We start from the raw sequence: 115343 nt of genomic DNA, 5'->3' as shown, positions 1-115343 counted from the left end.
ATCTTCTAAAAACATCGTTGAAATCGCATCATAAACGGATGCACTTTCCTGTACAACAATTGGAACAGATTGATACTCAAATACTTTATACTTTTTTATCTTCTCTGTTAACAATTCCGAACCAGTTTTTCCAGTGTAAAAATAACCTACCCGTGGTCTAGCATCCAAAAAACCCGCCATCGTTAAGATAGCAAGATCCGGACGCAATGTAGCACGCGTTAAATTAAGTCTCTCAGCGATATGCTCTCCCGTAATGGGGCCATTATTTTTTACAATCTCTATTATTTTTTCTTGCCGATTGGATAATTCCACAATTCCACCACCCAACAGTTTAAAGACATACTAATTGTAATTATAGCTTATATAAACAGGAATGAACATTACGTATTTACAAATAATTAAAAATGTTGCTTCCATTCAATTGCATTTAAGTCCGCAAAGCTATTAACAAGTGTTCCAATACGATTCAACAATGCTAATCGGTTTTTTCTAATTGCATCATCATCCGCCATAACCATATTATGATCAAAGAATGTATGAATCGGTTCCGCTAGCTCCTCTATATGAGAGAATGCCTTATCCAGTTTATCTTGTTCCAGTGCATCTTGGTATACCATCTGTACATGTTGGTAGGATTCAAACAAACTCTCTTCCGAATCTGTTTCAAATAAGTTTGAATCGACATTGAATTCCTCTGTTTTCTCAGCCAGGTTTAATACACGGCTTAATGCTTCCTGTACTGGCTTAAAGGATGAGTCGTTTCGCTTTTCAGATAAGATCCTTGCTTTCTTTAAAATAGTTGGCATAACACCAAGCTCATTTGCAGTTACAGCCTGAATGATATCCTGCTCGATACCATTTTCCTTTAGAACAAATGCTGCACGTTGTCTCAGGAATGGCGTGATTTCTTCTTGTAGTCGTGCAAGATCAAAATTTTTATTTTCTACTGACTGATAAAGTTCTTCTACCATTTGGAACAGTTCAGCAACAGTAATGTTCCATTTTGATTCATTAAGTATTTTTAAGATACCGATTGCCTGCCTACGTAAACCATACGGATCTTGTGAACCGGTTGGCTTTAGGCCAACTCCAATACAGCCTACTATTGTGTCAAGCTTATCAGCAATACTCACAATAGAGCCAACCAATGTACTTGGTAATTCACCAGTCGCACTGGTAGGCATATAATGCTCGCTTATCGCCTTAGCAACCGCCTCATCTTCTCCAAATAACCGAGCATATTTTTCCCCCATTACGCCTTGGAGCTCTGTGAATTCATTAACCATATTTGTCATTAAATCAAATTTAGTTAGTTTAGCCGCACGAGTAACTTTCGTTATTTGGTCTGCATCCAAATTCAATCGCTCTGCAATACTTCTGGAAATCGTTACAACTCGATTTACTTTATCAAGTATTGTACCAAGCTTCTCTTGAAATACAACATTGGACAGCTTATTAACGTAGAAATCTATGTCATGCTTTTGATCTTCCTGGTAGAAGAAGTTGGCGTCAGACAATCTTGCTCGTAAGACTTTCTCATTCCCCTTCATTACAGTTTCAATTGCGTGATTGTCACCATTTCGTACAGCTACAAAATAAGGGAGTAATGCTCCAGCCTTTGATTTTACCGGGAAGTATCGTTGATGCTCTTTCATCGATGTAATGAGTACTTCCTCTGGTAGCTCCAAGAATTCCTTCTCAAACGAGCCCACAAAAACGGTAGGAAATTCAACTAAATTTTTGACTTCATTAAGTAGATCGGAATCTATAGGTACTTGAAAACCACGCGTCTCTTCCAGCGTTTTAATACCATCTAGAATCATCTGCTCTCTTTTCATTGAATCGACAATGACATAATTCTTTTGTAATTTATCCTTATACTCTAAAGGATTTTCCAGAGTTATTTTTTCACCTAAGAATCGGTGTCCAAACGTTTCATTACCAGCTTCAACACCTGAGATTTCAAATGGAATGACGCTGTTTCCATATAATGCAACTAGCCATCGAATCGGTCTAGCATAACGCATGGATTGAGTTCCCCAACGCATGTTTTTACCGAATTGTATGGATTCGATAATCTCTTTAAAATCTGGCAATATTTTTTCCGTTGGCTGCCCCTCTATTACTTTATTGACAAATATATAGGTAATGCCCTTAAGTTCTTTTGTGTAGATATCATCAACTGTTTTACCTTGGCCCTTTGTAAACCCAATCGCAGCCTTCGACCAATTACCATCGCTATCTTTGGCAATTTTTATTGCAGGACCTTTAACTTCTTCTTCAATCGTTGCCTGTTCCTCTTTAATATTGTGGATGAATACAGCCAATCTACGTGGCGAGGATAAGGTCTCGATCGATTGAAAAGATATGCGTGATTCCTCAAGCCATTTTGACGTTCTTTCAGCGAGCTGCTTTTCTGCATTATCAACAAAACGAGCTGGTAACTCTTCTAAGCCGATTTCAAATAAGACGTTCTTTGCCATTATTGATCCTCCTTCTTCAGCATTGGAAAGCCTAGACGTTCTCTTTCCTCAACATAGGATTTTGCTATATTTCGAGCTAAATTACGAATTCTAGATATATATCCTGTTCTTTCTGTAACAGAAATGACTCCTCTTGCATCTAGTAAATTAAACGTATGAGAACACTTCAGAACATAATCATATGCTGGAAAAATCAATCCTTTATCCATCGTTTTCTGCGCTTCTTCTTCATACATTGAAAACAATTCAAACAACATATCCACATTGGATTCTTCAAACGTGTATTTTGAATGCTCGTACTCAGGCTGCTTAAAAATGTCGTGAACGGTGAACCCGTCTGTCCATTCAAGCTCAAAAACATTTTCTTTATCCTGAATATAGGAAGCTAGACGCTCAATTCCATAGGTTAATTCAACTGTTACCGGATTTGCTTCCAAACCACCAATTTGCTGGAAATACGTAAATTGTGTGATTTCCATTCCATCAAGCCAAACTTCCCAGCCTAGCCCTGCAGCACCTAGGGTAGGGTTCTCCCAGTTATCCTCCACAAAACGAATGTCATGCTCTAAGGGGTTAATTCCTAGAGTTTTTAACGACTCTAAATATAATTCTTGAATATTATCTGGAGACGGTTTAATGATGACCTGGAATTGATGGTGTTGATATAAACGATTAGGGTTCTCACCATATCTACCATCTGCTGGTCTACGAGATGGTTCTACGTAAGCAACTCGCCATGGTTCAGGCCCTAAGCTTCTCAGCAATGTCATTGGTGACATTGTACCTGCTCCTTTTTCAACATCATACGCTTGCATTAAGATACAATTCTGTTCAGACCAATACTTTTGTAGCGTTAATATCATATTTTGGATATTCATTTACCCTTTACCTCCATTATAAATATTAAAAAACCCATCCCTATGTCTATAAACAATTACAGACATAGGGACGGGTTTTATTCCGCGGTTCCACCCTACTTGCTTTATTCATGAATAAAGCCACTTGTATGGTTCATGCTCCAGAGCGCCTTCCAAACTGTACCATTATCCAGCTCTCACCACCCTGGACTCGCTAATAATTGTATTCAGTAAGTACTCTTCTCTTTCTATGCATGTTGCTATTAAATATGTTTCATATTACTTTAAAATTGCTTTCATTGTCAACTTATGTATCTTATTATTGCAATTTACTTAACTGATTAAGAAACTTTTTAGACTTTAGATAATACCCACCATATCGTTCGTAATAAGCATCTAAAATATTTCGTAAGAGCAATCTGTTCCCTTCTTTTACAGAAATATTTCCAATTCGTTCCAATCCAACAGAGGAAATAATATATAATAGCTTGGCAACTGCATCTGGCAATCGAATCGCCTCTTGATCAAGATGGTTACATGTTGGGCATAATAACCCACCCTCTACCATTGAAAAGGTATAAGGACCATTCTTTCGACCACAATGTAAACACTGATTGACAGTAGGAGCAAACCCTCCTGCTTTAAACATTTTAAGCTCATACATCATGATTGGTATGTCAACGTCATCCTTTTCACTAATCCACTCAAGCGTATTCGCTAATTGCGTATAAATTTCTAAATTAGGTGTATTCTCATCTAAGAGTTTATCCGTTAGTTCAGCTAGATAAGCAGCATATGCTGTTTTAATAATATCTTCTCTAATCAAACGATTAGAGTTTATAATCTCTCCTTGTTGAATGGTGCTCAATCCTTTATTGACATAAACAAAGAATTGTCCATAAATGAATGGCTGCGTTACAGCAGCCATTCTACTTTTAGGTTTTTTGGCACCTCTCGCTAATGCTGAGAATTTGCCTAGCCTTTTACTGAATATCGTAACAATTTTATGGGTTTCACCATAGTCTCTGGTTTTAATGATTATACCATCTATCTTTTCTAGCATACAACATCACCTTCTTTATCACTGCATGCTACATATTGGAATCCACCGGTAAAGTATCCACATGATTAGTTGAGCTCATTTCTTGATCCAGCTCCTGTGATTCATTTTCTAACTCTTTCATAAGTAAATAGGTCTCAATATTTCCTGTTTGACTAAATAATTTCCAAGCAAAGTCGATCACAAGAAACCACACCTTTCTTTATACTTCTCTAGAAGTATCTTTTTTTAAGTTAGAACATTGTCTAAGCAGCTAGTTGATTCTGGATACAATGATTTACTCTTAGGTAACCAATGTTCCGGATACTATTATAGTTTCCATACACGCTGAAACAATTAGTTTAAAAATTTTCCATATCTAGTACTCGTCACTTCGGAACCCATATTCATTCAGTTGGGTTTGCTTATTTCGCCAATCTTTTTGTACTTTAACCCAAAGCTCCAAATAGACCTTTGAGCCAAGTAAAGCTTCAATATCCTTCCGAGCATTTTTACCGATATTTTTTAGCATGCTACCTTGTTTTCCTATCAGTATTCCCTTTTGTGATTTTCTTTCTGTCACAATGACAGCTTGTATATATACTGCATTAGATTCTCTGTTTTCAATATTTTCAATTACTACTGCAATCGAATGTGGTACTTCTTCCCTTGTTAAGTGTAGTACCTTTTCTCTTATTAATTCACTAATAACAAACCGCTCTGGATGATCGGTTATCTGATCTGCTGGATAAAATTGTGGACCTTCAGGTAAATGATTTTTTAGCACACCTAATAGATGATCAACATTATTTCCCTGCAGTGCAGAAATAGGGATAATTTCTTCAAAATCATACTTGTCCTTGTAAAGCTCTATTAGTGGTAATAATTTCTCTGGGTGAACTAAATCAATTTTATTAACAACTAAGAACACGGGACGCTTGACACGCTCAAGTCGATCAATAATAAACTGGTCCCCTCTTCCATAGCCTTCATCTGCATTTATCATAAAGAGAATTGCATCAACTTCATTAAGCGTATTTTCAGCAATTTTGACCATAAAATCACCTAGACGATGCTTTGGTTTATGTATTCCTGGTGTATCGATAAAGACAAACTGTGCATCATCCTGTGTTAAAACACCTTGTATTTTATTTCTCGTTGTTTGCGGTTTATCGCTCATAATAGCTATTTTTTGACCAATTACTTTATTCATAAAAGTTGATTTTCCAACATTTGGTCTACCAATTATCGTGATAAAACCAGACTTATAATTATTTTCCATATGAATCCTCCATGATGTTCCTTTTCCAACTATATTGAATCTATGTTTGCTATATTATACTACAAATCCTTTCTAGTTTCATGTTATCGACAAAACCTTTAAAAAGATTATTTCCTTCGATAAATATTGACTTATAATAAAAGGAAATGTACATCCAGTACAAAAAAAGGGGACATCATAATGTCCCCAAATCACGCAAATAGCCTTGGAATAAAGATGATTAAACCGACCACGAGGGCTGTCATAGAAGCCACAAACACACTCGCGGCAGCAATGTCTTTTACTTTTTTTGCAGCCGGGTGTATCTCTGGTTTTATATAGTCTATTACCTCTTCAATTGCAGTATTTAATATCTCTGTAGTAAGAACCAATCCAATGACGGTTACTACACTAACCCACTCTACTAAGGTTATACCAAACATAAGTCCAGCAATAATAACAACCACCATTGAAACTATATGCAAGCGAAAATTCCATTCGGACTTCAAAACCTCTCGTAAACCATTCCAAGCAAATTGGAACCCAATGGATTTTTTCTTATCGACCAAGATTGTATTCTCCTAAAATTTCTTCTTGTTTTTGAAACATTGCCTTTTCTTCTTCTTCATTCATATGATCATATCCTAACAAATGTAGGAAACCATGAACAGCTAAGAATCCAATTTCTCTTTCAACTGAATGATTATAATCAGATGCCTGTTCTTGCGCTTTTTCAAAAGAGATAATAATGTCTCCAAGCGCTAGTGGTAACTCGTCTCCAACGATTTCCATTTCACCCTCTACCGATTCCTCTAAAGCAAAGGATATAACATCTGTCGGCTTATCTATATTTCGGTAGTCGCGATTAATTTCTTGTATTTCCTTATTGTCCACGATGGTTACTGAAACCTCAGCGTTGATTGGTACTTTCTCTTTTCTGCCAGCTAAGTTTAATAGTCCTTTTATTAATTCAAATTGACTTTCTGGAACTGAATTCGTGTTGTCATGAAAATCTATTAGCACTTATTTTTCCTCCTTTGACGGATATTGAATTCTAGAGTGAAAAATCCCCTTTAATGTTTCACAAATTGTCTGATGTATGATTTTGACTTCTTTTATCGTTAATGGACATTCATCTAATTGCCCATCCATTAAGCGACTGTTTACGATATTCGATACAATTTCATCAATCTTTTCTTCTGTAGGCTCTTTTAATGAACGCACGGCTGCTTCTACGGAATCACAGATGGCTATAATTGCCGCTTCTTTTGACTGTGGTTTTGGACCTGGATAACGAAAGTCTTCCTCTCGTGCATTAGAATTAGTTTCCTTCTCTTTATAATAAAAATACTTTAAAAGCGTTGTACCATGATGCTGCATGGCAACATCAATAATTTCCTTTGGCATACGATGCTTCTTCAATAAATCTGCCCCATCATAAGGATGTCTAATAATAATTTCCGCACTTTGTTCTGGTGATATAACATCGTGTGGATTTTTTATGGATAATTGATTTTCGATAAAGTAGTGTGGTCTTAATGTTTTACCGATATCATGATAGTAAGCTGCAACACGTGCTAACAATCCATTAGCACCAATAGCATCACATGCTGTTTCACTTAAATTCGCTACCATCACAGAATGGTGATAGGTACCTGGTGCTTCGGTGAGAATCTTCTTCAGTAGTGGTTGGTTTGGGCTAGATAGCTGTAATAATTTCATATCCGATAGAATACCTAGACCTGTTTCAAAGAAAGGCAATAATCCAATCGTGAACACTGCAGACAAAAATGCAGAACCAACTCCAAAGCCAGATAATACAAACACATCACCTAAAGCATATTTTTCAAAAGATAGAAATACAAATAATAATATAGTGATTACATTTACAACAGACATTCCGATACCCGCTCGAACAATCGCAAGACGGTCCTTCACATTCATTAAAAATACGATTGCTGCAAATTGCGAGAAGAAGAAATAAATCATTGCTTCAATATTCAGGGTCCCAGGTATTTCCCCATTAAAGATAACTCCGCCAAGTATGGCATATAATATAGCCAAAACAATTGCGAGTCTCTCATTAATTAATTGTTTTACTAATAACACCCCTGTTGCAACAGGTACGATAAAGAATAGTTGATTCGCTTGTGTCGTGTAAAGACTTATAACCTTCATTAAAGAAATAATAAAAAAGCTTATTAATAGGATAGAAGCAATTTTTCCTTTATCTAAATGTTTTTTGAAATCAAGCTTGTTCATTTCATACGCAATTACCGAACCAATTAACACGATGAGCATACCTAGACCAATCACAGGAAATACATTACGATCTTCGTTTAATAATCCTACTAGATTAATTTTCTCATAGATTTCATGTGTAATCGTTTCGCCCTCACGAACGATAACCTCACCTGCATTAATCATAACTGGTTCCACATTACTTGCTGCTTGCCTACGGGCTTCTGCTGTTTTCTCGGAGTCATAAAAAGAGTTCTCTACAACCGCAAAATCCGTTAACTCTACTAGTGCTTCAATCAAATTTTGTTCTAGTGTCGAGTACTTAATGTTCTCTTTCACATTTGTAATAGCTGTATTGATGTTTTCTGTTCGTACTCCCATTTGATACTCATCTTGAAGATAGGAGATAAATACTTCCTTACCCTGCTCCCGATCTGCTTCCGGGACATCAATTAGTCGTAAAAACACACTATCTTCAACGTTTTCCGTTATTGTATTCGACAATAACTGTTTTAATCGTTGTACTTTTTCACGATTCGTTAACTGTACAGGCGTACCATTTGTATCCTCTTGATCCTCTTCTTTGATTTCCGACTCTAATTTATCAATCGCATTAAATATTTCCTCTATGTATCCTATCTGCTCCTCGGAAACATCGGGAGAGATATCAAATCGGTCTTCGACATTCTGAACTGCTTCCCTTGTTTTCCTTTCTGTTTCTTGTTCATTTTCAATCGTTATTGGTGAGCTGATGGTTTCTCTTGCATTCGTTAAGGGCTCAATATCGTACGTTTCAGTATATACATTATTGAAAGTCAGTAAAAAGAAGTAAAGCGACAATGCTAGTACGGGCACTATTATCCGAATCCACTTTGTTCGAACCCTTAATATAAATGCCACCATGTTTTTAATAGTATTCATGTTTTCACTCCCTTTTCCGTTCTAATAATATAAAGAAATAAGACCCAACGTCTGGGTCTTATTGTTCCTGACTCGTGTTGTTTTTTTCGTATGCATCAATAATTCGCTGTACAAGCGGATGACGCACCACATCTGTTTGCGTAAGATGTATAAACGAAATCCCCTTAATTGAAGCCAATAGTTTATCGGCAACCTGCAAACCAGATTTAACACCTTTTGGAAGGTCGACTTGGGTTATATCTCCTGTGATCACCATTTTAGAGCCAAACCCTAAACGTGTTAAGAACATTTTCATCTGTTCCGGCGTTGTATTCTGGGCCTCATCTAATATGACAAACGCATCATCTAATGTTCTACCACGCATGTATGCAAGTGGGGCAATTTCGATGGTTTCTCTCTCGATAAGTCGCATTGTATGCTCAGGGCCAAGAACATCATTTAACGCATCGTACAGTGGTCTTAAGTAAGGATCAACCTTTTCCTTTAAGTCTCCTGGAAGAAAGCCCAAACTTTCACCAGCCTCAACTGCTGGTCTCGTTAAAATAATTCGTTTTACATTCCCGTTTTTAAGTGCTTGTACTGCCATAACAACTGCTAAATAGGTTTTACCAGTTCCGGCTGGTCCTATACCAAACACTAAATCATTTTCTCTTATAGCAGAAACATAGCTCTTCTGACCGAGTGTTTTAATACGAATAGATTTTCCTTTAACATTTTTAGCTATTACATCTTCAAATAGGGTTTCAAATTGATCGATTTTACCTTCCTTAGCCAGATCAATTGCATAAACAATGTCTCTTTCAGCAATCGAGATTCCTTTTCGCACTACTTGCAATAGTGTTAAAAGCACGTCTTGAACGACTGCAATATCAATATCAGTCCCAGATACACTAACTTTTTCTCCTCGTGTAACGATGGATACATTCAGTTTCTCTTCAATATGCTTTAAATATCTGTCATTTGTACCAAAAAGCTCTAGGGCTTCTTTTGGACTTGTTAGCTCAATATCAATTGCGTTTAGATTTTCAGGCATCTTCAATCTCCTTGAGTTATAGGTTGTGCTTTAGCAATATTTTCTTCAACTGTCATATACAAGTATAATTTAACTTTACCATTCTCTAGAGATTCATGCAAAACTTTTTCCGATGTTATCTTTGCATCGGGTCCCAACTGTAATTGAAGCTCCTCCTTAGCTTGTTCGATACCTGCTTGCACAGCTTCTTCTTGTGTTCTTTCTATCTCATGATACTCTTTTTCACTTAACGTTGTTTCAACTACTTTTATCGGTAAATCCCATTTAAAAAACCTCACAGCAGTTTCCGTGCTATCCCGATGAATCTCCTCAAATTCTGGTGAACCAAAACCCCAGACAGGAAGCCTAAAATCACTAATCCCTAAATAGTACTTCTTCTCTTGCTTACCAGTCAAAAGTTCATAATTTTTCTTTAAAGGGACCGTTACCTCTACTTCATACCATGTGCTAGCAATAATTTCTCCCTCTGCAGCAACTAGTACGGGTTCCTTTTGTTCTTTTTTCTCCTCATCCTCATCTTCTGTATCTTGTTTAACTTCATTCAAAGTCCCAGAAACAAGTAAATCGCCTGGTTTTACATAGTCATTAATCGCAACCTTTGGGAGCCCTTTTGATACATACATATGTTTAATAACTCCCTTTTTTGTAGCAACTAAATTCCGTGGACCCTCTACCTTCTCCTCATTTACAACGATTTTTTCAACACCTTCTAGCTGGTAGGTTGTCCCTTTTTGGCGCACGCCAACCCAAAGCAGTTCCGGAATTTCTTCGGTTAGCCTTTGCTGAATTTCCCCTGGAGATTCTAAGGTGAATATCCAAGCTCCAGGATGTACACCATGCTGGCTTAATTGTTTACTAATTTTCTCTTCAATCTCTTTAGGAAGATCACCAGTAATCTCGACTTTCCAGATAATATTAGACATAAATAATATTAGAAAGATACTCATGATGAAAGAAAGAACAATTTCCTTTCTTCTCAAGAACTGACTAAATATAAATGGATAGCCTCTTCTTTGGTCAAAGGAAATTTTATAATTTTTCTCTCGTTTTATCGCCTTAATTCGTTTCACATCTGCTAACTTGAGATTTCCACTGCACGTCTTTTTTCCTTCTTTTTTAATATTCCAAACGGTAATACCTCTATTAGCACATTCTTGAAAGAATATTTCAGGCATGTGACCTTTTACAATAACCCTTACATATCCTCTAATAAATGACCCTTGAATACGTTTCATGTTATCCTCCTGGCATTATTATTATCAGGATTAGAAATTTCATCGCTAGTATGGTTCTACGATATGATTATCCTGGTATAAATTTAACCTCCGATATTTTTCCTTCTAGTAATATTTCCTCTGGCAGCATCATCTTTAGTACAAAAGAGGAACCTTTAATTTGTATGTATCCATTTGTTGTCTTAAGACGTAATTCAGTATCCGTAAATACAGATAGACCTTTATGATTTTCAATATATACATGTAGTTGACCAATTATTGTCATTCTCGGAAGTTCCATTACCACATCAGAAGGCAGTGCCAGATACTTTACCAGCCATGGTCGTATTCGTTGTTGCAATTTCTTCACTGTGCAGCCCCCTCTCACATACATATTTATGAAGCTTGCAAACAGATAAGAACATAAAAAAACCCAAAAGCATCTGTAGATACTTTTGGGTTTTAATATTTTTCTATCTTCTTCTTTCAGTTAATACATTTCGATAAGGCTTTCTCGCTCTGGGAGGACCTAATACCTCTGACATAATAACACCGTTAATTAACCCTTCACCATTCAAGCGATTTTTAACTTGTTTTTTAAATTGCTCTTTTTTGTAAGATGACTGTTGGTTATCATGATGCTTGATTTCATCCTGTATTACAGATCCAAGTGCAATATCCTTTTGATTGACATTGTTCTTTGATGCTCTTACATCTGTATTCATTCGACTCGCAAGCCGCTCCATCTGCTGCTGTTTTTGCTCCTCAATGGACACCTCTGCCTTTGTCGATTCATACACAGTCTGTTTAGTTCTTGTATTACCTCCAGAAGGGGTAGCAGTAGGTTTAGGTACATGATTTGGTTGCTTTGGTTTAGATTGTTGCTTTTCCTTTTGTTCTGAATTACCACCGCTGATTGCCTTAATAATCCCAGCAATAATAAAGATAATAAATGGTAAAATCTCTAATAACCCATCCATATATGTCCCCCCTTCATCCTATTTCTTATACTTAAATTACTTATTTTCATCATTATTTTCTTTTGAAAGTTTTCCAATAGAGTCACGCATATCTGTGTCTGCATTGATATTCTCATAATTTAAGTAATCCATTACACCTAACTTGCCTGAACGTAATGCTTCTGCAAGCGCAAGTGGAACTTCTGCTTCTGCTTCCACAACCTTCGCACGCATTTCTTGCACACGTGCAACCATCTCTTGTTCTTGTGCGACAGCCATTGCACGACGCTCTTCGGCTTTCGCTTGTGCAATATTTTTGTCAGCCTCTGCTTGGTCAGTTTGTAAAATGGCACCAATGTTTTTACCGATATCAACATCGGCAATATCAATCGATAGAATTTCAAATGCAGTACCTGCATCTAAGCCCTTTGAAAGAACAGTATGAGAGATTGAGTCTGGATTCTCTAATACTTTCGCATGTGTTTCAGAGCTACCAATCGTACTAACGACACCCTCACCAACACGTGCGATGATTGTTTCCTCACCAGCACCCCCAACAAGTCGATCAATGTTAGCACGTACTGTAATTCTTGCTTTTGCTTTTACTTCGATACCATCCATTGCAATACCAGCAATAAACGGAGTCTCAATTACCTCTGGGTTTACACTCATTTGTACAGCCTCTAACACATCACGACCCGCTAAGTCGATTGCAGCTGCACGCTCAAATGTCAATTCAATGTTAGCACGATGTGCAGCAATTAATGCATTTACTACTCTGTCAACATTACCACCTGCTAGGTAGTGGCTTTCCAATTGATTTGTTTTGACATCAAGACCAGCTTTATGTGCCTTGATTAAAGGATTGATAACGCGACTTGGTACAACACGACGTAAACGCATACCAACTAATTGTAGTATCCCTACGCGTACACCGGCAGCTAATGCGCTAATCCATAGTGCAACAGGAATAAATGTAAATAGGATTGCAACTGCAATCAAGATTACCGCGATAAGTATCACCGGCATAATTAAACTTTCGTCCATAATAAAGTCCTCCTAAAAATTATTTATATTATAGGTTAAGAAAATAACCTTATAATGCTCTTACTACAACACGAACACCCTCAACCTTTACAACTTTTACAGGTGCATGAATTGAAATAAAACTACCCTCTGAAATGACATCCACTCTTTCATTGTCAATTAATGCAACACCAGAAGGACGTAATGCGGTTAACGCAATACCTTCCTGACCAATTAGATCAAGTCTATTCTCGTTTGAAACATATCCCAACTCAGTTGTTGTGCGCTCCCTAAGTATCACATGTCGGAAGACGCCTTTATCTAGACCAATTCTTCTAAATAAAATAACAGAAGCAATAATTGCTACAAGAAAAGCTATCGCAATACTCATGGTCATATCAGCAATATTAGCACCTGACATAAATAGCGAGCCAATTACAGAGCCAATTCCTAGTATACCTAAGATACCTCCCGGAACAAAGAATTCCGCTATGACTAACCCTACACCAATAATGAGTAATATTAGTGCCTCCATTCCGGCTAAGCCGGCTACAAAGTGGCCATAGAAAAATAAAACCAAGGAAATTAGACCTATTGAACCCGGAACACCAAAACCAGGTGAATAAAGTTCTACGATTAATCCTAAGCTCGCTAAGGATAATAGAATCGAAACCACATAAGGATTCGTAATAAATCTAGCAATACCTTCTGCAACCGTTACTTCCTCTTCCACAACCGTTGCATTCGATAATCCTAATTCATAAAGTAACTCTGTTCGATCAGATACAATACCTTCAGCGTAACCAACTTCTCGCGCCTCTTTTGGAGTTAAGGTAAGAAATTCACCTTTTGCTGCATCTAATTCTGGTAAATCAATACTTGCATCAGCCATTGCAGCTGCATACAGTGGATCTCTATCATTTGCTTCTGCAGCGCTAGTCATCGCCTTTAACCAAGCAGATTGTGCTTTTTTGTCGGCAGCTGTACCATCAGAGTTAATGACACCACTTGCACCCATCCTTGCTCTTGGAGTCATGTATATTGTATCCGTATGTAATGCGATATATGAACCTGCTGATAATGCTTCACTAATAATAAACGATGTTGTAGGTATATCAAGATTCGCAATGATGGTACCAATATTATCTGCTGCCTCAACACTGCCTCCAGGTGTGTTAATCTCAAAGATAATATGATCTGCGCCTTTTTCTATTGCTTCTTCAGTAGTACGAGATAAGAAGGCTTCTAAACCTCGTTCAACATCATCTTCTATCGGAATAACATAAACAAGCTGTCCGCCACCTTCATTTTCAGCATGTACAACCGACTCGATATTTCCCGAAAATAAGGTTAAGAAGACAAGAGTAATGAAAAAATAAATTGTCAAACGTTTCCTCGACAAACTATTACACCTCCTTTTCTCTAATTTTATATACGATTAGATTCATCATTTGGTTTCAAAATACGTGAAACTTCATTCAATGGTTGTTTTTCTTTTACGAGTTCCTTGCAAAAAGCTACTATAGCAACAACTCTAATAATGCGGTAGTCCAACAACCTTTACTAAATTAATTACAAGACTAGCCTAGCTACGTTTACATGTAAATAGTATCACAGAATCTTACAGATTAGATAGAAATATAACAAATTAGTATGTTTTTTTATAAACGTATGATTACTGATACACGATTTGGACATAATAAAAATCCTTGTCAAATGACAAGGATTTTTCAGGGTATGATTAATTCAAATGTTCTTGAACTAATTTATTAATTTTTGAGCCGTCAGCCTTCCCTTTAACCTTAGGCATAATCGCACTCATCACTTTACCCATATCTTTTTTTGAAGATGCACCAGTTTCTTGAATCGTTTCTTGAACTATTGCTGAAAGCTCTTCATCAGATAGCTGTTCAGGCATATATTCTTGAATAATATTGATTTCCATTTCAAGTTTTTCAACGAGATCATCGCGTCCAGCTGATTTAAATTCTTGGAGGGAATCTTTTCTTTGTTTTAGTTCTCTTGATAAAATTGATAAATCTTCGTCTTCCGATAATTCACTTTTACCAAGCTTTATCGATTCGTTTTGTAATGAAGCCTTCACCATGCGAATAACACTAAGTCTTTCTTTGTCTTTATTCTTCATAGCTTGCTTCATATCATTATTCAACTGTGTAAGTAATGACATCCTCTACACCTTCTTTAGAATTTACGCTTTCTTGCAGCCTCAGATTTCTTTTTGCGCTTAACACTTGGTTTTTCATAGTGTTCACGCTTACGATATTCTTGTAGTGTACCACTTTTTGACACACTGCGTTTAAAGCGACGAAGAGCATCCTCAAGAGACTCGTTTTTACGAACGCGAGTTGTATTTGACATGCTAATTTCCCTCCCTCCGAAGCATAAAACAGATTCTTACGGCATATGAACATATCACACGCCTTTTGTAATTATAATATATACCTAAACATCGGTCAACTGATTATTTTATGATTTAGTAATCAGATGTTCCGACGTTTCCATTTACGATATCAATACCTGCACTTGCACCAATACGAGTAGCTCCGGCATTAATCATTGCCTCTGCTGTTTCTAGATCACGTACCCCTCCGGATGCCTTAACACCCATTTCCGGCCCAACTGTTTTGCGCATTAACGTAATATCTTCTACCGTTGCTCCACCACCAGAAAAGCCTGTAGATGTTTTCACAAAATCAGCACCAGATTCTTTTGCCAACTTACTAGCTCGTACTTTTTCATTTTCTGTAAGAAGTGATGTTTCGATAATTACCTTTGTTAGCGCCTTCCCACTTGCTGCTTCTACAACAGCTTGAATATCCTGCTTCACAAATTCATCATGATTGGATTTCAGTTCTCCAATGTTGATAACCATATCAACTTCAGTTGCTCCATCTGAAATTGCTTGCTTTGTTTCAAATACTTTTGTTGCAGTCGATGTTGCTCCAAGTGGAAAACCAATTACGGTACACACTTTTACATTAGTATCCTTTAAATGATCATAGCAAAAAGAAACCCAATGTGGGTTAACACATACAGAAGCAAACTCATATTCCTTAGCTTCCTCAACAATTTTCAAAATGTTTTCCTCGGTGGTTTCTGGCTTTAGTAATGTATGATCGATATATTTTGCCAAATCCTTTATCATGCTCAATTACACCCTTCCTTTGATGTTGTACGTACCTCTTAGGTATCATAGCATTTATATGATAAAAAAGCTATTATCTATTTGTGAAAGCTTGTCAAATGCTAATGATGAAATTGTAGTTTCCTAAGTAAAGAACCAAAAAAAAAACAAATTTAATGCCCAGTCATATTGACTAGGCATTCGCTCTTAGTTTGGAATGTGTAGCAAAATCCATTACGCGTACGAAAGTACCCTCATTATATGGATACCCCGATTTTGTTATTTTTACTCGCACAATTTTTCCAATCATGTCTTGTGTTCCCTTAAATTTCACCTTTAAATAATTATCTGTATATCCAACTAATGTATTTGGATCTTCCTCATCAAGTACTCGTTCTTCTGGTATCACTTCAAGAACTTCATCTTCATAACGAGAAGCATATTCTTTTGCTAACTCCTCTGATAAATCGATTAATTTTTGCACACGTTCATTTTTCACGTCATCATCAACCTGGTTCTCCATTCGTGCAGCAGGCGTACCAGTTCGCCGAGAGAATGGAAATACATGAAGCTCTGAGTAACCTACCTTTTTAATAAAATCGTACGTTTCCTGAAATTCTTCTGCCGTTTCACCAGGGAATCCAACAATGACATCCGATGTAATCGCTAAATCTGGTAAAGCCTTACGAATTTTTTCAACCTTTTGATAGTAATAGTCACTAGAATATTTTCTTCTCATTCGTGATAGTACCGAATCAGAACCAGACTGTAACGGAATGTGTAAATGCCTTACAATCTTTTCAGATTGATCCAATACTTCTATTACCTCGTCAGTAATTTGGCTAGCTTCAATTGAGGATATACGAATACGTTCAAGACCATTGACCTTGGTCTCAAGTTCACGTAAAAGCATTGCAAAATTATAGTCATTTAAATCCTCGCCATAACCAGCAGTATGGATACCAGTTAGAACTACCTCTTTATATCCGGCGTCTACTAGCTTTTGGGCTTGCATTAGAACACTCTCAGGATCTCTTGAACGTAATAAACCTCTTGACCACGGTATGATACAGAACGTACAAAAGTTATTACATCCCTCCTGAATTTTTAAAGATGCTCGCGTTCTATCGGTGAATTCAGGAACATCCATTTCCTCAAATACACGGTTCTTCATAATGTTCGATACACCATTAATTGGTTCTCTCGTTTTCTTATGCTCTTCAATATATTGAATCATGTTTTTTCGGTCTTGCGTCCCTACAACAATATCAACACCAGGAATCTCTAGGATCTCACCAGGTGATGTTTGTGCATAACAGCCTGTTACACAGACAATTGCTTCAGGGTTTTTACGCACAGCACGACGAATAACCTGTCTACTTTTCTTGTCACCAGAATTGGTTACTGTACATGTATTGATAACATATACATCTGAGTCATGGTCAAATTCTACCCGTTCATAACCTTTGTCCATGAACATTCTCCAGATTCCTTCTGTCTCATAATGATTCACTTTACAACCTAAAGTATGAAATGCTACTGTTGGCATGATTGCCCCCCCAATTCTTCCAATTGATACGAAATACTAGCCATTGCATATAATGCGGCAGTTTCTGTCCTTAATATCCGTGGTCCTAACCTCACTGGAATAAAGTGATGCTGTTTTAGCGCATCTACTTCCTCCTTCGAGAAGCCACCTTCTGGTCCTATACAAATAATAACCCGATCATCTTCTTGTAACTTACGAATCATCGAAGCTAAGGAATGAAACGTATTGGTTTTTGCCTCTTCCTCATATGCAAACAACTTTACTTGATAGGATTTACTTTCCTCAATCAATTCTGTAAGCTGCATTGCTGATTTAATCTCAGGAAGGAGCTGCCTGTGGCTCTGTTCACTTGCTTCTTTTACTATTTTACGAAAGCGACTTAGCTTCTTCTCTTCTTTCCTAGCATCCCATTTTACAACAGATCTCTCAGCCTGAAAAGGAATAAAGGTATGAACTCCAAGCTCCGTTCCTTTTTGGAGGACATAATCCATTTTATCTCCTTTAGGTAATCCTTGAGCTATTGTAACGAAGACCGGAAGTTCGGAGTTGTTTTCTAACCATTCCTCCACTTGTGCTGTCACAAAGGTCTCATCAATCTGAGTTATTGTACAAATAGCTGCCTTTGCTGTAGGTTGATTGCAGATAATTTTATCTCCAATTTGCATTCTCATTACACGCACAATATGATGAAAATCATCACCATCGATATGGACAAGATTATCATCCCAATTTGCTTCCGGAATAAAATATCGTTGCATGTTACACCTACTTCCTCACAATAATCGAAACCCAATCTTCTAGCTCATTTATTGCGATAATTTCAAAGCCTTGGTTTTCGAGCTGTTCTAATACCATTTGTTTCTTAGCTTGAATAATACCGGAAGTAATAAAATAACCACCTTCCACTAAGTTATTCCACGCATCAGAAATAAACCGAACGATAATTTCAGCTAATATATTTGAAACGATAATATTTGCTTTCATATCGACTTGGTTTAATAAATTATTTTGCTTCGTTTGAATTAATGAATGAACATGATTTATCTTTGCATTGATTTTCGTACTTTTTACAGCGACCTCATCTAAATCATATGCATATACTTCTTTGGCCCCTAATAATGCAGAAGCGATACTTAGCACACCTGACCCACATCCAACATCTATAACAATATCATTCTTTTCAATATACTTTTCCAGTGCTTGAATACTTAATACCGTTGTTGGGTGGGTTCCAGTCCCAAAAGCCATTCCAGGATCTAACTCAATAATTAGTTCATCGTCTGATTTTGGTGTATAGTCTTCCCAGGTTGGTGTAATTGTAATCTTTTCGGAAATTCTAACAGGCTTATAGTATTTTTTCCAAGCTGTAGCCCAGTCCTCTTCATTTACTTCACTTAAGGTTACCTCATTGGGACCTAGGTCTATATCAAATGTAATTAGATTATTTATAGCTTGTTTAATTTCTTCAACTGTTTCGCCTAGAAAACTATTAAGAGGTAGGTATGCCTTGATAAAGACCCCCTCTTTTGGATAGTCATCTGCATTTAATTCGAATATTTCGCCATACATCATGTTATCTTTGTCAACAATTAAGTCCAATGGGTCCTCTATAACGACTCCACTTGCACCTGTTTCATGTAAGATATTTGATATTGGTTCAATGGCTTCGTTAGTTGTATGGATACAAATTTCTGACCATTTCAAACGAATCTCACTCATTTCCTTTTATAATTGGTTCATATCCTGTCAAGCCTATGTAATGGGAAAGGGGGCATTACTAAAACCATTTTCCCCCAAATAATTGTGCTACTCACCTTTAAAAGCTTTTTTAAAACGTTGGAATAGAGAATCCTCTTGTTCTTCCGTTGCTTCATTTCCTGCTATTTCATTAAATTCACGAAGAAGCTCTTTCTGGCGGTCTGTTAAAGTGCTAGGTGTAACCACACGAACCTTAATATGTTGATCTCCATGTCCATACCCTCTTACATTTGGCGCTCCTTTTCCTTTTAACCGGAATGTCTTACCAGATTGTGTTCCAGCTGGTACCTTAAGCTTCACTTTTCCATGAACAGTTGGAACTTCTACCTCATCTCCAAGAGCAGCTTGCGCAAATGTTAACGGTAGTTCACAGAAGATATGATCCCCTTCACGAGTAAAGAAATCATGGTTTCTCACCTGAATGACAACGTATAAATCCCCTGCTGGACCGCCGTTCTTTCCAGGCTCACCTTTTCCTGATACACGTATTTGTTGTCCTTCATCAATACCCGCTGGAATAGTGATATGGATTTTTTTATTCTTTTTAACAGTACCGTTACCTCTACATGTTTGACATTTTTCTGGAATAATCTTCCCAGAGCCGTTACAGTGATGACACACTCTTCGATTAACAACTCGGCCAAATGGCGTATTTTGCTCCGTATTCATTTGTCCTGATCCATGACAATGAGAACAAGTTTCGGTTTTGGTACCAGGCTTAGCACCAGATCCATGACACGTGTCACATGATTCTTCTTTTGGAACGGAGATATCCGTTTCCTTCCCAAAGATTGCTTCCTCAAAGTCTAAAATTAGCGTGTATTGAAGGTCTGCTCCCTGTTGTGGTGCATTTGGATCACGTCTTCGGCCACCACCACCAAAAAACATATCAAATATATCACCAAAGCCACCAAAATCCTGTGCACCTCCACCGAAACCACCGAATCCTTGACCGTTTGCTCCAGCATGGCCAAACTGATCATATTGGGCTCTCTTTTGGTCATTCGATAGTGTTTCATAGGCTTCTTTAGCTTCTTTAAATTTATCTGCTGCATCGGCCTCTTTATTGACATCTGGATGATATTTTCTTGCTAATTTACGATAGGACTTTTTAATCTCCTCTTTTGATGCGTTCTTTTCAACGCCCAAAACCTCATAATAATCTCGCTTTGACACTTTGAATCACTCTCCCAAATCACGATTCCATAAAAAACCTTTATGATAAAGAGGGAAATACCCTCCTAATTTCCTAAATTTAATTGGTACTAGGAATAATAATTCCCTTCCCTCGAATATTGTAATTTTTTATCAAATTACTATTATTTACGACCATTTCTGTAGCCTGCAATAAAGATAATCATAACATTAGAAACATTATGATGGCAAATGCTTCAAGGCCCAAGGTGAAAAAAGTCAAAGCCAAGAAGGTCCTGACTTTGACTTTTAATGAAAGCTTTATTTACTTATTTTTTTCTTCGTCATCTACTTCCTGATAATCAGCATCAACAACATCATCTGCGTCATTTTGCCCTTCTTGTCCTTGAGCTGCTTGATTTTCTTGAGCCATTTGCTCATAAAGCTTAACAGAAAGCTGTTGTACTTGCTCTTGCAACGCTTCTTTCTTAGCTTTAATTTGGTCAAGGTCATCAGCTTCTAATGCCTTTTTCAATTCATCTTTTGCAGATTCCGCTTTTTGCTTCTCTTCTTCAGACACTTTGTCTGCAAGGTCTTTAATTGTTTTATCTGTAGTGAAGATCAATTGATCCGCTTCATTACGTAGCTCTACTTCTTCACGACGTTTCTTATCAGCATCTGCATTCTCTTCAGCTTCTTTTACCATACGATCTACTTCTTCATCTGATAATCCTGAAGATGATTTTATCGTAATGGATTGTTCTTTGTTTGTTCCCATATCTTTTGCACGTACATTAACAATACCATTTGAATCAATATCAAAGGAAACTTCGATTTGTGGTACACCTCTTGGTGCAGGTGGGATATCTGTTAACTGAAAACGACCAAGCGTTTTGTTATCCGCAGCCATTTCACGTTCACCCTGTAATACGTGAATATCTACCGCCGTTTGACTATCAGCTGCCGTAGAGAACACTTGTGAATGACTAGTTGGAATCGTTGTATTTCTTTCAATAAGTTTTGTAAATACGCCACCCATTGTTTCAATACCTAAAGAAAGTGGTGTAACATCAAGTAAAACTACATCCTTCACATCACCTTGTAGTACCCCACCTTGAATAGCTGCACCTAGAGCCACAACCTCATCTGGGTTTACTCCTTTTGATGGTTCTTTACCAGTTTCACGTTTAATAGCTTCTTGAACTGCTGGAATACGAGTCGATCCACCTACAAGAATTACTTTGTCAATGTCGCTAGCTGATAAATCAGCATCTCTTAGCGCTTTACGAGTAGGCACCATCGTACGCTCAACCAATTCAGAAGATAATTCTTCAAATTTAGCACGAGTTAAGTTTGTTTCTAAGTGTAATGGTCCTGCTTCACCAGCTGTAATAAATGGAAGCGAAATCTGAGTTTGCGCAACTCCAGATAAGTCTTTCTTCGCCTTTTCAGCTGCATCTTTTAGACGTTGCATTGCCATTTTATCTTTTGATAAGTCTATACCATTTTCTTTTTTGAATTCTTGTACTAAGTAATCAATGATAACATTATCAAAGTCATCTCCACCTAGGCGATTATCACCAGCAGTTGCAATAACTTCAAAAGTACCATCACCAATATCTAAGATTGATACGTCAAATGTACCGCCACCTAAGTCATATACTAAAATCGTTTGATCTTGTTCACTTTTATCAATGCCATATGCTAAAGCCGCTGCTGTCGGTTCATTAATAATACGCTCTACTTCTAAACCTGCAATTCTACCTGCATCTTTTGTTGCTTGACGCTCTGCATCATTAAAATAAGCAGGAACTGTAATTACAGCTTTTTCTACTTTTTCACCAATATAATCCTCAGCATAGGACTTCAAGTGCTGAAGTATAATAGCAGATACCTCTTGTGGTGTATAATCCTTATTTTCAACATTTACTTGATAATCTGTTCCCATATGACGTTTAATAGATAAGATTGTGTTAGGATTTGTAATGGATTGACGCTTCGCAACTTCCCCTACTTGTCTCTCGCCATTTTTAAAAGCTACAGCGGATGGTGTTGTACGGTTTCCTTCCGGATTGGGAATAACAACTGCTTCTCCACCTTCCATTACTGCAACACATGAATTTGTTGTTCCTAAATCGATACCGATGATTTTACTCATTGCTTATTTCCTCCTTGATTGCTTCCTTCAAAAATTATTTATTGACCTTGACCATTGCTGGTCGAATTACTCGGTCTTTAAGTAAATATCCTTTTTGTAGTTCTTCCACAACAGTATTTGATTCCATCTCATCATCTTCAACCTGCATAACAGCTTGATGTAGATTAGGATCGAATTCTTTTCCAACCGTTTCAATTTCCTCGACACCCTGTGCTTTTAAAGCATCTTTTAGTTGTCTGTAAACCATAGAAATACCATCTAGTAACCCTTTAACAGCATCCGTAGTCTCAACTTGTAACGCACGTTCAAAGTTGTCAATTGCTGGCAGAAGCTCGGACACAATATCTTGTGCTTTATATTTACGATCTGCCTCTCTCTCTTTAATCGTCCGTTTTTTAAAATTATCGAATTCAGCTTGAGTCCTTAGTAGTCGTTGGTAGATTTCGTCTTTCTCTTGTTGCAACTGTTTAAATTCTTGCTCATGAGTTTCCTTTGTTTCTGCATTAGAATCCTCTTGAGACGTTACTTCAGATTCAGAATCAACCATAATATCCACTTGCTCGTCAGGAGCTTCAGTTAGATTCTCCTCTGTAACTTCTGTGTTATTTTTTTCTTCCAAACTAGGCACCTCCAAAATTGAATCAGCGAAGCTAGGCTGAATATATTAATTCCTAATTTTACTTGCCGTTGTTTTTATACCATAAGTACAACGCATCTGTCATTTCATTTGATAAGGCAGTTAATAATGTGATCACTTTTCGATATTCCATTCTGGTAGGTCCAAGCAACGCAATTTTCCCCATTTGATTATCACCTAATTGGTAGGAAGCCGTAATTAAGCTAAAGTCTTTAATCGCATCTAATTCGTTTTCATTACCAATTGTTACTTTTATTCCATGTTCTGGGGACTTCAATAAATTCAATACTTCATCTTCATTTTCCATCATCCGATAGAAGGATCGAACTTTATTAATATCATTAAATTCTGGTTGCATTAATAGATTAGTTTTCCCACCGATGTATAGTTTTACTGGGTGTTCACTAAAAAAGGCTGATTTAAGATAACTATAGGATCTTTCGAAATCTTGAACATACATCTTCATTAATGATAAAACCTCAGAACTCAGTACCTCAGCTAACCTTGCGAGTGAAACACCTTTCAATCGTTCATTCAAGATATTGACCATCTTCTCTAAGTCGGATGGACTGATTTCAGCTGGAATAGAGAATGATCGATGTTCAACGTGTCCAGAGTCTGTAACAAGGATTGCAACAGCCGTATGAGTAGATAGTGTCACAATTTGAAGCTGTTTAAGCCTCGTTTCAAACACCTCTGGCCCCAATATGATGGAAGTATAACTCGTTAATTCAGAAAGTACCTCAGCAGACTTTTGTACGAGCTTTTCAAATTCGATAAATTCATCCTGAATCAAATTCTTCATAATATTGAGGTTGCTGTTCTCAACTGTCGGTGCAATAACATGATCGACATAATAACGATACCCTTTTTCAGAGGGAACTCGACCTGAAGATGAATGAGTTTTCTCGATAAACCCAAGTTCTTCCAAATCGGCCATCACATTACGAATGGTTGCAGCACTATAAGAAATTTGATCCTTCTTTGAAATAGCACGCGAGCCAACTGGGTGAGCTGATTCAATAAATTCATCAATTATGACTTGCAAAATCAGAAGTTGCCTATCTGTTAACATGAATGATCACCCCTGTTAGCACTCTACCTTAATGAGTGCTAAATCTAATAATAAATTATCAAATCCTTATTTTTTTGTCAATTGACTTGCTTTAAATCCTGATCTTCTAATAGAAAATATTCAAAAACATCGTTCCCAAAAAGAACACCTTGTTCTGTCAGTCGGATTGTTTCTTTATCATCAATTAGCCATCCCTTCTGCACAAGATGTCCAATTTGATCTTTGTATAATCTATCATGAGCAAATCCAAATTTCGATTTAAATTGTGACTTATTGACACCACTTAGTTTACGCAATCCTAAAAATAGTTCTTCCTCAATTCTTTCTTTTAATCCAATCTTCTCTACTTTTAAGACTGGGTTACCATCCTCCATTGCCTGCTTAATATACGCTGGTAGAGGGCGGATGTTTAGTGTTCTTTTTCCAGGAAGGTAACCACTCGCTCCTGCTCCAAATCCATAGTAATACTCATTATTCCAATAAGTTAGATTATGCTTACTTTCATATCCTGGTTTAGCAAAGTTACTAATCTCATATTGAACGTATCCGTTTTCCCACATTTTTGATTTCAGCATCTCAAACATTCTTACCTCTTCTTCTTGTGCAGGACGATGTAACTGTCCTTTCTTAAATCGATTATAGAACATAGTCTTCGGTTCAATTTGAAGGGAGTAGGATGAATAATGCGGCAATTGAAACGACAGTGCCTCTAAAACAGTTTGCTCAAAATGCGCAACTGTTTGGTTTGGCAAGGAATAAATTAAATCAATACTGATATTGGATAACCCTTGCTGCTTCAGTAAATCAATTGTTTTATATACATCTTGAATTCGATGTACACGTCCTAATTCTTTAAGCATCTTATCATCGAATACTTGTACTCCTAATGATACCCGGTTAATACCGTAATCCTTCAGTAGTTTTGCCTTTTCCTGATCAAAATCCCCCGGATTTGCTTCTATTGAAAATTCCTCACAGCTTGATACATCAAATTTCTTGTTTATTAGTTCTAATAGTGATCTTAATTGATGATGGTTTAATGCAGTAGGAGTCCCACCACCAATAAAAATTGTTTTGACCTTGTTATTACTGCCTTGAACTTGAACATTAATTTCATTTGATAATGCTTCAATATACTTCGTTGCAGAATCTTCATCATAAAAAAATTTGGTAAAATCACAATAATGACAGATTTGCTGACAGAACGGTATGTGAATGTAAACGGATTGAATGCTCATCTCTATTCTCCTTACAACTTTAGTCATGTACAAAAAAGAAAAGGAAAAACTTTTCGTATAAAGTTCTCCCGTTCCTTTAAACTATTCATCATTCATTTTTAAGACAGCCATGAAGGCTTCCTGAGGCACTTCAACAGAACCTACCATCTTCATGCGTTTTTTACCTTCTTTTTGCTTCTCAAGTAGTTTCCTCTTACGAGAGATGTCTCCTCCATAGCATTTTGCGAGTACATTTTTACGCATAGCTTTAATGGTAGAACGTGCTACAATTTTATTACCAATTGCTGCTTGGACCGGAACCTCAAATTGTTGTCTTGGAATTAATTCCTTTAGTTTTTCGACAATCTGTTTTCCACGTTCATATGCAAAATCTCGATGGACAATAAAGGATAATGCATCAATTGTCTCCGCATTTAGTAAAATATCCATTTTAACCAGTTTAGAAGCTCTATATCCAATCAACTCATAGTCAAAGGATGCATAGCCCTTTGTGTTTGACTTAAGCTGGTCAAAAAAGTCATAAACAATTTCTGATAATGGAATGTGATAAACTACATTTACCCGAATATCATCTAAGTATTCCATATCGATAAACTGTCCACGTTTTTTCTGAGAAATTTCCATTACAGCTCCGACAAACTCATTAGGCACCATAATCGTTGCCTTTACATATGGTTCACGAATCTCTTGAATCTGTTGTGGATCTGGCATTACAGATGGATTATCAATCGTGATTATTTCGCCATCTGTTTTTTCAACTTCATAAATAACACTTGGTGCTGTTGTAATTAAATCAATATTAAACTCTCGTTCAATTCTTTCTTGAATAATTTCCATATGAAGCAGGCCTAAGAAGCCACAGCGAAATCCAAAGCCTAGTGCTTGAGATGTTTCAGCTTCATATTGAAGTGCAGAATCGTTTAACTCTAAACGCTCAAGTGCTTCTCGCAAGTCATTATATTTATTGGAATCAACTGGATAAAGTCCACAATAGACCATCGGGTTCAATCGGCGATATCCTGGTAAAGGCTCAGATGCTGGTTTCGTAGCAGTCGTAATTGTATCTCCGACACGGGTATCACTTACATTCTTAATAGATGCTGTTAAATACCCGACATCACCTACAGTCAGCTCTTGTTTTGAAAGTGGTTTTGGTGTAAATACACCAACCTCATTAACCTCAAACTCCTTACCAGTAGCCATCATTTTTATGCGATCGCCAACCTTGACAGAGCCTTCTTTCACACAAACATAAGCCACTACACCACGGTAAGAATCATAAAGCGAATCAAATATTAGTGCTTTCAGTGGTTCGTCAGGATTGCCTACAGGTGCTGGTATAGCTTCAGTAATTCTTTCTAGAATATCTTCAATCCCAATATTAGCTTTCGCTGAAGCTAATATTACATCATCAGGATCAATACCAATAACGTCTTCTAATTCTTTTTTAACTCGATCTGGATCTGCACTAGGTAAATCAATTTTGTTGATGACCGGGATGATTTCTAGTTCATTATCCAATGCTAAGTATACATTAGCCAATGTTTGCGCCTCAATCCCTTGAGCAGCATCAACAACTAAGATTGCCCCTTCACAAGCAGCTAAACTTCTAGATACTTCATATGTAAAATCTACGTGACCTGGAGTATCGATTAGATGAAAAATATATTCTTCTCCACTTTTACTGGTATATTGCAATTGAACCGCATTTAATTTAATGGTAATTCCACGTTCACGCTCCAAATCCATTGCATCAAGGACTTGATCCTTCATTTCACGCTTTGTAATGGTTTTCGTATTTTCTAGAATACGATCCGCCAATGTTGACTTACCATGGTCAATATGGGCTATAATTGAAAAATTTCGTACATTAGCTTGTTTTCTCGCCATACGTGATGCTCACTCCCATTGTCTTCTACCACTTGGTAAAAGTACAAATTTTCCGTACTTATTACTTTCTATTAATTTTCAAGTTAATAATTACGATGATTGCTAGGATGATTATAGCAATTGCAACCAGTACTTTCAAGAAACATTTGCTTTTATAGAGCGAAAAAGCCACTATCATATTCGTGATAGTGACCCATGATCTTTATTCCTTAAAAGAATAGCTGTGAAAATTGGTACATAATCTGGACGATCATATCGTAAAATCCTGTCACGACTCCCTCTAAAAACGATGCAGATTGTTTGCTTATGTGTTCTCCGTTATCCTTTGAGAGCTCCTTAGCAACAGACTCTTGTGTGACAACCTCTGTTTCATCAGACTGCTCATTTGCTGTGTGCGTGTAGTCTGAGGATGGCTCAGTTGCTTCTGTACCCTCCATTGTATTGGTTGGAAGTATTGCCTGATCATTAAAATCGATTCCTACAATTGCTCCAACTAAAAAGCATATTACTAATAATAAGATGACAGAAACAAATTTAAACATACTCAAAACCTCCACTAATTCGAATTTACTTTTTCAGCATCCCAGTAAAACTCACTTATCACGTCAGCAAGAGCATCTGCAGATCGGTATAACTCTTCCATATTATTACCTACCCCTCCGATTTCGATAAGTACAGCATTGTCATGTAAGTCTTGATTAAATACACCATTTGTGCCAGGACCTTTTTTAGGTGGTAATACACCTCTACTTAACCCTGGATACTTCTCTTCCATAATATAATGTAACTTAGTAGCTAGTTCTAAATTCTTCTCATAGCCTTCATATTCACCACCAATTACAAATGCAATCTTTGCATATGCCTGCCCTTTTATTTCTTTCGTTGTTTCCTCTCTACCTAAACTGTCACGATGGATATCAAATACGTATTGAATGTCTTTATTCGTAGAAAATGCCTCTTGGACATTCTCCCTAATGGCTTCATAAGACTGCCAATATTCCATGTTTTTCTCATCCAAGATTTTCATTGTATCCGTCTTGCCAACAGTTGTTCCAATTCCATTGGCTCTTAAAGACTCTGCTAATCGATCACTAATATTTGTAACATTTACTTCACTATGCTGCGCTAAATCAGGATTAGTAACGCCAGGCAAGTGCGGTAAAAATGATTCATAATTATGCGTGTTATAGATAAACACGACATCTTTACCTCCGGTTGTTGGGCCATCACCTTTCTGTTCATCACTCTGCACTGGATCTATATCCTCATCTACTACCGCTTCTCGATCTTTCAGAACCTCTTCAAGTGGTGGGGTAGATTCAACAGGAAGATTCGTATAATTAGTACCTTCCCCCGCAATAAATATTTCACTATCATAGATCGAAAATCCTGGCAATTCATTGCCGAGTAAGCTCCGTGGATCATCTGGTTTGATACTAGTTGCAATTTGAAACAATGTCGCGGATAACTTTGGCACCTCAGAATCCGGAGGAAGCCCTTCAAGAAAGACTCGATTCTCCATTCCTAACAAGTACAAAAAAGTAGAACTCTCTATTTCACTTGTCCAATTTGTTATCGTATTGGAAGAAAAGCGAAAGGCCGGTGAAATACTAGTAAATAATCCTATTATTACAAATAATATTGCAACACTTAAAACATATAGAAAGCTTTTTTTGAAAAGCAATAATATTCTTGGCTGTGAGCTTGCTCCTTTGGGACGAAGCATCTTGTTCACTCCTTTAGCAGTTTGTCTATTGATAAAATCTATGACGAAACTACAAAAGGTAGAACCAATACTCTCATATTTAACAAAAAATAATAGAGATATCCATAGGGAATATCTCTATCTTGAATAAGAGGCAAAGTTATCAACATCTACTGCTTCATGAAGTGCTGCATTAATGCCATTTGCTAACAAATGGGACATATCGATCATGAATCCATCAACCTCTTTTGGTGTAACCATTAAGTTATGTCCGATTGGTGTTAGTACCTCGGATATGAGCTTTCGCTTTTCTTCGTCTGATAGATTCCCAACAATTCCCATAAATGTCTGTCTCTTTTGCTCATCAGGTAAATCTTCTTCTGTAAACTTCTTAGCACCAAAAGACATGCTAGCTGGAGCCAGCGATTTCGAAGGACGATCCTTTTCGTTAAATTCTCTTCCAAAATGCTTTAATATAAAGTCAATTGTGTCACTCGTAATGGTCACGGCATCAACAACAGTAGGAACTCCAATTGCCAGTACTGGTACACCAAGTGTTTCCTTACTAAGCTCCTTACGTTTATTCCCAACACCTGAACCAGGATGAATACCAGAATCTGATAATTGAATTGTTTCATTAACACGTTCGATCGACCTTGAGGCTAACGCATCAATTGCAATAACAAAATCCGGCTTGAATTTCTCTACAATACCAAAAATAATATTGCTTGTTTCAATACCTGTTACCCCCATAACACCTGGTGTAACTGCCCCAACTGGACGATAGCCATCCGAAACAGATTCATGCTCCAGATTAAACAAATGGCTGGTAACGAGCACTTTCTCTACAGTCATCGGACCAAGCGCATCCGGAGTAACATTCCAATTTCCAAGACCTACAATTAATCCTGTGCCATTCTTTGCAATATTGTTTTTCGCTAACAAATTCTCTAGTTCTCTAGCTAGAATTTTAGCTGCTTCTTCCTGACGTTTTGTATCTTGTTTCTTAACACCATCTGCATAAATGGTTACGTAGGATCCGGGTTTTTTGCCAAGTAAATCGGCTCCATCTGCATTAATTTCTACATACGAAATTTTAATTCCATTTTCTTCTCGCTCTTTAATTTGCACACCATTAATTTGATCTTCAGGAGGGGTTTCTTTCTCTACATACATATCCTTTGCTTCAATTGCCAAATCAGTACGAACTTGAAAATTACCTTCATTCTTGTCCATAAAAAATCGCATCCTTCCATAAAATGTACAATTGCATGATGACACAATGCTTTACAATTAGCGTTCACTAATTCGCTGAAAACATACGATTTAGGGAAGGATAAATATATTGTTATTGAAAACATGCTGTTTCTTTGGTAAAATGTCTCTTGTTCAATGTATTGAACGTTTGTGTTTTATTAGGAGGTGAAATAATGGCTAACATTAAATCCGCAATTAAACGTGTTGATGTAAACAATAAAAAACGTGCTCAAAATCAAGCAGACAAATCTGAAATGCGTTCACAAATAAAATCTGTTGAAAAATTTGTTGAAGCAAATGATGTTGAGAATGCAAAAACTGCACTAACTGCAACTATTAAAAAGATTGACAAAGCAGTGCAAAAAGGAATTATTCATAAAAACACTGGTAACCGTCAAAAAGCTCGTCTAACTAAAAAAGTTAACGGACTAGGTGCATAATGTAAAAAACGATCCCCATAAAAGGATCGTTTTTTTATTCTTTAATTAAGTTATACAACAGTAATTCAAATGCTAATTGTTTTTCCATTCGCCCTTGCTTCATAACAGCATCAGTTTCTGCAAGATGATGGATGATGGATTCAAGCCGTTGCTCAGTAAATTTCGCTTCCCGGTTTAAAGCAATTTTGATTGCATATGGATGAACACCAAGCTGTTTTTGCATTTGACCAGTACTATATCCCTTCTGTTTCAACAACTTAACCCTTAGGATCATTCGAAATTGAAAGGCTAGCAATCCGATTAATGCTATCGGTTCTTCCTTCATTTTCTCCAAATCCTTGTAAATACCGATTGCTTTGGGTAAGTTCCCTTCTATTACGGTATCCACTAGTCGAATTCCGGAGCTATTAGTAGTATGAGATACCATTTCTTCCGCAATGTCTCTCGTGATAGTTCCACCTTCGCCTGTAAAGAGCGCTATTTTCTCTAGCTCATTTTCAATGATATTCAAATCAGTAGAAAGTTCATTTTCAAAAATTTCAAAAGCATCCTCTGCAATAGTAACCTGTAATTGCTTCGCTAGCTCTTTCATCCAATTCGTCAGTTCATATTCCTTCACTGGATTACATTCTACGACTAGAGCGTTCTTCTTAAATTGTTTGCTTATCTTTTTCCGCTCATCTATTTTCTCAAAAGGTGCAACAACAACCAAGGTAGAATAATCTACTGGCATTTCGATATAACGTTCTAAGCTTTCTAGATGATGCTCAAATGTTAATTTGTCAGGTTTTGCCTTCAAGAATGAAGCATTGGTTGCGATAATTAATTTTCGTTCTCCAAAGAATGGGTATGTTTCTACATCTGCGATTACTTCTTGAATAGACGTTTCGGTTAGGTCATATGTAGATAAATTATCCTCATCTGTTAAAATACGTTTCGCAAGGATATCTTTTATTTTTTGGATAAAATAAATTTCAGTTCCATATAATAAAATGACTTCTGGTATTTTCTGCTTATTTAATTGCTGAACTGCTTCTTTATAGTTCATGCTATTCACTCCATTAGGTTAAGTACATAGTTAATGTTAATCCGAACGTAGTGGAATAGCAAGAAAAACCTTGAGAGGGAAATTTGAGTCAAAATCCCCCTCCCCTATCTATATAAACGTTTAACATAAGGACCTAGGAACATTATGCTAAACGATGTTTTTGACTTCATTTATAGCATGACCCTTCTCGCAAAAAGTATAGTTGTTAACTCTTTCTAATTTTGGAGATGCATATTTAAATTTGACTTTTTCACGTCATTTGTGGATTTTTTTATGTAAATAATTTATACTATAGGTGAAATAGGAGGGTTAGCTATGAATGAATTTGAACAGAATCCACAATCCAAAAATAATGATGTAGTTGATTCAATCAAAGGCTTTGCATTTTCGGCAATTTTCTTTCTTTTAATATTTGCTATTGGTGTTACGATTAGTGTTATTGGTTCTTGATACATAGAAACGAGCGAAACAAAAGAGACTGGTTCTAAAATACCTGTCTCTTTTATTTTGGTCTGATTCTACTGTTATCCTATGGAATAAATTTATAAAACGTTCCTTCATTTCCAGTAAATTGATACAAGACCGCACCGTGCAAGTCTGTTCGCAATATATTTACCCCTTTCTGCTTGAGTAATTGAATGACATCGTTTGATGGGTGTCCATAACGATTTTCTTGACCAACAGAAATTAAGGCAACTTTTGGATTGATTTGATTTAAGAAATGTTTGTCTGTAGAGGAGTCACTGCCGTGATGTGCGATTTTGAGTGTATCTACTTCTAAATTCGGATAATTCCTTCGTAAATCCAGTTCCGTTTCCGTCCCGATGTCTCCAGTAAATAACCAATTTTGATTACCTAGCCTAACATCAAATACAAGTGAGTTCTCATTGCTACTCTTGCTATCTACCCCAGGAGAACGAATGGTAAACGTATTTTCTTTAATCGTAAGCTTGTCTCCTTGCTGTACACGAACAATTCGCGTACCCTGCTTTTCGATAGCCTCGATGGTTTCTAATTCCAATGGATAAAATGGACTAACAATGACATTACTGACATTATATTTTTCAACAATAAATCTGACACTTCCAGAATGATCTATATCTTCATGGCTGACAAAGATAGCATCAATATCCGTTATACCTCGATAAGTTAAGAATGGTTCAATAATATCGGAGAAAACATTATCGTTCGGAGTCATACTTTCGTATGATAGGCCTGCCCCCGCATCAACTAAGATTACGCCTTTCCTAAATGGCAATTCAATAACAAATGCATCTCCTTGCCCAATATCAAGCATCGTCACCATCCCATAAGGTGAAAAATATGGTTTTGCCACCACCCATATTAGTATTGCGGTAAGAAGGATACCAACGTAAAAAGCATGTCGCAATTGGTCTTGTACGAGTTTATTCATGAAAATAAACAGGAAGCAATAATAAATTACCTTCATTATTTCGGGAAAATAACCAGTCACAAATGGATTATAAGCTATTTGATCCATATATTGCATTGGCATCAGAAAGCCCCAATGATAAAACACATGAAATATCGATTCTATAATTGTTGAGACGAATGGTATTGGCGAGAGAATCAGTAATAAAAACATTAGAGGTATTACGAAGAACGAGAAATAAGGAACGACAAAAATATTTAACACGATGGATAATGGATTAACATTGTAGAAATATTGAAGTTGTAGTGGGATGATGATTAACTGGGAAATAAAACTTAACTTAAAAAGTTGAAAGAATCGTGAATTATTTTTGCTAAGCCATTTTCTTGATAAAATAATTCCGAACGTCACTAAAAATGAGAATTGGAATCCAATTTGATAAATAATATAGGAATTTGTTAGTAATAGCATTAAAAAAATGATGCTAATTATATCCGTTACAGAATAACGTTGTTTTATTTTCTGTAAGATAATGACGAGAAATACCATTAAACTCGCTCTCCAAACAGAAGGCTCTCCTCCAGCCAGGATGGCGTAAACGGGTAGGAAAAAGACCATCACCCACTGCGCTTTTTCTCTCGTGAGAATATTCCATTTTATCGTGATAAAATAAAATAAACCAACAACCAAACCAATATGGAGGCCGGAAATCGCTAATAAATGGGATAATCCCCAACGCTGAAATAAGGCTTCTATTTCCTTTGGTATATCACCATCATCCCCTAATACCAAAGCGTTAATCCACGCACTCGATCGTTCAGGATAATGTTCTGATACATAATCTAACATCCTGTTTCGAAAACTGTATAAGTGACTAATAAAAGACTCCCCACTACAACTTATGCTTTCGGGGTTACTAATTTCTAATTCAAGTTGAATACCTTTTGATGCTAGATAAAATTGGTAATTAAATTGCCCTGGATTTCGACTTCTCTCGGGAGAGCCTAATTCACCATCTATAACACAAATTGCCCCATGCTTTATATCAGCAAGCCTATCTTCTGTTTTGGGATTAAAGTAAGTTACTTGAATAAGGTTTTGTGTCGTTTCATCACGGATTGTCATCTGAAGAAGTTTTTCGGAGGATACAACTGGGGATACAATAGTGCCTTTTATTGTCGTCTTCTGCGGATCCTGTGTAGGGTATGAATGATTGATTTCGGGGATATAGAATATGAAGAACAAAAAGCAAGCTAGGGAAAATACAATCATTAATTTCCCTAACCGTTTTGTCTTATATAAATAGACGAACCATAAGAGTAATGCAATATAAATGAATATCGTGTCAAAAATCTTCACAAGAACACTACATAAGCTTGCCAACGCAGGGATATACCAAAACCCTTTCATGCCAAAGTCACTTTTTGGCTATTATACGTTAAATAGCTCATGAGCTTTCTCTTTAATATCTATTAATTCATCCTCACCAACATTTTTAGACTCGACAATTTCAAGCAATTCCTGCACGAATGTAGACTTTTCCTTAAAGTTCATATCTAGCGCTAAGTAGTCTAACTTCACTTGTTCGGTTTTCACCCCTGCTTCTTCAAATAGCTGAATAGCATATGAATGATTCTTATAATCTTCTGCATAGAAAACAGTTTTAATACCGCTTTGGATAAGCTGTTTGCAGCATTGTAAACAAGGAAAGTGAGTCACATAGATGTCTGCATTTTCAGTGGGAACCCCAAATTTTGCGCATTGTAATAAAGCATTAGCCTCTGCATGTACAGTGCGGACACAATGTCCATCAATTACATAACAGCCCTCATCAACACAATGAACACTTCCAGAAACACTTCCATTATATCCACCAGCAATAATTCGCTTATCACGGACAATTGTGGCGCCAACCATTAGTCTTGTGCATGTACTTCTTAATGCTAATAACTGACTTTGAGCCATAAAATACTGGTTCCAAGAGATTCTATCCAAAATATTAACTCCTCTCCTATTTCTTATAATAGTTTACCTTCCTAGCTTATCTATCGTCAAACATCTAAGGAATTTGCACCTCATCTTGTATAATTTCTAGTGTTTTCTCACCAATTCCAGTAACGTCTAGTAAATCTTCTAGTTTTTTAAAGTACCCGTGCTCCTCACGATGTGCAATAATCGCTTTAGCCTTGGAAGGCCCAATTCCTGTTATTTGTTGCATTTCTTCCTCTGTTGCATAATTTATCCTTATTTTATTTTGTTGATTTTCGGGTGACGCACCTGTTTGTTCTCCCTTCAATGGTACTAGTATAGTCATTTCATCAAAGACCTTTTGTGCTAAATTAACCATTGTTTGATCTGCTTTATCAGTAAACCCACCCGCTTCTTTAATCACATCATTCACGCGAGCATTAACACTCATCTCATACACACCTGGAACGTTAACCTCCCCTTTAACGTCCACTATAATAATCGTATTTTCTTGTTCTGTACTGTCTACTTCATTGGTAGCATTTACGTCCGATGCCACGGTTAAAATACCCTCCTCGGGTGGTTCTTGTATCACAGAAACCAATAGAATAACCAGACCCAAACCAACTATTAATAGAACTATAAAGAAATTCTTATGCAGAAATTTAACCAACAGTATCACTTCCAAAACTTAAATATATAAAGACCATCACATTAATTGCAATTCCATCATACTTAAACAATTATTTCGATGCAAAATTAAAAAAGGACGAGAAAATATATTATCTCGTCCTTTTTTGTGCTATAAAGAAAATTCTTTCTGCTTCATCCTCTGAAAAATGCTTTTCTAAGAAGAAATCTCCACAAACAGTTAAAATTTCAAAGCCTGCAATTTTTAATAAATCGATATACGTATCGACTGGATAGGTTTGTTGGTGGTGAGTCTCATCAAATCGAATATACGTATCTCCTTGCTGACTATAAAATGTTAAGTCATGATACATTTCTCCTTCAGATTCACCTTCATAGCAAAACCAAATATAGGAGCTATCTTCTGTAACATCAGCAAAGGTTTGGTTCGCTAGATGATGATGGACATGAGAAAGAGAATGCACATCAAAAATGAAAATACCCTCTTCTTTTAAAGAATGAAAAACATTTGAGAATACCTGTAAGACGTCTTCCTTTGTTGTGATGTAATTAATAACATCACAATAACTAAGAGCAACATCCAACCCAGAAAGTCCTTTAAGTTCAATTAAATCCTGATGTATCCATTGGATTTGTAAATTACGCTTCGCAGCTTTTTGTTCCGCTATAGTAAGCATGTCTTGGGCAAAATCCACGCCTGAAACATGAAACCCTTTTTCCGCCAATCGAATCGAAACTTCACCGGTGCCACATCCCAGATCAACTAGCTTTACATCCTTCTGATTGTACCGCGCTAGCACCTTTTCCGTAAATTCCACCCATTTATCATATGGTGCATCTTCCATAAGCTTATCATAAAGCCCTGCCATTAATTGATATGCCATAAATTATTGACCTACCTCAAGCGGTACTTGAGATGCATCTCCCCATAAACGTTCTAAATTATAATATTGTCTTTCATCAATATGGAAAACATGACAAACAATATCACCTAAATCAACCAGTACCCATCTCGCTTGCTCCAATCCTTCGAGACGTTTTACAGCGATGTCATTTTCTTCCATTTTGTCTTTAACCGCTCTAGCAATGGACTGAACTTGACGTTCATTTGTTCCATGACAGATCAGAAAATAGTCCGCAACAAGTGATACTTGTTCCATATCCAGTGCCATAATATCCTCTGCCCTCTTATCATCACATGCTTCTGCTGCTAGATTAAGTATTTCTAATGAGTTTTTGGTCAAAATTATTACCTCCATCTAAACATTTCGTTAAATAATTGTAAGCGTGAAAAGTATCAGGATAAATTCGATTTTGCCGCTTCATAAGATATTCAATTGTATTTCGTGAAACCATCCAGGCAGCTATCTCTATATTTTGATTAGCCACCTCTCGAACCTCATCAAGTCCAGGGAAGCTTCTTCCGGGTTCAATATAATCTGCTACAAACACAATAAGCTCTAATTTCCCCATATTTGCTCTACCAGTAGTATGATAATAGATTGCAGATTGAATTTCTTCATCTTGTATGCCGTGTTCCTGCTCAATAAGAAGTGAAGCAACCGGTCCATGCCATAGCTCATGATGATACTGAAGTAGATCCTTTGGTAAGTAACTTAATCGAATAATTCTTTCCATTTCTTCCAATGGTCTATATTTACAATAATCATGGAAAATAGAAGCCAACTCAGCTTTTTCTGTGGATGCGCCGTACTTTTGGGCTAACTTAGTAGCTGTATCAGCAACACGTAATGTATGGTCGAACCTTTCTTTTGTTAAATGTGGTTCGACGATAGAAATTGCCTCAGCCTTTTTCATAAAAACCATGCTCCTTAATATACGTATGTACCGAATTGGGAACAAGATATTTAATGGACTTATTCTCTGAAATCCGCTCCCTAATATTGCTTGAGGACACATCGACGAATGGAATATCAACTTCCGTTATTGGAAACGGACTCTCCATGGAGTATCCTACTCGTTTTACGCCTACAAAGCGAACCAACTGAAGTAATTCATCAATTCGGTACCATTTAGGCAAATATTCAACCATATCCGCACCAATAATAAAATAATATTCATTGTCAGGAAAAGTATCTTTTAATTGTTTCATGGTATCAATCGTGTATGATTTACCTGATCGTTCTACTTCTATTGTATTCAGAATAAAAGAATTATTGTCCGCTAATGCCAGTTTTAGCATATCGATTCTACTTTCGGCATCCATCGTTGCTTCTAACTTATGAGGAGGTTCGAAAGTTGGAATGAACCAAATTTCTTCCAACTGAAGTTCAGTCCGTACTGTTTCAGCAATTATTAGGTGTCCTATATGTGGTGGATCGAACGTACCACCTAATATTCCGATACGCTTCATGGATCTGCTCCTTTTCAAGCAATTATTAGGGTAGTTGAATTTGTTTATTCTCTTCTGACTCTTTATAAAGTACGATATTATTTCCAATTATTTGTACAATCTCTGCGCTTGTTCCAGCCTGTAATTCTTCTGCTACCGTTTCTTTGTCATCTAAACAATTTTGCAAAATACTCACTTTAATTAGTTCTCTTTTTTCTAAGGCTTCATTTACTTGTGTAATCATATTTTCGTTGACCCCAATTTTCCCAACCTGAAAAATAGGTTTTAAATGATGTGCTTGGGAACGAAGAAATCGTTTTTGTTTTCCTGTTAGCATGATATCACCCTTCTAATATTTGTTTAAGTTTTTGATCCATACCCTTTATGGATGGCTGCTTGCCAGTCCATATTTCAAAGGCATATTGTGCTTGATTTAACAGCATCGTATGCCCGAGGTGAATCCTAGCACCTTGTGCTACAGCATCCTTTATAAAGTTTGTCCATATTGGCTGATAAAGAATATCACTCACAATAACAGAATCCTTTAGATTATGAAGCTGCAGTGGTGATTGTTCCGTATTCGGTTTCATCCCTACACTTGTGGTTTGTATAATTAAATCATACTTTTTCAGGTTCTCTTGTGCTTTTGATAATGATATTACTTCTGAATAGGTCTTAGCAGCTTTTCCCTTAACTATCTCAAGGGCATTTTCTGTTGTTCTATTTGTAATATCAATTGATTGGAATCCAAATTGGTTTAATGCAAAATATATACCTCTAGCTGCACCACCTGCACCAATAATGAGAATATGTTTTTCCTTATTCTTCATAAACTCTGGATAATATTGCTCTAGAGTACGTATATATCCAATACCATCTGTATTATAACCTATCAAGCGATTATTTCTTTTTACCACTGTATTGACAGCACCTATTTGTTTTGCGTTATCATCTAATTCATCTAATAATGGGATGATTTTTTGTTTAAATGGTAAAGTCACATTGAAGCCTACATAACCTTTGTCAAGCAAGTACTGTATTTCAGATTCAAATCTAGCTGGAAATATTTCTTCTATCGTGTAATTTCCCTTTAAATCAGTTTCTTCAAGAAACGTACGATGTATCCAAGGTGATAAGGAATGTTGGATTGGATAGCCAATCAGCGCTAATGGATAATCCATTTTATTCCTCCTATATCAGAGATTTTCGAATGGTAACAGCTACCTCTTTTGGACTATGGGCTACTATCGTCGTATTTGCTCCTGTAACTGTAATCCAGCCTAAACCAGGGAATACAATATCTGTTTTTTCACCATGTAGACGAAATGCGCTGTTCGTAAATTCCGGTAATGTCTTTAAAGATTCTTCATCAGGAGGTGAAAGCATTTCTCCAACATGGTTTTTGTATAATTCATCTGCGTTTTCTAATTTTGTTCGGTGAATCGGTAACTGATTCGAGAAATAACAGACAAATGATTGACGCTCTCCTTTGATAAAATCCAATCGAGCCAATCCACCGATAAACAAAGTCTGTTCTGCATTCAACTGATATACCCTCGGCTTAATTTCCTTATTCGGGGTGATAATCTTTAGAGCGTGATCTGAAATATAATGAGCAATTTGTTCGTGATTGACAATACCTGGTGTATCAATAAGAGCAGATTGGTCATCTAATGGAATTTCAATAAACCCTAGTGTTGTTCCAGGAAAGTAAGATGTCGTAATCACATCACTTTCTCCAACTGATTGCTTAATTAGTCGATTAATAAATGTTGACTTTCCAACATTTGTAGTACCTACAATATAAACATCCCGATTCTCTCGGTAATATTCGATTTGCTCAGTTAATTCTTCTATCCCATACCCTTTTACAGAAGAAATGAGAAATACGTCTTTTACCTTCAGTCCAAGTTCTTTTGCTGATGAGCGTAACCACTGTATAAGTTTACGTCGGTTGGTCGATTTTGGCAACAAGTCCATTTTATTCCCTACTAATAGGATGGGGTTATTACCAACAATTCTCGGTAGACTCTTTATCATCGTACCATTCACATCAAAAATATCGATAATATGTACAACTAATCCATTCTTATCCCGTATGGAACTAACCATCTTTAAAAAATCATCATCATGAATGGATACATCTTGTATTTCATTATAATGCTTTAGACGAAAGCATCTTTTACATAGTATATTGTCTTTTTCTAATGAAGATTTTGGCGTATAACCTAGTCCTTTTGGATCTTCGGTTTGAATTTCTACACCACAACCTACACAATAGATGGATTCCATCATTATTCCTCCCAACTAATCATGCCTTTTTTTCGAAAGTAATTCATAATTTTACGTTCAATTCTACGATTAAACTGTGTTATTTTTTCATCGGTTTGAACAATCGGGACTACTAGTATTGTATGAAAACCAGCTCGATTTCCGCCAAGAACATCCGTCAATAATTGATCACCAATTACAACTATTTCCTCTTTTTTTAATCCCATTTGTTTTGCTGCTGTCTTAAATGCACGTGTTAATGGTTTTCTAGCACTGAAGACAAATGGGGAACCTAATGGCTCGGAAAACATTTTCACTCGTTCTTCTTTATTATTGGATATGATGGTTACTTTAATGCCATTATCACGCATTTGTTTAAACCACTCTATAACTTCAGGCGTTGCATTCTTCACATCCCATGCAACTAACGTATTATCCAAATCGGTAATAATACCTTTAATTCCTTTGTTCTTTAGTAGCTCTGGCTTAATTTCAAAAACGTTTTTCACATGTTCATTTGGTAAAAATCTAGTTAACAAACTATGACACCTCTTCATCTACTTTTTTCTATTGTCTCTATCCTAACCTATATCATGTTTAATCTATAGTATTTTCGGTAATTAATTATAGTACAGCATAATCCACATATAAAAAAATACCATATATATGCTGGAGAAGGTAGAAATATGTAATTAACACGTAAAATATGCAATAATCGTTCGACAAATTCTCTTAATTCTTGCATTGTGGATAACTATATTCACATTATCAACATTGTAGTTACTGGGTTTCCTTAGCATTTCAGCTGTTTATACACAAGTTATCTACATAGGGCTGTAGATAACTGACGCCTTGTTCAGATTTTTGTTTCGTGTTACGTTATTAATGTCTTAAAGCTAGTATTAATGGTAGATGGAATATAGTACATAAATTTAGGAGGGCTATGATTATGGAACATTTGTCAGATGAATTATTAATTGAATCTTTTTACAAAGCAAATGAATTAAAATTGAGCCCTGATTTTGTTTCACTTATTAAAGATGAAATATATCGCCGAGGTTTAAGTCACAAAATCAAATATACTAGTTAACAGAAATCGACACAACTTAAAAATTTAATTATCCTTTATAAATAGGAAGAAAGCAAATCAACTCTTGTCATTATTGTGAATGATGAGAGTTTTTATTTTTTCCATCAAAAAAGTATGGTAAGCTTTCTTTTAAATGCATAACTGTATATTACTTTATAAGATCCTTATTTTTATATAAAATAAATGTATACAGTATTTTAAAAGTAGGAAGCATATGCTTTATATGCAAGGAATTGATTGATACCCCAATTCTCATAGGTCGTTGCGTTATGAAATCTTCTAATTAGCAATGCTGGAATTACCCCACCTTTTAGCTTACAGCGATAATAAGCCTAGGTAAGGGATTACTTTCCTTTAGATTTTTTCGATACATACTTTAGAATCAGCATGAACAAGGAACTCATAATGAAAACTTTCAACGCCCCAAACTTATAGCTATTATTTAGGAGGTCTATTAGCAAATGATTTTCGCTGTATTAATCCCCCTTGTACTTGCTTTGTTTGTTCCATTATTAAGCAAACTCAAGGCAAAAGTACATACAGGTATTTTCGTGGTATTTATTCCATTAGGCATATTTCTATATTTTTTAAGCTTTATCGGTAGTGACTTCAAGGCCGTTCGCCATGTTTATCATTGGATTCCTTCACTTGGAATTAATTTTGATTTTTATCTTGATGGCCTTAGCTTATTATTTGTATTACTGATTAGTGGAATTGGAACACTAGTCGTGTTTTATTCCATCTATTATTTACATGTATCAGAGAATTTAGGTCATTTTTATGTATACTTACTAATGTTCATGTCAGCCATGCTTGGGGTAGTATTGTCTGATAATGTATTCGTTTTGTATACGTTTTGGGAATTAACCTCCATATCTTCTTTCCTATTAATTGGTTTTTGGCATCACCGTGAACGTTCCAGATATGGTGCACAAAAATCTATGCTGATTACTGTATTTGGTGGCCTCAGCATGCTAGGTGGTCTACTATTACTAACCGTTATCACAGATACCACTAGTATCCGAGCAATGATTGAGCATGTTGATATGATATTAAACAGCCAATATTTACCACTGATTATGGTATTAATCCTATTAGGTGCATTTACAAAATCTGCACAATTTCCTTTCCACATATGGCTTCCGGATGCTATGGAAGCACCAACACCGGTTAGTGCCTACTTACACTCTGCAACAATGGTAAAAGCTGGTATCTATCTAGTGGCACGCTTTTCTCCAATATTTGCAGCGTATGAATGGTTCTTCATAGTCGTAAGTATAGTTGGACTTCTAACCCTTATTTGGGCGTCCTATATGGCTGTGAGACAGACCGATTTAAAGGGTATTCTGGCATTCTCTACCGTTAGTCAATTAGGGATGATCATGGCAATGCTTGGATTTGGTACAGGACCTGCTGTTTTTGCAGCAGTATTTCATATATTAAACCACGCTACCTTTAAAGGCGGTCTCTTTATGGTTGCTGGAATTATTGATCATGAGACAGGAACAAGGGATATCCGAAAGCTGGGCGGTCTATTAACGTTTATGCCAATGTCTGCAACGCTAGCATTATTTGGTACATTTTCCATGGCTGGTGTTCCATTACCATTCTTAAACGGATTCTATAGTAAGGAAGCTTTCTTTAAATCAGCTGTCGAATTAAATGAAGCTAGTGGTGGGCTTGCTAGCTTTCTAACTACGGCAATACCATACTTAGCTGTTTTTGGGAGTATTTTTACCTTTGTCTATTCCATGTACTTCTTTTTTGGGGTATTTACAGGACCAAAAAAGCTCACGTTATTACCTAAGAAGCCGCATGAAGCACCAATTGGAATGCTACTTTCTCCAATCGTGCTCGTAGCTGGTGTAATTGTAATCGGGCTATTTCCAAAATTGGTAAATGGAACATTATTAATTCATGCAGCACAAGCAGTTAATTCTGCAGCAGAGTATCACAAAATTAAATTTTGGCATGGTTTTGATGAACCAGCCCTCATCATGTCTCTTATTGTAGTTGCAATAGGTATTATTCTATTCCTAACTATCAAAAAATGGAGCAAAATATATCATGTACTTCCCGGTAAGCTAAGCTTTAACAAGGTATACGATAAAATCATCGAAAAAACTGATGCGTATGCATCTAAAATTACGAATTCCTATATGACTGGTTCATTAAAATTATATATGTCTATCATCTTAGGCACGATTATAGTTGCTACTTTTATCATCATGTTTATGACTGGTGGATTTGATATTAATGTTGATGATCTAGCAGATGTTGAATTGGTTGATTTAGCTGTCGTATTTATTATGGTGTTAGCTGCTGTTGCGACCATATTTGTTAATAACAAATTAGCACTAATCATCATTACTGGTATTGTTGGTTTTGGAATATCAATATTATTTGTTATTTTCCGTGCCCCAGATTTAGCACTTACGCAGCTTGTAGTGGAAACAGTTTCCATGGCTCTATTCCTCCTGGCATATTATCACCTGCCAGAGCTTCGAAAGCGAAACGAGCCTTTACGTGCTACAACACTGAATACCATTCTCGCCGTTGGGGTCGGTACATTAATCACAATGGTTGGTATATCTGCTCATAGTTCAGATTGGTTTGATAGCATTTCAGATTACTTTGTCGAGAATTCCTACTATTTAGGTGGCGGTCATAATATTGTCAATGTAATCTTAGTAGATATGCGTGGACTAGATACATTGTTTGAGATTACAGTGTTGGGTATTGCAGCATTAGCCATCTATGGCCTCATAAAAGTCAGAAAGAATAAGGAGGCAGAATAAGTGGAAATCATTATCCTCATCCTATCTGGAATCTTATTTGCAACAGCAATTTATAATCTATTACAGAAGCAATTGCTGCGAATTATTATCGGGACCGTTTTGTTATCACATGGTGCGCATTTAGTCATTTTAACAATGGGGAAATTAAAAGGTGGTCAGCCTCCAATATTGGATGATTCGGTGACTAATTATACGGATCCCCTACCACAAGCATTGATTTTAACATCAATCGTTATTAGCTTTGGTATTACAAGTCTCTTACTTGTATTAAGTTATCGAACTGCCAAAGAAAATAAAACAGATAATATGGAAGAAATGAGGGGTGAATCGAATGAGTAATTTAGCAATCTTACCGATTATCATCCCAATGTTATCTGGTATCATTGTTGCTTTTACAAATCGTAATGTAAGGCTAACACGTATCTTAACTAAGTTTTTCTCTCTCATTAGTTTAGCTGTGGCAGCTTATGTTACGTATACGGTTTTCACAGATGGTGCTATCATATTGGAAACTGGAGATTGGGCTGCACCATACGGTATTATTATGGTTGCAGATAAATTATCAATCTTACTCATTTTAACAACTAATTTTATTGCAACTGCTGCTGCTTTTTATGCACCGAATTCTTTAACAATGCAACAGGAGAGACATTATTTTTACACCTTCTACTTTCTCTTGATAGCAGGCGTATCTGGTGCCTTTTTAACGGGTGATTTATTCAACTTATTTGTATTCTTTGAAGTATTATTAATGGCTTCCTATGCGCTAATTGTTTTAGGAGGCGAACGAGTTCAGCTTAGAGAGTCAATTAAATATGTCCTTATTAATTTGTTCTCATCCATGTTGTTTGTGACATGTGTTGCGCTGCTATATGGTGTTGTTGGTACTGTTAACATGGCACAGATTGCAGAACGGGTTGCAGAAGTAGATCAAAAAGGGGTCTTAACAACGATTGGTGTCTTACTATTCTTTGTTTTCGGTACCAAAGCAGCCCTATTCCCGCTGTACTATTGGTTACCAAGACCATATATCGTTCCAAATCCAGTCGTTTCAGCATTATTTGGAGCGCTCTTAACGAAGGTCGGAATATACTCGATTTTACGTGTATTTTCATTAATATTTGTTCATAAAATGGAGATTACCCACGAGGCCTTTATTTGGATCGCTGGATTATCCATGTTATTTGGAGTCATTGGTGCGTTATCAACCAATAATATTAAATTAATAATTGCCTATAACATTATCCCTGCAATTGGATTCATCATTATGGGAATTGGCGTATTTAACGTCGATGGATTAAGTGGCTCTGTTTACTACTTGATTCATGACATGATTATCAAATCTGCCCTATTCTTACTAGTTGGTGTTATCGCTTATGTTGCTGGTACATCGGATTTACGAAAAATGAAGGGTCTCATCCATCATTACCCACTACTTGGGTGGTTACTATTCATAGCCGCATTTATTCTAGCTGGGATTCCGCCTTTTAGTGGCTTTATTGGAAAGCTACTATTGCTTAGAGGAGCGCTATCAGCAGATGAAATCGCCATTACAATCATTGGTTTATTATCAAGCTTATTGATCCTCTATTCTGTGATGAAGATATTCATTCGCGGATTCTGGGGTGAGAAAGACGATTCAAAAAACTATTCGAAGAAAGCATCCTTGGGATTAGTCTTACCGGTGGTATTCTTATTAACGATATCAGTACTGCTTGGTATTGGTGCAGAATATATTTACCCTTCTATTGAAGGAATCGCTGAATACTTATTGGATCCCCAAATTTATATTGATTCTGTGTTAAAGGAGTAGTGAACGATGGCATTTCAAATAATCATAAACCTAATTATTGCGATTATGTGGATGTTCCTTAGTGAATCATATACACTAGCAAGCTTTATCGCTGGTTTTATTTGGGGAATTCTCTTAGTGCTTCTACTAAACCGTTTTATACCAGGTAGATTTTACGGAATAAGGTTCGTAAAAATTCTCAAGCTTATTCTCTTATTCATGAAAGAACTAATTTTATCGAATCTTAGTATTTTAAGGCTAATCTACACACCAAAGCCTGAAATTGAACCTGGGATTTTTGCCATACCGCTAGAAGTAAAGAGCAATTGGGAAATTACGTTATTAGCACATCTTATAACCTTAACACCAGGAACTCTATCGGTCGCAGTATCCGATGACAATCGTACACTCTATGTACATGCAATGGATATTGATGAAGTAGATAAATCCGTTCAAGAAATAAAGGATAGCTTTGAGAAAGCAATTCTGGAGGTGACCAGATAATGGAAAATCTACTAGACATAACAAATGAAATTCTAAAGTATACAATCTTGATCTGTTCCATTGGAATTGCACTTTCCCTAATACTATTATTTTATCGGGTAATAAAAGGCCCTACCAATCCTGACAGAGCAGTCGGTCTTGATACCATTGGAATAAATCTAATGGCATTAACAGGATTAATAGCTATTTATCTTTCTACACCATATCTAAATGATATTGTCTTGTTGATAGGAATCTTAGGATTCTTAGGTACACTTGCTACTGCAAAATACGTAGAAAAGGGTGTTATTATTGACCGAGATTTGGATTAAACTCATCATAAACATAATTATTATTCTATTACTGTTAATTGGCACCTTTATTACGCTATCCGCTTCCATTGGAATAATCAGGTTCCCTGATATTTTCACTAGATTACATGCTGCTACTAAAGCATCTACTTTAGGTGTCTCAAGTGTACTAATTGGAACATTTCTGTTTTTATACGCGAAAGAGAACATCGTTAGTGGTAAATTATTAATCGGAATTCTATTCATCTTTATTACAGCACCTGTATCAGCTCATATGATTGGGCGAGCTGCCCATAACAGTGGCATCAAGCCTCTAACTAAAAATCGAACAGATGCATATGAGGATGCTATGAGAAAAAATAACTAAGTGGTAATCGTTATCCTGCTTAATACTGGATAACGATTTTTTTATTATTTCATGCTCGTATTTGTTTTCTTCGGACAGACACAAATCAAGCACGTGCGTCATAGTTTGATTATATAGGCTATAGCCCAGCCTAGTCAGGAGGTGTATGTGTTTGTCCGGAATAATGAGTGTCCTTGCATTGTTAATAAAAGAAGCCCTATTCTTTGTTTCCTATGTAAAAAATCATGCGTTTCCACAACCACTATCCTCGGAGGAGGAAGCAAAGTATATTGAGGAAATGCAAAACGGAAGCGAAGAAGCAAGAAATAAACTCATCGAACACAACTTGCGGCTTGTTGCACATATTGTGAAGAAGTTCGAAAATACCGGGGAAGATATGGAGGATTTAATCTCGATTGGAACGATTGGCCTAATAAAAGGTATTGAGAGCTTCTCTGTCGGAAAAGGAACCAAACTTGCAACTTATGCTGCCAGATGTATAGAAAATGAGATACTGATGCACTTGAGGGCTTTAAAGAAGGTAAAAAAAGACGTTTCGTTACATGATCCAATTGGGCAGGATAAAGAAGGAAACGAAATTAGTCTTATTGACATTTTAGAAGCAGAAAATGAAAATGTCATTGAATACATCCAATTAAATATGGAGATTGCAAAAATGCAGGATTATTTTTCAATTCTTGATAAACGCGAAAGAGAAGTAATTATTTATCGCTATGGATTGAATAATAAAAAAGAAATGACGCAACGGGAAATTGCGAAAAAATTAAACATATCAAGAAGCTATGTATCTCGAATCGAAAAAAGGGCTTTAATGAAAGTATTCCATGAGTACTACCGAAATGAACGTAGAGGTTCCTAAACAAATACTACAAGAAAAAGGCTGTCATCGAATGACAGCCTTTATTATTACATCTTTAACCCTTGAACCATATGAAAAATCATTTGGGAAGCATTTTCTGCAGCTTTCTTTAAAAATGCATCGAAGGATACCGAAGACTCTTTGCCAGCAATATCAGAAAGCGCACGAATAACAACAAATGGGCAGTTATATTGATGACAAACTTGCGCAATCGCTGCTGCTTCCATTTCTGCAGCAATCATATTAGGAAACTTTTGACGAACATTCTGTACTCGAATTGGGTCTTCCATAAAGGAGTCACCCGTTGCAATTAACCCAACTTCTGCTTGGACATTCATCACTTCTGTTGAATCCATTGCTTGTTGCATAAGCTGTGGATTAGACTTATAAGTAGCTGGCATTCCTGGAACTTGTCCATATTCATAATCAAAGGCTGTCACATCCACATCGTGATGGACAACATCAGATGAGATAACTACATCACCAACCTCTAGCTTATTGGAGAATCCACCAGCAGAACCTGTATTGATAATACAAGTTGGGGAATAGCGTTCCATTAATATAGTCGTTGCCATAGCAGCATTTACTTTTCCAATACCAGACTTTAATAGAACTACCGCTTCACCCTTTAACTCTCCACGGATAAATAAGCAATTAGCTATCGTAACCTCTTCTTTATCCGTCATCTCATTTTGTATAATTTCAATTTCTTCATCCATTGCACCAATAATACCTATTGTCATGATGTCAATCCTCCTAGTGTTCTTGACCAGTTAATTATCATTTTTCTCGAGTTCCTTTAGAACTTCGACTAATGTCGGTTGCCAGCCTTGACCATCTACCCAGCTTATATACACACGATAAATCTCAGTTTCTGCCTTGTTGGTAACGGTACCAATCGCTTTTTGATCTCCACCGTTTCCAATCCAGTAAGTTTCCATTTCTTCTTCACTTAGACCTGTCGCTAAACGAATTGCCTTCTCCATTTCCTTCCAGTCTTGTGATTCGGTAACAAATTGAGTGGTATGTGGACCTGTTTGCTCTGTACCAACAGGCTGCCATGCACCCGTATATGCTTCTATTACGTTATCATCGTCAGAGTTTGGTTCTGTAGGCTCTTTATCGACGTTATCATTCGTAGTACCCTCATCTTCGGTAGAATCTGATTCTTCTGTATCACTACTAGATTCTTCAGTTTGAGAGGAATCTTCATCATTTGAGGCTTCTGAATCTTGTTCTGTATTCTCATCCGTCTCTGTATCCTCAGCTTCATCATCAGCAGTATCATTTGTCTTTTCATCACTTGTAGTTTCATCTGTGTTGGCTGGCTCATCATCTGGCCCAAATATCCACATTCCTATTAACAGAACAATAAGAAAGATAGCTGCACTAATTAATATAGACATTAATTTAGTATTTTTACGTCTCTTTTCAAATTTATTTACACGAGTATGTCGATCAAATTCACTCATTCTACTCCCTCCCTATGTATACTTTATTATAGTACCATAAATTCTATGCAACTAACTATATCACTTTGTTTACTATCCTATTTCATGGTACTTAAAAGATAGTAGAGAAGTGTTGATTGATACTTTAATCAGCCGGGACAAATAAAAAAAGCGGAGTAGCTACACCGCCTTTTCATATATCTATTCTACTTTTAGTATTTTTACTTGGATTTCTCCACCTGGTGTCACGACAGAAACCTCTTCACCTATTTCATGACCAAGCAAGCTTTTTGCCATTGGTGAATCATTCGAGATTTTCCCTTCAAATGGGTCTGCTTCTGCACTACCAACAATTGTATATGTTTCTTCTTCACCATCTGGTAATTCAACAAACGTTACGGATTTACCTAAGGATACTACATCAGGGTTTTGATTATCATTTTCTATAATAACAGCATTACGAATCATTTTTTCAACTTGTGCAATTCGTGATTCAACAAAAGCCTGTTCATCCTTTGCTGCATCATACTCGGAGTTCTCCGATAGATCTCCAAAATCACGTGCAACTTTAATTCGTTCAACTACTTCTTGTCTTCTTTCCGTTTTTAGATAAAGAAGTTCTTGTTCTAACTTCTCTTTCCCCTCTAATGTCATATAATAACTTTTCTCTACAGCCATTTAAAAAACACTCCTTTTTCTATCTACTGCTCCTACATAATAAACAATGCATGCTATTTATTCTATACAACCAGTAACTTAAAAAGTATACTAACCATAACTATGGCAGATTTTATTTTAATTTTCAATACTTTTGTTTAAACTATTTTCTTTATTTTTAGACAAAATATGTTCGATTTTTGTTGCCATGATATCAATAGCTACATGGTTTTGTCCGCCTTCTGGAATAATAATATCCGCATATCGCTTAGTTGGTTCAACAAATTGCAAATGCATTGGTCGAACCGCATTTAAATATTGGTCAATAACAGAATCCAACGTTCTTCCACGTTCTTTAATGTCACGTAATAACCTTCTAATAATGCGTAAATCAGCATCGGTATCCACAAAGACTTTAATATCCATTAAATCAACTAAACGAGGATCTTCTAATATTAAGATTCCTTCTAAAATAATGACATCCTTAGGCTCAACCGTTATTACTTCGTTGGATCGATTATGTACTTTATAATCGTATACTGGTTTTTCGATTGCTTGATGATTCAATAATTTATGAACATGTTCGATAAGTAAATCATTATCAAATGCGAATGGATGATCATAATTTGTCTTTAATCTTTCCTCAAAAGGTAAATGACTTTGATCCTTATAATAATAATCCTGTTCAATAACTAGAATTGTCTTATCGGTAAAACGCTGGCAGATTGATCTTGTTACAGATGTTTTCCCACTTCCGCTTCCACCTGCAACTCCAATAACTACTGGTTTGTCTTGCATGGAGAGACCCCTTTCTTATTTTCTATAACTTATTGCAACCCCATCGCCAATAGGTAGTATCGTGGTGACAAAGCTTGGATGGTTTGCCAGCCATTCATTATATGCTCTAATCTTTTCGACCATTTTTTTATAACGTGGGTGTTCAAAGTTTGGTTCCATAACATAACCTCTAAATAATACATTATCTGAAATAATAAATCCATTATCGGCTAGCAACGGGAGGGACAATTCAAAAAAGCGCTTATACTGACCCTTTGCAGCATCGATAAAAACGCAATGAAACCTCTCCTTATTCTCTGCTAATTTCTCTAGCTCCTCAAGAGCATCACCATGAATAACTTGTATACTAGACTGTTTTTGCTGTTTCGTAATATTATCAACAGCTTGCTTATACCGAACATCATCTCGCTCAATTGTCACAATTTCCGATTCTGGATTTGCCTCGTTCATACGTAAAGCCGAATAACCAATAGCTGCACCAATCTCTAGGATGCGTTTCGGTTTATTTAGTCGAATTAATTGCATTAGAAAATTAATCCCAATTGGGTCCATTATTGGGATATGATCAATTTTGGCTTGTTCTTCTAATTCCTTTACCCAATCCTTTGACTCAGGTAAATGGTTTGTTAGGTATGTGATTGTTTTTTCATCCATTTTTAAACCCTCTTTTACTTATCCTATTAGGATACATCGTTGTGGAATATTTATGCAAAAAAACGGGAAATGTGATGATATATCACACTTCCTCGTATGTTACTGAATGTATTGAGCTTTATATGCATTGTGTTCTTCTAATGTAGTTGAATAATAAATATTGCCTTGACCATCATGTAAGAAGTAGTAGAAATCGGATTCCTCTGGATTAATAGAAGATTCTAATGCACTTTCTGAGAAGTTTGATATAGGACCGATTGGTAATCCAGAAACATGATACGTGTTAAACGGTGACTCAACTTCTGTATCCTTTAATAGAACCTTTTCCTTATGTCCTCCAAGAGCGTATAAAACAGTTGGATCCGTTTGTAATCTCATTCCAGTCTCTAGTCGGTTATAAAATATCCCAGCGATTTTCTTACGTTGATCCTCTGTTACAGCTTCCTTCTCTACGATTGACGCCATTGTAACGGCTTCATGAATGGTTAGTTCCCTTTCTGTCATCTTATTTAAATATTCTCCAATGACAGCTTGAGACTTGTCCAGCATGTTTTGAATGATTACCTCTACTGGTGGTTCCTCTTCATAGAAATCATAGGTAGCAGCGAAGAGATAGCCTTCTAGCGGATGTCTTAGCTCAGGATTTAAGATATCCTCTGTTAACATTGGATATGCTTGTATTAATTGATTAATATAGTCTGGATTATCTACTTTATTTAAAAATTCTTCCTCTGTGATTGGTAATTCCTCTGCATAAATGGCTGCAATCTCTTCAATCGTTAGCCCTTCAGGAATGGTTACTCGATATACTGGCTCTTTAATAATTCGGCCATTTTTAAGTGACTCAATTATTTGATCTAAAGTCATTGACTTTGTAAAAGTATAATCTCCAGCCTGAAATCCAGATTCATTTTTAAATTTTATGTAAAACCGAAATACCATAGAGTTCTTAATAATATCATTCTCCTCAAGTATTTTAGCAATACCAGATGTAGATGAACCTAATGGGATTTCAACTTGTACACCTTTTTCATTATTTGGATCTACTGGTTCAAGAGCAGATTTGATGTACATATAACCAGATATTCCACCTATTGCAAGGATAATTATAATAGATAATATAACAATTGCTACGACCTTACGAACCGTACGGGCCTCTTCTCCCCTAGCAATTAAATTATCCTTAAAATTACCTTTATCATTTCTTTTGGACATTCATCATACCCCTCTCATCCGGTATATTATACTAAAAAATGACAATATACGCTAGGAGTTTTACAAAATCCAAACGCAGTAAATACCAAAGATTATTAAGAAAAAAGTAGATGTCTAATTCCGACACCTACTTCTATCTGCTTCTAAGAAAAATCTTACTTAACCCTTTAACTCTTCTTCTTCAGCCAATGTATTTAACATTTCTTCAACGATTTCCCATTCCTCATCGGATTCAATCGCAAATAATGATAAATCATTATCTTCTTTTTCTTCATATCTAAAAGCATAAACTTCCACTTCTTCATCGTCTTTTTGTTCAGCTGGAACCACTGCAATATAAGAATTGCCAGTGTCGTCTACATCAAATGTAAACAATACTTCAAATAAATGCTCTTCCCCGTTTTCGTCTGGAATGATGATCCGTTCTTTTTCTTCAATTGCCATATTAATTAATTCTCCTTTTCATTTTTGGTCTAGATAGCCTTGTAAAATCATCATCGCGGCCATTTTATCGATTACTTTTTTCCGTTTTTTACGACTTACATCCGCTTCTAATAAGACCCGTTCTGCTGCCATTGTAGTCAGTCTTTCATCCCATAGAATAGTTGGGAGGTGGTGTAACTCTTCAATATGCTTGGCGTACGTTTTTGATGCTTCTCCACGCTCCCCTATCGTACCATTCATATTCTTGGGTAAGCCAATAACTACCTTTTCAATATTATGCTCTTCAATGATCGTTTTTAACTGACTATCAGCAGACTTAATATCAGTTTCGTCCCATTTAATCGTCGTTAACCCTTGGGCTGTCCAACCCAGTTCATCACTTACAGCAACTCCAATTGTCTTCGAGCCCACGTCTAAACCCATTATTTTCATTTAATTATCCTTATATTGTTGCTCTAGGTAGTATTTTACAAGCTCTTCAATTACTTCATCTCGTTCAATTTTTCGGATTAGATTCCGGGCATCCTTATACCTCGGAATGTAAGCAGGATCACCAGATAATAGGTATCCAACAATCTGATTTATAGGATTATATCCTTTTTCCTGAAGTGCTTCATGAACAGTCATCAGAATTTCTTTAATATCACGATTAAAAGGCTCTTCCGAAAAGTTGAATTTCATTGTCTTATCTATTGAACTCATCACGACACCTCATTCCACTATTTACCTCTATTTTTATTCTATCACGTTTAGAAGATTTAATATAATATTTTCATTAATAGAATGAAGGATACTTGGTAGATCTTGTATTTATTGGATATTAGCCTGAACGTACTCTACAACACAGTTTAAAGCATCGTCAATTTTACTTGGGTCTTTCCCACCAGCTTGTGCCATATCCGGGCGTCCGCCGCCTCCACCACCACAGAGCTGCGCTGCTTTTTTAATTAGATTACCAGCATGTAATCCTCTTTCCACTAAATCCTTCGAAACTCCTGACGCTAATTGAACCTTTCCATCACTTTCTGTTGCTAATAATATCATGACAGATCCTAGCTTTTGTTTAAGGTCATCAACCATTGTACGTAATTGATTCATATCTTTTACATTAACCTTTTGCGCAATTACTTTCACACCACTGACTTCTTCCGCTTGATCAAGAATAGAAGATGCTTCCATGTTAGAAAGCTTCGCACTCAATGATTCATTTTCTTTTTGCAGTCCTTTTATCTCGTGGAACAAGCCCTCCACTCTTTCTGGTACTTGTTCTTCCTTTGTCTTTACAAGCTGAGCAGTTTTTTGTAATAATGCCATTTTACCGGATAAGAAATCATATGCATATTTGCTCGTTACTGCTTCAATCCTTCTTGTACCAGCACCGATTCCTCCCTCTGATACAATCTTAAAGAGTCCAATTTCAGAGGTATTACGGACATGACAACCACCACATAATTCTAGACTGTAACCGTCGATTTTAACCACACGTACAATCTCGCCATATTTCTCACCAAACAGAGCCATTGCCCCCATTTCCTTCGCTTCAGCTAAAGTTTTATAGCTTACATCTAATGAAATGGATTCCCATATCTTCTCATTGACAATTTTTTCGATTCTTTCTAGCTCTTCTTTTGAAACTGCATTAAAATGAGAAAAATCAAAACGTAATCTTTCTGGTGCTACAAGTGAACCTGCTTGATTTACATGTGTACCTAGTACATCCTTCAATGCCTGATGTAATAAATGGGTTGCTGTGTGATTCTTAATTGTAAAATTGCGTGAATCCAAATCAACAACGGCATGTACTTTATCTCCTACACGTAATTCACCACTCTCTAGTACAACGCGATGAATGTTTTGACCCTTTGGTGATTTTTGTACATCTTTTACCATCGCATGTCCTTGATTGGAAGTGATGTTCCCATAATCAGCTACTTGCCCACCACTTTCTGCATAAAATGGTGTTTCATGTAAAAAGAGTAACACTTCTTCCCCCTCGGTTGCAATGTCTACTGATTCACTATCTTTCACAATGGCAGCAATTTTTGTTTTGCTTTCTAGCTTCTCATAGCCAATAAACTCACTTTCAATATCAATTGTTCCTAATATCTCATCTTGTACATGCATGGAGTCTACTTTTTGTCTTGCATTTCTAGCACGTTCACGTTGCTTCTCCATTTCTGCTTCATAACCTGCTTCATCAATTGTGAAGCCTAGTTGTTCCACATACTCAGCAGTTAGTTCTTTAGGAAAACCATAGGTATCATACAAACGGAATACTTCTTCACCAGGAAAGACGGTTGAACCTTTTACTTTTTCTTTTTCAATAATCTCCGTCAATATATCTAGACCTTCGTTCAATGTTTCATGGAATCGCTCTTCTTCTACTTTAATAATATTTTGAATAAAATCATGTTGGTTCAAAACTGCAGGATAGAAGTCCTTCATAACCGTACCAACTGTATCAACTAATTCATACATAAATGGTTTTTCAATTCCAATCTCCTTTGCAAAGCGTACTGCTCTACGAATTAACCTTCTTAACACATAGCCTCTTCCATCATTTGATGGTAACGCACCATCACTAATGGCAAAGCTTACAGTTCTTAGGTGATCAGCAATAACTTTAAATGCTGTATCACTTGTTTGATCCTTACCGTAATTCACATTGGCTAATTGCTCTGTTTTCTTAATAATCGGCATGAATAAATCCGTTTCAAAATTAGTTGGTACATCTTGAATTACGGATACAATGCGCTCAAGACCCATTCCTGTATCAATGTTCTTCTTCGGTAGAGGTGTATACGTATCGTCTGGATTGTGATTGAATTGCGAGAATACTAAATTCCAAATCTCTAGATAGCGATCGTTTTCTCCTCCTGGATATAACTCAGGATCATCAGGGTCATTACCGTATTTCTCACCACGATCATAGAAAATTTCGGTATTTGGACCACTAGGACCCTCTCCTATATCCCAAAAATTCTCCTCTAAACGAATAATCCGTTCCTTAGGAAGCTTAATATCATTTAGCCACATATCATATGCTTCATCATCCTCTGGATGAACAGTTACCGAAAGCTTTTCTTTGTCTAATGCTAACCATTTTTCACTCGTTAAAAACTCCCATGCATAGAGTATTGCTTCTTTTTTAAAATAATCGCCAATGGAGAAGTTACCAAGCATTTCGAAGAATGTATGGTGTCTTGCTGTATAACCTACATTCTCAATATCATTCGTACGAATCGATTTTTGTGCATTTACAATCCGGGGATTTTCTGGAATTACTCGGCCATCAAAATACTTTTTAAGTGTTGCAACTCCACTATTAATCCATAAAAGTGTTGGATCATCTTGAGGAACAAGAGATGCACTAGGCTCTATCTTATGCCCCTTTTCTTGAAAGAAATCGAGAAACATTTGTCTAATTTGTGCGGATGTTAAATTCTTCATTTTTATTTCCTCCTTATATATATTGCAATAAAAAAATCTCCTCTCTGCACAACTGCAGGGACGAGATTATTCGCGGTACCACCCTAATTATGAACAACCATGTTGTCCATCACTTCATCATGATAACGGTTTGAAACCGACGGGGATTAGCCGTACTCTGGTTTAGCTTTCCATGGTTCTAGTTAGGACTTCTTCCAGCCATGCGGAAATCCCTCTCTTGAAACCGAGCTCCATGTACTCAGAACCTTCAACGAATTATTGCTATAGTTAAACGATATTATAGATAACTTTTATTCAAAAGTCAATTCTCTCGAACCATCAAGATAATATGTTTCGTAACAACATTTAAAATGGTTAGAACCGGTACAGCCAATATCATGCCTAAAACTCCACCAAGCTTACTTCCTAGTAACAAGACGAAAATAATGGCTACTGGATGAATTCGTGTGCTTTTACCAACTATATAGGGTGATAAAAAGTTACTCTCGATTAGCTGTATCACAAAAACCCCGATTAGGACGAATAACACCATATTACCTGAAATCGTTAAAGCAAGTAGCACTGCAGGTATAGCTCCAATAATTGGTCCAAAATATGGGATGATGTTCGTTAATCCCATAAAAATACCTAATAGAAGCGCATATTTTAATCCCATAAATTGAAAAACAATATAACTCGTGATAGCGACGAACAAACAGACAAGCAATTGTCCTCGTAAATAGTTACCTAGCCCTTCGTCCACGGCATGGACAAGATTACTAGAGGACCTCTGAAATTTACTAGGAATAAAGCCTTTTACAAAGTCTTTAATCTTATCGTAATCCTTTAGGAAGTAAAAAACGAGAACAGGGATGACTGTAATGATAATAACCATATCTAAAACCTTCGTTATCCCACCAATCAGATTTCCAATTAATGTATCCATTGACAACTCAATCGTTCTAATTGTCTCATCAATTTTGTCATGCACCGTTTCTGGTAAAAAGGATGTAGACTCATACACTTGATAGATTAAAGCTTGATACATTTCTACTAATTGGGGTAAATATTCATCCAAATCCCTTAATTGATGAACCACTGCCGGATAGACACGGTAGATTAGGTAACCAGTTCCACCAAAGAAAATGAGGTAAATGATTAATATCGCTACACTTTTAGGGATATTATATTGATGAATTTTTTGCACAATTGGATAGAGTAAATAGGCAATCAAGCATGCAATCAAAAATGGAGCGGCTAAATTCCATAAGAACGAAAAAAAAGCTTTGTAATAAGGAAAAAGCTTTACAAGCAAAAAAATAAATAGAAATACAAATATTCCAGTAATAATCCAATACAAAAAATTAATTGGCTTCTTCTGCGAAAACACGTTGATCACCCCTTAGTATGAGAGTAGTTTTCAATACTAAAGGATTACCATTCTAGCTTTCTTTCTTCTTCTGTAAAAAGATCATTAAGCGAGCTTAGACTACCATCAGACTCTACCTGATGTACAGTAAGTTCATTTCCTGTTACAGATAATTCTACAAAGCAATTCCAGCAATAAAATTGCTGCGAACCGATTTTACCAATATCTTTACTACTACAATTTGGGCATCGCATAAACATAAGATCTCTCCTGAAAATATGATAGGTATTATGCTAGCGTTTCCCGATTTTGGCAAAATATACCTAGTCACATAAAATCATAAGGAGAAATCTCATGATCATCTTCTGAAGCATTGTCGATATCAGGAATCCCTACTAGACGTTCTGATAATTGCTCCTTCAATGAAGTATAACGCTTATTTGTATCTAGAGTTTGTATTCCTTTAAAGAATGCCTGCTTTTCTCCACAAATAATGAGTGATTGCTTCCCGCGAGTAATAGCCGTATAAATTAAATTCTTCCGAAGCATCCGATGATAGGTTGATACGATTGGAAGGATAACAATTGGAAATTCACTTCCTTGTGACTTGTGAATGGAAATACAGTAGGCGTGCATGAGATTAATGTAGTCTTTTCGTTCATAAACAACTTCTCTGTCATCAAATGATACGACTAATTGTTCCACATGCTCAACATTCTCATCCTCTTCAAAAATTGCTACAACTTCACCAATATCACCATTAAAGACATTATCCTCGGGCTGGTTTACAAGTTGAATTACTTTATCACCAATCCGAAAAACAACATCATTTCCCTTTACTTCTCGCTTGTCCTTACTCTTAGGATTAATTAACGCTTGTAAGGCATTATTAATTAATGTAATACCAGCCTGTGACTTATACATCGGTGCCAACACTTGAATATCTCTAACATCAACACCTTTGTTCATTGCCTTTTCAAAGACCTGTGTTATGACGTGAACTACATGGTGTTCTCGACAATTAATAAAGCTAAAGTCCTGATCGTTATCCAATAATTCCATAGAACAACTATCATTTTTGATGGCATGGGCAAGCTGAATAATCTTCGAGCCATCCTTTTGACGGTATACCTCGTGCAAGCTAACCTTTGGAATACGATTGTTTTCCAATAGATCTGTTAATACTTGTCCTGGACCAACAGATGGTAGCTGATCCTCATCCCCAACAATTAGCACTTGCATGTCATTTGGTACGGCCTTAAACAAATGATTAGCTAGCCAAATATCAACCATTGAAAACTCATCAATAATTAAATACTTCCCATCCAATTGCTCATGCTCATCCTTCTCAAACCCTTCACTACCATTCCAGCCTAATAACCGGTGGATTGTAACAGCTGGTAAACCAGTTGATTCTGTTAACCGCTTTGCGGCACGACCTGTAGGGGCTGTCAGTACAAAGGGAAAGTCAGCCTTATGCTCGTATGCTTGAGGGTCAGTGGAAAGCTTATGAATTTCAGCATAGGCCTTGATAATTCCTTTAATGACAGTCGTTTTCCCTGTTCCTGGACCACCTGTTAGAATCATCAACTTTGACTTTAATGCTTGTTCAATAGCCGCAAATTGCTCTTTTCCATAGCTTAAAATTTCTTCTTCTTCGATATCACCTATAATTTTCATCAAATCAGCAAGTGTCGTATTTTCTTCAATGGGACTTGCAATTAGCCGCTTTAAACTTGAAGCGAAACCATCCTCCGCATAATATAACGATGGTAAATACACATTCCCATTATGAATAATGACCTTCTTTTCCGTATTCAATCCTTCTAAAGTATCGCTAATTTGATTATCGGTTAACGGCTCTTCAGCATTCTGTAACAATAACATAACATCGTCAACGCATGCTGACAGTGGAAGAAACACATGTCCATCCCCAACGCTTTTCTGCAGGATGTAAATGCACCCAGCTCCAATTCGATTCGGACTCGTTAAAGAAATTCCATTCTTCCTTGCAATTTCATCGGCCGTTTGGAACCCAAATCCATCAATATCAAACACAAACCGATATGGATCATCAAGTAAGATATCAATTGCTTCATCTTTATATTGCTCATAAATCTTCTGTGCCATTTTTAAGCCGATATTATATTTTGCCAAAAACACCACAACATGCTCAAAGCCTTGATTTTCTTGAAGTGTTTTGGTAATTGTAGTTGCTGCTTCCTTTTTTAAACCAGGAATGGATGATAGTATATTTGGGTCATTCAAAATCTTTGATACCGCTGACTCTCCTAAATGCTCTACTACTTTTTTGGCTGTTTTCTTTCCAATACCATAGAACATATCACTAGATAAATAGGAAATAAGCCCATCCTTCGTATCAGGAATAAAGGTATGATAGGATGAAACATTGTATTGTGTCCCAAACTTTGGATGCTTTTCAACTTGTCCAATAAACCTGTACACCGTACCTTCTTGTAAATTGGAAAAGTAACCTTTTATCACAATTTCCTTCTCATCATATTTCACATTTGTTTCTAGTATTTTTACTTTTGCGATAGAGAAATGCTCGATATCATTATGGAAAATTGTATAGAGAAGCTCGCCTTTTATATATTCTTCTATTTCCATGTTTTGCTCATTTTCCATTTCAAATACCTCACATTCCAATCATAACTACTTAGTTTATTCCTTCTTCCGCAACTCGTTTTCCATTTGCTGCTAACACATGATTTGGATCTAATTGTAGTGCCTGATCAAATAAGTCCAATGCTTTTGTAGCGTCGTCCTCAAATAATGCAATTACCCCAAGATTATACAGTGCATCACTATGTTCTGAATCAATTTGCAGAACTTCGTTAAATACTTCCTTCGCTTCTGATAATAGTTCACTTTGTGCTAATGCCAGCCCGTATTGAAATAGCACTTCTTGATCGTTTGGATTTATTTCTTTTGCGCGAAGTAAATATGGGATCGCGAGCTTAAATTGTTGCTGACTTTGATGTGACATTCCAAGCATAAAATAAACATCCGCTTCTTCCAAACCATTTTTAATCGCTGCTAAGAAGTTCTTCTGAGCTTTCGGAAAATCTTCTTGCTCATAATATAAATTTCCTAATCCATAATAGGCAGTTGCAGTTGTGACATCGAGTTCGATTGCTTTATGGAAGAAATTCTCCGCATGCTCCAAATCATTTATATGTAATAATAGATTCCCAAAATTAACAAAGCCTAGAGGATCATTAGGGTTTTCCTCTATATAAGTGTTGAATAGGTTAGCTGCTTCCTCGTACTTATTCTCTTTCATTAAATTAACTGCTTTTTCAATTTTATTCATACTCATGCTCCTTACAATTGCAAGTAGGATACAAGGAAGGATCACGGATTAAAAGTATCGTGATCCCATCCAATATTATCCCACATAGTCTAATTCTTGATTTTGTTTGATTACTTTATCAATGGTTCCACCGCCAAGGCATACGTCACCTTGATAAAAGACAACTGCTTGTCCAGGTGTAATTGCCCGTTGACTTTCATCAAAAACCACTTTTACATTACCATCTTCTAACACATGTACCGTTACACCACTATCTTCCTGACGATAACGGAATTTTGCTGTACATGAAAATGTTTTGGAAATTTCTTCAGGATTTATCCAATTTACATCGGTGGCTAGTAGTTCATCAGAATATAGGGTATCATGATGAAATCCTTGCTCAACATATAGAATATTATCTTGTAAATTCTTCCCTATAACAAACCAAGGATCTCCTGCACCACCAATTCCTAATCCTTGCCTTTGTCCAATTGTGTAATACATAAGTCCATCATGCTTGCCTTTTACCTCGCCATCAAGGGTTTGCATTTTTCCTGGCTGTGCCGGAAGATATTCACTTAAGAACTCCTTGAAGTTTCGCTCCCCAATAAAGCAAATACCAGTGCTATCCTTTTTCGTTGCAGTAGCCAATCCATGCTCTTTGGCAATTTCTCGCACTTTAGACTTTGGTAAATGCCCTAGCGGAAACATTACTTTTTCTAAAATATCACTCGATAATTGGTTTAAAAAATAAGTTTGATCCTTATTTGAGTCTACCCCTCGGAGCATTTCATATTTTCCGTTATTTTCTCGTACTTGGGCGTAATGTCCAGTTGCAAGGTAATCCGCTCCTAAATCTAGCGCATAATCCATAAATGCTTTGAATTTTATTTCTTTATTACACATCACATCTGGATTTGGCGTTCTACCTGCTTTATATTCATCTAGGAAATACGTAAATACTTTATCCCAATATTGCTTTTCAAAGTTAACCGAATAATACGGAATATCTAGCTGATTACAAACCCGGACGACATCATCAAAGTCCTCTGTTGCCGTACACACACCAAATTCATCGGTATCATCCCAGTTCTTCATGAAGATACCAACAACATCATATCCTTGCTCTTTTAATAATAACGCTGCTACGGATGAGTCTACTCCACCGCTCATGCCGACAACAACACGAATATCTTGGTTAGTTTTCATTTCTATCACCTTACTTTACTAAGCGTTTTACAATTTTAGCAACTCGACGAGCAGCTTCTAACACGTTATCATTTGTATTTGCTGCTCCAAAGCTAAAACGAATTGAATTTGTTGTACATGGATTATTCTCACCATATATTGCTGAAAGTACATGAGACGGCTCAACTGAACCTGCTGTACAGGCACTTCCACTTGATGCTGCTACACCAGATAAATCAAAATTTGCTAACAGCTTTTCTACATCTGTTCCTGGGAAACTAATATTTACGATGGAAGAAATCGTGCTCACTAAATCACCATTAATCTGATAGGTTATGCCTTCATCCTTTAATGCCTTCAAGAACTGTTGTTTATAGGACGCATAAGTCTTGTTGCGTTCATCTCTTTCTTTTAGCATAACTTCAACAGCAGTCTGAAAGCCTACTGTACCTACTACATTTTCAGTACCTGGCCTGCGCTTTCGCTCTTGCTCACCACCAAATTGTAGAGCGTTCAATTTAATTCCTTCTTTTGCATATAGAAACCCAATACCCTTCGGTCCATTTATTTTATGAGCAGAGACAGATAGAAGGTCAACACCTAATTGGTTTACATTGATATCCATTAAACCATATGCTTGTACAGCATCTGTATGAAAATATGCCTGATGGTCCTTTAAAATATCACCTATTTCAGGAATTGGTTGTATAATTCCAGTTTCGTTATTGACATACATAATGGTAACTAATATGGTTTTGTCGGTTAATGCTTCTCTGAAATCCTCAACGGATATTTTCCCATCCTGATAAACTGGAAGATAGGTTACATCAAATCCTTCTTTTTCCAAGTACTCAGCAGTATGCAGTGTCGCATGATGCTCTTGCAAGGTTGTAATAATATGGTTGCCTTTATGTTTATTGGCAAAAGCAGTGCCAATTAGTGCTAGATTATCAGCTTCTGTGCCACCACTTGTGAATATTATTTCTTTTTCATTTGCTTGAATACTTCCTGACAAAACTCGTCTTGCTTCATCCAGAAGCTGCCTTGCTTTTCTTCCATACGAATGGACACTCGATGGATTTCCAAATACTTCTTCATATATTGGTACCATTGCCTCAATTACTTGTTTATTCATAGGAGTAGTAGCTGCATGGTCTAAATAAATATGCTCCATAGTGCTTCTTCCTTTCTAATACCTGCCCCATTAAATATAAAACATATAGCCATCTTGCTGGGTATCTTTCTCGTGGTTAATTAGATCCTCTAAAGTAGTTGTATCTAAAACCTCTCGTACCGCTTCGGTAACACGTTTCCATAAGGCTTGCTTTGCCGGCTCTTCATCCTCTATTCCTTCCACTAATGCAATCGGTCCTTCGAGTACACGAATAATATCTCCAGCACTTATCTCTTTTGGTTCCCTAGGTAAAATATAGCCACCATACGCACCACGAATACTTTTAATTAATCCAGCATTTCGTAATGGTGATGCGAGCTGTTCTAAATAATGTTCTGATAGATCATTATCTTTCGCAATTGATTTGAGCGGGATTGGTCCTTCACCATAATTTCGAGCCAATTCAATCATTATTGTTAAACCATAACGGCCTTTTGTAGAAATTTTCATACCTTATACTCCTCTATCCGAACGTATTACCAACGTGTTTTTTTCTATATTTACTATACCATTATCTAATCCAACATGAAAATACATGGTATTATAGCACAAAAGATTCGTGCCTTGCATTTTATGTCGTTCAAGATTACGCTAAGATTACCAAACTATTATTTTATACAAAGGACGATCAAAATGAAACAAAAACCTCTTGCCTATCGAATGAGACCAACTCATATAAATGAAATTATCGGACAAGAGCATTTGGTTGGAGAAGGAAAAATACTATATCGAATGATTCAGGCGAAACAATTAGCTTCCATGATTTTATATGGACCACCCGGCACCGGGAAAACCTCTATGGCTACAGCACTTGCAAAAAGCCTAAATCTGCAGGTACGCATGCTTAATGCTGTTGTTGACAAGAAGAAGGATATGGAGATTGTTGTAGAAGAAGCAAAGATGTCAGGACACATGGTACTGATCCTTGATGAAGTACATCGGCTTGATAAAGGAAAACAGGATTTTCTGCTACCTCATTTAGAGAGTAATTTGCTTACGTTAATTGGATGTACGACCAGTAATCCTTACCATGCTATAAATCCAGCTATACGTAGTCGTTGCCATTTATTTGAATTACATGCCTTAACGCCAAATGACGTTAGAAAAGCACTAGTACGAGCGATTGAAGATGAACAAAACGGCTATGGTAATCAAGCTGTGCAAGTAACCGAACAAGCACTTGAACATTTTGCAGGAAGTTCTGGTGGTGATATGCGTGCAGCCATGAATGGCTTAGAGTTAGCTGTTGCATCTACACCACCAAATAGGGAGCAAGAAATTGAAATTGATTTACCTATTGCTGAGGAATGTATGCAACGGAAAAGCTTCTCCCATGATAAAGATGGTGATGCGCATTACGATGTGTTATCAGCTTTTCAAAAGTCAATTCGTGGTAGTGATGTAGATGCGGCACTTCACTATTTAGGTAGATTAATTGAGGCAGGAGATTTAGATTCAATCGCCAGAAGAATGATTGTTATTGCATATGAAGACATCGGTCTAGCAAATCCTCAAGCAGGACCACGTGCAATAGCAGCGGTTGAAGCTGCTGAAAGAATTGGATTTCCTGAGGCTAGAATCCCTTTATCAGTAGCTATTGTTGAACTCTGCTTATCACCGAAATCCAACACTGCCTATCAGGCACTAGACGCAGCACTTGCAGATATCAGAGCGGGAAAAAGCGGTGACGTTCCAAGCCATTTAAAGGATGCTCATTACCAAGGAGCAAAATCCTTAGGGCGTGGAATTGATTATAAATATCCACATGATTATCCAAAGGGATGGGTGAACCAGCAATATTTACCTGACTCTATAATAAACAAACAATATTATTATCCAAAGGAAACAGGAAAATTTGAACAGGCTATGAAAAAAGTGTATGAAAAGTTAAATCAAGAGAAAAAGAATCATAAGTAAAGAGGTATAAAAAAATCGCCTTTCGTCCAAACTATTGAAAAGTAAACAATAATTTAAAAGTCAGGTTTATAAAACTTTCTATCTAATGAACTGACTTTTTACCAACACAAAAAATACTAGTTACAAAATCTATTGTTTCGATCAGGTAGTTACTGGAAAAGGAGATGAAATACAAATGACTAAAGTGAGACAAGATGCTTGGTCACACGAAGACGATTTACTATTAGCAGAAACCGTATTGCGTCATATTCGTGAAGGAAGTACACAACTAAATGCGTTTGAAGAGGTTGGAGATAAATTAAACCGCACATCTGCCGCATGTGGATTCAGATGGAATGCAGAAATTAGAAAGAAATATATTAATGCGATTGATCTTGCGAAAAGGCAGCGCAAGGAAAAGAAGCGTGCGCTTGAAAAAGCGAAAAAACATACGAGACCTTCTGTTGTCGCTTTTCAGCAAAACTATCAATCCGTTACGGAACTAGAAGAACCAAGTCCTGTATTGGAGGAGCAGACTCCAACAGAATCGACTATTACGCTTGAAACCGTCATTCAGTTTCTAAATCAACTAAAAAAAGACTATTATGCTTCCAATCAATCAAAAGTTTCTCTTGATCAAGCACAAAGAGAAAATGGTATGCTAAAAGAACAGATTACTAAACTAGAAAAACAGCTAACAGAAACTGAAAGTGAACTAGCCTCCATCCAGGAAGATTATAAAGTGTTTGTACAAATCATGGAACGGGCTAGAAAGATGACCGTGCTTGAGGATCAAGGATCCTTTAAAGCTCCCGCGTTTCGAATGGATAAAAACGGTAATCTAGAACAAATTGCACAAGGCTCTAACTAATAGGACGAAACTCCTTCACATTTGAAGGGGTTTTTTTCATGCTTTCCTCTAATCACTTCAAGGCAAAAAAACTGGCTAAATCTTTGCTTTCCCTGCAAAAATCTAACCAGTAATTCTTCTATGTAACGCCAATCCCAATGATGCCGTCTATATCTAGTTTTGATCCCCGCTCATTGCAGGTGGGTGCCTTGTTCCATATATTATACGTCCTCTTGTCCGTTAAGTATGAGGCATGTATGCGATATGAAAACAATCAGGCTCCCTTTTTCAAACTGTTCGGTCAAAACGTATACTATAGACTAACATATTAGGATTGACTCTTTTTCGTAATGCATTACGTTTGTAAAATTATCTTAACACAGCATCATAATCGATTCAATATGCCTTTATATGAAGTATTGATTACAATTATTACAGATAATCAACATATCTCCAGATATGTCATAACCCTTGATTTAATCGAATAGATAACTCTGTTAGCTGTCCTTCATTTACTTCACTTGGTGCATCCATTAGTAAGTCTGATGCAGAAGCCGTTTTCGGGAATAAAATGGTATCCCGTAGATTGCTTCTACCAGTTAGTAGCATCACAATGCGATCTAGACCTAGGGCAATTCCACCATGTGGTGGAGCACCATACTCTAACGCTTCTAGTAAAAAGCCAAATTGCTCATTAGCTTCTTCTTGGGTAAAACCAAGTACTTTAAACATTTGATCCTGCTGCTCTCGTTTATAGATACGAATGGAGCCACCGCCTAATTCATATCCATTTAGTACGAGGTCATATGCATTTGCACGTACACTACTAGGATCTGTTGTAAGTTTTTCAATATCTTCTTCAAACGGCATTGTAAACGGATGATGCGCCGCAAAGTAACGACCTAGCTCTTCATCATATTCTAGAAGTGGCCAATCTGTTATCCATAGGAAATTAAATTTCTTCTCATCTATTAAGCTCAATTCTTTTCCAAGCTTCAGACGTAGTGCACCTAAGCTATCATAAACAACTGATGTTTTATCAGCGACAAATAATAGTAAATCACCGTCTTTTGCTTGGGATTTCTCAATAATTTGTGATTTTTCTTCTTCCGTAATAAATTTTGCAATTGGTCCTTTTAGCTCTTCGCCTTCGAGTTTTAACCATGCTAAGCCTTTTGCACCATATACCTTGACGAATTCCGTTAATTTATCAATATCTTTACGAGAGAAGTTATTTGCCTCGCCCTTCACATTTAATAAACAAACCTTACCACCGCTCTCAATAGCCCCTTGAAACACTTTAAACTCTGAAGATCCAAGGACATCTGAAACATGAATTAATTCTAATCCAAATCGAGTATCTGGTTTGTCCGAACCAAAACGTTCCATAGCTTCTTGATACGGCATACGTTGCAACGGAAGCTCGATGTCAACATTATTTACTTCCTTCATCACTTGTTGCATCATCAATTCAGTCATCGTCATAATGTCATCACTTGACATAAACGATGTTTCAATATCAATTTGGGTAAATTCTGGTTGACGGTCAGCTCGTAAGTCCTCATCTCTGAAGCAACGGGCAATCTGATAATATTTTTCAAAACCACTCATCATAATTAACTGCTTAAAAAGCTGTGGAGATTGTGGTAATGCATAAAACTCACCAGGGTGGACACGGCTTGGCACAAGATAATCACGAGCTCCTTCTGGTGTGCTTTTTGTTAAGATAGGTGTTTCCATTTCTAAAAATCCATCACCATTTAAAAAGTTCCGTACTACCTGTGTAATTTGATGGCGTTTTTTGAAAGTTTCCTGTAATGCACCTCTACGCAAATCCATATATCGATATTTTAGACGAAGATCTTCTGACACATCGGTTTCATCTTGTATTAAGAATGGTGGATTTTTAGCTTTATTTAAGACATTCACTTCCGATGCAATTACTTCTACCTTTCCAGTTGCCATCAATGGATTAATTGTATTTTCCTCACGAAGAACGACTTGTCCCTTTACTTCAATTACATATTCACTTCGAACTGTTTCGGCAATTGCTAATGCACCTTCATGATCTGGATTAAATACTACTTGAACTATTCCTGACTTATCACGTAGGTCAATAAATATAAGCCCACCTAAATCACGACGCTTTTGTACCCATCCCTTTAATTGTATGGTTTTTTCTACATCTGTTTCCCGGATTGTACCTGCCAGTACTCTTTCACTCATCCTATTCTCCTCCTAATAGCTTATCTTTCATTGTGTCGACTAATTTTTCCAGAGGAACCTCTATTTGTTCACCAGTTGCCATTTCTTTGAGATTAATGACTTGGTTTTGTAGTTCATCTTCGCCTAAAACCAATACATACTTGGCTTTATATCGATCAGCGGCCTTGAATTGTGCTTTCATTTTTCTGTCTTGATAGTCTTTATCGATCTGGATTCCATTTAATCGAAGGTCATGAACAATGCGTACGGCTTCTTGCTTCGTTTCCTCACCGACAGATACTAAAAAGCAATCTAATTCATCAGCAACAGGAATCGATATACTCTCTGCTTCTAGGGCCATTAATAGACGTTCAATTCCCATACCAAATCCAATACCAGGCGTATTAGGTCCACCAAGCTGCTCTACTAGACCATTGTAACGTCCACCACCTGCTAAGGTTGTAATGGCACCAAACCCTTCTGCCTCACTCATGATTTCAAATGCTGTATGATTATAGTAATCAAGACCACGAACAAGATTAGGGTCTACTTCATACTGGATATTCATAAGCTCCAGGTAGTTCTTTACTTGCTCAAAATATATTCTTGACTCGTCGTTTAAATAGTCCAATATAGAAGGTGCTGTTTTCATAGACGGGTGATCTCGATCTGTTTTACAATCTAAGACCCTCATTGGATTTTGCTGAAGTCGTGACTGACAGTCCTTACACAATTCCTCTTGATAAGGTGTAAAATGTTCAATTAACGCTTTACGATAATTTGCACGACTCTCTTTGTCCCCCAATGAATTAATCACAAGTTTCAAAGATGACAAACCGAGTTGCTTATAAACAGTCATTGCCAAATCAATGACTTCTGCATCAACAGCTGGGTCGGCGCTTCCTAAGACCTCAACACCAAATTGATTAAGTTGACGCATTCTTCCTTGCTGTGGGCGTTCATATCGAAACATTTGCATAAAGTAGAATAGCTTTACCGGTTGATTTGGCTCGCCATATAACTTATTTTGCACAAATGCTCTCGTAACTGCGGCGGTCCCTTCAGGACGTAAGGTTAAGCTTCTTCCACCTCGATCTTCAAATGTGTACATTTCTTTTTGTACGATATCCGTAGAGTCACCAACACCTCTAGAGAATACCTCTGTATGTTCGAACAAGGGCGTTCTAATTTCTTCAAAATGAAATTTGTCACAAATTCCTTTAATTTTACTTTCAACATATTGCCACTTTTGGGCTTCTTTCGGTAGAACATCAACGGTACCCCTAGGTGCTTTAATATTCATTCTTTTCATCCTCCTAAATCTATGTATATATGATCGAAAAAAATATACAAAAAACTCCCGTCCCTAAATAAAAGGGACGAGAGTTACCCGCGTTGCCACCCTAGTTGATGCAAGAATTGCATCCTCTTTACACAGTTAACGCCTGCAAAACGTCTATATTTACTAAAGAAGAGTTTCAATATAGATCCTTAGGAGCGTCCTTCACTAGTTCATCACGCAAAATGCTTTCAGCCTAAGGCATTTTGTCTCTGTTCATGTGTTTACTAATTACTTTTTCCTTCATCGGATATTCGATCATTATTAATTTCTTGAATGAATATTATCATAATGTTTCACAGAATTATTGTCAAGTACGATTTATCTTTTTCTTTAAAGCTTTTACTTCTCCTAGAGAAATGCCTAATTCCTGTGCAATTTCCATATGATTTGATGATCCCTCCATTTCAACAAACCGATGCAAATTCACCCCAAATATGTCTCTACTATTATGTGAACTCCAATGTTTTTCATTAAATCGCAACGTTCCAGCCTCCTTTTTATACCTCTAGTTTTGCCTAATTCCACAATATTTATTAAAATAAAGAAGAAACTACATGACTACACAGAATTATTGGGAGGAACTATGTTGCGACAACGAAAACGAATATTAATATTGCTTAGCCTATTGTTGCTTTTTTTAAGCATTCGAATAACTGCAGCATCGAATGAAATTACTGTAAATGAAAATTACGTAAATGTCCGAAGTGGACCTGGTACGAATTACGAAGTGTTAGGACAAGTACATAAGGATGAAACCTATCCGCTGCTCAAACAACAAGGTGATTGGGTTGAGATACAACTAGATAATCAAGCCGCATGGATTATCACTGATTTTATAACTATTCAACAGGAGGAAACGGAATCAGGTTCAAATCAAGAGGATGATTCAACAGAACAAGCAGACATTGATTCCGTTAGCATTCCTTACGATAATACCCAAATTCGTAATGGTCCATCAACGGATTATGATATCATTTACTACGCAGAAAAAGGACATCACTTAAACGTTACAGGCGAGACAGGAGAATGGTTAAAAGTAGAATCTGATGAAGTGGAAGGATTTGTATTAAAAGCACTAGTCGAAAAACAGAATAACGGTTTGACAACAGGACTCGAAGGGAAAACCATTGTGATTGATCCTGGACATGGTGGTGACGACTCTGGAGCCATTGGAGCAAATGAGACATTAGAAAAGGACTTGACTTATAAAACAGCACAAGAATTAGAACAAGAACTTAAGATGCTTGGGGCTGAAGTTATTATGACACGTGATCGGGAAAATTTTGTTTCCTTAAGCAGTCGAGCAAATCTTGCTAATGTTTTAGATACAGATGCTTTTATTAGTTTACATTACAATAGTGTACCCGATTTACCAGATGTGACAGGAATAGGAACATACTACTTTCATGACCAATATGAATCATTAGCCCAATACATTCAATCAGAGTTGATCAAGGAATCTGGAGATCGAGATAGAGGAATGGATTTTGGGGATTTTCAAGTTATCAGACAAAATCTCAAGCCTGGAGCTCTGATAGAACTCGGATTTATTTCAAATCCAGAAATTGAACAGCTATTACTAACAAATGCCTACCAAAAGAAACTCGTAACAGGTATTGTGAATGGTTTACAGCGCTACTTCGCTACCAATTAATTCGTACTATATTGAAATGACCTCACGATGCAACTCTTAGCATCGTGAGGTCATTTTTAATCTATTTATCTTTACTATCGATGATAAGTGTTACAGGACCTACATTTGTCAGTTGAACATTCATCATAGCTCCAAACTCACCTGTTTCCACTTTTATACCTTCTGCCTCAATTAGTGAATTAAACTGCTCATAAAGTTGATTAGCCTGTTGTGGTTTTGCTGCTTGCATGAAATTAGGTCTTCTCCCTTTACGAGTATCTCCATAAAGGGTAAATTGTGAAATGGTTAAAATATCACCATCTACATCCTTTAAAGATAGATTCATTTTTTCGTTATCATCTTCAAACACCCTTAGGTGAACGATTTTATTCACTAAGTATGTTGCATCCTCAATGGTATCCTCATGGGTTACACCTAAAAGCACGACAAAACCGTTTTTTATTTCACCAATCACTTCATCTCTAACGGTTACTTTTGCATCTTGTGCACGTTGAATAACAGCTCTCATATGATAAAGTCTCCTTTTCGTAAGTCTATATAAAAACCCCATAAGCATATGGGGCTATTGAAGGGTCCGTGTTACGGTATAGACATCTTTTATTTGTTTAATTCTTTCTACTATCTTTCGTAAATGATTCGTATTTTGGATCAATATGGTAATATGAATAATCGCCATTTTATTTCGATCTGAGCGACCGTTTACATGGGTAATATTCGTTTTTGTTTCATTTACTGCTTGTAAAACTTCGTTTAATAAGCCTCGGCGGTCATATCCAGAGATTTCTAGATCAACATGATACTGCTTTTGTGCTTGATCTGCTTCCCATTCAACATGCAAATGGCGCTCTTTTGCTTCCTCAGTCTGGACATTGGGACAATCCTCCCGATGGACAGATACGCCTCTCCCTTTTGTAATGTAACCAACGATATCATCACCTGGGACGGGATTACAGCATTTTGATAGCCTTACAAGTAAATTATCTACACCCTCGACAATGACACCTGAGTCTTTTTTATATTTCTTCGTTTCTTTATAGTCAGTTTTAGCGCCTTCAAGTGTTTGCTCTAGATTTTGTTCCTTTTGCCTCGTTTGTCTAATTTTATCTGTTAGTCTAGTTGCAACTAAAGCCGCCGTAATTCCTTGATAGCCTACGGCTGCATATAAATCATCCTCCGAAACAAAATTAAAACGCTCATAAATTCGTTTTAAATTTTCTTCTGTTAGTGCTTCTTTCGGCTCAATATCTAGCGCACGAATTTCTTTTTCGACTAAGTCTTTCCCTTTTGCAATATTCTCTTCTCGACGTTGCTTTTTGAAAAACTGTCTAATTTTATTCTTTGCTTGAGAGGTTTGCGTTATCTTCACCCAATCCTGTGATGGACCATAAGAATGCTTAGATGTCAGTACCTCAATGATGTCTCCGTTCTTCAATTTATAATCTAATGGCTCCATCTTACCGTTTATTTTGGCACCAATTGTTTGATTACCTATTTCGGTGTGGATTCGATAGGCAAAATCGAGAGGTACAGAACCAGATGGAAGCTCCATGACATCTCCTTTTGGAGTAAATACATACACCATATCCGAAAATAAATCGATTTTAAGGGATTCAACAAATTCTTCGGCATCATGGGTCTCATTTTGCCATTCTAAAATTTCTCGAAACCAGGTTAACTTTTCTTCAAATGATTTCTTATCTTTATTTAGTTGTTTCCCTTCTTTATACGCCCAATGAGCAGCAATTCCATACTCCGCTATCTCATGCATTTCCTTCGTTCGAATCTGAACTTCTAACGGATCACCTTTTGGTCCGATTACGGTTGTATGCAGGGATTGATATAGGTTCTGCTTTGGCATGGCAATATAATCTTTAAATCTACCAGGCATCGGCTTCCAGCACGTATGAATAATTCCAAGTACTGCATAGCAATCTTTGATGCTATTAACCAATACGCGGACAGCTAATAAATCATAAATTTCATTAAACTGTTTATTTTGTTTTACCATTTTTTGGTAAATACTATATAAATGCTTCGGTCTTCCGGAAATCTCGGCATCTATATGGATTTCTTCAAGCTGGTTGGTTACTTCATGAATTACTTCTTCTATATAAGACTCACGTTGTTCTCGCTTTTGTTTCATCAACTGAACAATGCGATAGTATTGCTGCGGGTTTAAATAGCGTAATGCTGTATCCTCAAGCTCCCATTTAATTGTTGAAATACCCAGTCTATGTGCTAATGGAGCAAAGATTTCAATTGTCTCATTCGCTTTAATTCGCTGTTTCTCTGGTGGTAAATGCTTTAAAGTACGCATATTATGCAATCGATCTGCCAGTTTGATTAAGATTACGCGAATATCCTTTGCCATTGCGACAAACATTTTTCGGTGATTCTCTGCTTGCTGAGCTTCCTTTGATTTATATTTAATTTTTCCTAGCTTTGTCACACCATCAACAAGCATGGCAACTTCTTGGTTAAATTCTTCTTCAATCATTTCCAGTGTTATATCTGTATCCTCTACAACATCATGCAAAAAACCACCTGCTATTGTCACAGGGTCCATTTTTAAATCAACTAAAATACCGGCAACCTGGATAGGATGAATAATATATTCTTCGCCAGATTTTCGATATTGGTCCTTATGTGCGTGTTCTGCATACTTATATGCACGAATGATGAAATCAACATCTTCATCTGAAAGATACTCACGTGCTTTTTCTATTAAATTATCGAATGTTATAATGTCACTTTTTGCCATATTATCACCTTTGATTGTAGAAGATACTTTCTTACTAGTATCGAAAACTTTTTATGAAATGTAAAGAAAAATATTTATTAGAATAGGTCTGATGAAAAAAATTCTCATCAGACCCGTAATCTTGCCTAATATTTCATTAGTGTTAGAACGTCATATCCATTTAGTTTTTCCAAACCATCTAGGTATGTTAATTCGATTAAGAATGCACAACCTGCTACGATTCCGCCTAACTCTTCAACTAGCTTAATTGTAGCTTCAATTGTGCCACCTGTCGCAAGTAAGTCATCAGTAATTAGTACTCGTTGACCGGGTTTAATCGCATCCTTATGGATTGTTAAGACATTTTGTCCATACTCTAGACCATAATCTACTTTAATAACTTCACGAGGAAGTTTACCTTCTTTTCTTACTGGAGCAAATCCAACCTCTAATGCATAAGAAACAGGACAACCTACAATAAACCCTCTCGCTTCAGGTCCTACTACTAAATCAATGTCTTTTTCTTTCGCAAATTCAACAATTTCATCCACTGCAGCTTTGAATGCCTTCCCATTATCCATTAATGGTGTAATATCTTTAAATTGAATGCCTTCTTTCGGCCAATCCTGTACAATTTTAATATATTGTTTATAATCCATGTGTTATTTCCTCCTTAGGTATATCCATCATTCCCATACCTTTTTCAAACCAGCTTATTAGCTCATCATATGTTGAATAATAGAGAACCTTCTCAATTTCCAATTGTTTTACTCGTTGTTGATAATAGGTTGATTCCTGTAAGTCTTTCTTTTGCGGCGATTTATTTAGTAAAATAATTCCATTCTCTATCTTAACAAATTCTAGCTCAGAAAACACCTTTAACATAAATAGAATGGTTTCTTTTGTCCAACCTTTAGCATTAATAATTGCATTTAAATCAGTTTTTACATCTAATTTTTGTTTTTTCCATATTAGAGCATAAAGCCATTTAAAGGCATCTCGAGATGGAAAAGCCGATAAATAAACACTATTCTCAACATAAAAGCACACATGTATACATAATGGCTTTAGCTTTTTGATTATTTTTTGTAGCAATTCTAAATCTGGTGGCAAATCGTATAGATAGAGTACCTCTACGTCCTCTTCCGTTTCAAATGCTACGTCATAAGCCATTTGTTTTACTTGATCAGGAATTGGAGGGTGCGTGTTACTACTAGTGTTGTATAATACCATATGCTTCTCATGTAGAGGTAGATAATTATTGATAGCAAACTGCTTTTTACCACGATGGTCAAATAGCTGCCATTCATCAATTTTCATATCTTCTATGACGATTTGAGGCTTTCTAACCCCATTCCATTCGTTAATCCCTAATTCTCCTACCACCGATAGATTCGCTTTTGGTGATATGGAAGAAAATAATTCACCCATACCAAATGCAATTCCTTCTAGGGTAACAGGATTTTCCTTAAATACTAGCTTTAAATGCTTTTTCATATTACCCAATTGCCTAAAATCAACAGGCTTATGATGAATATGAAACTTAGGCTTCGGATTTGCCATACCAAAAGGTGCAAGCTGATTTATTTCATCTATTAATGTTTCGTTAATATCAGGTAACTGAATCGTATTACTAATTAATAACTCTTGTTTAAAGTCTTCTACCGTTAACTCTTGATCAATAATTTGACTAAGCTCCTGTTCAAGCCTATTTATATTCTCTATTGGTAATGTCATTCCAGCAGCTTGGGCATGTCCACCAAAATGGGTAAAAACTTCTTTAATTTTCATACAGCCCTGAAATAAATCAAATGCAGGGATACTTCTTGCAGATCCCTTAGCTGTCCCTTTTTCCTCATTCAACGCTAAAACAATTGCGGGACGGTCGTATTTCCTAACAAGTCGTGAGGCGACTATCCCTAGAACACCCTCATTCCATCCTTGTTTAGCAACGACGATGACACCATTGTTCTGTTCAACATCCACAATTTCTTCCACTTCTTTAACAATCGCAGCAACAATTCGTTGACGCTCTTGGTTTAATTGTTGAACCATTTCGGCAAGTTCCTCGGCCTCTTTACTATCTTCTGATAATAATAGCTGTACGGCCAAATCTGCATCCTGTAGCCTACCTACTGCATTTAGTCTAGGTCCAATCAAAAAGCCAATATCTTCTTCGGTAGTCGTACCCTCCATATTACATTGCTTTTTTAAAGCGATTAGTCCAGCTCTCTTTGTTGTGGACATTTTTCTTAGTCCATAATATGCTAATACTCTATTTTCACCCACCAAAGGAACCATATCTGCAATTGTACCAATAGCAACCAAGTCGAGCAGCTGTTCAGGAAAATAACCTAATAATGCTTGTGCAAATTTAAAGGCCACCCCTACCCCAGCTAATTCCTTAAAGGGATAGTCGGGTGAACACTTCGGATGTAGTAATGCATAAGCATTCGGCAACTCTTCTTGTGGTTCATGGTGATCTGTAATGATCAAATCAATTCCTAATTCATTTGCAATAGTTGCTTCATGTACAGAAGCTATTCCTGTGTCCACTGTAATAATTAGCTGAAAGCCATTAGCATGTGCTTGTCGAAAAGCTGCTTCATTTGGCCCATACCCCTCCGTAAAGCGGTTTGGAATATAGTATGTACAGTCAGCACCAAGCTCTTCCAATGCTTCCATAAGTACAGTAGTGGAACTAACACCATCTGCATCATAATCTCCATAGACAAGAATTTTTTCATTATTTGAAATTGCTTGCAACACTCTTTCTCTAGCAACATCCATTGATGCTAATCGTTCTGGTTCGATTAAGCTATCAATTGATGGCATCAAAAACTCTTCCGCCTCTTTATCTGACGAAATACCACGTTGTATTAAAAGCTCTTTTATCACGGGGGATAATTCTGATGAGTCATCCATCCATTGTTGTGCACTATTCTGTTTTGTTACAAATTTCCAGTTCGATTTGCTGCGTAACATAAATTCACCCCTGACTAATCTATTATACACAAATTCTGTCAGGGGTCGCAATTAAAAATTCTATTGAAAGCCTTTCGTTTCCTCATTATCCTGATTAGTCTCTTGGTTCATTTCCTCAGGCTCTATGATATCATTTTCTTCTAATAGTCTTGCTAGTTTTTCATTTTCTAATCGAAGCAATTTCATTTCTCGCTGCATCTTAAACATTTTAAGCATTCCCACTGCAGCGGTTATGATTCCACCCATAAGTACCGAAAAGAGTATTACTAAAATTAATGGTGATTCCACTCTCCAGAAAAAGTATGTAACCTCAACTGGATTAACATTTGTAACAGCAAAAATGGCTACTAAAATCATAAAAATGATGGCTAAAATAACATAGGATTGACCTCTCATATAATTCCTCCTCTATTTTAAGCTAAGCTAAACATTAGTTTATGCAACGATAAAAAATCAATCCCCTTGTCAAATTGACAAGGGGATATGAACCTTTACAGACGTGTCCGAAATCCACTATGAAGCATAGCAAGATTACACTTGAGGACCTTCTACACGTTTTTTCTTTCTAAAATCAACTGGTTTCTCTTTTATTCCCTTACCACGCCATACGAGCCATAATTGTGTTGCAAGGAATAAAGAAGAATACGTACCTGCTACTAATCCTACTGCTAGCGCAATTCCAAAGCCTTGAATTGGTTCAGCACCTAAGAACAAGAAAGCGAATACGGCAATGATGGTTGTTATTGTTGTATTTACAGTTCTAGTCATGGTTTGCACAATACTTGTATTAACGATACTTGCAAGCTCTTTAAACGTTTTAACAACTTTCTTCCTTCTTTGAATGTTTTCCCGAATTCGATCAAACGTAACAATCGTTGCATTAATAGAATAACCGATGATAGTTAGAATTGCCGCAACAATTGTAACATCAAACTCGATTCTAAAGATGCTAAATACCGCAAGCATAATGAATACATCATGTAATAACGCAATAATCGTTGTAATCGCAAAGAAAAGCTCAAAGCGAAATGCAACATAGATTATCATACCAACTGAAGCAATGGCTAGTGCATATAATGCATTTTTCACTAGCTCCTGACCCACAATTGGTGATACGACACTTACACTCGGTTCAATTCCGTACGCATCTATGAAGTAAGATTTTAGCTCCCCAATCTTATCATCCTCAATGATTTCCTCATATCGAATGACAGCAATTTCATTGTTCTCACCCGAAAGCACAATTGACTTTGCATCGAGTTCTAGCTCTTGAAGATCTGCTTCAATTTTTTCCGAGTCTAAGGTTTGCTCTGCCATAATTTCAATTCTCGAACCACTTGTGAAGTCAATACCAGGGTTTAACTTAAATAGAACTAGTGACACTGCACCTATAATAACTAAAACGGAAGTTATTATGAAAAATTTCTTACGATTATCCACAACGTTCCACTCTTTATGAAGGAATTGTGGTGGAACCTCTGTCGAGTCTTTAATATCTCGAACATCCGATTTGTTGACCCCAAACCAACTAGGGTTATTTTTTAAGAATTTCACTTTTATCCAAAGCTGTAGTAGCAATCTTGTACCATAAACTGCTGTTAAAAAGCTAACAACAATACTGATGATTAACATCGTTGCAAAGCCTTTAACAGAGCTTGTACCAAATGCAAATAAAACGGATGCAGCCAAAAGCGTTGTAATGTTTGCGTCTAAAATAGCACGTAAAGAGTTACTCGTACCAGCTTTAAAAGAAGCAATCAAGGATTTTCCTTCACGTAACTCCTCCTTAATCCGCTCAAATGTTATAACATTGGCATCCACAGCCATCCCTACACCTAGAATTAAAGCTGCAATACCTGGGAGTGTTAACACACCGTTTAACATTTCAAATATAACAAGTACCAAGAATATGTACACACTAAGATTAATAACTGAGATGATTCCAGGGAATCGATAAACAGCTACCATGAATAAAAAGATGATGGAAATACCAATAACACCTGCAAACACGGTATCGTTTAAGGCTTGCTCACCGAACTGTGCTCCAACAGAAGTAGAGAAGAGCTCTGTCATATTTACTGGTAGGGATCCAGAGTTAATTATTTCAGCTAAATATTTAGCAGATTCAACAGTAAAATTTCCTTCAATCATGACATCTGTTGTGTATAGCGGCTTACTAACACCTGGTGCGGATACAAATTTAGGATCCTCTTTTAAAGCTTCTGCTTCATAAGAATCGCCCTCTTGATAATCCATCCATATAACAAGTAAATTCTCTCCAGCAGACTTTTTGGCTAAATCACTGGTAATATCACCAAATTTATCTGCGTCCTTTAATTGCAATGTAACAATCGGAGCACCTGTATCCGGATGGAAGTCCTGCTTTGCACTACCTTCTTTGACATCAGAGCCATCTAATAACACAGTATCGTTCACATCTCGAAATGTCAGTTTTGCAGTGGTAGCTAGCATTTCCCTTGCTTGATTCTGATTTTCTACACCGGCTAGCTGTACGCGGATCCGGTCTTCCCCTTCAATATCAATAACCGCTTCACTAATTCCTAGTTTATTTACGCGATCATTTAGTAATCGAACTGTTGATTCCATAAGATCTCTTGTTACTTCTTGATCACTATCAATCGGTTCAACCTTATATAGAACTTCAAATCCACCTTGTAAATCTAAACCAAGGTTAATCCCCTTAGCAACGCCAGGCGTTACCATACCGATAAGAAGCCCTAATCCAATTACAATCATAAAAAAGACTGAAATCCGTCCTTTGTTTTTCATTCATTTGTTCCTCCCTTAACTGTATCGAAGCTATGTATGTATGACATTGATGCGAGGTCTATTTCTTGCCGGTAAGTGCCGCAATAGAAGCCATTAAATCATCATCTTGATAGGCATCTACTGTCAAATAGCTCATATATATATTCGAACTAAGGTGAAAGACGTCTTGGACCACCTCATGCAACCGCTTTTCAGGATTTCCCTTCCAAACTTTTTTCACGAGACATTTCCAAATATCCTCATCTGTTGCTCTCGTGTAACCCATCAATTGAAACTCTTCTGCTTTACTTTCTAAAACAGGCATTAATAATAATTTCCATTCATTTACGGTCTTTACGGACTCCACACCATTCACCTCTATAGAAAGAATAATAAATCATAAGACAAGTTGTCATGCTTGGCCACTATCATTGCATATATATCATTGTATATGAAATTTTATTTTTTGAGAAGGCAGGTCGTCCATGTTGTCTAAACAAACATTTTTGCAAGGCACACTTATATTAATATTTGCCGGTATGATTACGCGGTTTTTAGGCTTTATTAACCGCTTAGTAGTGGCTAGACTAATGGGTGAAGAAGGTGTCGGATTATATATGATGGCACTTCCGACCTTTTTCTTAGTGATGACACTTACACAGCTCGGACTGCCTGTTGCGATTTCAAAACGCGTAGCAGAGGCAGATGCGCAAAACGACCGTGCAAAAATAAAGCGAATATTAGTGGTCTCCATCATCATTACAACAATATCTAGTGTCTTTTTTACTGCAATAATGTTATTAACTGCTCCATTTATCGCAACAACATTACTTACCGATGATAGAACCCTTTATCCATTAATTGCGGTTAGTCCTATCATTCCAATTGTTGCTGTTTCTTCTGTATTACGTGGCTACTTCCAAGGTAAACAAAATATGAAGCCACAAAGCTATGCACAGGTGATTGAACAGGTTGTCCGAATAAGCTTTGTAGCATTATTTGTCCATATCTTTTTACCATATGGCATTGAGTATGCTGCTGCTGGAGCCATGATTAGCGTTATTCTCGGTGAATTTGTTTCCTTACTATATATGATTTACCAGTTTAAGAGTAAAAAGACGATTCGTATCCGTCATCGTTTCTTCTCTTACGTTAAATCAAGTAAGCAGACGGTAAAGGAATTATTCTCAATCGCTCTACCAAGCACCGGTAGTAGAATGATTAGCTCAATTTCTTATTTTCTAGAGCCAATCATTGTCGCCCACAGCCTCTTGTTATCGGGGATTTCTAGTACGCTAGCTACCAAGCAATACGGTGAATTGACTGGATTTGTATTACCACTATTGTTTCTACCAACCTTTATTACACAATCACTATCGGTCGCTTTAGTCCCAAATATTTCAGAGGCAGAGGCAATGTCTAATAAAAAACTCATTCATTATCGGATTCATCAATCCATTCGAATTTCCTTTGCATCCGGAGCAATATCAACTGTTGTACTCGCAATTTTCGCAATTCCAATTCTATCATTTATGTATGGCACAGCAAATGCTAGTACGATGCTAATATTTATGGCACCTTTTTACATTTTACTTTATATTCAGTCACCATTACAAGCAGCATTACAAGCACTTGATTTAGCCAAGCCTGCAATGTGGAACAGTTTGATTGGCTCTGCAGTTAAATTCATAGTTCTTTTTATTCTCGCCTCCAATGAAAGTTTTGGCATCATGGGGGTTGCCATCGCCATGTCTGTTGGAGTCGTACTTGTTACGTTGCTCCATCTAGCTGCTTTACAAAAAACAATTAATTTCTTTATCCCAATGAAAGATATTATCAAAATGATAGTTTTAATTCTTTTAACATGGGGAGTTGGTAGTGTTATTCATGATTTTTATATTAAATACGATCCTAACCTTCTCCTATTTGGACTGTCACTCCTTGCCTTAGCAATAGTTTATATTGTGATGTTATTCGCACTAAAGTTTATTACAAAAGAGGAATTAGAACAAATCCCATTCCTTCAAAAATGGATTCAATAATGAACTTTTTCATAAAAAACTCGTCTACTTTTCATTGTACAAGAATATGATTACTATAAATGGACGAACAGAGGAGGATAAAAATGCGCAATCAACAATTTATCGCATTGCTTTATGGGTGGATTGTAGTGTTAGGATTAATCCTTGTTTCTAGTATGACACTAGCATTATTACTACGCTTTTCTAGCTTCAGTGAGCCAGCACTTGATTGGGTAACACTTGTTATTGGCTTAATTTCCTTATTTATAGGTGGTGCTGTAGCCGGTGCTAAAGGAAAACAAAAGGGTTGGGTTATAGGAGCAGTTACTGGTCTTGGTTTCACCTTATTTACCTTTTTAGTACAATACTTAGGTTACCAGCAAGGATTTTCTGTAGAACAATCTATCCATCATTTATTTTATATTTTAGCAGCATTATTTGGCGGTACTGTTGGAGTCAATATTATTTCTGACCAATCATAATTTACTCTATTTTCTTTCTATCTAATAAAGAAGAGGCTACCTTTCGGTACGCCTCTTCTTTGGTTTGCATTAAACAGTTTTCACTTCACGAATCGCAGAACGATCATATGTAAGTTTTGAACCATCTCCTGCTTGAATGACTACTGTGTTTTCATCGATTGCATGAATGATACCATGAAAACCACCAATCGTTACAACAGTATCACCTTTTTTAAGTTCAGACTGCATTAGTCTAACCTGCTTTTGACGTTTTTGTTGCGGACGAATAAGCAAGAAGTAAAAAATGACAAACATTGCTATCAATGGTAATAAAGTAGCTAATTCTCCCATTAACTTGTCCCTCCTTTCCAACCATTTTGTTTAAAAAACGTATTGTCTTTTAAACACACTTTAAAAATTCTTTGCATTCGGTTTATTTAATCCGTATTGTTCAAAGAATTCTTCTCTAAAGTCACCAAGTCGATCTTCACGTATTGCTTGTCGTACTTGCTCCATTAATTTTAACAGAAAATATAAATTATGATAAGTAGTAAGTCTGAAACCAAACGTTTCATTACATTTTATTAAATGGCGAATGTAAGCACGTGTATAATTTCGACACACATGACAATCACAATTTTCATCAATTGGACTAAAGTCTCTTGCGTATTTTGCATTTCTTACAACAAGTCTTCCATTTGATGTCATACAAGTACCATTGCGAGCAATTCTCGTAGGCAATACACAATCAAACATGTCAATTCCACGAATTGCACCATCAATAAGAGAATCTGGAGAACCTACACCCATTAAATATCTAGGCTTATTGCTTGGCATTAGAGGTGTTGTAAACTCTAACACCCGATTCATGACATCTTTTGGTTCGCCTACGGAGAGTCCACCAACCGCATAACCAGGGAAATCAAGTGAAATTAAATCTTGCGCACTTAATTTTCGTAGATCTTCATATTCGCCACCTTGAATAATTCCAAACAAACCTTGAACATCTTGTCTATTATGCGCTTTAAGACATCTTTCAGCCCATCTAGAGGTTCTTTCCACCGATGCTTTCATATAGTCATAGGTTGCTGGATATGGTGGACATTCATCAAATGCCATCATAATATCCGATCCCAATGCGTTTTGAATCTGCATTGCTTTCTCTGGTGACAAAAAGAGTTTCTCACCACTTAAATGATTACGAAAGTGTACTCCCTCTTCTTTTATTTCGCGCATATCACTTAAACTAAATACTTGAAAGCCACCCGAATCCGTTAAAATAGCGCCATCCCAATTCATAAATTTATGAAGGCCACCAGCTTCTTGGATAATGTCTTCACCAGGGCGTAGCCAGAGGTGATACGTATTGGATAGGATGATTTTCGCATCCATTGACTGTAAATCTTCTGGGCTCATGGTTTTCACTGTTGCAAGCGTTCCAACAGGCATAAAAGTAGGCGTATCAAAAGAACCATGTGGTGTGTGAACACGTCCTAATCTCGCGCCAGTTTGTTTATCAGTTTTTATCAGTTCATATCGTATTGGTGTTGTCATACTATCTTCCTCTACTAAATAATTAACATTGCATCGCCAAAGCTAAAGAAGCGATACTCTTCCTTTACTGCCTCTCTGTAGGCATTTAATATAAAATCTCTGTCAGCAAAAGCACTAACTAACATAATTAAGGTTGACTTTGGCAAATGGAAATTCGTTATTAGCCCGTTTATTGCTTTATACTCATACGGAGGATATATAAAGATATCTGTCCAACCACTTGCCTCAACAAAATTCCCATTATGATCTCTTGCTATCGTTTCTAAAGTTCTCGTTGAAGTCGTTCCAACAGAGATAATTCTACCACCATTTTCTTTTATTTTGGCTAATGTTTCAGCGGTTTCCTTCGTCATCATATAGAACTCTGCATGCATTTTATGATCGTCAACATTATCGACACTCACTGGTCTAAACGTTCCTAACCCAACATGGAGTGTTATAAATGCAATTGTGACGCCCATTTCTTTTATTTCTTCTAATAATTCGGTTGTAAAATGTAATCCCGCTGTAGGAGCAGCAGCAGACCCTTCTTCCTTGGCATACACGGTTTGGTAACGTTCTTTCTCTGGCAATTGCTCTTTAATATAAGGTGGAAGTGGCATTTCACCCAGCTCATCCAATACTTCATAAAAAATACCATCATAATGAAATTCCAAAATACGTCCACCATGCTCTAAAGTCCCAGTACAGGTTGCTGTTAATTTACCTTCACCGAAAGTAAGCGTTGCCCCTTCCTTTAATTTCTTGGCCGGCTTTGCTAGTACTTCCCAAGTATCACGTTCCATTTGCTTTAGCAATAAGATTTCTACCTTGGCACCGGTATCTTCTTTGGTACCATAAAGTCTTGCAGGAAGGACCCGTGTGTCATTTAAAACGAGACAGTCACCTTTTTTTAGAAAGCCTTTAATATCAGAAAATCGCTTGTGATCTATTTCCTTTGTATCTCGATTCAGTACCATTAATCTGGAAGCACTTCTCTCTTTCAGTGGTGTTTGTGCAATTAATGATTCTGGTAATTCAAAGTCAAAATCCTCTATGTTCATGTTGTTTCTCCTTTTAACTTTACGCAAGCAACTCCTGCGCATCTGTTGATCGTCCTATAACGAACGCGCGATTGTGTTTTAACGAAATCTTCCTAGTAAAAACAAAACTAGGGATATAATGATGCTCACTACAATGGATGTCATGATTGGAAAATAAAATGTTACGTTACCCTTCTTAAACGAAATATCACCTGGTAATTTTCCGATAATAGTCCAAATCAATCCAATCACTAAAAAAATTATTCCTACTATAATAAACATCTTACCTATATTCATTCTTCTTCATTCACCTTCATACCAAAATGTTGATATGCCTTATGAGTTACAACTCTACCTCTAGGTGTACGTTGAATAAAGCCTATTTGTAATAAATATGGTTCATAAACGTCTTCAATTGTTTGGGACTCTTCACCGATCGTTGCAGCTATCGTATCCAACCCTACTGGACCACCTTTAAAACCTTCGATGATACCTTTTAATAGCTTGTGATCAATATGGTCAAGTCCAGCAACATCAACCTGTAGCATCTTTAGTGCTATTTCAGTCGTTTCTAAACTAATCTCAACTTCCCCTTTAACCTGAGATATATCACGAATTCTTCTAAGTAATCGGTTTGCAATACGTGGCGTTCCTCTCGATCTTCTTGCTATTTCTACAGCGGCATCTTTTGCTATTGAGGTTTCAAAGATTTCAGCTGTTCGTTCAACTATTGCACATAAATCCTTTGTTTCATAATATTCAAGTCTACTCAACACACCAAATCGATCACGTAAAGGTGCTGATAGAAGTCCTGCTCTCGTAGTTGCGCCAACCAGTGTAAAGGGAGGTAAGTCAATCCGAACGGAGCGAGCACTTGGTCCAGTTCCAATTACGATATCGATAAAAAAGTCTTCCATCGCAGAATATAATACTTCCTCAACAGCACGTGGTAAGCGATGTACCTCATCGATAAACAACACATCTCCAGCTTCTAACGAGGTTAAAATAGCAGCTAGATCACCCGCTCGGTCAATTGCTGGTCCAGATGTAGAGCGAAACTGTACGCCCATTTCATTCGCGATTATTGCAGCGAGAGTCGTTTTACCAAGGCCCGGCGGCCCATATAATAATACGTGATCTAGTGGTTCATTTCGCATTTTTGCTGCTTGGATAAAAATATCCAGGTTTTCCTTTACTTTATCCTGACCGATATACTGATTTAAAGTTGTGGGGCGGAGACTTAATTCAACTGAAAATTCCTCAGCCTGCAATTCTCCAGTTACCATACGCTCATCCATCATTTTACCCCCTTCTTACTTTTTCATTAATAAGCTCAAGGCTTTTCGAATAATCTCATCGGTGTTCATGTCAGCTTCGATGCTCTTGCGTAATTGTGGTAATACCGCTTTTACTTCTCTTTCCATGTAGCCGAGTGCTTTCAACGCTTCAATCGCCTCTTGTAATTCCTCTGATTGAACAATTGCAGCTGGGGATTTTTCTGTTTCATCGGTTGATATGCTGAAGGTACTTGTTAATTTCCCTTTTAGGTCAAGAATTATCTGCCGCGCGGTTTTCTTACCAACACCTGGAAAGCTCGTTAAAAATTTATCATCTTCTCGTTCGACTGCAGCAACAAATTCAGGAATATTGACACCTGCTAAAATTGCCAAAGCACCTTTAGGTCCAATTCCTGAAACTGATAGTAATCTTGTGAACAAATACTTTTGTTCATCATTTTTAAAGCCATACAAAATATGTGCATCCTCACGAACATGATAATATGTATGTATATGAAAATCCTTATTAAAAGAATCCTGAAAAACATACGGATTCGGACAAATTATCTCATAACCAATTCCTTGTACATCAACGATGATCGCTTCATCTTGAATAGACACTAATTTACCATGTAAATACGATATCATGTAATCTTCTCCCCTACTTAAATCCTTTTCCTATTCTAACACAATTTTGAAAGAGGGGCATAGGACATAGACTATCGTCCGAATTAAAAAAGCCTCTGTACAGAATACAAAGGCTTAATCATTACCAAAGAAGTTATCTAGTGTATCTCGAATATTATCATCGAAATCGATTTTCTTACTATTTAAATTTCGCATTCTTTCCCAGTAGTTATCGTCTGTATATACAACAATCTGTTTACTCGGCTCAATTTGTCGAACCTCTTCTTCTACAATTTTATTCAGGTTAGGATATTCGTGGTTCTCAGTTTGAATTGCTACGATAATACGGTCTTTCGTCTCAACTACTTGTGCCTGAACAATCTCTTTTCTCTCTGCTAAATACTCTGAAATCAATAACGTTCTTTCATTCGTGTAACGATCCTCATTTTTTGCAGAGATATTTTTATCCCCTTCATTTATGAATTTCTGTTCAGATTGGGGGTATCCTCCTAATTCACCAATTGATTTTTCGCGTTCCCCAACTCGGTCACGCTGCTCCTGAGGTGTTTCGTAGTTTATAGGATCAATTTGATTTTGATTATCACTTCCATTCATCCCTTCTTCATTCTCCGCACCACACCCAACAAGGATAAAAACAAGTGTTAATAAACAAATAATGTTTCCACGCATAATAAAACCTCCCTTATAGCTAGTTTGCTATAAGAGAGGGTATTTACTACCGGATAAATTATCCTTTTTTCTTAAATTGTGGAAGCGCATTGCGTTTATGAGCGGAACGATTATGCATTCTTTCAATTACGACTTTATCAGCTTCTGGGATGGATTCACCCTTTAGGTATGCGTCAATTTTATCGTAGGTTGTGCCCATTTCCGCTTCATCTGTTTGCCCTTCCCATAGGTCGGCACTTGGCTTTTTGCTAATAACTTCATCTGGCACACCTAAATATTTTGCCAACTCACGAACTTCACCTTTCGTAAAGTCAACGATTGGTAAAATATCTACTCCACCATCCCCATATTTAGTAAAGTATCCTGTGTACCATTCAGCTGCATTATCAGTACCTACTACCAAATAATTATAGTTTGTGGCAACCGTATAAAGGGTACTCATTCGTAATCTTGCACGTAAATTAGCATCCGCTAGTTTTCCGTTTTCTTCGTTATATTCATCCTTTAGCTGTTCTTTTATTGTTGAGAACATTTCTTCATGGGTGTTAGCAAGATCTACTGTAATTCCTTTAATACCGCATGTATCAATCACTTTTTCAGCATGCTTCATCCCTTCAGGGTCACTGTTTAACGGCATGATTACACCTAGAGAATTATCCGGACATGCTCGCTTAATTAGGTTTGCTACTACTGCAGAGTCAATACCGCCACTTACTCCAACTAATAGACCATCCACACCTGCATCTTTCACTTGATTTTGTAACCATTCTACAATGTCTCCAATTACCTTTTCCAAAACAATCGCTCCTTTTACCTTTTCCAAAATAATACTGTTATTTTACCATTATTTTGGACATATTCAAAAATTTTTTACGCTTAATCCATTCTTCTTCGAGCGATTGTAAATAAGTATAGAGATTATTCGGTATGCTCCGATTTAAGAAATGTAACCACTCCCGTAATAAATCACTTGGTATAAAGACAGATAATAAGTACTTCTCAACATCTACATCTGTTACCACATTATAGGCTAATAACTTCTCAGCATCCCAGTCAATAAATGGTAAAAACCGTTGACCAAGTTGAATGTAATCATATATTTGTGAGGTCGATTGCAATAAATCAAAATCAATGATAAAAGTGTGTTCGTTTTGAATAAAGTTATGGGATGCTACATCTCCGTGCACCCAAATTCCTTTTCTTTCTGCATCCAGCTGCTCTTGAAACCAGGGATACCTTGATACGATGTCAATGTACTGACTCATGGTGCTTGTAATGTCGTTAAATAACTTTTCAAAACGATATTTATAAAAAATGTGTTCTGTTTCCTTAAATTTATTTAGTCTTATCGTCCATCTCTTATAGAATAATTGCTTCCTGACCATGTTTTTGACATGAATTTCCTGAGCCTTTTGATGGAATTTCTTTAGTGTATCAATTGCCCTCTTGCGATCCTCTTGATACTTATAATTTAATTTTCTCCCGGATACATAGGGTGAAATTGTCCAAAAATAATTTGTTCCAGTCGTTATCTCCTTTTTACCATTAGGAAACCGAAGAAAAGGAACAATTTCCTTGGAACGAATGGATTCAAAGAATTCCCACTGTTGTTTCATATTGATTTCATTTGAGTGTCCTTTTAAAATTAACTTTCTACCCGTATTTTCCTCAATAAAATAAACGTTACGCTTTATTGGATGAATCTTCGATGTCTCTAAATTTCCCTCCCAAAGTAAAAAAGAAGAGAGACGATTATTTCGATTATCGTCTCTTCTTAACTCATAACTCAATCGGATGATTCTTCCTTATCATTAGTTCTTAATTCACCATAGCCTGGAGGGGTTGGAAAAGAATTTGTGGGATATGGTGACATGGATGGGTATGTTGTTGTCGGTTGCATCTGGAAGGGCTGGTCTTGGGTGTTCATTGTTGGCTCATAATAACCTTGAGGCATCTGGGCGTTCATCTCTGGCTCATAGTAACCTTGTGGCATCTGTGGATTCATCATCGGCTCAAAACCACCTTGTGGCATGTAACCCATCTGTGGCATTTGTGTCTCGTGTTTTCCTCCACCACAGCCACAATCATCTTCTGTATCCTGTACCGGCATCATTGCTCCAGGATATCCCATCATCTGCTGTGGTAGCATATGTGGATGATGATGATGATGCATCATACATGGATGGTGCATCATCGGCATATGAGGTCCACAACACGGATGTACTGGAAAACAAGGAACCATGTGAACAGGTTGATGCATTGGTTGATGCATTGGTTGATACATTGGCTTTTTCTTTGGCTTTTCCTTATGATGTGAGCTTTCATCCGTTGATGATTCTTCCGTTATATGCACTTCTGGAAAGCTAAAGGACATATAAGTTAGCTCTTGCTCTGTGGTTGGAGCCTGCATAACCTGAGGCATTATCATTTGCGGCATTTGTGGCATTGGCATTTCAGGCTTTACGTCCATCACAGGCTTTTTATCGTCTTCTTTAATTACCGGCATTGGCTTAGGCGTGATGTCTTTATATGGCTGCTCTACCATTGGGGCTTCCTTAATTGGCGCCTCTTTCATTGGTGCTTCTTTTTTAACAGCTTTAGCAGAAGATGGAATACGTATTTTCATTCCTGGCATTATCATATCTGGACTTGAAAGATGTGAATTCATCTGCTTTAATTCTTCAAAATTCACCCCATATTTTTTGGACAGCTCCCATAATGTATCTCCTTTTTGTACAATATGAATCTTCAATGTTAAATCGAACTCCTTTCAGTTCTCTATTCTGGGCTAATCACTCTATATCAAGATATGCAATTGAAATATAAATGTTGAACCATATTCAAAAAGTTCCCAGAATATTACTCAAAAAATAACATATGGTGATATGTTAAGAAGGGCTCCTTATAGTTCTGTTAACATTGAAGAGAGAGTTAATCGTTCATATTGCAACCAGAAAAAGAGTCGTCTTCCGTAACGGAAAACGACTCGATCATTATTCAACAAACTCAAATTCAAATTGCAGGATACGTATGGTATCTCCGTCTTCTGCACCTCTATTTCTTAGTTCCTCATCCACACCCATCGTTCGCATTTGACGTGCAAATCGTCTGATTGCTTCATCCCGGTTAAAGTCAGTCATTTTAAATAATTTCTCAATTCGTGGACCTGAAACAACATAGGCACCATCATCATCTCTTGTTATAACAAAGCCTTTATCCTCTTTTTGATAACGATAGACAACCTTTTCTTCTGTTTCTTCAAGCTGTGGAGCAAATTTTGGAATTGTTTCTAATAAATCTGCAACCGCAAATAAGATGTCCCTTAAACCTTCTTTAGTCAATGCTGAAACTGGATATACAGGTATATCCTCTCCGATTTGTTCTTTAAAATGCTGTAAATTCTCTTCCGATCCTGGCATGTCCATTTTATTGGCAGCTATTACTTGTGGTCTTGTCATAAGCTTTTCATCATATTCTCGTAATTCATTGTTTATCTTTTGAAAATCTTCATAAGGATCTCTACCTTCTGTTCCAGCCATATCAATCACATGAATAATAACCCTCGTTCGCTCAACATGTCGTAAAAATTGATGACCTAGTCCTACACCCTCATGTGCACCTTCAATCAGTCCAGGTAAATCAGCCAACACGAAGCTCCGCTGATCGCCAGTATCCACCACTCCTAAATTTGGTGCCAATGTGGTGAAGTGATAATCTGCTATTTTCGGACGTGCTGCACTAACTACTGATAAAAAGGTCGACTTACCGACACTCGGAAACCCAACAAGTCCAACATCCGCAATAAGCTTTAATTCTACTTTAATATTTTTTTCTTCTCCAGGCTCTCCATTTTCAGCGAAATCTGGCGCTGGGTTTCTAGGTGATGCAAAACGAGTATTCCCTCTACCACCTCTACCACCATTTGCAATTATTGCTTCTTGCTCATGGATAGTAAGGTCTGCAATAACTTGTCCTGTATCCTCATCGATTACAGTAGTTCCCGGTGGAACCGATACAACTAATGGAGCTGCATTTCTACCATGCTGACCCTTACTCATCCCATTTTCACCACGTTTTGCCTTAAAGTGACGATTATAGCGGAAATCCATTAATGTATTAAGTCCTTCATCTACTTTAAATATTACATTACCTCCATTACCACCATCACCACCGGCTGGACCACCTTTAGGAACATACTTTTCTCTACGGTAAGCCACGAGACCATTTCCACCATCACCGGCTTTTACATATACACTGACTTGATCTACAAACATACTTCTCACCTCTTTTTATCAGGCAGGAATCGAAAACACATAAACCACATCTGCATCCGATTCTGTTACTTGTATTGAAATATCATTAACCTTGTTACGTAATGTTGTTTTTAACTCATCCCGGTCGATAGTTTGCCCATTAATCGTCGTTATAACATCGATTGATTCTTGACTCGCTTTAAGTTGTAGCATTCCTTCAATAAGCTGTAAAGAATCATGAGTAACCTCTAATAAGGATTCGATGATGACGTGACCTAGGTTTGTTAGTATATCATCATAGGCTTCTAGATCACCAATTTCTGTATGTATATCGTATGTAAAACGTATGTTATTATGAAGCCATTTTAGTTGAATTAGCCATAGAGCGAATTTAGGACAATTTATATTCATCAGTAATCGTTCTTGATTAAATGCTTCAATAATATCTGATACCTTTGCTTTTACCTTTTCAGTCTTCCCCATGCTTAAATAGCCATGAACGATTTGCATATCGTTCATAAGATCATGGCGTTGTAGTCTAAGTAATTGAATAACATCCTTCGCTTCCACAATATCCCTCCATTATGTAGCATTATAGCAAAAAACTACGATGAGTTCATGTAAATATAGACCTACTTTACATCAGATAGGTTATATTTTTTCATTGGATATTTAATGATGGAATCCAGAAAACACGACAACAATCATGAAAAAAACTCCAACCATCTAATAGTTGGAGTTTTTTAATAGACAAATATTATGCTTCTTGAGCAACCGGATAAACACTAACTTTTTTGCGGTCACGTCCATAGCGTTCAAATTTAACAACACCATCGATTTTAGCAAAAAGCGTGTCATCTCCACCGCGACCAACGTTTTCGCCTGGATAAATTTTAGTACCGCGTTGACGATATAAAATAGATCCACCTGTTACGAATTGACCATCTGCACGTTTAGCACCAAGACGTTTGGACTCAGAGTCACGACCGTTCTTTGTACTACCTACACCTTTTTTAGATGCAAAAAACTGTAAATCTAGACGTAGCATTCAGCACACCTCCTTATTTACTTTGTAATGTAATAAATTGTTTATAGTCACGTTCTATCGTTTCTAAAGAAACAACCATACCTTCGAACAAGAGCTGTACTTTTTCCATGAGATCTATTGGAATAGATTCAGGAATTGTTACATGAAGATAGCCACCTTCTCTACCCTGTTCAATTGCCAGGTCAGTACCGCAAAGCTTCATCACAGCATTCACTGCGCCAATTGAAACCGCTGATACCCCAGCACATACTAAATCGTATCCATAAGGTCCACTTTCTGCATGTCCAGATAATTCAAAGGACTTTATTTGATTCTTATCACGGAACACAGTTACATGTATCATGGAACAAATCCTTATTGGTTAATTTTTTCGATTACTAGTTTTGTATAAGGTTGACGATGACCTTGCTTTTTATGATAGTTTTTCTTAGGCTTGTATTTGAAAACAGTGACTTTCTTTTGACGACCATGTTTTTCAACCTTAGCCGTTACAGTAGCACCATCAACATATGGAGAACCAACTTGAACCTTTTCCCCACCTACGAAAAGAACTTTATCAAACGTAACAGTTTCGTTTACATCAGCTGTAACCTTTTCAACATAAACTGCTTGGCCTTCTTCAACTTTAATTTGCTTACCGCCTGTTTCGATAATAGCGTACATAACTTGCACCTCCTTAATTAACTCAGACTCGCCATACAGGTACTCTTATGAAGAGTTTCAACACCTGTTCTGTGCGGTTGTAGCACGGGTGCTACGATGAATAACATAAAAATGTTATCATGCATGCCTAACTTTGTCAAGCTTACGTCGCAATATATTTCGCAATTTCACCGACGGACTTGTCATATTGCTTTTCATGAAAATAGCAACGCAAGCAATCAAATTCATCAATAAATAGACGCTTATCATCTTGCACTTCAATATAAATTGGATGTTTATAATCTCTTCTAAAACGAGAAAAAACATCCATTAACGAATCTTGATACGGTACCGTAATCGGTCTCATTAGTTTTAGCGTACCATTGCCTTTGTAGCGATTTATGAGAAACCGCAAAAATACGTAATACCTCTTTTTCCAAGCAGCATGATTTTCAATGAATAAGAAAATCATAATTAACAATGCACTTAAAGTAAATGGGTAAAAGACTATTTGAATAATAGCGATTAAGCTACATAAAACCATAGAAATCAACAAAATGTTATAATACGCCCTTTGATATGGAAGCCTTGCCGAAAGCAAAAAAAATAAAAGCTTCCCTCCATCTAGTGGATAGATTGGCAATAAATTAAATAATAGTATCGTTGTATTATAAAGTAAAATCAAGTCAATTATGGAAGCTGGTATGATTGAAAAAAACGAAATTATAAAAACAAATCCATAGATCAAAAGATGCTGAAATGGACCAGCCAATGTCACCACGATATCCTCATAGAGTGGCCGATTTCCATGTTCATCAGTCTCCATCACACCCCCAAATATCCAGAGCATTACTTTTCGGATTCTCCATCTAAAATAAGTCGCTGCTGCATAATGACCAAATTCATGTATAAGAACGATAGAAAGAATAATCAACATTTCTACAAACATACCGGTTACAACTGATATGAGAAGAAATGCGAATACGATTGGATGTATATGTATTTTCGGAAGAAGCTTATGGATTTTCATCAACTTCTATCACCTGAACAGGATCTACATACGTATTGTTTTTTTCAATCGCAAAATAAACCTTTTCATTATCAGTTGTAGGCGAAAATTCGCCAATCCTTTGATGAGCATCGACGAATTGATATAAATGAACATCAATAGAGCTCAATAATCCATAGGTAGAAGTGGAGCCATCGGTATGTTGAACTACGACTGTTTTAGCTGTATGTCGGTCATTCCCTGCAAAAACAACAATTCCTTCATTTAAAGCTGCCACATCGGTTGTTCCAGATGGAGCAATCATAATACCTCGCCCGTTTGTTTGAAATGTTTCGATGACACTCCCCGATACAGGCAGGGCAAGTGGGGTACTTTCAGTATCCTCTTTCTTTTCATTAGGAGAAAAAGCTAGTGGTGTTCCAAACGCATCTTTGTACCATTTATACGCACTGGCAAAAGGAAATTCTTCTGTTAACACATTGCTCGTCCATTCTTTCGGCTTGTCAAAAAAGGCCGCATCATTTTGCCAAATGATTGCTACAGAAAAAAATAACATAACAGAGAATAATCCTTTAATAATAATACCCGTTATGACATTACTACTTTTTTGATTGGAGGCTGACGTATCAAGAAAATTAGGATAGAATCCATGCTTTTCTTCATCTTGTGGTAAAGATGGCATAATCGTACTTACAGTAGTTCTTTTTGAATTGGTAGGTATCCCGCGTGATTTTTTTCGATCAACAATCGATTTCCGTACATCCTTAATATTTCTCTTCATTAGTCCTCACATTCCTTCATTCATCTTTTGTACAAGTGTATGAACTTCTTGTGAAAGATATGATAGAAAGGTAATAAAGTGAAAACTGGATTATGATGGCCCTTTCGATATAATCGCTGAATAATAAGCTATATACATATGAACCCAAACGAATACAAGACATAGGTTATATGTTTCAAATTAGTACAAACAAAAAGATGAACTAATAGTTTATCCATTAGTTCATCCTGTTCCATACTAGTTAACTTCTAATCCCGAAAAACTTCTTCACCTTTCGGAACATACCAGTTTCGTCCTCTAGAGACTGTAGTGGTACAGATTCTCCAAGAATCCTTCTAGCAATATTTCGGTATGCAATCGATGCTTTTGTATTTGGTTGAAAAGCAACTGGCTCACCATGATTGGACGCCTTAATAACCTCATCATCATCTAATACGATACCAATAAGATCAATAGAGAGTATTTGTACAATTTCGTCAATATCGAGCATGTCACCCGTTTTCATCATATGCTTACGAATTCGGTTAATTACAAGACTTGGAGGATCGATATCTTCCTTTTCTAATAACCCAATAATTCGATCGGCATCACGCACACTAGATTTTTCAGGGGTAGTAACCACTATTGCCCTGTCTGCTCCTGCAACGGCATTTTGATAACCTTGTTCGATCCCTGCAGGACAATCAATGATTATATAATCGTATTCAGTCTTCAATTCCTTTATTATTTCTCTCATTCCTTCTGGTGTTACAGAAGTTTTATCACTTGTTTGAGCAGCTGGTAATAATGAGAGATAATCGAAGCGCTTGTCCTTAATCAAGGCTTGTTTTAATTTACATCTACCTTGAACAACATCGACAATATCATAGACAATCCGATTTTCTAGTCCCATCACGACGTCTAAATTTCTTAAACCGATATCGGTATCGATTAAACAAACCTTCTTATCCATTAAAGCTAGCGCAGTACCTATATTTGCAGTGGTAGTGGTTTTTCCTACACCGCCTTTACCAGACGTTACAACGATTGCCTCACCCATTGATTATTCTCCTTTCGAATCCATTTAACCTTTTCCTTTTATGTGCTAAAACTTGTAATCTATCAATTATTATTTTATCTTTTTCGTCATCAATGAGACCACATTCCATATATACACCGTCGGATTCATAATCTGGTGCACGACTAATGTAATCTGCGATTCGGAGTTGACTCGGGTTCATGTAGGAAGCAGTAATAATTGCATTTTGGTCACCATTCACACCTGCATGCGCAATTCCGTGTAAACTACCCATAATATAAATGTTTCCAGTTGAAACTACTTTTCCACCTGGATTAACATCCCCAATTAGCAACATATCTCCAGTAACTTCTAGAACTTGTCCAGATCGAACAATTCGATTAAACACCTTAATATCAGCATCCTCTAGCATTTCTAGAGCTTCAGTTTTTAAAATTACATTCGATTCTAACGTTTGAACCTTAAAGTGATTATCTTCGGTAATGATTTTTTCTAACTCTTCAATTTGGTCATCATACACATAACGATTTCCGAGTTTAACAGTTACGGGTACAACTGGCTCGTCCTTCTGAGGTCGATTAACCGATAGCTTCTCTTGAAGCTCCCTACACGCATCCTCAAATGAGCATCGATCATCGATAAAAAGTGTAAGCCCGTCTCTGGTACCTTTTATTGTAATAAATTGTTTTTGTTTTGTGTCTTGCAATGCTTTCACCTCATCAGAACTACATTTTATGCTATGTAGGGATTCTAAGAAAAAAACGCTAATCACTAACTCAACTGCTCTCTCCATTTAGCAAGCCGCTTTGCAAATAACGGGTAAAATAATAAAACAAATAAAGAATTCGCTAATATGGATGGGATTAATCGATACATTAAATAGTCCATCCAGAGAGCATCCATAATACCAATGACGTAAAATATGATATTTATAATGAAATCGGCAGCTGCTACACCCATTATACCAAACAATAGAATCGTATAAATATTGCTGTGCAACATATTTCTTAATCCATGGATAATGTAGATTACACCGCCATAAGTAAACATGTAGACACCTAAGATGCCAGTGTAGGCGATATCAATCAATAATCCAAAAACCATCGCATACAAAATAGAATGATATGTTTCTTCACTATCATAAAATATGGCCACAAGTACTAAGAACATCAGTACCCAATGAGGTGTAATCATTAGATCACCATCGATTAAATTACTAGGTAATATATCTAATGCAACTCCCTCTAAAACTACAAGGAGTAGGAGAATAAGGGGGAGGAATAAACGCCTCATTCCTGATCCCCCTCTTCTCCATCCAATTTGCGATCAACGACTACAACATTATTAATTTCATACATGTTAGCAGCTGGTTTTACCAAAGCAGTTCTTGTTAAACCATACTGATCGGGGACAACTTCCTTGACTGTTCCTATTGGTAATCCCGCAGGAAACACACCGCCCATTCCAGATGATACAACAAGTTCTCCTTCTTTTAGATCTTGATCTGATTCCTCGATTATTCGAAATAATAAAGAGTCGGTTTCTTCGTCGTATTCTTCAATTAACCCAAAAATATCATCGCCCTCGTCTTCACGAGAAATTGTTGCAGAAATACGATTAAATTCATCAAATCCAGACAGTAATTGGACTGTAGATGTAGCCTTTGATACACTCTGAATTTTACCAACCATTCCATCAGCCGTAATTACTGCCATATTCACTTCTACACCATCTATATCTCCTTTATTAATTGTCACTTGTTCAATCCAATGCTCTGGAGATCTCGCTGTTACGGTTGCATGAATAGGATTGTAGGAACGAATAGAATCAGCTTTATCGAGTAATCCTCTTAATTCTTGATTTTCCTCTTTTATTTCCTGTGCTTCGTAAATTAATCCTTTATACTGTGCTAACTTTTCTCTTAACAACTGATTTTCGTCATATGTATCACGAATATCGTCTATATTTTCAACGATATTTGCCACATACTTTACGGGTGCTGAAATTGCATTTTGTATCCAACCAATTGTATCATTAACAAATTGCTCAACTGTTGATAACTCCGAACGGTCCCGAAGCGAAAAACCAATTAAGGCTACAAGAACGATTATACCGATTAATAATGTAAACAATCTTTTTTTTCGAAATAATGACATAAAAACACCTGCTTATTCTATCGTAGGACGAGTCGACACGTTTGGTTGTGATTTAAAGTGTTGAATATATTCCAATGACTTACCTGTTCCAATTACAACACTATCTAGCGGATTATCTGTAACAAACACTGGCATCTTCGTTTCCTCACTGATAACACTATCCAAATTGCGTAATAAAGAACCACCACCAGATAAAACGATTCCCCTGTCCATGATATCTGCTGCTAATTCCGGTGGCGTTTTTTCTAATGTTGTCTTAACTGCGTCAATAATTGCATCTACTGTATCTTGTAATGCTGCTGCTATTTCTTTCCCATTAATTGTAATGGTCTTCGGTAAGCCTGAGAGTAAATCCCTCCCACGAATATCCATTGATTCCGCTTCTAAATTCTCTCCACCTGCAGAACCAATTTCCATTTTAATCTGCTCTGCCGTTCTTTCACCAATCATTAAATTATACGTCTTGCGAATGTACTGAATAATGGATTCATCCATATCATCGCCAGCAATTCGTATAGACCTACTTGTCACAATACCACCAAGAGAAATAACCGCTACTTCTGTTGTTCCTCCGCCAATGTCAACGATCATACTTCCGGTAGGCTCCCATACTGGTAATCCAGCTCCAATTGCAGCAGCAAAAGGCTCTGCAATTGGGAATGCCTCTTTAGCACCAGCCTGTTTTGATGCATCAATAACAGCTCTTTCCTCTACCATCGTTATTCCCGATGGAACGCAAATCATTACATTTGGTTTTTTGGCAAAGAAAGAACGATTTCGCATTGCTCTTTTTATATAATACTTCATCATAACAGCAGTCGTATCATAATCAGCAATAACCCCATCTTTCATTGGTCTTATAACCGAAATGTTTCCTGGGCTTCTACCTATCATATTTTTTGCTGCGTTTCCAACAGCCTCTATTTCACCTGTTTCAATATTTCGTGCTACAACAGACGGTTCTCTTAATACAACACCCTTACCTTTAATAAAAACTAGTGTATTTGCTGTACCTAAATCAATTCCCAAGTCTTGAGAAAATCCAAAAATCGCCAATAAAATCTCCCTCTCCAACACCAATTCAATTGTCTTTATCTGTAGCATGACTTTCTTATTATATTTTATGTGATGCATCTCATTATATAATTTTAAAAATGGACTGAGATTATATGTATTAATCGAATTCCTGTTTCCAATTCTAAGAAGCGCCAATTTCTAAATTCATACGAAAATGGCGCTATGGTATCCATCTATATAATTATACGAGAAAAGAACAAAAATTGATAGTACTATAAATATCTTATATTCGATTTCTCTCTATTATTTCAAATATCTAGTCCTAATTAATTCGAGTGTTGTATTCACACAACTCCGAACGTTTGTTTCGCCCATTTTCATATTATTACTTTTTTCTGTGATTTTTTTGTGATGTTTTTAAAGTATTACTACTAATATTCCATATCCAAACACACCGAATACACTATCTCAAGATATATCTATGGTCGTTTAAAGATTACCCTTTTAAGAGCGCGATGATTACTGAAATTATTGGATGTAGTTTAGATGACCTAGTTTAAAGTGATAATCAATATTCAATTGACAATGATATATCTGATGAATTCCTAAATAATCAACTGATTCAGTTAAGATTAAATGAAATTTTTCCGTCCTAAATGTATTATTCATACAAAATGACAGCCTTTTCTCTAGAATTTTCCAACTAATTAATACCACCATTTTGGTACACTATTGTAAAACTGAAATGGAGTTGAAGAAATTGTATTTAGGAGATGAGGAATTATTGGATAAAATCCTTAACCCTTTTCATCAAGAGGGACAAGGATGGTATGATACTAAGGAAACTTTCGTTAAAAGAGCAGGTGAGAAGAGTGAGTTCGAACTTGATAAAAAGATACATAGCTTACCCAATGGCAATAAAAGTATTCCATCAAGACATCGAGAGGTTTAAGAAAGTTAAATTATCTAACTTATATCAAGATATGTTGGAATCCATTATAGAACGTATGCAAGAAGACTTTTATAAGTTAAATGATGAATTACGTTCAAGGTATCGAATGGATGTAAAACGATTGGATAATGGTAGATACAAAGTGAACAATGAGGTTTTAGAGTATACTCCAGAAGAATTAAAGGAATTTACTAGCCAGTTAATGAGTGAGTATTTATATGGTGATAAGGCGGCAGGTTTTGAACGAAAGGATAGAATATGGAAAGATTAAGCCAACCTACTATGGTTGGTTTTTTTATTAAAAAATAGAATAAAATACCAAATATCTATTGACTTTAGTTAGTAGGTATTATATAATAAAGATATAGAAAAGGAGGTGAAAAAATGGAGGATGTAAGAAATATAGTCCTCATCATTGCCGGAATAATCGCAATTATCAAGGGGTCACTTGATATATACGATAGAATAAAAGGCAATGATAAGGACTAAAACCACAAGGGGAGAAATTCTCCCCTTCCCAATAATATTATACCACATTCTCCATAAAATTATGAAAAGAATATCTACAACAGACTTTTTAGTGTTCATTATTTTAGCTGCATATCTAGTTGAATTAGGTTTTAGTAATATGAGTGTATTGAGTTGGATTGGTTTCTCTGTGTCAATTCTTTGGTTTTTAATTTTCATCTTAAAGCTTTTACTTCCAAATAAAAGGAGCAAATAATATGAGATATACTTCAGAAACTAAAGATGATTTTATTGCTGCTGTACAAAAGGAAGTGATGACTTCTTCAGAAGTGATCGAATTCCTAGGTGTTACAAGACAAACTTTAGGGTCACTTGTAAAACGTGGAAAGTTAACGCCTATAAAAGAAATAAATAGAGATAGGCTATTTCTACGGGAGGATGTTGAAAGTAGAAAAGAAGCTTCACAGATACTTCATGAGAAATATAGACCATATGATGAATAAAGCAAAAGCCCAGCTGTTCCCTCAGCTGGGCTTTTTAAAATAGAAATTGAAAATAATTCCATACTTTTGTTGCGTCTTAATACTATGCATAGTATAATATGTATATAAGGAGGTGAACAAGTGGAATACTTAGCAAAAATAATAGCCTTAGTTATTTCGATTCTAACAGTTCGTCAAATATGACTCCTCAACCAAAAGACAAATTTAGAAATGAAAAAACTAAGACTAGAATACCAAAGAATGAGAAGGGGAAAATAATCCCCGCTCTCATTCCTAAGTATACCACAAAAATTATGGAGATTATAATAGCGATATTATTAGGTTGTGCAGCTGTATTAGGTGTTTGGAACCTTTTCTTAAATCACACCAAAAGAAAACTTATTAAAGAAAAGGAGCGATTACAGAATGAACAATCAAACAGAGGCGAATAAACGTTGGCAGGAAAAAAACAAGGACCATGCAAAATATCTTAGCAATCGATCTCGAGCACGTAGCTTTATTCGGAACCAGGCAACTATGGAGGATTTAGACGAGTTAAGAAATCTTATAAAAGAACGTGAATTGAAGCTTCAGGAATGAGCCTCTTTATTTAAGGAGGCTCTTTTTATTTTATCTACTTTTGTTGCTATAGTAATTTTTTATAAAAACACGAATTAATTAACTCATTACTTGCTTATACGCAAGTAAAATGATATAATATAATTAACAAATAACAAGGAGGTGAAAAGAATGTGGATTACATACTTACAACAATAGCCGTACTTACTAGCTTAGTTACGATTCGCAAATTCTGGCATGAAGGTACGAAATCAAAACTAGAAGCTAATAAAATACGGCTAGAGAACAGAAGAAAGAGACGAAGGGGCTAACCCCTCTCTCATCTTCAATTTAAGTATACCACATTCTACTATGAAAATTCTTATTTTCATATTGTTAGTATCCTTAGTAGTATTAGCAGGAGTTTATGCCCGTAAACTATATTGGGATAAACAAGTTGCTAAATCCAAAAGAGGTGAAAAGAATTGAAAGAGGATATTCAGAAGCTAATTAATTCAGCTATAACCGGTTATAAGATTCATAAAGAGACTGGAATATCTGAAAGTACCATATCAAGAATCAGAAGTGGAAAAATTGAGATAGGGAGTATTTCTCTAGATAATGCTATTAAACTACATGAGTTTTATAAACAGCACAAAGAGGAAATTAAGCTTAGCTGACGAAACAGCTGAGTTTATAATTATTAACGATTAATTGAGTGACATTAATAACATAAATAAGGCGGTTCCTTTGAGAAACTGGAAATCGCCTTATTTATGTTTAAAAATTCCTTATCTTTGTAATTTCGCATTTTCCTGACAGTCTCCCTCAAATCTAACTCACCAATAAATCGGATCTTTTGCTCCCTTAATCTGAAAATATGTGCTTAAATAATTTCAGCCGTTTCAAGAAATTTTATTTCCTTATCGTATGTATTACAAGTATAAGGAATTTCGAATAAAGGTATATTATGTGACTTGGCATAAGCACGTTTCAATTCGTCATTCTTTACTTGAGACTCAAATTGCGATACACCACCGAACTCAGCTACAGGCTTAAAATGTTGTTCACCCTGACACTCAATAAGACATTTAATGCTATTATCTGAACCAAGAACAGCAAAATCATAACGCAACATTTTCTTTTTCCCTACACCATATAAGTCTTGAAACTCAACTTCAACTCTATATATTATATTATGTTCTCTCAATATTTTTATAGTCCGCCATTGAAACGATGAAATGTGATGGCAGTCACAAAAAGCATTACAATAATATCCATCTTGCGATCTAGATCCGTATGAATCAATTTTTATTTCTAAATCTGATGATTTAAATTGATATTCTTTACCACACAGATAGCAACGACATTTGTATAATTTAAATACTTTAAATGTGCCACCATTCTTCTTTCGTTTATCAGATATTATAGGTTGTTCCTCATAGCTATCATCAATACACTCTAATATCTCTAATGATTCATGTATGGTATTGGAATAATCAATATCATAGCTTTCATCTTTTACTCTGGGATATGAAGCCAATCTTTTTTTAATACGCTCTTGCTTTAACCCACAACTTTTATCTTCTCTTTCCTCTCCAAACCCTTCACAATCTCTCCATTTTTTTCTTAAAAAAGTAGTATCTCCAATATAAAATATTTTTCCACATTTACATTGACATTTGTATTTCTTTCGAGACTTACAATTTTGTATCCATTCATCAAAAGTATCCACTGATTCAAAATTATTATTAGGATTTTTTTCCCCATTTATAAACTTTTGCTTTTCTTGTTCTAATTGTTCAATTTTTTTTTTAGTAAATTTTTCATAATATTCTTCGACCCCTCCGATTATAGTAAGGCATCCATGTTTTCTTCCAATTGGCATTACCAAGTCCATGTATTTCAAACCTCCCCATTTATACTAATTATTCTGTCTATTATCCTGTATAATATCATATGTTTGTGATAAATAACACATATACTACGGTTGCATTAGTTTAACTAAATATTATAGGGTAGGTTAAGATAATATAAAAGCTCAGTTACTCCACCCTGGGCTTTTTACAATAATTCAAACATATTAAGAGTTAGCATTTCTAACTAAAATAAATAAGTTCGTTTTAGTATCTAAGTTCATTTAAAAGGAATATATGTACCAGTATCTATAAAAACCCTACAATGATTGCATTAGAAATAGCATAATTCATTCAATTCAAACCACCAAACAAAACTTTTTTTCCAAAATTGTCATGTGATATTATTTAAATAGAAGATAGTTTAATAGGAGGGGTTATATGTCATTTAATTATGAAGGATTTTTTTCAAAAGAGGTGGAAGGACTATCTGAAGATATCTATGATAGTAATAGAAAATTATTCGTGATACTTAAAGAATATAATAAATTAGGTCATAAGTTGAAGTTCGATCTAAAAATACATAATAATAATGCTCAAGAAGTTACAGTATCAGGGCTATTTATACTAATATTAAATAATCTTTACTCAATATATGAATTGACTCTTAGAGGATTAACAAAGGATGCAAAGATAATACTTAGAACTATGGTAGAAAAATTAATAATATTAAAATATTGCTCGTTGGAATATAAAAACTCTGTTCAGTACCTGCAACAGGATGAACTGAATAGACTGAAGTGGATGAATACTATATCGGAAAATAAAATAAAAGGATTCAGCGGTGGAGTGTTACAATCAGTCACTAAAGAGGAAATAATTGAACTAAAAGCTAAGATAGAAGAAAGTAATATTAAGAAATTACCTAAACTAGAAGACCTATCTCAAATTGTTGGTTTAGAAGAAATGTATTCTTACGTTTATAGATTATGCAGCTCTGAAATTCATGCAAACCCTAGTACAATTGAAAGTTTATTTTTAATAGGAAGTAATAATGAAATCAATACAATAAAATGGTACCCGGATATTGAGGAAGTAAAGAATGATTCGAATCTGATATTAGTGCCTTGTATTGACATTGTGGATAAAGTGATTTCAGTGTTAATTAAGCTATATGAGGTTGATAATCTTGAAAACTATGAAAAGGAATTTTCACTTTTGAACAATAAATTTAATGATTCACTTAATCCCATTTAGATTAAAATCCCCAACTGGATCCAGATGGGGATTTTGCATTAATTAGACTAATAAGTGATAGTTTTATTATATATTTACTTAATTCTTATCCGTTGACCAATACGTAGATATTTCGGTCTTAAATCACGGTTTAATTTTTGTAAATCGCCATGATCTAATTTGAATTTATTCTCCAAATACCAAAGAGTATCTCCTTTTTCAATCGTGTAATACTCTTTTTTCAATGGGTTAGAACTAGGAAGCTTTATTTGATCTCCAGGGTGAATGAGCTCGCCTTCTAATCCATTAAGTTGTTTTAACACTGCAACTGTAGTGTCGTTATCTTTTGCTATACCCCAAAGTGTGTCCCCTGTTCTGACAACGTGAACATCATTAGAAGGCTTGTCTACTTTTTTACCAGGAGCAACATACTTCACGTTCTCTTCATGACAGATAGCTTTGATAACACATTCATACATTCCTTCACGATAAGACTTACGCTTCAACTTATATGCATTTGGGCCATCAACAAAATCATATTCAACAATTGTCACTCTACACTTGCCTGTTTCTCGATGCATGTAGTAATAATCCCAATTAGATTTATTGGGGTATCTACGTTGGAATTTACACCTTACTGGATAACCAGCCTTCTTAAATTCATCAATCAAGATATCCTCAAATTTACCATCAGCATAAATAGAGTAGATGAACTCAGCACCTGCTCCTCCACCAGCATTATAGTGATGAGATATACCTTTAGCGTAACGACTCGTTTTGGAGGTACGGTCTTTTTGATCTAAAGTAACATCCGATGTACGAGTCATATTACTATCTATTCCTAACTCTTTTAATCTAGCATTCACATACTTAGCAGCTTCAAGGGTATAAACCTTTTCTTTAATGCCATTCGCTTGTGCTCCTGGATCTGCTCCACCGTGTCCTGCATCATCAATTCTTTTCGCCATAAATTTTCATCCTTTCAAAAAAGTAAAAAGGTGCATATAATAGCGCCTCATTATTTAAGTAATCCCTGAGATTGTAATACTTTCTTCTGCAAGTCTCCTTTAGTAGTTACGTAGTTATTTCTAAACCAAGCAACTATGGAAGCAACAAATGTAAAACCCGCAGATATAAGTTGCTCAATTAATTCATTTTCTACCGGCAGTGGTGATTTTCCGAACACTACAAGGAATTGGTTAATAAGAGCTACAATTAATACTACGGTACGAATTAAAGATCCTTTATCCATATTTTCACCTCCTCTATATAATAGAAAAAAGACCAATCCGCATTGGCCTTTACTCTGTTTTCATTAACTAAATTTTATATCAACTGACTAAATTCAGGACTTCCATTATCATCAATAGTCATCTTATATTTTGTCCCATTTACACTATTAATTACTAATCCATCAAACCCTGAGTTAACTGGAATCGATATAGGACCTTCTATTCCCTGTACATTATTATTTAAGGATTGAATATTTGTACAAGAACCTGTAACCTCTAATCCGTATTTATTGTTTGATAACGATATCTTATTATCTTTAATAAGGACATCATCACAATTGGTACTCAAAACAATTCCACTTCTTAAATTAGTTGTTTCAGCGCTAGTTGTTCTAGCTATATTAGCCTCAACAATGGACTTTTTAACTCCAGCTAAATTAATTCCAGCTCTACCAGATGAGTTAACAATATTACTGGTTATATAGAGGTTATCTATATTCTGACAATATAGCATCTCATAAATACAAGTGTCTGCGGAATTATTAGCAATCATAACATCCTCAGAATTTAAAACCCATGCTGCCCTTGCACAATCAAAGAACCTATTATAAAGGATTTTTAATCCATTTGAATAGTTACTATATATGGCACCACTACCTCCTAATATGTTTTTAAAAGTGTTGGATGATATCTCAATGTCCTTATATTGGGCAAATTCATTTCCAATAATGGTAATGGGATTATTTTCTCCCACAATTCCATTAAAGTAATTATTTTTAATAGCAATAGAGTTTGCAGATTGAACATCATTATTTGAAATATTCATCTCGATAAAGCTATTGCAGTTATTAAAAGTATTATTTTCGATTAGAACATTGTTATTTTTTATTAATCGAATTGCGCTATTAACAGTGTTTTCAAAAATATTATTTGAAATATAAACTGTATGAACCCATTTATTATGAACTGATGAATGGTGACCTATACAAGTTGGCCAAGAGGTAGTATTGTTTGTACCACTTTGACCAAAATAACAATTACTCACAGTGACATCGTAAGTTGGAGTATTATCATGTTCTCCAAATAGAGGAAACCCACCTGATGTTTGAAGGTCGAGCTGAATCGCTTCTGAATAATTCCTACTTCCATCTGGAAAGTCTCTATATCCTAAAAACGAGCATCTATCAATAACTACATTTCTAACCCCTGAAAGATCAAAAGCATGACCTCCGAAAACATCCTTTATAGTCAGGTTTATAAAATTCAGATTCTCAGCATGAGATAGTTGAAATACACTACAATCATCATCTATTTCTTCTAAGTTACAATCGAAAATACCACCATTTATCGTAATATTTCCATTTCCATTATACCCTGTGAAATTGTCACTGCTGGTACCGTTCTGAATCATTGAAGCATTATGCCCTCTTAAAAATACGGTTTGTGGTGCAGATGTAATAGACGAGTTGCTATATAAAACTATAGGACTTCCCCATCGATAAATACCTGATGGAACATAAATGTCAACGGCCCCTTCTTCTCTAGCTAGATTAAGAGCATATTGAAATGCTTTAGAATCATCTGTAACTCCATCGCCTACTGCTCCAAAATCCTTAATGTTTATTCTGTTTACTAAATTCATTAAAGTTACCTCCTCAAGTCTATAGTATATAAATTCTTTTTGTTAAAACTTACTTTGGTGGCAAACGATCTTCTATATCATCTAGTTTCGTAATAACAATATCGTACTTTGAACTAAATCCTTTCAGTATTTCATTTTGATCATCTATAGTCTGGTACAGTTGCTTCTCTCTTTCATTTGACTCCTTTCTACTTGAGTAAAAAAGCCAAACAAAAAGGACCGCAAATGGTCCTTGCGTAAGAAAATACTGAATTAATGTTTCCTCCATAGCTACCTCCTATTTTTCAGCATAAAAAAAGAACCCTATTCGGATTCTCTTAATGTTTTTGCTTCTTCGATTAACTTTGGTACAATCTCATAATTGAATTTTTCCATGGCATTTTTAGCTTCCTTTAATTTTGCAAAGTATTGCTCACTGTCAGGATAGTATTTAGCTACTCCATCAATAAACGCGGTCATATGATTTGCCCAACTTGTAGAAAGCGTATCTTTATCATAAGGAGAGGTATCTGGATTCTGCGATAATTGTATTGTATAATCCTCTAATGCTTCTGCATCAGAGAATAAATATACTATCTCACCATTATTCTGTTCAGCCTCTACACTCTCTGCGCTAAGATATTTCCAAGGCACATCTCCTTTGGTATCGACGGTTCTTTCTGTTGGTGGTTCTATAATAACTTCCTCCTTTTCTTGAACATCTGACGAAGCATTTACTGCATCTTTTTCCGTATCTCCATTAGAGCTAAATGCTAACACACCACCAATTCCAAGCACGCTAATAACCGCTATGCTAGACAAAACTTTTCTCATAAGCTATTTATCCCTCCCATTTTACTACCATTATAAACCAATTAGTAAAAAAACGATTAAATTTTACAAAGTTTTTGTACCTCGACTTTGGATAAATACTTGAACATATAAATTCGCCCTAATTTTCGCTAAATTGTTTGGTGTGATTTCTATACTCGCCCAACGATTACGAGTAATTTTCCCTTCACTGTCCTTTTGTAAGTATGGCGTTAAATCTAAATTTTCCCCTTTAAGAGCATTATAATCAACAACATTTCCATCGATTTTTATTTGTATGGAAGTTGGAAGGATTGAGTATTTGAAAATGCCATACGTAATTGGATGAACATGACCTGGCATATTGATCTTCAAATCATGAACGTGAGGTTCTAAGTCTATTGTAAACGGATGACTGTGTCCTGGTATGGTAATTGATATTGGCACAGAATGTCTGTGGTTTAATTCATTCACAACTTCTACTGCGTGAAAGTGCTCCTCAAAAGGTGGTATCTGACCTGTTCCTACTCCCACAGGTGAACTTGAATACAGGAAAAAGTTTGGTGCTGTAAAGCTACTTGTATAAGATTGACTATGAACAACTTGGCCGCCGTTTCCTGTTGTTTCTGACTTTATCACACCTCCACCACCTTCAGTGGTTGCAGTTTGCACTACTTGTCCTGCACTTTCCATTGCCTTAATGTAACCTTCAAAATAAGTGGTCTCAAAAGTTAAATCAAGTTTGTTGATGTTGATGTAATCTTCATAGATATAGAACTTAAACAGAGCTGGATTAGAAGGATCACAATTTAAATCTAAACTGTCAGCATAGATATTAGTTGCACCCTGACTATACGCTTCATTAACTTGTTGTTTTCGCTCCAAATCAGCTTGAGTGGTAGCAATGTCATCTAATTTATTTGCGATTTCGTATTCCACTTCATGCTCCTTATCCAACGTTACTTTTTCTTTTAAAATGCGCCCACTATATTCTTTATCCTCAACAATGATTCGAGTAATACCGTTTAGCACTTTTCTTTCAGACTGATGTTCGGGAAGAATAGACAAATCAACTGAACTACATTTAAACGATATTTTAGGGTCTTTCCATTGTTCTAAAAGTGATTCTGCATTGGCCTTTAATGTTTCAGAATTCGTAAATCGTTGGTCAATCCAAATGTATGTTTTCTTACCCCACTTAGCAATTGATTCATCGTCCTTTAAATATCGTTTTCCATTGTTCACATCTTCAATCGTAAGTTGATTAACACCCTCACCAGCACCTTTAGGAATAATGTAGTTTACTATCTCAGAAGGGTCGGAAACTTTTTCAAAATCTACCATATCCTTACCCCAGCGAATTTCTGCTTTTACCTCATCACTAGAACGAATTAAATTAAGCTTCCAAGGGTAAACGGTTGTGTCGAAACTAAATTCATATGGTTCATTAAACGGTTGCGGAATACTTAAGATTGGTGCTAGTATTCCATTTTCGTTTTCAAAGGAATATTGGAAGTATCGTTCAAATTCAACCGCACCTAACACCCAGTGCTTTGTAGTTTGCAAGTCTAATAATCGTTGCAAATTAACTCTAGTTGTTTGGTTAATCATTGCAGGCAAATAACCATCTATTACATCATCCATGAGTGTAGCAAATACATGTTCACATTTATACGTAATACTATTGTCACTCTTTTTTGTCTCAGTTGGCATTAGTCGATACATTCCGTAATTACGTCCACTCTTGGATATAATCTCAACAAAATTAAAATGACTGCATAATTTGTTTTTAGGGTCATCAATTGGCATAGAAAAAGAGGACTGCCACACTTCGTTGACCGCCCTCTCTACTTGTATATTATACACATTATCTAGGATGCCGATTTCATTTAAGTTAATATCTTTTATGATGATAATAACAATCACCTACCTTCATTATCCCCAAGCTTGCCATGATCCACCAACTTTTCTTCTGTCCATTACTTGTACAGGAGTTGTGAAAGATTTAGCAGTTTGGATTGCAGATTGTGAATCTAATTGTTCGTGAGTAATACTCCAAGATAACCCAGAATCTGGTGTGTTGGATCCCCCAGAAGTGATCCAGTAAGGACCATTTTCAGTTATGGTGTTTGCGTTAGTCACTACTGTGGCATTTTTGTTATACTTACCAATTGTCCCCTTATCTGTTGTAATATCTCCTGTATTGGTTACATTTAAGATTGCTTTTCCATTTACGTAATCAAAGTAGCCAATCCTATTTTCTTCAAGTTGTAATTTAGCTTTTCTAGTAGCGCCCTCCCAAACCTCAACACCTTGGAATTTAAACTCTGATGGTGCTTTTAAACGAATGTAACCATTGTTCATATCGACTTTATAATACAAATCATTGTACAAATCATTCGCTTTACGATTCACTTCACCAATATCTTTATTTAGGATAGCTATATCCTTATCTCTTTTACTTTTTATTGGTTTAGAGATATATAGGAAATCAATTACCTTACGTTCCCCAAACTCAATATAACCTTCTTCTTCTTCGTTTTCCTCAAAAACAGAAGTGTTACTAGTAGAACCTCTTACAACAGTTTGAGCTGAACCACCACCATCAAGCAAATAAGCGAAGTCTACTCCCTGCGCCAACAAGATACGAATTAGATCATCAGTGATCATTCCTTGATTTTGTTGTGTTCTACCTTCACAAGTAAATATAAGAATGTCTTTATTACTAAATTGTGCTATTACTTGCCTTGGGTGTCGATCAGTACCGCCAGCATACGTATCCAACACAGATTGACTTACAGAAGCCCCCTTTTCGATTAGTGGTATAAATGATGATAAAGCATTGTTGCAGCCATCATCTAATATTGATTGCGCTGTTGTACCTGGAGGATATGCCACTAGTGTGTTATCAGTTTTAATTCCCAGCGTGTAGTAATTTCTTGTTAGATTTTCTTGGATGATTGCACCCTCGAAAATATCAGTGCCTAATGGTAAAGATGTATTTGTATCGAATACAGAAGCATTTAATGTCAAAGTAGCATTATGCCTATTCGCAAAACTCCTAGCAGTTTCCGAAAACCCAGCATTTGGTGTGTCGGATGCAAAACCTCTTTTTAATTCAATTAATTTTCCATCGCTATCTACATTGCTGATAGACGTTAAGTAATAGTCGGTTAATGAAGTCGCATCACGATATTTTTTAGTTGAGATTTCATGATAATAAGCATTTTCGCTTATTACTTGTGTTTCGGTTGCTTTTGTTGCTATAGAATTCGTTACTTCTACATGTTCAAAATCTAATCTATCTTTTAAAGTTGTATGTGAAACTCCGTCTGTATCTACTCTAGCTTGAGCTGCTTCTACTGATGAATCACCTTGTATTACAACTTGATTCAACTGTTTTTGTGTACTTTCAGAGTTAGACAACGCTTTTCTTGAATTAGTCAAAGCATTTTCTGCTTGTTTTATTGCATTGTTAAGTTTTTGCCTACCTTGGTTCAACTTATCGGTTTCTAGTATCTCTGCCATGTTCTCACTCCTTTACAAATAACGGTCACGGAACTTCATCCGAATCTTTATATCTAAATTAAAACCACCTATTACAATGAAGTTAGATCCCTTGTTAAGCCAAAATTCACGCAACGAAACTTCACTAAATACATTTGTACCATTTTTGGTTACGGTGTATCTTTCACAATCGATTACCCAATCCCCATTAAAAGAAGGCAAAGAAAAAGACTGTTCACCATTTGTTACAGTCAAATTATCAGCGCTTCCGCTTATTTCGAATATTGGTTTTACTGCATAGCCATCTAAAAATGCATTTAGTGTAGTGGGAGCAATTATTTTTGTTATACCATCAGTTCCGGTATGGCCAAGTTCATAAGAAGATTCAAAGGTTAACACTTCACTTCCCCAAGTAACTTCATCTGCATAAACAACCGAATAAGCATAAGGATCATATGCAGTAAAGGGTAAATAAAATTTACCTGCTCTATGAATGCGGTCAATTGAAACATAACCACTAAAAACCCCTCGATAATACTTATCTGGATCATAATCCCACTTTAATTCCACTTCTTTCGGATTCCCATATTGGTCTAATATCAGAGGCGTTATTTTGCGTATGATGTTTTGCACATCAAACAGTGTCGCTTGTGTTGGAATCAATACCTCTTGAAAAAATGTTTTTTCAGACATATAAGCCTTAAATGCATAGGCTCCATGTTTACCAGGTATTGATACAACGTTATCTCTTGTACTAGGGAGAATAGGCTCGTTAGAACTTTCTAATAGATGTAATCCTAGGTCTTTTTCAATGTGTACGCCATCTATACTCAACATCACCTAATCCCCCTTGTACGTTTAGAATCTTTTGTCCGTTCTGCTAATGCTATTGCGATACGTTCTATATCTGCATCTTCACGGATTGTAATTTCAGCACCATCAAATACACCCTGCATACTAACAAATGTTTCTTCTCTAGAATCATATGAAGTAGGAGCTCCTACACTTACGCCGCCGAAGCCTAATGCCATTGTAGGTTGTAGCATGCCATTCATAGCTCGTTGAATACTTGCTTTACTGTCATTAATGGACTTTGTAATCGCCCATGAAAAGTCTGTTTTATGCAAGTCACGTAATGGACCTTCTTTTGGTGGTGAGAATGGGAAGAAATCACGTATTTTTTGTGTGATATTACCAACTACATCACCAACTTTTCCTATCATCGACTTTATCCCATCAATAGCTGATTGAATGATTTTCTTACCGCTATCAAAGAGATTGATGTCATCAAAGAAACCTGTAATCTTGTCCCAAATACTTTTAATTCCATCCCAAATACCTGTCATCTTATCTTTAATGGCATTTTTCATAGATTCCATTTTTTCCTTAGCTTTATCACGTAATCCAACAAGAGTATCTGTGAAGAAGTTTTTAATGCCATTCCAGATACTCTTAAAGAAGTCCGCGATAGCCGAGAAAACTTTCTTCGTAAAGGATTTAATTTGATCCCAATATTTGACGATAACTTGAACCAAGAGAATTACTATTTGAATTACCCAGCCGATTGGACCAGTTAGGAATCGCAAGAAAAAACCTCCGATTTTAGCAATCCAAGGTAATACTTTTCCTATCACTCCGCCAATCTTCCCTAAGAAAGGAAGTAATTTTGTTGCAATTGTCGTCCAAAGTTTTTGTAACCAAGGCCATACTTTCGTTTTAATTGTATTAAACAATCCACCGAAGAAAGAAATTACACCTATTATGATAGGTAACACTGCTTGGAGTACGCCACCAAACACAATCATAAAACCGATAAACTTTTGAAACCATGGATTATTCTCAATAAAACCATTGAACCAAATTAAAAATTTATTCACTAATTCTAGCATTTGTGCACCCAATGGAGCGACAGCTTTTACTAGATTTGCAATTAGTCTGATAAACTCTCCGAAGAATGTCATTACCTTCGGGCCATTGTCTCGGATATATTGAATGAATCCTTGAAAAGCATCATTACTCTCTAAATTTGAAGCCCATTTCCTAAATTTCGCCATTAAATCTTCTAAACCAGACATCATATCGGCTGCTAATGGTGCAAATGCAGCAAATAGATCAATAATACCTAGAAACGCATCCTTAAATATATTTTTAACCTTGGGTAGGTTTTCTTGTACATATGAAACGAATTTTTGAAATCCTGGACTATCGGCTAACCCCTTCGCCCATTCAGCAAAACCTCTTGACATTTCAAGGAAGCCATCAGCCATCATATCCATTAATGGTTTAAACGCCATCATCATATCCATAATGCCTAATGCGATATTACCGAATGCTCGCCCCAACTTTGTCATCATAGGTTCAACATTGGCAGCTAAGAACTCAATAAACTTTACAACCGTTGGATTTGATAGTGACTTATCTAAATCACTCATCAATGTATTCATTGCACTTAATGCCTTATCAAATACCGGTGCGAGCTTCTTTAGAGCTTTTTGAAGGGTAGTT

The 115343-nt window shown here is 36.3% G+C and carries 122 protein-coding genes, 1 other RNA gene and 4 other annotated features (2 of these 127 only partly in view); of the genes, 21 read left to right on the top strand and 102 right to left on the bottom strand.

The window, feature by feature from the left end; genetic code table 11:
• The 30 genes from ccpN to gpr form a co-directional block, all read right to left on the bottom strand.
• Window positions 1–312: the 5' portion of a transcriptional regulator CcpN gene (gene ccpN / locus ABC228_RS02050; RefSeq protein WP_345823427.1), read on the bottom strand. Its footprint begins 318 nt before the window's first position; 312 of the gene's 630 nt are visible here — the first part of the coding sequence; its start codon is at window positions 310–312; its stop codon lies beyond the left edge, outside the window.
• Window positions 313–398: 86 nt separating this feature from the next.
• Window positions 399–2483 carry a glycine--tRNA ligase subunit beta gene (gene glyS / locus ABC228_RS02045; RefSeq protein ID WP_345823426.1) on the bottom strand — a complete coding sequence of 695 codons (2085 nt, stop codon included), beginning with the start codon at window positions 2481–2483 and terminating at the stop codon, window positions 399–401.
• Window positions 2483–3361, bottom strand: coding sequence for a glycine--tRNA ligase subunit alpha (glyQ, locus tag ABC228_RS02040; protein WP_345823425.1), 879 nt, complete (start codon window positions 3359–3361; stop codon window positions 2483–2485). The genes glyS and glyQ overlap by 1 nt, the downstream gene beginning before the upstream one ends.
• Window positions 3362–3424: 63 nt before the next feature.
• Window positions 3425–3600 (bottom strand) — a binding site (T-box leader).
• A gap of 59 nt (window positions 3601–3659) precedes the next feature.
• The gene (gene recO / locus ABC228_RS02035) at window positions 3660–4403 is read right to left on the bottom strand and encodes a DNA repair protein RecO (RefSeq protein WP_345823424.1); all 744 of its coding nucleotides are present in this window, start codon (window positions 4401–4403) and stop codon (window positions 3660–3662) included.
• Window positions 4404–4431: 28 nt separating this feature from the next.
• Entirely contained in the window at window positions 4432–4584 is a 153-nt protein-coding gene (locus tag ABC228_RS02030; RefSeq protein WP_345823423.1) for a YqzL family protein, read from the bottom strand.
• Between the two features lie 174 nt (window positions 4585–4758).
• Complete coding sequence (era, locus tag ABC228_RS02025; protein WP_345823422.1) at window positions 4759–5661, bottom strand: GTPase Era; 903 nt, start codon at window positions 5659–5661, stop codon at window positions 4759–4761.
• Window positions 5662–5852: 191 nt separating this feature from the next.
• The gene (locus tag ABC228_RS02020; RefSeq protein ID WP_345823421.1) at window positions 5853–6209 is read right to left on the bottom strand and encodes a diacylglycerol kinase family protein; all 357 of its coding nucleotides are present in this window, start codon (window positions 6207–6209) and stop codon (window positions 5853–5855) included.
• Window positions 6199–6663: an rRNA maturation RNase YbeY gene (gene ybeY, locus ABC228_RS02015; RefSeq protein ID WP_345823420.1), complete on the bottom strand. Its 465-nt coding sequence runs from the start codon at window positions 6661–6663 to the stop codon at window positions 6199–6201. The genes ABC228_RS02020 and ybeY overlap by 11 nt, the downstream gene beginning before the upstream one ends.
• The gene (locus ABC228_RS02010) at window positions 6664–8802 is read right to left on the bottom strand and encodes an HD family phosphohydrolase (RefSeq protein ID WP_345823419.1); all 2139 of its coding nucleotides are present in this window, start codon (window positions 8800–8802) and stop codon (window positions 6664–6666) included.
• A gap of 58 nt (window positions 8803–8860) precedes the next feature.
• Window positions 8861–9835, bottom strand: coding sequence for a PhoH family protein (locus ABC228_RS02005; protein WP_345823418.1), 975 nt, complete (start codon window positions 9833–9835; stop codon window positions 8861–8863).
• A 2-nt stretch (window positions 9836–9837) separates the two neighbouring features.
• Entirely contained in the window at window positions 9838–11070 is a 1233-nt protein-coding gene (yqfD, locus tag ABC228_RS02000) for a sporulation protein YqfD (RefSeq protein ID WP_345823417.1), read from the bottom strand.
• A 67-nt stretch (window positions 11071–11137) separates the two neighbouring features.
• Window positions 11138–11419, bottom strand: a complete 282-nt coding sequence (gene yqfC, locus ABC228_RS01995; RefSeq protein ID WP_345823416.1) for a sporulation protein YqfC — start codon at window positions 11417–11419, stop codon at window positions 11138–11140.
• A gap of 103 nt (window positions 11420–11522) precedes the next feature.
• Window positions 11523–12029, bottom strand: coding sequence for a hypothetical protein (locus ABC228_RS01990; protein WP_345823415.1), 507 nt, complete (start codon window positions 12027–12029; stop codon window positions 11523–11525).
• 36 nt (window positions 12030–12065) lie between these two features.
• Entirely contained in the window at window positions 12066–13055 is a 990-nt protein-coding gene (floA, locus tag ABC228_RS01985) for a flotillin-like protein FloA (protein ID WP_345823414.1), read from the bottom strand.
• Window positions 13056–13104: 49 nt separating this feature from the next.
• Window positions 13105–14436 carry an NfeD family protein gene (locus ABC228_RS01980; RefSeq protein ID WP_345823413.1) on the bottom strand — a complete coding sequence of 444 codons (1332 nt, stop codon included), beginning with the start codon at window positions 14434–14436 and terminating at the stop codon, window positions 13105–13107.
• 339 nt (window positions 14437–14775) lie between these two features.
• On the bottom strand, window positions 14776–15222 hold the full coding sequence (locus ABC228_RS01975) for a GatB/YqeY domain-containing protein (RefSeq protein ID WP_345823412.1): 447 nt from the start codon (window positions 15220–15222) through the stop codon (window positions 14776–14778).
• 14 nt (window positions 15223–15236) lie between these two features.
• The gene (gene rpsU, locus ABC228_RS01970) at window positions 15237–15413 is read right to left on the bottom strand and encodes a 30S ribosomal protein S21 (RefSeq protein ID WP_010650937.1); all 177 of its coding nucleotides are present in this window, start codon (window positions 15411–15413) and stop codon (window positions 15237–15239) included.
• Between the two features lie 115 nt (window positions 15414–15528).
• On the bottom strand, window positions 15529–16200 hold the full coding sequence (gene deoC / locus ABC228_RS01965) for a deoxyribose-phosphate aldolase (protein WP_345824146.1): 672 nt from the start codon (window positions 16198–16200) through the stop codon (window positions 15529–15531).
• A gap of 172 nt (window positions 16201–16372) precedes the next feature.
• A complete protein-coding gene (mtaB, locus tag ABC228_RS01960) occupies window positions 16373–17728 on the bottom strand; it encodes a tRNA (N(6)-L-threonylcarbamoyladenosine(37)-C(2))-methylthiotransferase MtaB (protein WP_345823411.1) in 1356 nt (451 codons plus the stop codon).
• Window positions 17716–18486 carry a 16S rRNA (uracil(1498)-N(3))-methyltransferase gene (locus tag ABC228_RS01955; RefSeq protein ID WP_345823410.1) on the bottom strand — a complete coding sequence of 257 codons (771 nt, stop codon included), beginning with the start codon at window positions 18484–18486 and terminating at the stop codon, window positions 17716–17718. The genes mtaB and ABC228_RS01955 overlap by 13 nt, the downstream gene beginning before the upstream one ends.
• A gap of 7 nt (window positions 18487–18493) precedes the next feature.
• Window positions 18494–19432 (bottom strand): 50S ribosomal protein L11 methyltransferase, encoded by a 939-nt coding sequence (prmA, locus tag ABC228_RS01950; RefSeq protein ID WP_345823409.1) that lies wholly within the window; start codon window positions 19430–19432, stop codon window positions 18494–18496.
• 102 nt (window positions 19433–19534) lie between these two features.
• Window positions 19535–20662, bottom strand: coding sequence for a molecular chaperone DnaJ (dnaJ, locus tag ABC228_RS01945; RefSeq protein ID WP_345823408.1), 1128 nt, complete (start codon window positions 20660–20662; stop codon window positions 19535–19537).
• A gap of 283 nt (window positions 20663–20945) precedes the next feature.
• The gene (dnaK, locus tag ABC228_RS01940; RefSeq protein WP_345823407.1) at window positions 20946–22778 is read right to left on the bottom strand and encodes a molecular chaperone DnaK; all 1833 of its coding nucleotides are present in this window, start codon (window positions 22776–22778) and stop codon (window positions 20946–20948) included.
• 34 nt (window positions 22779–22812) lie between these two features.
• Window positions 22813–23397, bottom strand: a complete 585-nt coding sequence (gene grpE / locus ABC228_RS01935) for a nucleotide exchange factor GrpE (RefSeq protein ID WP_345823406.1) — start codon at window positions 23395–23397, stop codon at window positions 22813–22815.
• Between the two features lie 58 nt (window positions 23398–23455).
• On the bottom strand, window positions 23456–24490 hold the full coding sequence (gene hrcA, locus ABC228_RS01930; protein ID WP_345823405.1) for a heat-inducible transcriptional repressor HrcA: 1035 nt from the start codon (window positions 24488–24490) through the stop codon (window positions 23456–23458).
• A 77-nt stretch (window positions 24491–24567) separates the two neighbouring features.
• A complete protein-coding gene (gene hemW / locus ABC228_RS01925; RefSeq protein ID WP_345823404.1) occupies window positions 24568–25728 on the bottom strand; it encodes a radical SAM family heme chaperone HemW in 1161 nt (386 codons plus the stop codon).
• 81 nt (window positions 25729–25809) lie between these two features.
• Window positions 25810–27618, bottom strand: coding sequence for a translation elongation factor 4 (lepA, locus tag ABC228_RS01920; RefSeq protein WP_345823403.1), 1809 nt, complete (start codon window positions 27616–27618; stop codon window positions 25810–25812).
• A 209-nt stretch (window positions 27619–27827) separates the two neighbouring features.
• Window positions 27828–28160: a hypothetical protein gene (locus tag ABC228_RS01915; RefSeq protein WP_345823402.1), complete on the bottom strand. Its 333-nt coding sequence runs from the start codon at window positions 28158–28160 to the stop codon at window positions 27828–27830.
• A gap of 14 nt (window positions 28161–28174) precedes the next feature.
• Window positions 28175–29344 (bottom strand): stage II sporulation protein P, encoded by a 1170-nt coding sequence (spoIIP, locus tag ABC228_RS01910; protein WP_345823401.1) that lies wholly within the window; start codon window positions 29342–29344, stop codon window positions 28175–28177.
• Window positions 29345–29461: 117 nt separating this feature from the next.
• The gene (gene gpr / locus ABC228_RS01905; protein WP_345823400.1) at window positions 29462–30559 is read right to left on the bottom strand and encodes a GPR endopeptidase; all 1098 of its coding nucleotides are present in this window, start codon (window positions 30557–30559) and stop codon (window positions 29462–29464) included.
• Window positions 30560–30753: 194 nt separating this feature from the next.
• Here gpr and rpsT point away from each other — a divergent pair, with 194 nt between their 5' ends.
• On the top strand, window positions 30754–31020 hold the full coding sequence (rpsT, locus tag ABC228_RS01900) for a 30S ribosomal protein S20 (RefSeq protein ID WP_345823399.1): 267 nt from the start codon (window positions 30754–30756) through the stop codon (window positions 31018–31020).
• Between the two features lie 34 nt (window positions 31021–31054).
• Here rpsT and holA read toward each other — a convergent pair whose 3' ends face one another.
• Window positions 31055–32068 (bottom strand): DNA polymerase III subunit delta, encoded by a 1014-nt coding sequence (gene holA / locus ABC228_RS01895; RefSeq protein ID WP_345823398.1) that lies wholly within the window; start codon window positions 32066–32068, stop codon window positions 31055–31057.
• A gap of 315 nt (window positions 32069–32383) precedes the next feature.
• On the opposite strand from holA, the gene ABC228_RS01890 reads away from it, so the two are divergent.
• Window positions 32384–32518, top strand: coding sequence for a YqzM family protein (locus tag ABC228_RS01890; RefSeq protein WP_345823397.1), 135 nt, complete (start codon window positions 32384–32386; stop codon window positions 32516–32518).
• A 79-nt stretch (window positions 32519–32597) separates the two neighbouring features.
• Here ABC228_RS01890 and ABC228_RS01885 read toward each other — a convergent pair whose 3' ends face one another.
• From ABC228_RS01885 to ABC228_RS01835, 11 genes are all read right to left on the bottom strand, one after another.
• Window positions 32598–34871 (bottom strand): DNA internalization-related competence protein ComEC/Rec2, encoded by a 2274-nt coding sequence (locus ABC228_RS01885; protein ID WP_345823396.1) that lies wholly within the window; start codon window positions 34869–34871, stop codon window positions 32598–32600.
• A gap of 21 nt (window positions 34872–34892) precedes the next feature.
• Window positions 34893–35456: a ComE operon protein 2 gene (locus tag ABC228_RS01880; protein WP_345823395.1), complete on the bottom strand. Its 564-nt coding sequence runs from the start codon at window positions 35454–35456 to the stop codon at window positions 34893–34895.
• 64 nt (window positions 35457–35520) lie between these two features.
• Window positions 35521–35988, bottom strand: a complete 468-nt coding sequence (locus tag ABC228_RS01875; protein ID WP_345823394.1) for a helix-hairpin-helix domain-containing protein — start codon at window positions 35986–35988, stop codon at window positions 35521–35523.
• A 223-nt stretch (window positions 35989–36211) separates the two neighbouring features.
• Window positions 36212–36964: a class I SAM-dependent DNA methyltransferase gene (locus ABC228_RS01870; protein WP_345823393.1), complete on the bottom strand. Its 753-nt coding sequence runs from the start codon at window positions 36962–36964 to the stop codon at window positions 36212–36214.
• 3 nt (window positions 36965–36967) lie between these two features.
• Window positions 36968–37339 (bottom strand): ribosome silencing factor, encoded by a 372-nt coding sequence (gene rsfS / locus ABC228_RS01865; protein WP_345823392.1) that lies wholly within the window; start codon window positions 37337–37339, stop codon window positions 36968–36970.
• Window positions 37296–37898 (bottom strand): bis(5'-nucleosyl)-tetraphosphatase (symmetrical) YqeK, encoded by a 603-nt coding sequence (yqeK, locus tag ABC228_RS01860; protein ID WP_345823391.1) that lies wholly within the window; start codon window positions 37896–37898, stop codon window positions 37296–37298. The genes rsfS and yqeK overlap by 44 nt, the downstream gene beginning before the upstream one ends.
• The gene (locus ABC228_RS01855) at window positions 37885–38454 is read right to left on the bottom strand and encodes a nicotinate-nucleotide adenylyltransferase (RefSeq protein ID WP_345823390.1); all 570 of its coding nucleotides are present in this window, start codon (window positions 38452–38454) and stop codon (window positions 37885–37887) included. Before ABC228_RS01855 ends, yqeK begins: the two co-directional genes overlap by 14 nt.
• 25 nt (window positions 38455–38479) lie before the next feature.
• Window positions 38480–38770 carry a ribosome assembly RNA-binding protein YhbY gene (gene yhbY, locus ABC228_RS01850; RefSeq protein ID WP_345823389.1) on the bottom strand — a complete coding sequence of 97 codons (291 nt, stop codon included), beginning with the start codon at window positions 38768–38770 and terminating at the stop codon, window positions 38480–38482.
• 4 nt (window positions 38771–38774) lie between these two features.
• Window positions 38775–39614, bottom strand: a complete 840-nt coding sequence (gene aroE / locus ABC228_RS01845; protein WP_345823388.1) for a shikimate dehydrogenase — start codon at window positions 39612–39614, stop codon at window positions 38775–38777.
• Between the two features lie 10 nt (window positions 39615–39624).
• On the bottom strand, window positions 39625–40725 hold the full coding sequence (gene yqeH / locus ABC228_RS01840) for a ribosome biogenesis GTPase YqeH (RefSeq protein ID WP_345824145.1): 1101 nt from the start codon (window positions 40723–40725) through the stop codon (window positions 39625–39627).
• A gap of 2 nt (window positions 40726–40727) precedes the next feature.
• A complete protein-coding gene (locus ABC228_RS01835) occupies window positions 40728–41243 on the bottom strand; it encodes a YqeG family HAD IIIA-type phosphatase (RefSeq protein WP_345823387.1) in 516 nt (171 codons plus the stop codon).
• Window positions 41244–41653: 410 nt separating this feature from the next.
• Here ABC228_RS01835 and sda point away from each other — a divergent pair, with 410 nt between their 5' ends.
• The 8 genes from sda to sigK all read left to right on the top strand — a co-directional run bounded on the left by sda (window position 41654) and on the right by sigK (window position 48404).
• Complete coding sequence (gene sda, locus ABC228_RS01830) at window positions 41654–41794, top strand: sporulation histidine kinase inhibitor Sda (RefSeq protein ID WP_345823386.1); 141 nt, start codon at window positions 41654–41656, stop codon at window positions 41792–41794.
• Between the two features lie 461 nt (window positions 41795–42255).
• Window positions 42256–44592: a Na+/H+ antiporter subunit A gene (locus ABC228_RS01825; protein WP_345823385.1), complete on the top strand. Its 2337-nt coding sequence runs from the start codon at window positions 42256–42258 to the stop codon at window positions 44590–44592.
• Window positions 44593–44931, top strand: a complete 339-nt coding sequence (locus ABC228_RS01820; protein WP_345823384.1) for a Na(+)/H(+) antiporter subunit C — start codon at window positions 44593–44595, stop codon at window positions 44929–44931.
• Complete coding sequence (locus ABC228_RS01815) at window positions 44924–46405, top strand: Na+/H+ antiporter subunit D (RefSeq protein WP_345823383.1); 1482 nt, start codon at window positions 44924–44926, stop codon at window positions 46403–46405. Before ABC228_RS01820 ends, ABC228_RS01815 begins: the two co-directional genes overlap by 8 nt.
• A gap of 6 nt (window positions 46406–46411) precedes the next feature.
• Entirely contained in the window at window positions 46412–46888 is a 477-nt protein-coding gene (locus ABC228_RS01810) for a Na+/H+ antiporter subunit E (RefSeq protein WP_345823382.1), read from the top strand.
• Window positions 46888–47199, top strand: a complete 312-nt coding sequence (locus ABC228_RS01805; RefSeq protein ID WP_345823381.1) for a Na(+)/H(+) antiporter subunit F1 — start codon at window positions 46888–46890, stop codon at window positions 47197–47199. The genes ABC228_RS01810 and ABC228_RS01805 overlap by 1 nt, the downstream gene beginning before the upstream one ends.
• On the top strand, window positions 47180–47545 hold the full coding sequence (gene mnhG / locus ABC228_RS01800; protein WP_345823380.1) for a monovalent cation/H(+) antiporter subunit G: 366 nt from the start codon (window positions 47180–47182) through the stop codon (window positions 47543–47545). The genes ABC228_RS01805 and mnhG overlap by 20 nt, the downstream gene beginning before the upstream one ends.
• Before the next feature lie 151 nt (window positions 47546–47696).
• Window positions 47697–48404, top strand: a complete 708-nt coding sequence (gene sigK, locus ABC228_RS01795; RefSeq protein WP_345823379.1) for an RNA polymerase sporulation sigma factor SigK — start codon at window positions 47697–47699, stop codon at window positions 48402–48404.
• Between the two features lie 47 nt (window positions 48405–48451).
• Here the strand turns inward: sigK and mtnN are convergent, their stop codons facing one another.
• The 17 genes from mtnN to cymR all read right to left on the bottom strand — a co-directional run bounded on the left by mtnN (window position 48452) and on the right by cymR (window position 64549).
• Entirely contained in the window at window positions 48452–49147 is a 696-nt protein-coding gene (gene mtnN / locus ABC228_RS01790) for a 5'-methylthioadenosine/S-adenosylhomocysteine nucleosidase (RefSeq protein ID WP_345823378.1), read from the bottom strand.
• A 30-nt stretch (window positions 49148–49177) separates the two neighbouring features.
• Window positions 49178–49876, bottom strand: coding sequence for a YrrS family protein (locus tag ABC228_RS01785; protein ID WP_345823377.1), 699 nt, complete (start codon window positions 49874–49876; stop codon window positions 49178–49180).
• A gap of 180 nt (window positions 49877–50056) precedes the next feature.
• Complete coding sequence (greA, locus tag ABC228_RS01780) at window positions 50057–50533, bottom strand: transcription elongation factor GreA (protein WP_345823376.1); 477 nt, start codon at window positions 50531–50533, stop codon at window positions 50057–50059.
• 117 nt (window positions 50534–50650) lie between these two features.
• A complete protein-coding gene (gene udk / locus ABC228_RS01775; RefSeq protein WP_345823375.1) occupies window positions 50651–51310 on the bottom strand; it encodes a uridine kinase in 660 nt (219 codons plus the stop codon).
• Between the two features lie 15 nt (window positions 51311–51325).
• Window positions 51326–51964: an O-methyltransferase gene (locus ABC228_RS01770; protein ID WP_345823374.1), complete on the bottom strand. Its 639-nt coding sequence runs from the start codon at window positions 51962–51964 to the stop codon at window positions 51326–51328.
• 99 nt (window positions 51965–52063) lie between these two features.
• Window positions 52064–53179: an endolytic transglycosylase MltG gene (gene mltG / locus ABC228_RS01765; RefSeq protein WP_345823373.1), complete on the bottom strand. Its 1116-nt coding sequence runs from the start codon at window positions 53177–53179 to the stop codon at window positions 52064–52066.
• A gap of 159 nt (window positions 53180–53338) precedes the next feature.
• A complete protein-coding gene (locus ABC228_RS01760) occupies window positions 53339–53623 on the bottom strand; it encodes a DUF1292 domain-containing protein (protein ID WP_345823372.1) in 285 nt (94 codons plus the stop codon).
• An 18-nt stretch (window positions 53624–53641) separates the two neighbouring features.
• Entirely contained in the window at window positions 53642–54055 is a 414-nt protein-coding gene (gene ruvX / locus ABC228_RS01755; RefSeq protein WP_345823371.1) for a Holliday junction resolvase RuvX, read from the bottom strand.
• Complete coding sequence (locus tag ABC228_RS01750) at window positions 54056–54325, bottom strand: IreB family regulatory phosphoprotein (protein ID WP_345823370.1); 270 nt, start codon at window positions 54323–54325, stop codon at window positions 54056–54058.
• Between the two features lie 108 nt (window positions 54326–54433).
• Entirely contained in the window at window positions 54434–57073 is a 2640-nt protein-coding gene (gene alaS / locus ABC228_RS01745) for an alanine--tRNA ligase (protein WP_345823369.1), read from the bottom strand.
• A 53-nt stretch (window positions 57074–57126) separates the two neighbouring features.
• Window positions 57127–57333 (bottom strand) — a binding site (T-box leader).
• A gap of 41 nt (window positions 57334–57374) precedes the next feature.
• Window positions 57375–58442, bottom strand: a complete 1068-nt coding sequence (locus ABC228_RS01740; RefSeq protein ID WP_345823368.1) for an AI-2E family transporter — start codon at window positions 58440–58442, stop codon at window positions 57375–57377.
• Between the two features lie 44 nt (window positions 58443–58486).
• A complete protein-coding gene (locus tag ABC228_RS01735) occupies window positions 58487–58681 on the bottom strand; it encodes a hypothetical protein (RefSeq protein ID WP_345823367.1) in 195 nt (64 codons plus the stop codon).
• Window positions 58682–58748: 67 nt separating this feature from the next.
• Complete coding sequence (gene recD2 / locus ABC228_RS01730) at window positions 58749–61070, bottom strand: SF1B family DNA helicase RecD2 (RefSeq protein WP_345823366.1); 2322 nt, start codon at window positions 61068–61070, stop codon at window positions 58749–58751.
• Between the two features lie 31 nt (window positions 61071–61101).
• Entirely contained in the window at window positions 61102–61758 is a 657-nt protein-coding gene (locus tag ABC228_RS01725; protein ID WP_345823365.1) for a tetratricopeptide repeat protein, read from the bottom strand.
• 75 nt (window positions 61759–61833) lie between these two features.
• On the bottom strand, window positions 61834–62946 hold the full coding sequence (gene mnmA / locus ABC228_RS01720) for a tRNA 2-thiouridine(34) synthase MnmA (protein ID WP_345823364.1): 1113 nt from the start codon (window positions 62944–62946) through the stop codon (window positions 61834–61836).
• A 10-nt stretch (window positions 62947–62956) separates the two neighbouring features.
• Window positions 62957–64099 (bottom strand): cysteine desulfurase family protein, encoded by a 1143-nt coding sequence (locus tag ABC228_RS01715; protein WP_345823363.1) that lies wholly within the window; start codon window positions 64097–64099, stop codon window positions 62957–62959.
• Between the two features lie 30 nt (window positions 64100–64129).
• Entirely contained in the window at window positions 64130–64549 is a 420-nt protein-coding gene (cymR, locus tag ABC228_RS01710; RefSeq protein WP_345823362.1) for a cysteine metabolism transcriptional regulator CymR, read from the bottom strand.
• Between the two features lie 183 nt (window positions 64550–64732).
• Here cymR and ABC228_RS01705 point away from each other — a divergent pair, with 183 nt between their 5' ends.
• Both ABC228_RS01705 and ABC228_RS01700 read left to right on the top strand, forming a co-directional pair.
• On the top strand, window positions 64733–66016 hold the full coding sequence (locus ABC228_RS01705) for a replication-associated recombination protein A (RefSeq protein WP_345823361.1): 1284 nt from the start codon (window positions 64733–64735) through the stop codon (window positions 66014–66016).
• A gap of 175 nt (window positions 66017–66191) precedes the next feature.
• A complete protein-coding gene (locus tag ABC228_RS01700) occupies window positions 66192–66866 on the top strand; it encodes an RsfA family transcriptional regulator (RefSeq protein WP_345823360.1) in 675 nt (224 codons plus the stop codon).
• Window positions 66867–66993: 127 nt separating this feature from the next.
• On the opposite strand, the gene ssrS is transcribed toward ABC228_RS01700, so the two are convergent.
• The 4 genes from ssrS to ABC228_RS01680 form a co-directional block, all read right to left on the bottom strand.
• Window positions 66994–67183: non-coding RNA, 6S RNA (gene ssrS / locus ABC228_RS01695), on the bottom strand.
• A gap of 124 nt (window positions 67184–67307) precedes the next feature.
• Window positions 67308–69071, bottom strand: a complete 1764-nt coding sequence (aspS, locus tag ABC228_RS01690; RefSeq protein ID WP_345823359.1) for an aspartate--tRNA ligase — start codon at window positions 69069–69071, stop codon at window positions 67308–67310.
• A 1-nt stretch (window position 69072) separates the two neighbouring features.
• Window positions 69073–70353 (bottom strand): histidine--tRNA ligase, encoded by a 1281-nt coding sequence (gene hisS / locus ABC228_RS01685; RefSeq protein ID WP_345823358.1) that lies wholly within the window; start codon window positions 70351–70353, stop codon window positions 69073–69075.
• A gap of 69 nt (window positions 70354–70422) precedes the next feature.
• Window positions 70423–70645: a binding site (T-box leader), on the bottom strand.
• A 54-nt stretch (window positions 70646–70699) separates the two neighbouring features.
• Complete coding sequence (locus tag ABC228_RS01680) at window positions 70700–70873, bottom strand: hypothetical protein (RefSeq protein WP_345823357.1); 174 nt, start codon at window positions 70871–70873, stop codon at window positions 70700–70702.
• A 102-nt stretch (window positions 70874–70975) separates the two neighbouring features.
• Here ABC228_RS01680 and ABC228_RS01675 point away from each other — a divergent pair, with 102 nt between their 5' ends.
• A complete protein-coding gene (locus tag ABC228_RS01675) occupies window positions 70976–72046 on the top strand; it encodes an N-acetylmuramoyl-L-alanine amidase family protein (protein ID WP_345823356.1) in 1071 nt (356 codons plus the stop codon).
• 61 nt (window positions 72047–72107) lie between these two features.
• Here the strand turns inward: ABC228_RS01675 and dtd are convergent, their stop codons facing one another.
• The 7 genes from dtd to ABC228_RS01640 all read right to left on the bottom strand — a co-directional run bounded on the left by dtd (window position 72108) and on the right by ABC228_RS01640 (window position 80907).
• Window positions 72108–72554 carry a D-aminoacyl-tRNA deacylase gene (dtd, locus tag ABC228_RS01670; protein WP_345823355.1) on the bottom strand — a complete coding sequence of 149 codons (447 nt, stop codon included), beginning with the start codon at window positions 72552–72554 and terminating at the stop codon, window positions 72108–72110.
• A gap of 54 nt (window positions 72555–72608) precedes the next feature.
• Window positions 72609–74807 carry a RelA/SpoT family protein gene (locus ABC228_RS01665; RefSeq protein WP_345823354.1) on the bottom strand — a complete coding sequence of 733 codons (2199 nt, stop codon included), beginning with the start codon at window positions 74805–74807 and terminating at the stop codon, window positions 72609–72611.
• Between the two features lie 125 nt (window positions 74808–74932).
• Window positions 74933–75445 (bottom strand): adenine phosphoribosyltransferase, encoded by a 513-nt coding sequence (locus ABC228_RS01660; RefSeq protein WP_345823353.1) that lies wholly within the window; start codon window positions 75443–75445, stop codon window positions 74933–74935.
• On the bottom strand, window positions 75435–77771 hold the full coding sequence (recJ, locus tag ABC228_RS01655; protein WP_345823352.1) for a single-stranded-DNA-specific exonuclease RecJ: 2337 nt from the start codon (window positions 77769–77771) through the stop codon (window positions 75435–75437). The genes ABC228_RS01660 and recJ overlap by 11 nt, the downstream gene beginning before the upstream one ends.
• Window positions 77772–77831: 60 nt before the next feature.
• Window positions 77832–78167, bottom strand: a complete 336-nt coding sequence (locus ABC228_RS01650) for a LapA family protein (RefSeq protein ID WP_345823351.1) — start codon at window positions 78165–78167, stop codon at window positions 77832–77834.
• Between the two features lie 135 nt (window positions 78168–78302).
• Window positions 78303–80561, bottom strand: coding sequence for a protein translocase subunit SecDF (gene secDF / locus ABC228_RS01645; protein ID WP_345823350.1), 2259 nt, complete (start codon window positions 80559–80561; stop codon window positions 78303–78305).
• 58 nt (window positions 80562–80619) lie between these two features.
• The gene (locus ABC228_RS01640) at window positions 80620–80907 is read right to left on the bottom strand and encodes a post-transcriptional regulator (protein ID WP_345823349.1); all 288 of its coding nucleotides are present in this window, start codon (window positions 80905–80907) and stop codon (window positions 80620–80622) included.
• Between the two features lie 118 nt (window positions 80908–81025).
• On the opposite strand from ABC228_RS01640, the gene spoVB reads away from it, so the two are divergent.
• Entirely contained in the window at window positions 81026–82582 is a 1557-nt protein-coding gene (spoVB, locus tag ABC228_RS01635; protein ID WP_345823348.1) for a stage V sporulation protein B, read from the top strand.
• Between the two features lie 83 nt (window positions 82583–82665).
• Complete coding sequence (locus tag ABC228_RS01630; protein ID WP_345823347.1) at window positions 82666–83043, top strand: TIGR04086 family membrane protein; 378 nt, start codon at window positions 82666–82668, stop codon at window positions 83041–83043.
• 69 nt (window positions 83044–83112) lie between these two features.
• On the opposite strand, the gene yajC is transcribed toward ABC228_RS01630, so the two are convergent.
• The 22 genes from yajC to ABC228_RS01520 all read right to left on the bottom strand — a co-directional run bounded on the left by yajC (window position 83113) and on the right by ABC228_RS01520 (window position 100155).
• A complete protein-coding gene (yajC, locus tag ABC228_RS01625) occupies window positions 83113–83373 on the bottom strand; it encodes a preprotein translocase subunit YajC (protein ID WP_345823346.1) in 261 nt (86 codons plus the stop codon).
• 60 nt (window positions 83374–83433) lie between these two features.
• Window positions 83434–84576: a tRNA guanosine(34) transglycosylase Tgt gene (gene tgt / locus ABC228_RS01620; RefSeq protein ID WP_345823345.1), complete on the bottom strand. Its 1143-nt coding sequence runs from the start codon at window positions 84574–84576 to the stop codon at window positions 83434–83436.
• Window positions 84577–84590: 14 nt separating this feature from the next.
• On the bottom strand, window positions 84591–85619 hold the full coding sequence (queA, locus tag ABC228_RS01615; RefSeq protein WP_345823344.1) for a tRNA preQ1(34) S-adenosylmethionine ribosyltransferase-isomerase QueA: 1029 nt from the start codon (window positions 85617–85619) through the stop codon (window positions 84591–84593).
• Between the two features lie 78 nt (window positions 85620–85697).
• Window positions 85698–85895: a DUF2905 domain-containing protein gene (locus ABC228_RS01610; RefSeq protein WP_345823343.1), complete on the bottom strand. Its 198-nt coding sequence runs from the start codon at window positions 85893–85895 to the stop codon at window positions 85698–85700.
• Window positions 85892–86896: a Holliday junction branch migration DNA helicase RuvB gene (gene ruvB, locus ABC228_RS01605; RefSeq protein ID WP_345824144.1), complete on the bottom strand. Its 1005-nt coding sequence runs from the start codon at window positions 86894–86896 to the stop codon at window positions 85892–85894. The genes ABC228_RS01610 and ruvB overlap by 4 nt, the downstream gene beginning before the upstream one ends.
• Before the next feature lie 15 nt (window positions 86897–86911).
• Window positions 86912–87523 (bottom strand): Holliday junction branch migration protein RuvA, encoded by a 612-nt coding sequence (gene ruvA, locus ABC228_RS01600; protein WP_345823342.1) that lies wholly within the window; start codon window positions 87521–87523, stop codon window positions 86912–86914.
• A gap of 114 nt (window positions 87524–87637) precedes the next feature.
• Entirely contained in the window at window positions 87638–88192 is a 555-nt protein-coding gene (locus ABC228_RS01595) for a YhcN/YlaJ family sporulation lipoprotein (RefSeq protein ID WP_345823341.1), read from the bottom strand.
• Between the two features lie 58 nt (window positions 88193–88250).
• Window positions 88251–88988 (bottom strand): NAD(+) synthase, encoded by a 738-nt coding sequence (gene nadE / locus ABC228_RS01590; protein WP_345823340.1) that lies wholly within the window; start codon window positions 88986–88988, stop codon window positions 88251–88253.
• A 37-nt stretch (window positions 88989–89025) separates the two neighbouring features.
• Window positions 89026–89982, bottom strand: a complete 957-nt coding sequence (locus ABC228_RS01585; protein WP_345823339.1) for a phosphotransferase — start codon at window positions 89980–89982, stop codon at window positions 89026–89028.
• On the bottom strand, window positions 89979–90944 hold the full coding sequence (gene safA / locus ABC228_RS01580; protein WP_345823338.1) for a SafA/ExsA family spore coat assembly protein: 966 nt from the start codon (window positions 90942–90944) through the stop codon (window positions 89979–89981). The genes ABC228_RS01585 and safA overlap by 4 nt, the downstream gene beginning before the upstream one ends.
• Window positions 90945–91185: 241 nt before the next feature.
• Window positions 91186–92466 carry a GTPase ObgE gene (obgE, locus tag ABC228_RS01575; protein ID WP_345823337.1) on the bottom strand — a complete coding sequence of 427 codons (1281 nt, stop codon included), beginning with the start codon at window positions 92464–92466 and terminating at the stop codon, window positions 91186–91188.
• Between the two features lie 18 nt (window positions 92467–92484).
• Complete coding sequence (locus ABC228_RS01570) at window positions 92485–93015, bottom strand: Spo0B domain-containing protein (RefSeq protein ID WP_345823336.1); 531 nt, start codon at window positions 93013–93015, stop codon at window positions 92485–92487.
• A 187-nt stretch (window positions 93016–93202) separates the two neighbouring features.
• A complete protein-coding gene (rpmA, locus tag ABC228_RS01565; RefSeq protein ID WP_345823335.1) occupies window positions 93203–93493 on the bottom strand; it encodes a 50S ribosomal protein L27 in 291 nt (96 codons plus the stop codon).
• A gap of 13 nt (window positions 93494–93506) precedes the next feature.
• Complete coding sequence (locus ABC228_RS01560; protein ID WP_345823334.1) at window positions 93507–93836, bottom strand: ribosomal-processing cysteine protease Prp; 330 nt, start codon at window positions 93834–93836, stop codon at window positions 93507–93509.
• 11 nt (window positions 93837–93847) lie between these two features.
• Window positions 93848–94156 carry a 50S ribosomal protein L21 gene (gene rplU / locus ABC228_RS01555; protein WP_345823333.1) on the bottom strand — a complete coding sequence of 103 codons (309 nt, stop codon included), beginning with the start codon at window positions 94154–94156 and terminating at the stop codon, window positions 93848–93850.
• 14 nt (window positions 94157–94170) lie between these two features.
• Window positions 94171–94245 (bottom strand) — a sequence feature (ribosomal protein L21 leader region).
• A gap of 53 nt (window positions 94246–94298) precedes the next feature.
• Window positions 94299–95165: a M50 family metallopeptidase gene (locus tag ABC228_RS01550; protein ID WP_345823332.1), complete on the bottom strand. Its 867-nt coding sequence runs from the start codon at window positions 95163–95165 to the stop codon at window positions 94299–94301.
• Window positions 95152–95925 carry a peptidoglycan DD-metalloendopeptidase family protein gene (locus ABC228_RS01545; protein ID WP_345823331.1) on the bottom strand — a complete coding sequence of 258 codons (774 nt, stop codon included), beginning with the start codon at window positions 95923–95925 and terminating at the stop codon, window positions 95152–95154. Before ABC228_RS01545 ends, ABC228_RS01550 begins: the two co-directional genes overlap by 14 nt.
• Window positions 95926–96166: 241 nt before the next feature.
• The gene (minD, locus tag ABC228_RS01540) at window positions 96167–96964 is read right to left on the bottom strand and encodes a septum site-determining protein MinD (RefSeq protein ID WP_345823330.1); all 798 of its coding nucleotides are present in this window, start codon (window positions 96962–96964) and stop codon (window positions 96167–96169) included.
• Window positions 96957–97649, bottom strand: a complete 693-nt coding sequence (gene minC / locus ABC228_RS01535) for a septum site-determining protein MinC (protein WP_345823329.1) — start codon at window positions 97647–97649, stop codon at window positions 96957–96959. The genes minD and minC overlap by 8 nt, the downstream gene beginning before the upstream one ends.
• Window positions 97650–97714: 65 nt before the next feature.
• The gene (gene mreD, locus ABC228_RS01530; protein WP_345823328.1) at window positions 97715–98236 is read right to left on the bottom strand and encodes a rod shape-determining protein MreD; all 522 of its coding nucleotides are present in this window, start codon (window positions 98234–98236) and stop codon (window positions 97715–97717) included.
• Entirely contained in the window at window positions 98233–99099 is an 867-nt protein-coding gene (gene mreC / locus ABC228_RS01525) for a rod shape-determining protein MreC (RefSeq protein WP_345823327.1), read from the bottom strand. Before mreC ends, mreD begins: the two co-directional genes overlap by 4 nt.
• A gap of 12 nt (window positions 99100–99111) precedes the next feature.
• Entirely contained in the window at window positions 99112–100155 is a 1044-nt protein-coding gene (locus ABC228_RS01520; protein WP_345823326.1) for a rod shape-determining protein, read from the bottom strand.
• A gap of 833 nt (window positions 100156–100988) precedes the next feature.
• Here ABC228_RS01520 and ABC228_RS01515 point away from each other — a divergent pair.
• The 5 genes from ABC228_RS01515 (at window position 100989) to ABC228_RS01495 (ending at window position 103256) form a co-directional block, all read left to right on the top strand.
• Window positions 100989–101339 (top strand): YhjD family protein, encoded by a 351-nt coding sequence (locus tag ABC228_RS01515; RefSeq protein ID WP_345823325.1) that lies wholly within the window; start codon window positions 100989–100991, stop codon window positions 101337–101339.
• Between the two features lie 454 nt (window positions 101340–101793).
• On the top strand, window positions 101794–102039 hold the full coding sequence (locus ABC228_RS01510; protein ID WP_345823324.1) for a helix-turn-helix domain-containing protein: 246 nt from the start codon (window positions 101794–101796) through the stop codon (window positions 102037–102039).
• Between the two features lie 405 nt (window positions 102040–102444).
• Window positions 102445–102618 (top strand): hypothetical protein, encoded by a 174-nt coding sequence (locus ABC228_RS01505; RefSeq protein WP_345823323.1) that lies wholly within the window; start codon window positions 102445–102447, stop codon window positions 102616–102618.
• 152 nt (window positions 102619–102770) lie between these two features.
• On the top strand, window positions 102771–102908 hold the full coding sequence (locus tag ABC228_RS01500) for a hypothetical protein (protein WP_345823322.1): 138 nt from the start codon (window positions 102771–102773) through the stop codon (window positions 102906–102908).
• A 153-nt stretch (window positions 102909–103061) separates the two neighbouring features.
• Window positions 103062–103256, top strand: a complete 195-nt coding sequence (locus ABC228_RS01495) for a helix-turn-helix domain-containing protein (RefSeq protein ID WP_345823321.1) — start codon at window positions 103062–103064, stop codon at window positions 103254–103256.
• Between the two features lie 206 nt (window positions 103257–103462).
• Here the strand turns inward: ABC228_RS01495 and ABC228_RS01490 are convergent, their stop codons facing one another.
• Window positions 103463–104476 (bottom strand): hypothetical protein, encoded by a 1014-nt coding sequence (locus tag ABC228_RS01490; RefSeq protein WP_345823320.1) that lies wholly within the window; start codon window positions 104474–104476, stop codon window positions 103463–103465.
• A gap of 397 nt (window positions 104477–104873) precedes the next feature.
• Here ABC228_RS01490 and ABC228_RS01485 point away from each other — a divergent pair, with 397 nt between their 5' ends.
• Window positions 104874–105689: a DUF5677 domain-containing protein gene (locus tag ABC228_RS01485; RefSeq protein WP_345823319.1), complete on the top strand. Its 816-nt coding sequence runs from the start codon at window positions 104874–104876 to the stop codon at window positions 105687–105689.
• A 74-nt stretch (window positions 105690–105763) separates the two neighbouring features.
• On the opposite strand, the gene ABC228_RS01480 is transcribed toward ABC228_RS01485, so the two are convergent.
• The 9 genes from ABC228_RS01480 to ABC228_RS01440 form a co-directional block, all read right to left on the bottom strand.
• On the bottom strand, window positions 105764–106636 hold the full coding sequence (locus ABC228_RS01480; RefSeq protein WP_345823318.1) for an N-acetylmuramoyl-L-alanine amidase: 873 nt from the start codon (window positions 106634–106636) through the stop codon (window positions 105764–105766).
• 50 nt (window positions 106637–106686) lie between these two features.
• Window positions 106687–106920, bottom strand: a complete 234-nt coding sequence (locus ABC228_RS01475) for a phage holin (RefSeq protein ID WP_345823317.1) — start codon at window positions 106918–106920, stop codon at window positions 106687–106689.
• A 74-nt stretch (window positions 106921–106994) separates the two neighbouring features.
• On the bottom strand, window positions 106995–108542 hold the full coding sequence (locus tag ABC228_RS01470; RefSeq protein WP_345823316.1) for a glycosyl hydrolase family 28-related protein: 1548 nt from the start codon (window positions 108540–108542) through the stop codon (window positions 106995–106997).
• A gap of 49 nt (window positions 108543–108591) precedes the next feature.
• The gene (locus ABC228_RS01465; RefSeq protein ID WP_345823315.1) at window positions 108592–108810 is read right to left on the bottom strand and encodes a BhlA/UviB family holin-like peptide; all 219 of its coding nucleotides are present in this window, start codon (window positions 108808–108810) and stop codon (window positions 108592–108594) included.
• A gap of 35 nt (window positions 108811–108845) precedes the next feature.
• Window positions 108846–109355: a hypothetical protein gene (locus ABC228_RS01460; RefSeq protein WP_345823314.1), complete on the bottom strand. Its 510-nt coding sequence runs from the start codon at window positions 109353–109355 to the stop codon at window positions 108846–108848.
• A gap of 63 nt (window positions 109356–109418) precedes the next feature.
• The gene (locus tag ABC228_RS01455; protein ID WP_345823313.1) at window positions 109419–111257 is read right to left on the bottom strand and encodes a phage tail spike protein; all 1839 of its coding nucleotides are present in this window, start codon (window positions 111255–111257) and stop codon (window positions 109419–109421) included.
• A 9-nt stretch (window positions 111258–111266) separates the two neighbouring features.
• Window positions 111267–112859 (bottom strand): phosphodiester glycosidase family protein, encoded by a 1593-nt coding sequence (locus tag ABC228_RS01450; RefSeq protein ID WP_345823312.1) that lies wholly within the window; start codon window positions 112857–112859, stop codon window positions 111267–111269.
• A gap of 12 nt (window positions 112860–112871) precedes the next feature.
• Complete coding sequence (locus ABC228_RS01445; protein WP_345823311.1) at window positions 112872–113675, bottom strand: phage tail domain-containing protein; 804 nt, start codon at window positions 113673–113675, stop codon at window positions 112872–112874.
• Window positions 113675–115343: the 3' portion of a phage tail protein gene (locus ABC228_RS01440; RefSeq protein WP_345823310.1), read on the bottom strand. Its footprint extends 614 nt past the window's final position; 1669 of the gene's 2283 nt are visible here — the last part of the coding sequence; the start codon falls outside the window, past its right edge; it ends in the stop codon at window positions 113675–113677. The genes ABC228_RS01445 and ABC228_RS01440 overlap by 1 nt, the downstream gene beginning before the upstream one ends.

The organism is Ornithinibacillus xuwenensis (assembly GCF_039614845.1).
Classification (GTDB): domain Bacteria; phylum Bacillota; class Bacilli; order Bacillales; family Amphibacillaceae; genus Ornithinibacillus; species Ornithinibacillus xuwenensis.
Note: the sequence above shows the minus strand (reverse complement) of the source record. Positions and strands in the feature narration are given on the sequence as shown.

Coding starts and splice junctions, on each gene's coding strand:
- glyS (WP_345823426.1), bottom strand. CDS start 2,483: ATGGCAAAGAACGTCTTATTTGAAATCGGCTTAGAAGAGTTACCAGCT.
- glyQ (WP_345823425.1), bottom strand. CDS start 3,361: ATGAATATCCAAAATATGATATTAACGCTACAAAAGTATTGGTCTGAA.
- recO (WP_345823424.1), bottom strand. CDS start 4,403: ATGCTAGAAAAGATAGATGGTATAATCATTAAAACCAGAGACTATGGT.
- era (WP_345823422.1), bottom strand. CDS start 5,661: ATGGAAAATAATTATAAGTCTGGTTTTATCACGATAATTGGTAGACCA.
- ABC228_RS02010 (WP_345823419.1), bottom strand. CDS start 8,802: ATGAATACTATTAAAAACATGGTGGCATTTATATTAAGGGTTCGAACA.
- ABC228_RS02005 (WP_345823418.1), bottom strand. CDS start 9,835: ATGCCTGAAAATCTAAACGCAATTGATATTGAGCTAACAAGTCCAAAA.
- yqfD (WP_345823417.1), bottom strand. CDS start 11,070: ATGAAACGTATTCAAGGGTCATTTATTAGAGGATATGTAAGGGTTATT.
- ABC228_RS01990 (WP_345823415.1), bottom strand. CDS start 12,029: ATGGATGGGTTATTAGAGATTTTACCATTTATTATCTTTATTATTGCT.
- floA (WP_345823414.1), bottom strand. CDS start 13,055: ATGGACGAAAGTTTAATTATGCCGGTGATACTTATCGCGGTAATCTTG.
- ABC228_RS01975 (WP_345823412.1), bottom strand. CDS start 15,222: ATGTCATTACTTACACAGTTGAATAATGATATGAAGCAAGCTATGAAG.
- rpsU (WP_010650937.1), bottom strand. CDS start 15,413: ATGTCAAATACAACTCGCGTTCGTAAAAACGAGTCTCTTGAGGATGCT.
- deoC (WP_345824146.1), bottom strand. CDS start 16,200: ATGATAAAGGATTTGGCAAAATATATCGATCATACATTACTAAAGCCA.
- mtaB (WP_345823411.1), bottom strand. CDS start 17,728: ATGCCAACAGTAGCATTTCATACTTTAGGTTGTAAAGTGAATCATTAT.
- ABC228_RS01955 (WP_345823410.1), bottom strand. CDS start 18,486: ATGCAACGATATTTTATTCCGGAAGCAAATTGGGATGATAATCTTGTC.
- dnaK (WP_345823407.1), bottom strand. CDS start 22,778: ATGAGTAAAATCATCGGTATCGATTTAGGAACAACAAATTCATGTGTT.
- hrcA (WP_345823405.1), bottom strand. CDS start 24,490: ATGTTAACAGATAGGCAACTTCTGATTTTGCAAGTCATAATTGATGAA.
- hemW (WP_345823404.1), bottom strand. CDS start 25,728: ATGAGCATTCAATCCGTTTACATTCACATACCGTTCTGTCAGCAAATC.
- lepA (WP_345823403.1), bottom strand. CDS start 27,618: ATGGCGAGAAAACAAGCTAATGTACGAAATTTTTCAATTATAGCCCAT.
- ABC228_RS01915 (WP_345823402.1), bottom strand. CDS start 28,160: ATGTTTAAATTTGTTTCTGTCATCTTATTATTAGTAATATGCTTTTTA.
- spoIIP (WP_345823401.1), bottom strand. CDS start 29,344: ATGCTTCGTCCCAAAGGAGCAAGCTCACAGCCAAGAATATTATTGCTT.
- gpr (WP_345823400.1), bottom strand. CDS start 30,559: ATGGACAAGAATGAAGGTAATTTTCAAGTTCGTACTGATTTGGCAATT.
- rpsT (WP_345823399.1), top strand. CDS start 30,754: ATGGCTAACATTAAATCCGCAATTAAACGTGTTGATGTAAACAATAAA.
- holA (WP_345823398.1), bottom strand. CDS start 32,068: ATGAACTATAAAGAAGCAGTTCAGCAATTAAATAAGCAGAAAATACCA.
- ABC228_RS01890 (WP_345823397.1), top strand. CDS start 32,384: ATGAATGAATTTGAACAGAATCCACAATCCAAAAATAATGATGTAGTT.
- ABC228_RS01885 (WP_345823396.1), bottom strand. CDS start 34,871: ATGAAAGGGTTTTGGTATATCCCTGCGTTGGCAAGCTTATGTAGTGTT.
- ABC228_RS01870 (WP_345823393.1), bottom strand. CDS start 36,964: ATGGCATATCAATTAATGGCAGGGCTTTATGATAAGCTTATGGAAGAT.
- rsfS (WP_345823392.1), bottom strand. CDS start 37,339: ATGGAGGTAATAATTTTGACCAAAAACTCATTAGAAATACTTAATCTA.
- yqeK (WP_345823391.1), bottom strand. CDS start 37,898: ATGAAAAAGGCTGAGGCAATTTCTATCGTCGAACCACATTTAACAAAA.
- ABC228_RS01855 (WP_345823390.1), bottom strand. CDS start 38,454: ATGAAGCGTATCGGAATATTAGGTGGTACGTTCGATCCACCACATATA.
- yhbY (WP_345823389.1), bottom strand. CDS start 38,770: ATGCTAACAGGAAAACAAAAACGATTTCTTCGTTCCCAAGCACATCAT.
- aroE (WP_345823388.1), bottom strand. CDS start 39,614: ATGGATTATCCATTAGCGCTGATTGGCTATCCAATCCAACATTCCTTA.
- yqeH (WP_345824145.1), bottom strand. CDS start 40,725: ATGGAATCCATCTATTGTGTAGGTTGTGGTGTAGAAATTCAAACCGAA.
- sda (WP_345823386.1), top strand. CDS start 41,654: ATGGAACATTTGTCAGATGAATTATTAATTGAATCTTTTTACAAAGCA.
- ABC228_RS01825 (WP_345823385.1), top strand. CDS start 42,256: ATGATTTTCGCTGTATTAATCCCCCTTGTACTTGCTTTGTTTGTTCCA.
- ABC228_RS01815 (WP_345823383.1), top strand. CDS start 44,924: ATGAGTAATTTAGCAATCTTACCGATTATCATCCCAATGTTATCTGGT.
- ABC228_RS01810 (WP_345823382.1), top strand. CDS start 46,412: ATGGCATTTCAAATAATCATAAACCTAATTATTGCGATTATGTGGATG.
- ABC228_RS01805 (WP_345823381.1), top strand. CDS start 46,888: ATGGAAAATCTACTAGACATAACAAATGAAATTCTAAAGTATACAATC.
- mtnN (WP_345823378.1), bottom strand. CDS start 49,147: ATGACAATAGGTATTATTGGTGCAATGGATGAAGAAATTGAAATTATA.
- ABC228_RS01785 (WP_345823377.1), bottom strand. CDS start 49,876: ATGAGTGAATTTGATCGACATACTCGTGTAAATAAATTTGAAAAGAGA.
- greA (WP_345823376.1), bottom strand. CDS start 50,533: ATGGCTGTAGAGAAAAGTTATTATATGACATTAGAGGGGAAAGAGAAG.
- udk (WP_345823375.1), bottom strand. CDS start 51,310: ATGCAAGACAAACCAGTAGTTATTGGAGTTGCAGGTGGAAGCGGAAGT.
- ABC228_RS01770 (WP_345823374.1), bottom strand. CDS start 51,964: ATGGATGAAAAAACAATCACATACCTAACAAACCATTTACCTGAGTCA.
- mltG (WP_345823373.1), bottom strand. CDS start 53,179: ATGTCCAAAAGAAATGATAAAGGTAATTTTAAGGATAATTTAATTGCT.
- ABC228_RS01760 (WP_345823372.1), bottom strand. CDS start 53,623: ATGGCAATTGAAGAAAAAGAACGGATCATCATTCCAGACGAAAACGGG.
- ruvX (WP_345823371.1), bottom strand. CDS start 54,055: ATGAAAATAATGGGTTTAGACGTGGGCTCGAAGACAATTGGAGTTGCT.
- ABC228_RS01750 (WP_345823370.1), bottom strand. CDS start 54,325: ATGAGTTCAATAGATAAGACAATGAAATTCAACTTTTCGGAAGAGCCT.
- alaS (WP_345823369.1), bottom strand. CDS start 57,073: ATGAAGAATTTAACATCCGCACAAATTAGACAAATGTTTCTCGATTTC.
- ABC228_RS01735 (WP_345823367.1), bottom strand. CDS start 58,681: ATGTTTATGCGATGCCCAAATTGTAGTAGTAAAGATATTGGTAAAATC.
- recD2 (WP_345823366.1), bottom strand. CDS start 61,070: ATGGAAAATGAGCAAAACATGGAAATAGAAGAATATATAAAAGGCGAG.
- ABC228_RS01725 (WP_345823365.1), bottom strand. CDS start 61,758: ATGAATAAAATTGAAAAAGCAGTTAATTTAATGAAAGAGAATAAGTAC.
- mnmA (WP_345823364.1), bottom strand. CDS start 62,946: ATGAAAACTAACCAAGATATTCGTGTTGTTGTCGGCATGAGCGGTGGA.
- ABC228_RS01715 (WP_345823363.1), bottom strand. CDS start 64,099: ATGGAGCATATTTATTTAGACCATGCAGCTACTACTCCTATGAATAAA.
- cymR (WP_345823362.1), bottom strand. CDS start 64,549: ATGAAAATTTCTACAAAAGGCCGTTATGGTTTAACAATAATGATTGAA.
- ABC228_RS01705 (WP_345823361.1), top strand. CDS start 64,733: ATGAAACAAAAACCTCTTGCCTATCGAATGAGACCAACTCATATAAAT.
- ABC228_RS01700 (WP_345823360.1), top strand. CDS start 66,192: ATGACTAAAGTGAGACAAGATGCTTGGTCACACGAAGACGATTTACTA.
- aspS (WP_345823359.1), bottom strand. CDS start 69,071: ATGAGTGAAAGAGTACTGGCAGGTACAATCCGGGAAACAGATGTAGAA.
- hisS (WP_345823358.1), bottom strand. CDS start 70,353: ATGAATATTAAAGCACCTAGGGGTACCGTTGATGTTCTACCGAAAGAA.
- ABC228_RS01675 (WP_345823356.1), top strand. CDS start 70,976: ATGTTGCGACAACGAAAACGAATATTAATATTGCTTAGCCTATTGTTG.
- dtd (WP_345823355.1), bottom strand. CDS start 72,554: ATGAGAGCTGTTATTCAACGTGCACAAGATGCAAAAGTAACCGTTAGA.
- ABC228_RS01665 (WP_345823354.1), bottom strand. CDS start 74,807: ATGGCAAAAAGTGACATTATAACATTCGATAATTTAATAGAAAAAGCA.
- ABC228_RS01660 (WP_345823353.1), bottom strand. CDS start 75,445: ATGGATTATAAACAATATATTAAAATTGTACAGGATTGGCCGAAAGAA.
- recJ (WP_345823352.1), bottom strand. CDS start 77,771: ATGTTACGCAGCAAATCGAACTGGAAATTTGTAACAAAACAGAATAGT.
- ABC228_RS01650 (WP_345823351.1), bottom strand. CDS start 78,167: ATGAGAGGTCAATCCTATGTTATTTTAGCCATCATTTTTATGATTTTA.
- secDF (WP_345823350.1), bottom strand. CDS start 80,561: ATGAAAAACAAAGGACGGATTTCAGTCTTTTTTATGATTGTAATTGGA.
- spoVB (WP_345823348.1), top strand. CDS start 81,026: ATGTTGTCTAAACAAACATTTTTGCAAGGCACACTTATATTAATATTT.
- ABC228_RS01630 (WP_345823347.1), top strand. CDS start 82,666: ATGCGCAATCAACAATTTATCGCATTGCTTTATGGGTGGATTGTAGTG.
- yajC (WP_345823346.1), bottom strand. CDS start 83,373: ATGGGAGAATTAGCTACTTTATTACCATTGATAGCAATGTTTGTCATT.
- tgt (WP_345823345.1), bottom strand. CDS start 84,576: ATGACAACACCAATACGATATGAACTGATAAAAACTGATAAACAAACT.
- queA (WP_345823344.1), bottom strand. CDS start 85,619: ATGAACATAGAGGATTTTGACTTTGAATTACCAGAATCATTAATTGCA.
- ABC228_RS01610 (WP_345823343.1), bottom strand. CDS start 85,895: ATGAATATAGGTAAGATGTTTATTATAGTAGGAATAATTTTTTTAGTG.
- ruvB (WP_345824144.1), bottom strand. CDS start 86,896: ATGGATGAGCGTATGGTAACTGGAGAATTGCAGGCTGAGGAATTTTCA.
- ruvA (WP_345823342.1), bottom strand. CDS start 87,523: ATGATATCGTATTTACATGGTAAATTAGTGTCTATTCAAGATGAAGCG.
- ABC228_RS01595 (WP_345823341.1), bottom strand. CDS start 88,192: ATGCGTGGAAACATTATTTGTTTATTAACACTTGTTTTTATCCTTGTT.
- obgE (WP_345823337.1), bottom strand. CDS start 92,466: ATGTTTGTAGATCAAGTCAGTGTATATGTAAAAGCCGGTGATGGTGGA.
- rpmA (WP_345823335.1), bottom strand. CDS start 93,493: ATGCTACGTCTAGATTTACAGTTTTTTGCATCTAAAAAAGGTGTAGGT.
- ABC228_RS01560 (WP_345823334.1), bottom strand. CDS start 93,836: ATGATACATGTAACTGTGTTCCGTGATAAGAATCAAATAAAGTCCTTT.
- rplU (WP_345823333.1), bottom strand. CDS start 94,156: ATGTACGCTATTATCGAAACAGGCGGTAAGCAAATTAAAGTTGAAGAA.
- ABC228_RS01550 (WP_345823332.1), bottom strand. CDS start 95,165: ATGAAAATCCATAAGCTTCTTCCGAAAATACATATACATCCAATCGTA.
- ABC228_RS01545 (WP_345823331.1), bottom strand. CDS start 95,925: ATGAAGAGAAATATTAAGGATGTACGGAAATCGATTGTTGATCGAAAA.
- minD (WP_345823330.1), bottom strand. CDS start 96,964: ATGGGTGAGGCAATCGTTGTAACGTCTGGTAAAGGCGGTGTAGGAAAA.
- mreD (WP_345823328.1), bottom strand. CDS start 98,236: ATGAGGCGTTTATTCCTCCCCCTTATTCTCCTACTCCTTGTAGTTTTA.
- mreC (WP_345823327.1), bottom strand. CDS start 99,099: ATGTCATTATTTCGAAAAAAAAGATTGTTTACATTATTAATCGGTATA.
- ABC228_RS01510 (WP_345823324.1), top strand. CDS start 101,794: ATGAGATATACTTCAGAAACTAAAGATGATTTTATTGCTGCTGTACAA.
- ABC228_RS01505 (WP_345823323.1), top strand. CDS start 102,445: ATGAACAATCAAACAGAGGCGAATAAACGTTGGCAGGAAAAAAACAAG.
- ABC228_RS01490 (WP_345823320.1), bottom strand. CDS start 104,476: ATGGACTTGGTAATGCCAATTGGAAGAAAACATGGATGCCTTACTATA.
- ABC228_RS01485 (WP_345823319.1), top strand. CDS start 104,874: ATGTCATTTAATTATGAAGGATTTTTTTCAAAAGAGGTGGAAGGACTA.
- ABC228_RS01480 (WP_345823318.1), bottom strand. CDS start 106,636: ATGGCGAAAAGAATTGATGATGCAGGACACGGTGGAGCAGATCCAGGA.
- ABC228_RS01475 (WP_345823317.1), bottom strand. CDS start 106,920: ATGGATAAAGGATCTTTAATTCGTACCGTAGTATTAATTGTAGCTCTT.
- ABC228_RS01470 (WP_345823316.1), bottom strand. CDS start 108,542: ATGAATTTAGTAAACAGAATAAACATTAAGGATTTTGGAGCAGTAGGC.
- ABC228_RS01465 (WP_345823315.1), bottom strand. CDS start 108,810: ATGGAGGAAACATTAATTCAGTATTTTCTTACGCAAGGACCATTTGCG.
- ABC228_RS01460 (WP_345823314.1), bottom strand. CDS start 109,355: ATGAGAAAAGTTTTGTCTAGCATAGCGGTTATTAGCGTGCTTGGAATT.
- ABC228_RS01450 (WP_345823312.1), bottom strand. CDS start 112,859: ATGGCAGAGATACTAGAAACCGATAAGTTGAACCAAGGTAGGCAAAAA.
- ABC228_RS01445 (WP_345823311.1), bottom strand. CDS start 113,675: ATGTTGAGTATAGATGGCGTACACATTGAAAAAGACCTAGGATTACAT.